Origin of the sequence: Pseudomonas sp. SB113 (assembly GCF_040754745.1) — a bacterium.
GTDB lineage: Bacteria > Pseudomonadota > Gammaproteobacteria > Pseudomonadales > Pseudomonadaceae > Aquipseudomonas > Aquipseudomonas grimontii.
Map to the genome: position 1 here is coordinate 1 of NZ_JBFMHW010000017.1, position 111,131 is coordinate 111,131.

At 61.1% G+C, this 111,131-nt stretch carries 113 protein-coding genes, 2 tRNA genes, 2 pseudogenes and 1 riboswitch (1 of these 118 running past the window's edge); of the genes and pseudogenes, 52 read left to right on the forward strand and 65 right to left on the reverse strand.

Annotated features, from left to right (window positions below):
• Positions 1-122 precede the first annotated feature (122 nt).
• From AB1462_RS21005 to AB1462_RS21025, 5 genes are all read right to left on the reverse strand, one after another.
• A complete protein-coding gene (locus AB1462_RS21005; RefSeq protein WP_259192691.1) occupies positions 123-1,025 on the reverse strand; it encodes a DMT family transporter in 903 nt (300 codons plus the stop codon).
• 103 nt (positions 1,026-1,128) lie between these two features.
• The gene (locus tag AB1462_RS21010; RefSeq protein WP_367247846.1) at positions 1,129-3,702 is read right to left on the reverse strand and encodes a TonB-dependent hemoglobin/transferrin/lactoferrin family receptor; all 2,574 of its coding nucleotides are present in this window, start codon (positions 3,700-3,702) and stop codon (positions 1,129-1,131) included.
• 127 nt (positions 3,703-3,829) lie between these two features.
• Complete coding sequence (locus AB1462_RS21015; protein ID WP_090408220.1) at positions 3,830-4,798, reverse strand: FecR domain-containing protein; 969 nt, start codon at positions 4,796-4,798, stop codon at positions 3,830-3,832.
• A complete protein-coding gene (locus tag AB1462_RS21020) occupies positions 4,795-5,334 on the reverse strand; it encodes an RNA polymerase sigma factor (RefSeq protein ID WP_259192689.1) in 540 nt (179 codons plus the stop codon). The genes AB1462_RS21015 and AB1462_RS21020 overlap by 4 nt, the downstream gene beginning before the upstream one ends.
• A 127-nt stretch (positions 5,335-5,461) precedes the next feature.
• Positions 5,462-6,478 (reverse strand): DUF4917 family protein, encoded by a 1,017-nt coding sequence (locus tag AB1462_RS21025; protein WP_090408214.1) that lies wholly within the window; start codon positions 6,476-6,478, stop codon positions 5,462-5,464.
• Positions 6,479-6,603: 125 nt separating this feature from the next.
• Between AB1462_RS21025 and yiaY the strand changes: the two genes are divergently transcribed.
• The 10 genes and pseudogenes from yiaY to AB1462_RS21075 all read left to right on the forward strand — a co-directional run bounded on the left by yiaY (position 6,604) and on the right by AB1462_RS21075 (position 15,029).
• Positions 6,604-7,752, forward strand: a complete 1,149-nt coding sequence (yiaY, locus tag AB1462_RS21030) for an L-threonine dehydrogenase (RefSeq protein ID WP_259192687.1) — start codon at positions 6,604-6,606, stop codon at positions 7,750-7,752.
• 108 nt (positions 7,753-7,860) lie between these two features.
• A complete protein-coding gene (locus tag AB1462_RS21035; protein WP_259192685.1) occupies positions 7,861-8,535 on the forward strand; it encodes an NAD(P)H-binding protein in 675 nt (224 codons plus the stop codon).
• On the forward strand, positions 8,535-9,488 hold the full coding sequence (locus AB1462_RS21040) for a LysR family transcriptional regulator (RefSeq protein WP_367247849.1): 954 nt from the start codon (positions 8,535-8,537) through the stop codon (positions 9,486-9,488). The genes AB1462_RS21035 and AB1462_RS21040 overlap by 1 nt, the downstream gene beginning before the upstream one ends.
• A gap of 103 nt (positions 9,489-9,591) precedes the next feature.
• On the forward strand, positions 9,592-10,785 hold the full coding sequence (locus AB1462_RS21045) for a CaiB/BaiF CoA transferase family protein (RefSeq protein ID WP_367247850.1): 1,194 nt from the start codon (positions 9,592-9,594) through the stop codon (positions 10,783-10,785).
• Positions 10,782-11,723, forward strand: a complete 942-nt coding sequence (locus AB1462_RS21050; RefSeq protein WP_090408199.1) for a hydroxymethylglutaryl-CoA lyase — start codon at positions 10,782-10,784, stop codon at positions 11,721-11,723. The genes AB1462_RS21045 and AB1462_RS21050 overlap by 4 nt, the downstream gene beginning before the upstream one ends.
• 60 nt (positions 11,724-11,783) lie before the next feature.
• Entirely contained in the window at positions 11,784-13,115 is a 1,332-nt protein-coding gene (locus tag AB1462_RS21055) for an MFS transporter (protein WP_367247852.1), read from the forward strand.
• Between the two features lie 19 nt (positions 13,116-13,134).
• Positions 13,135-13,263 (forward strand): annotated as a pseudogene (locus tag AB1462_RS21060) (LysR family transcriptional regulator); the annotation flags it as partial.
• A 13-nt stretch (positions 13,264-13,276) separates the two neighbouring features.
• Complete coding sequence (gene fos / locus AB1462_RS21065; protein WP_367247854.1) at positions 13,277-13,687, forward strand: fosfomycin resistance glutathione transferase; 411 nt, start codon at positions 13,277-13,279, stop codon at positions 13,685-13,687.
• A gap of 54 nt (positions 13,688-13,741) precedes the next feature.
• The gene (locus AB1462_RS21070) at positions 13,742-14,383 is read left to right on the forward strand and encodes a LysE family translocator (protein ID WP_090408191.1); all 642 of its coding nucleotides are present in this window, start codon (positions 13,742-13,744) and stop codon (positions 14,381-14,383) included.
• 118 nt (positions 14,384-14,501) lie between these two features.
• Positions 14,502-15,029 carry a DUF4142 domain-containing protein gene (locus AB1462_RS21075; protein ID WP_027604356.1) on the forward strand — a complete coding sequence of 176 codons (528 nt, stop codon included), beginning with the start codon at positions 14,502-14,504 and terminating at the stop codon, positions 15,027-15,029.
• A gap of 54 nt (positions 15,030-15,083) precedes the next feature.
• On the opposite strand, the gene AB1462_RS21080 is transcribed toward AB1462_RS21075, so the two are convergent.
• From AB1462_RS21080 to AB1462_RS21100, 5 genes are all read right to left on the reverse strand, one after another.
• A complete protein-coding gene (locus tag AB1462_RS21080) occupies positions 15,084-15,509 on the reverse strand; it encodes a low affinity iron permease family protein (RefSeq protein WP_090408188.1) in 426 nt (141 codons plus the stop codon).
• A gap of 112 nt (positions 15,510-15,621) precedes the next feature.
• Positions 15,622-16,122 carry a methylated-DNA--[protein]-cysteine S-methyltransferase gene (locus tag AB1462_RS21085; RefSeq protein ID WP_367247856.1) on the reverse strand — a complete coding sequence of 167 codons (501 nt, stop codon included), beginning with the start codon at positions 16,120-16,122 and terminating at the stop codon, positions 15,622-15,624.
• A gap of 186 nt (positions 16,123-16,308) precedes the next feature.
• Positions 16,309-16,719, reverse strand: a complete 411-nt coding sequence (locus AB1462_RS21090) for a type II toxin-antitoxin system HicB family antitoxin (RefSeq protein WP_367247857.1) — start codon at positions 16,717-16,719, stop codon at positions 16,309-16,311.
• Between the two features lie 22 nt (positions 16,720-16,741).
• Positions 16,742-16,924: a type II toxin-antitoxin system HicA family toxin gene (locus AB1462_RS21095; protein ID WP_367247859.1), complete on the reverse strand. Its 183-nt coding sequence runs from the start codon at positions 16,922-16,924 to the stop codon at positions 16,742-16,744.
• A gap of 164 nt (positions 16,925-17,088) precedes the next feature.
• The gene (locus AB1462_RS21100) at positions 17,089-17,985 is read right to left on the reverse strand and encodes a LysR family transcriptional regulator (RefSeq protein WP_367247860.1); all 897 of its coding nucleotides are present in this window, start codon (positions 17,983-17,985) and stop codon (positions 17,089-17,091) included.
• A 95-nt stretch (positions 17,986-18,080) separates the two neighbouring features.
• Here AB1462_RS21100 and AB1462_RS21105 point away from each other — a divergent pair, with 95 nt between their 5' ends.
• The 3 genes from AB1462_RS21105 (at position 18,081) to AB1462_RS21115 (ending at position 20,951) form a co-directional block, all read left to right on the forward strand.
• Positions 18,081-19,244: an MFS transporter gene (locus tag AB1462_RS21105; RefSeq protein WP_090408179.1), complete on the forward strand. Its 1,164-nt coding sequence runs from the start codon at positions 18,081-18,083 to the stop codon at positions 19,242-19,244.
• The gene (locus tag AB1462_RS21110; protein WP_367247861.1) at positions 19,241-20,413 is read left to right on the forward strand and encodes an MFS transporter; all 1,173 of its coding nucleotides are present in this window, start codon (positions 19,241-19,243) and stop codon (positions 20,411-20,413) included. Before AB1462_RS21105 ends, AB1462_RS21110 begins: the two co-directional genes overlap by 4 nt.
• A gap of 298 nt (positions 20,414-20,711) precedes the next feature.
• Positions 20,712-20,951, forward strand: coding sequence for a DUF6124 family protein (locus AB1462_RS21115; protein WP_027604347.1), 240 nt, complete (start codon positions 20,712-20,714; stop codon positions 20,949-20,951).
• A 68-nt stretch (positions 20,952-21,019) separates the two neighbouring features.
• On the opposite strand, the gene AB1462_RS21120 is transcribed toward AB1462_RS21115, so the two are convergent.
• The 13 genes from AB1462_RS21120 to AB1462_RS21180 form a co-directional block, all read right to left on the reverse strand.
• Positions 21,020-21,325 carry a DUF6482 family protein gene (locus AB1462_RS21120; protein WP_259192674.1) on the reverse strand — a complete coding sequence of 102 codons (306 nt, stop codon included), beginning with the start codon at positions 21,323-21,325 and terminating at the stop codon, positions 21,020-21,022.
• 20 nt (positions 21,326-21,345) lie between these two features.
• Positions 21,346-21,870: a DUF3833 domain-containing protein gene (locus tag AB1462_RS21125; protein ID WP_090408170.1), complete on the reverse strand. Its 525-nt coding sequence runs from the start codon at positions 21,868-21,870 to the stop codon at positions 21,346-21,348.
• Between the two features lie 199 nt (positions 21,871-22,069).
• Positions 22,070-22,143 (reverse strand) — tRNA-Gly (locus AB1462_RS21130).
• Positions 22,144-22,366: 223 nt separating this feature from the next.
• Positions 22,367-23,251 carry an alpha/beta hydrolase gene (locus tag AB1462_RS21135; protein ID WP_315335456.1) on the reverse strand — a complete coding sequence of 295 codons (885 nt, stop codon included), beginning with the start codon at positions 23,249-23,251 and terminating at the stop codon, positions 22,367-22,369.
• Between the two features lie 304 nt (positions 23,252-23,555).
• On the reverse strand, positions 23,556-24,248 hold the full coding sequence (locus AB1462_RS21140) for a pseudouridine synthase (RefSeq protein ID WP_367247863.1): 693 nt from the start codon (positions 24,246-24,248) through the stop codon (positions 23,556-23,558).
• Complete coding sequence (locus tag AB1462_RS21145) at positions 24,238-24,444, reverse strand: cysteine-rich CWC family protein (RefSeq protein ID WP_259192671.1); 207 nt, start codon at positions 24,442-24,444, stop codon at positions 24,238-24,240. The genes AB1462_RS21140 and AB1462_RS21145 overlap by 11 nt, the downstream gene beginning before the upstream one ends.
• A gap of 48 nt (positions 24,445-24,492) precedes the next feature.
• On the reverse strand, positions 24,493-28,074 hold the full coding sequence (uca, locus tag AB1462_RS21150; protein WP_367247865.1) for an urea carboxylase: 3,582 nt from the start codon (positions 28,072-28,074) through the stop codon (positions 24,493-24,495).
• 163 nt (positions 28,075-28,237) lie between these two features.
• Positions 28,238-28,867, reverse strand: coding sequence for an urea amidolyase associated protein UAAP2 (locus tag AB1462_RS21155; RefSeq protein WP_367247867.1), 630 nt, complete (start codon positions 28,865-28,867; stop codon positions 28,238-28,240).
• Positions 28,868-28,876: 9 nt separating this feature from the next.
• Positions 28,877-29,602 carry an urea amidolyase associated protein UAAP1 gene (locus AB1462_RS21160; protein WP_090408155.1) on the reverse strand — a complete coding sequence of 242 codons (726 nt, stop codon included), beginning with the start codon at positions 29,600-29,602 and terminating at the stop codon, positions 28,877-28,879.
• On the reverse strand, positions 29,599-30,363 hold the full coding sequence (locus AB1462_RS21165) for an ABC transporter ATP-binding protein (protein ID WP_367247868.1): 765 nt from the start codon (positions 30,361-30,363) through the stop codon (positions 29,599-29,601). Before AB1462_RS21165 ends, AB1462_RS21160 begins: the two co-directional genes overlap by 4 nt.
• Positions 30,360-31,175: an ABC transporter permease gene (locus AB1462_RS21170; RefSeq protein WP_090408149.1), complete on the reverse strand. Its 816-nt coding sequence runs from the start codon at positions 31,173-31,175 to the stop codon at positions 30,360-30,362. The genes AB1462_RS21165 and AB1462_RS21170 overlap by 4 nt, the downstream gene beginning before the upstream one ends.
• 12 nt (positions 31,176-31,187) lie before the next feature.
• Positions 31,188-32,255: a putative urea ABC transporter substrate-binding protein gene (locus AB1462_RS21175; protein ID WP_090408146.1), complete on the reverse strand. Its 1,068-nt coding sequence runs from the start codon at positions 32,253-32,255 to the stop codon at positions 31,188-31,190.
• A gap of 60 nt (positions 32,256-32,315) precedes the next feature.
• Positions 32,316-32,417, reverse strand: a riboswitch (guanidine-I (ykkC/yxkD leader).
• A 167-nt stretch (positions 32,418-32,584) separates the two neighbouring features.
• The gene (locus AB1462_RS21180) at positions 32,585-34,207 is read right to left on the reverse strand and encodes a methyl-accepting chemotaxis protein (protein WP_367247870.1); all 1,623 of its coding nucleotides are present in this window, start codon (positions 34,205-34,207) and stop codon (positions 32,585-32,587) included.
• A 315-nt stretch (positions 34,208-34,522) separates the two neighbouring features.
• On the opposite strand from AB1462_RS21180, the gene AB1462_RS21185 reads away from it, so the two are divergent.
• Positions 34,523-34,894, forward strand: coding sequence for a hypothetical protein (locus tag AB1462_RS21185; RefSeq protein ID WP_081744398.1), 372 nt, complete (start codon positions 34,523-34,525; stop codon positions 34,892-34,894).
• Between the two features lie 54 nt (positions 34,895-34,948).
• On the opposite strand, the gene AB1462_RS21190 is transcribed toward AB1462_RS21185, so the two are convergent.
• Positions 34,949-36,061, reverse strand: a complete 1,113-nt coding sequence (locus AB1462_RS21190; RefSeq protein WP_367247871.1) for an enoyl-CoA hydratase/isomerase family protein — start codon at positions 36,059-36,061, stop codon at positions 34,949-34,951.
• Between the two features lie 136 nt (positions 36,062-36,197).
• Between AB1462_RS21190 and ung the strand changes: the two genes are divergently transcribed.
• Positions 36,198-36,890 (forward strand): uracil-DNA glycosylase, encoded by a 693-nt coding sequence (gene ung / locus AB1462_RS21195; RefSeq protein ID WP_090408136.1) that lies wholly within the window; start codon positions 36,198-36,200, stop codon positions 36,888-36,890.
• Between the two features lie 126 nt (positions 36,891-37,016).
• Here the strand turns inward: ung and AB1462_RS21200 are convergent, their stop codons facing one another.
• The 5 genes from AB1462_RS21200 to AB1462_RS21220 form a co-directional block, all read right to left on the reverse strand.
• Positions 37,017-38,054 (reverse strand): AbrB family transcriptional regulator, encoded by a 1,038-nt coding sequence (locus tag AB1462_RS21200; RefSeq protein WP_090410125.1) that lies wholly within the window; start codon positions 38,052-38,054, stop codon positions 37,017-37,019.
• Complete coding sequence (locus AB1462_RS21205) at positions 38,047-39,561, reverse strand: tripartite tricarboxylate transporter permease (protein ID WP_032888527.1); 1,515 nt, start codon at positions 39,559-39,561, stop codon at positions 38,047-38,049. The genes AB1462_RS21200 and AB1462_RS21205 overlap by 8 nt, the downstream gene beginning before the upstream one ends.
• Position 39,562: 1 nt before the next feature.
• Positions 39,563-40,021, reverse strand: a complete 459-nt coding sequence (locus AB1462_RS21210) for a tripartite tricarboxylate transporter TctB family protein (RefSeq protein WP_259192666.1) — start codon at positions 40,019-40,021, stop codon at positions 39,563-39,565.
• Between the two features lie 146 nt (positions 40,022-40,167).
• Positions 40,168-41,151, reverse strand: a complete 984-nt coding sequence (locus AB1462_RS21215; RefSeq protein ID WP_090408129.1) for a tripartite tricarboxylate transporter substrate binding protein — start codon at positions 41,149-41,151, stop codon at positions 40,168-40,170.
• 45 nt (positions 41,152-41,196) lie between these two features.
• The gene (locus tag AB1462_RS21220; RefSeq protein ID WP_259192665.1) at positions 41,197-42,489 is read right to left on the reverse strand and encodes an OprD family porin; all 1,293 of its coding nucleotides are present in this window, start codon (positions 42,487-42,489) and stop codon (positions 41,197-41,199) included.
• Positions 42,490-42,724: 235 nt separating this feature from the next.
• Between AB1462_RS21220 and AB1462_RS21225 the strand changes: the two genes are divergently transcribed.
• On the forward strand, positions 42,725-43,396 hold the full coding sequence (locus tag AB1462_RS21225) for a response regulator (RefSeq protein WP_027604325.1): 672 nt from the start codon (positions 42,725-42,727) through the stop codon (positions 43,394-43,396).
• Complete coding sequence (locus AB1462_RS21230; RefSeq protein WP_090408120.1) at positions 43,389-44,774, forward strand: sensor histidine kinase; 1,386 nt, start codon at positions 43,389-43,391, stop codon at positions 44,772-44,774. Before AB1462_RS21225 ends, AB1462_RS21230 begins: the two co-directional genes overlap by 8 nt.
• Here the strand turns inward: AB1462_RS21230 and AB1462_RS21235 are convergent, their stop codons facing one another.
• Both AB1462_RS21235 and AB1462_RS21240 read right to left on the reverse strand, forming a co-directional pair.
• The gene (locus AB1462_RS21235; RefSeq protein WP_090408117.1) at positions 44,775-45,596 is read right to left on the reverse strand and encodes an HDOD domain-containing protein; all 822 of its coding nucleotides are present in this window, start codon (positions 45,594-45,596) and stop codon (positions 44,775-44,777) included.
• 36 nt (positions 45,597-45,632) lie between these two features.
• Positions 45,633-46,574 carry a folate-binding protein YgfZ gene (locus AB1462_RS21240; RefSeq protein ID WP_259192663.1) on the reverse strand — a complete coding sequence of 314 codons (942 nt, stop codon included), beginning with the start codon at positions 46,572-46,574 and terminating at the stop codon, positions 45,633-45,635.
• Positions 46,575-46,714: 140 nt separating this feature from the next.
• Between AB1462_RS21240 and AB1462_RS21245 the strand changes: the two genes are divergently transcribed.
• On the forward strand, positions 46,715-46,969 hold the full coding sequence (locus AB1462_RS21245; protein WP_027604321.1) for a succinate dehydrogenase assembly factor 2: 255 nt from the start codon (positions 46,715-46,717) through the stop codon (positions 46,967-46,969).
• Complete coding sequence (locus tag AB1462_RS21250; RefSeq protein WP_259192661.1) at positions 46,953-47,399, forward strand: hypothetical protein; 447 nt, start codon at positions 46,953-46,955, stop codon at positions 47,397-47,399. The genes AB1462_RS21245 and AB1462_RS21250 overlap by 17 nt, the downstream gene beginning before the upstream one ends.
• On the opposite strand, the gene nadB is transcribed toward AB1462_RS21250, so the two are convergent.
• On the reverse strand, positions 47,368-48,984 hold the full coding sequence (nadB, locus tag AB1462_RS21255; protein WP_090408108.1) for an L-aspartate oxidase: 1,617 nt from the start codon (positions 48,982-48,984) through the stop codon (positions 47,368-47,370). The two genes, AB1462_RS21250 and nadB, sit on opposite strands and share 32 nt — an antisense overlap.
• 463 nt (positions 48,985-49,447) lie before the next feature.
• Here nadB and rpoE point away from each other — a divergent pair, with 463 nt between their 5' ends.
• From rpoE to AB1462_RS21270, 3 genes are read left to right on the forward strand one after another with little or no spacing between them, the layout of a single operon-like run.
• Positions 49,448-50,029, forward strand: a complete 582-nt coding sequence (gene rpoE, locus AB1462_RS21260; RefSeq protein ID WP_003172477.1) for an RNA polymerase sigma factor RpoE — start codon at positions 49,448-49,450, stop codon at positions 50,027-50,029.
• 32 nt (positions 50,030-50,061) lie between these two features.
• Positions 50,062-50,649, forward strand: coding sequence for a sigma-E factor negative regulatory protein (locus AB1462_RS21265; RefSeq protein WP_012722767.1), 588 nt, complete (start codon positions 50,062-50,064; stop codon positions 50,647-50,649).
• A gap of 16 nt (positions 50,650-50,665) precedes the next feature.
• Entirely contained in the window at positions 50,666-51,628 is a 963-nt protein-coding gene (locus AB1462_RS21270; RefSeq protein ID WP_090408105.1) for a MucB/RseB C-terminal domain-containing protein, read from the forward strand.
• Between the two features lie 29 nt (positions 51,629-51,657).
• On the opposite strand, the gene AB1462_RS21275 is transcribed toward AB1462_RS21270, so the two are convergent.
• Positions 51,658-51,837 carry a hypothetical protein gene (locus tag AB1462_RS21275; protein WP_167361086.1) on the reverse strand — a complete coding sequence of 60 codons (180 nt, stop codon included), beginning with the start codon at positions 51,835-51,837 and terminating at the stop codon, positions 51,658-51,660.
• A gap of 25 nt (positions 51,838-51,862) precedes the next feature.
• Between AB1462_RS21275 and AB1462_RS21280 the strand changes: the two genes are divergently transcribed.
• Positions 51,863-53,299 (forward strand): DegQ family serine endoprotease, encoded by a 1,437-nt coding sequence (locus AB1462_RS21280; RefSeq protein ID WP_090408101.1) that lies wholly within the window; start codon positions 51,863-51,865, stop codon positions 53,297-53,299.
• Positions 53,300-53,366: 67 nt separating this feature from the next.
• Here the strand turns inward: AB1462_RS21280 and AB1462_RS21285 are convergent, their stop codons facing one another.
• Positions 53,367-54,800 (reverse strand): M48 family metalloprotease, encoded by a 1,434-nt coding sequence (locus tag AB1462_RS21285; RefSeq protein ID WP_090408098.1) that lies wholly within the window; start codon positions 54,798-54,800, stop codon positions 53,367-53,369.
• Between the two features lie 94 nt (positions 54,801-54,894).
• Here AB1462_RS21285 and AB1462_RS21290 point away from each other — a divergent pair, with 94 nt between their 5' ends.
• A complete protein-coding gene (locus AB1462_RS21290; RefSeq protein WP_010212198.1) occupies positions 54,895-55,134 on the forward strand; it encodes a sulfurtransferase TusA family protein in 240 nt (79 codons plus the stop codon).
• 31 nt (positions 55,135-55,165) lie between these two features.
• The gene (locus tag AB1462_RS21295) at positions 55,166-56,236 is read left to right on the forward strand and encodes an AI-2E family transporter (RefSeq protein ID WP_053136801.1); all 1,071 of its coding nucleotides are present in this window, start codon (positions 55,166-55,168) and stop codon (positions 56,234-56,236) included.
• 37 nt (positions 56,237-56,273) lie between these two features.
• On the opposite strand, the gene AB1462_RS21300 is transcribed toward AB1462_RS21295, so the two are convergent.
• Entirely contained in the window at positions 56,274-56,747 is a 474-nt protein-coding gene (locus AB1462_RS21300) for a peroxiredoxin (RefSeq protein WP_367247875.1), read from the reverse strand.
• A gap of 10 nt (positions 56,748-56,757) precedes the next feature.
• On the reverse strand, positions 56,758-57,318 hold the full coding sequence (locus tag AB1462_RS21305; RefSeq protein ID WP_003172487.1) for a glycine cleavage system protein R: 561 nt from the start codon (positions 57,316-57,318) through the stop codon (positions 56,758-56,760).
• 272 nt (positions 57,319-57,590) lie between these two features.
• On the opposite strand from AB1462_RS21305, the gene dapA reads away from it, so the two are divergent.
• The 5 genes from dapA (at position 57,591) to AB1462_RS21330 (ending at position 61,279) form a co-directional block, all read left to right on the forward strand.
• Positions 57,591-58,469, forward strand: a complete 879-nt coding sequence (gene dapA / locus AB1462_RS21310; protein ID WP_032888561.1) for a 4-hydroxy-tetrahydrodipicolinate synthase — start codon at positions 57,591-57,593, stop codon at positions 58,467-58,469.
• Positions 58,470-58,486: 17 nt separating this feature from the next.
• Complete coding sequence (bamC, locus tag AB1462_RS21315; RefSeq protein ID WP_259192660.1) at positions 58,487-59,602, forward strand: outer membrane protein assembly factor BamC; 1,116 nt, start codon at positions 58,487-58,489, stop codon at positions 59,600-59,602.
• Positions 59,603-59,606: 4 nt separating this feature from the next.
• Positions 59,607-60,365 carry an MBL fold metallo-hydrolase gene (locus tag AB1462_RS21320; protein ID WP_027604310.1) on the forward strand — a complete coding sequence of 253 codons (759 nt, stop codon included), beginning with the start codon at positions 59,607-59,609 and terminating at the stop codon, positions 60,363-60,365.
• Between the two features lie 27 nt (positions 60,366-60,392).
• Positions 60,393-61,106, forward strand: a complete 714-nt coding sequence (gene purC / locus AB1462_RS21325) for a phosphoribosylaminoimidazolesuccinocarboxamide synthase (protein WP_027604309.1) — start codon at positions 60,393-60,395, stop codon at positions 61,104-61,106.
• Between the two features lie 83 nt (positions 61,107-61,189).
• Positions 61,190-61,279 (forward strand) — tRNA-Ser (locus AB1462_RS21330).
• 139 nt (positions 61,280-61,418) lie between these two features.
• Here the strand turns inward: AB1462_RS21330 and AB1462_RS21335 are convergent.
• Complete coding sequence (locus AB1462_RS21335) at positions 61,419-61,790, reverse strand: type II toxin-antitoxin system HigA family antitoxin (RefSeq protein ID WP_090407934.1); 372 nt, start codon at positions 61,788-61,790, stop codon at positions 61,419-61,421.
• Between the two features lie 3 nt (positions 61,791-61,793).
• Positions 61,794-62,096: a type II toxin-antitoxin system HigB family toxin gene (locus AB1462_RS21340; protein WP_367247877.1), complete on the reverse strand. Its 303-nt coding sequence runs from the start codon at positions 62,094-62,096 to the stop codon at positions 61,794-61,796.
• 566 nt (positions 62,097-62,662) lie between these two features.
• Between AB1462_RS21340 and AB1462_RS21345 the strand changes: the two genes are divergently transcribed.
• The gene (locus AB1462_RS21345) at positions 62,663-64,288 is read left to right on the forward strand and encodes a methyl-accepting chemotaxis protein (RefSeq protein ID WP_259192657.1); all 1,626 of its coding nucleotides are present in this window, start codon (positions 62,663-62,665) and stop codon (positions 64,286-64,288) included.
• A 43-nt stretch (positions 64,289-64,331) separates the two neighbouring features.
• Here the strand turns inward: AB1462_RS21345 and AB1462_RS21350 are convergent, their stop codons facing one another.
• From AB1462_RS21350 to AB1462_RS21360, 3 genes and pseudogenes are all read right to left on the reverse strand, one after another.
• Positions 64,332-65,174, reverse strand: coding sequence for a DUF6216 family protein (locus AB1462_RS21350; RefSeq protein ID WP_259192655.1), 843 nt, complete (start codon positions 65,172-65,174; stop codon positions 64,332-64,334).
• Between the two features lie 389 nt (positions 65,175-65,563).
• Positions 65,564-65,644: pseudogene (locus tag AB1462_RS21355) on the reverse strand (ABC transporter substrate-binding protein); the annotation flags it as partial.
• A 15-nt stretch (positions 65,645-65,659) separates the two neighbouring features.
• Positions 65,660-66,964 carry an MFS transporter gene (locus tag AB1462_RS21360; protein WP_367247878.1) on the reverse strand — a complete coding sequence of 435 codons (1,305 nt, stop codon included), beginning with the start codon at positions 66,962-66,964 and terminating at the stop codon, positions 65,660-65,662.
• A 197-nt stretch (positions 66,965-67,161) separates the two neighbouring features.
• On the opposite strand from AB1462_RS21360, the gene AB1462_RS21365 reads away from it, so the two are divergent.
• Positions 67,162-67,305 (forward strand): hypothetical protein, encoded by a 144-nt coding sequence (locus AB1462_RS21365; RefSeq protein ID WP_167361131.1) that lies wholly within the window; start codon positions 67,162-67,164, stop codon positions 67,303-67,305.
• A gap of 51 nt (positions 67,306-67,356) precedes the next feature.
• On the opposite strand, the gene AB1462_RS21370 is transcribed toward AB1462_RS21365, so the two are convergent.
• Complete coding sequence (locus AB1462_RS21370; protein WP_367247880.1) at positions 67,357-67,854, reverse strand: hypothetical protein; 498 nt, start codon at positions 67,852-67,854, stop codon at positions 67,357-67,359.
• Positions 67,855-67,887: 33 nt separating this feature from the next.
• Positions 67,888-68,067, reverse strand: a complete 180-nt coding sequence (locus AB1462_RS21375) for a hypothetical protein (RefSeq protein ID WP_090407911.1) — start codon at positions 68,065-68,067, stop codon at positions 67,888-67,890.
• A 126-nt stretch (positions 68,068-68,193) separates the two neighbouring features.
• Between AB1462_RS21375 and AB1462_RS21380 the strand changes: the two genes are divergently transcribed.
• Together AB1462_RS21380 and AB1462_RS21385 are read left to right on the forward strand one after the other, a co-directional pair.
• The gene (locus AB1462_RS21380) at positions 68,194-69,117 is read left to right on the forward strand and encodes a LysR substrate-binding domain-containing protein (RefSeq protein WP_090407908.1); all 924 of its coding nucleotides are present in this window, start codon (positions 68,194-68,196) and stop codon (positions 69,115-69,117) included.
• A gap of 55 nt (positions 69,118-69,172) precedes the next feature.
• The gene (locus AB1462_RS21385; RefSeq protein ID WP_259192653.1) at positions 69,173-69,535 is read left to right on the forward strand and encodes a 5-carboxymethyl-2-hydroxymuconate Delta-isomerase; all 363 of its coding nucleotides are present in this window, start codon (positions 69,173-69,175) and stop codon (positions 69,533-69,535) included.
• Positions 69,536-69,560: 25 nt separating this feature from the next.
• On the opposite strand, the gene AB1462_RS21390 is transcribed toward AB1462_RS21385, so the two are convergent.
• From AB1462_RS21390 to AB1462_RS21405, 4 genes are all read right to left on the reverse strand, one after another.
• The gene (locus AB1462_RS21390) at positions 69,561-70,496 is read right to left on the reverse strand and encodes a LysR family transcriptional regulator (RefSeq protein WP_090407903.1); all 936 of its coding nucleotides are present in this window, start codon (positions 70,494-70,496) and stop codon (positions 69,561-69,563) included.
• A 137-nt stretch (positions 70,497-70,633) separates the two neighbouring features.
• Positions 70,634-71,821: a cyanate transporter gene (locus AB1462_RS21395; protein WP_367247881.1), complete on the reverse strand. Its 1,188-nt coding sequence runs from the start codon at positions 71,819-71,821 to the stop codon at positions 70,634-70,636.
• 315 nt (positions 71,822-72,136) lie between these two features.
• Positions 72,137-73,579 carry an aldehyde dehydrogenase family protein gene (locus AB1462_RS21400; RefSeq protein ID WP_367247882.1) on the reverse strand — a complete coding sequence of 481 codons (1,443 nt, stop codon included), beginning with the start codon at positions 73,577-73,579 and terminating at the stop codon, positions 72,137-72,139.
• Entirely contained in the window at positions 73,576-75,201 is a 1,626-nt protein-coding gene (locus tag AB1462_RS21405) for a 5-guanidino-2-oxopentanoate decarboxylase (protein ID WP_367247883.1), read from the reverse strand. Before AB1462_RS21405 ends, AB1462_RS21400 begins: the two co-directional genes overlap by 4 nt.
• Before the next feature lie 111 nt (positions 75,202-75,312).
• Between AB1462_RS21405 and AB1462_RS21410 the strand changes: the two genes are divergently transcribed.
• Complete coding sequence (locus AB1462_RS21410) at positions 75,313-76,185, forward strand: LysR substrate-binding domain-containing protein (protein WP_259193636.1); 873 nt, start codon at positions 75,313-75,315, stop codon at positions 76,183-76,185.
• 47 nt (positions 76,186-76,232) lie between these two features.
• On the opposite strand, the gene AB1462_RS21415 is transcribed toward AB1462_RS21410, so the two are convergent.
• Together AB1462_RS21415 and AB1462_RS21420 are read right to left on the reverse strand one after the other, a co-directional pair.
• Positions 76,233-76,847, reverse strand: a complete 615-nt coding sequence (locus AB1462_RS21415; RefSeq protein WP_259193635.1) for an NAD(P)-dependent oxidoreductase — start codon at positions 76,845-76,847, stop codon at positions 76,233-76,235.
• A gap of 34 nt (positions 76,848-76,881) precedes the next feature.
• On the reverse strand, positions 76,882-77,745 hold the full coding sequence (locus AB1462_RS21420) for an MBL fold metallo-hydrolase (protein WP_090407885.1): 864 nt from the start codon (positions 77,743-77,745) through the stop codon (positions 76,882-76,884).
• Positions 77,746-77,852: 107 nt separating this feature from the next.
• On the opposite strand from AB1462_RS21420, the gene AB1462_RS21425 reads away from it, so the two are divergent.
• Together AB1462_RS21425 and AB1462_RS21430 are read left to right on the forward strand one after the other, a co-directional pair.
• Complete coding sequence (locus AB1462_RS21425) at positions 77,853-78,758, forward strand: LysR family transcriptional regulator (protein ID WP_367247884.1); 906 nt, start codon at positions 77,853-77,855, stop codon at positions 78,756-78,758.
• A gap of 100 nt (positions 78,759-78,858) precedes the next feature.
• Positions 78,859-79,035, forward strand: coding sequence for a hypothetical protein (locus AB1462_RS21430; protein ID WP_167361130.1), 177 nt, complete (start codon positions 78,859-78,861; stop codon positions 79,033-79,035).
• Here the strand turns inward: AB1462_RS21430 and AB1462_RS21435 are convergent.
• The gene (locus AB1462_RS21435) at positions 79,028-79,906 is read right to left on the reverse strand and encodes a helix-turn-helix domain-containing protein (protein ID WP_367247885.1); all 879 of its coding nucleotides are present in this window, start codon (positions 79,904-79,906) and stop codon (positions 79,028-79,030) included. The two genes, AB1462_RS21430 and AB1462_RS21435, sit on opposite strands and share 8 nt — an antisense overlap.
• Positions 79,907-80,095: 189 nt before the next feature.
• Here AB1462_RS21435 and pobA point away from each other — a divergent pair, with 189 nt between their 5' ends.
• A complete protein-coding gene (pobA, locus tag AB1462_RS21440) occupies positions 80,096-81,280 on the forward strand; it encodes a 4-hydroxybenzoate 3-monooxygenase (RefSeq protein ID WP_259193642.1) in 1,185 nt (394 codons plus the stop codon).
• A gap of 66 nt (positions 81,281-81,346) precedes the next feature.
• Entirely contained in the window at positions 81,347-82,864 is a 1,518-nt protein-coding gene (locus AB1462_RS21445; protein ID WP_259193631.1) for an MDR family MFS transporter, read from the forward strand.
• 195 nt (positions 82,865-83,059) lie between these two features.
• Here the strand turns inward: AB1462_RS21445 and AB1462_RS21450 are convergent, their stop codons facing one another.
• The gene (locus tag AB1462_RS21450; RefSeq protein ID WP_259193629.1) at positions 83,060-83,896 is read right to left on the reverse strand and encodes a cache domain-containing protein; all 837 of its coding nucleotides are present in this window, start codon (positions 83,894-83,896) and stop codon (positions 83,060-83,062) included.
• 50 nt (positions 83,897-83,946) lie between these two features.
• A complete protein-coding gene (locus tag AB1462_RS21455; RefSeq protein WP_367247886.1) occupies positions 83,947-84,720 on the reverse strand; it encodes a transporter substrate-binding domain-containing protein in 774 nt (257 codons plus the stop codon).
• Positions 84,721-85,064: 344 nt separating this feature from the next.
• Here AB1462_RS21455 and AB1462_RS21460 point away from each other — a divergent pair, with 344 nt between their 5' ends.
• The 6 genes from AB1462_RS21460 to AB1462_RS21485 all read left to right on the forward strand — a co-directional run bounded on the left by AB1462_RS21460 (position 85,065) and on the right by AB1462_RS21485 (position 93,382).
• Entirely contained in the window at positions 85,065-86,435 is a 1,371-nt protein-coding gene (locus tag AB1462_RS21460; protein WP_367247887.1) for a glutamine synthetase family protein, read from the forward strand.
• Positions 86,436-86,536: 101 nt separating this feature from the next.
• On the forward strand, positions 86,537-87,136 hold the full coding sequence (locus AB1462_RS21465) for a class I SAM-dependent methyltransferase (protein WP_367247888.1): 600 nt from the start codon (positions 86,537-86,539) through the stop codon (positions 87,134-87,136).
• A 122-nt stretch (positions 87,137-87,258) separates the two neighbouring features.
• The gene (rnd, locus tag AB1462_RS21470) at positions 87,259-88,392 is read left to right on the forward strand and encodes a ribonuclease D (RefSeq protein ID WP_090407862.1); all 1,134 of its coding nucleotides are present in this window, start codon (positions 87,259-87,261) and stop codon (positions 88,390-88,392) included.
• Positions 88,389-88,682: a YcgL domain-containing protein gene (locus tag AB1462_RS21475; protein ID WP_003172521.1), complete on the forward strand. Its 294-nt coding sequence runs from the start codon at positions 88,389-88,391 to the stop codon at positions 88,680-88,682. The genes rnd and AB1462_RS21475 overlap by 4 nt, the downstream gene beginning before the upstream one ends.
• A gap of 107 nt (positions 88,683-88,789) precedes the next feature.
• Entirely contained in the window at positions 88,790-89,722 is a 933-nt protein-coding gene (locus AB1462_RS21480; RefSeq protein WP_090407859.1) for a D-2-hydroxyacid dehydrogenase, read from the forward strand.
• A 165-nt stretch (positions 89,723-89,887) separates the two neighbouring features.
• Entirely contained in the window at positions 89,888-93,382 is a 3,495-nt protein-coding gene (locus AB1462_RS21485; protein ID WP_367247889.1) for a hypothetical protein, read from the forward strand.
• A gap of 41 nt (positions 93,383-93,423) precedes the next feature.
• Here AB1462_RS21485 and AB1462_RS21490 read toward each other — a convergent pair whose 3' ends face one another.
• On the reverse strand, positions 93,424-94,008 hold the full coding sequence (locus AB1462_RS21490) for a nitroreductase family protein (protein ID WP_090407852.1): 585 nt from the start codon (positions 94,006-94,008) through the stop codon (positions 93,424-93,426).
• A gap of 153 nt (positions 94,009-94,161) precedes the next feature.
• Here AB1462_RS21490 and AB1462_RS21495 point away from each other — a divergent pair, with 153 nt between their 5' ends.
• Complete coding sequence (locus AB1462_RS21495) at positions 94,162-94,611, forward strand: YcgN family cysteine cluster protein (RefSeq protein WP_259193625.1); 450 nt, start codon at positions 94,162-94,164, stop codon at positions 94,609-94,611.
• A gap of 13 nt (positions 94,612-94,624) precedes the next feature.
• Positions 94,625-95,845 (forward strand): hypothetical protein, encoded by a 1,221-nt coding sequence (locus tag AB1462_RS21500; RefSeq protein WP_367247890.1) that lies wholly within the window; start codon positions 94,625-94,627, stop codon positions 95,843-95,845.
• 74 nt (positions 95,846-95,919) lie between these two features.
• On the opposite strand, the gene AB1462_RS21505 is transcribed toward AB1462_RS21500, so the two are convergent.
• From AB1462_RS21505 to AB1462_RS21515, 3 genes are all read right to left on the reverse strand, one after another.
• Positions 95,920-96,285: a DUF2892 domain-containing protein gene (locus AB1462_RS21505; protein WP_090407844.1), complete on the reverse strand. Its 366-nt coding sequence runs from the start codon at positions 96,283-96,285 to the stop codon at positions 95,920-95,922.
• 67 nt (positions 96,286-96,352) lie between these two features.
• A complete protein-coding gene (locus AB1462_RS21510; protein WP_010563721.1) occupies positions 96,353-96,820 on the reverse strand; it encodes an RNA methyltransferase in 468 nt (155 codons plus the stop codon).
• Positions 96,821-96,927: 107 nt separating this feature from the next.
• Positions 96,928-97,302 carry a YajD family HNH nuclease gene (locus AB1462_RS21515; protein WP_003210675.1) on the reverse strand — a complete coding sequence of 125 codons (375 nt, stop codon included), beginning with the start codon at positions 97,300-97,302 and terminating at the stop codon, positions 96,928-96,930.
• 206 nt (positions 97,303-97,508) lie between these two features.
• Here AB1462_RS21515 and AB1462_RS21520 point away from each other — a divergent pair, with 206 nt between their 5' ends.
• Positions 97,509-98,150 carry a hypothetical protein gene (locus tag AB1462_RS21520; RefSeq protein WP_367247891.1) on the forward strand — a complete coding sequence of 214 codons (642 nt, stop codon included), beginning with the start codon at positions 97,509-97,511 and terminating at the stop codon, positions 98,148-98,150.
• A 78-nt stretch (positions 98,151-98,228) separates the two neighbouring features.
• Here AB1462_RS21520 and AB1462_RS21525 read toward each other — a convergent pair whose 3' ends face one another.
• From AB1462_RS21525 to AB1462_RS21550, 6 genes are all read right to left on the reverse strand, one after another.
• Entirely contained in the window at positions 98,229-99,608 is a 1,380-nt protein-coding gene (locus AB1462_RS21525) for an efflux transporter outer membrane subunit (protein WP_367247892.1), read from the reverse strand.
• On the reverse strand, positions 99,605-100,606 hold the full coding sequence (locus AB1462_RS21530) for a hypothetical protein (protein WP_259193620.1): 1,002 nt from the start codon (positions 100,604-100,606) through the stop codon (positions 99,605-99,607). Before AB1462_RS21530 ends, AB1462_RS21525 begins: the two co-directional genes overlap by 4 nt.
• Entirely contained in the window at positions 100,603-102,768 is a 2,166-nt protein-coding gene (locus AB1462_RS21535) for a peptidase domain-containing ABC transporter (RefSeq protein ID WP_090407832.1), read from the reverse strand. Before AB1462_RS21535 ends, AB1462_RS21530 begins: the two co-directional genes overlap by 4 nt.
• Positions 102,765-104,033, reverse strand: coding sequence for an HlyD family secretion protein (locus AB1462_RS21540; protein WP_367247893.1), 1,269 nt, complete (start codon positions 104,031-104,033; stop codon positions 102,765-102,767). The genes AB1462_RS21535 and AB1462_RS21540 overlap by 4 nt, the downstream gene beginning before the upstream one ends.
• A gap of 124 nt (positions 104,034-104,157) precedes the next feature.
• Positions 104,158-104,313: a hypothetical protein gene (locus AB1462_RS21545; protein ID WP_259193618.1), complete on the reverse strand. Its 156-nt coding sequence runs from the start codon at positions 104,311-104,313 to the stop codon at positions 104,158-104,160.
• A gap of 257 nt (positions 104,314-104,570) precedes the next feature.
• Entirely contained in the window at positions 104,571-105,257 is a 687-nt protein-coding gene (locus AB1462_RS21550) for a spermidine synthase (protein WP_367247894.1), read from the reverse strand.
• 78 nt (positions 105,258-105,335) lie between these two features.
• Here AB1462_RS21550 and AB1462_RS21555 point away from each other — a divergent pair, with 78 nt between their 5' ends.
• Complete coding sequence (locus tag AB1462_RS21555) at positions 105,336-105,614, forward strand: hypothetical protein (RefSeq protein WP_090407826.1); 279 nt, start codon at positions 105,336-105,338, stop codon at positions 105,612-105,614.
• Here the strand turns inward: AB1462_RS21555 and AB1462_RS21560 are convergent.
• Complete coding sequence (locus AB1462_RS21560) at positions 105,611-106,084, reverse strand: cyclic nucleotide-binding domain-containing protein (protein WP_053136635.1); 474 nt, start codon at positions 106,082-106,084, stop codon at positions 105,611-105,613. The two genes, AB1462_RS21555 and AB1462_RS21560, sit on opposite strands and share 4 nt — an antisense overlap.
• Positions 106,085-106,152: 68 nt before the next feature.
• The gene (locus tag AB1462_RS21565) at positions 106,153-108,207 is read right to left on the reverse strand and encodes a S9 family peptidase (RefSeq protein ID WP_259193616.1); all 2,055 of its coding nucleotides are present in this window, start codon (positions 108,205-108,207) and stop codon (positions 106,153-106,155) included.
• A 24-nt stretch (positions 108,208-108,231) separates the two neighbouring features.
• On the opposite strand from AB1462_RS21565, the gene AB1462_RS21570 reads away from it, so the two are divergent.
• From AB1462_RS21570 to AB1462_RS21580, 3 genes are read left to right on the forward strand one after another with little or no spacing between them, the layout of a single operon-like run.
• Entirely contained in the window at positions 108,232-108,765 is a 534-nt protein-coding gene (locus AB1462_RS21570; RefSeq protein ID WP_090407821.1) for an MFS transporter, read from the forward strand.
• A gap of 30 nt (positions 108,766-108,795) precedes the next feature.
• Positions 108,796-109,572, forward strand: coding sequence for a class II glutamine amidotransferase (locus AB1462_RS21575; RefSeq protein WP_053136626.1), 777 nt, complete (start codon positions 108,796-108,798; stop codon positions 109,570-109,572).
• Between the two features lie 11 nt (positions 109,573-109,583).
• On the forward strand, positions 109,584-110,126 hold the full coding sequence (locus tag AB1462_RS21580) for a DUF2937 family protein (protein ID WP_090407818.1): 543 nt from the start codon (positions 109,584-109,586) through the stop codon (positions 110,124-110,126).
• 140 nt (positions 110,127-110,266) lie between these two features.
• Here the strand turns inward: AB1462_RS21580 and AB1462_RS21585 are convergent, their stop codons facing one another.
• A protein-coding gene (locus tag AB1462_RS21585; protein WP_367247895.1) for a LysR family transcriptional regulator crosses the window boundary here: on the reverse strand, positions 110,267-111,131 show its 3' portion. Its footprint extends 50 nt past the window's final position; the window shows 865 of its 915 coding nt (coding positions 51-915); the start codon falls outside the window, past its right edge; its stop codon occupies positions 110,267-110,269.

The window sequence follows — 111,131 nt, forward strand, 5'->3', positions numbered from 1 at the left end:
CCCCCAAGCAGATCATTTGTGCTGCGATGCGCAAGCTGCTGCATTTTGTTTACGCCGTGCTCAAGTCGGGCCAGCCTTATGACCCGAATTTTGCTCTTGTCCGGTGAGGTTCAAGACGGTATCTACGCCGACGCGGCAGGTTTAGCGATCGGCGCAGCCTGCACCGCCGTCTTGCGCCCGAGCATCACCGTCACGATCACCCCACAGGCAAACACCCAGGTAATCGGCTCGATATGTTCACCAAAGAACAGCGCCGAAAACGCGATGGTGAAGAAGATCTGCAACAGCTGAATCTGGCTGACCCGCGCAATGCCGCCCATGGCCAACCCGGCGTACCAGGCAAAGAACCCCAGGAACTGCGAGAACAGCGACACATAGCCGAACGCCCACCAGGTGCGCATGGAAATCGCGCCTTGGTGCTGCGCCGCCAGGTACCACACCGGGCCGATCAACACCGGCGTGGACAGCACCAGCGCCCAGCAGATCACCTGCCAGCCGCCCATTTCCTTGGCCAACCGGCCGCCTTCGGCATAGCCCAGGCCACCGACGGCTATCGCGCCGAGCATCAATAAATCGCCGGCCTGGATACTGCCGGCGCCGGTGATCAACGCATAACTCAACACCAGCGCACTGCCCAACGCCGCGCAGGCCCAGAAGGCTTTCGACGGCCGCTCATGGGACAGCCACGCCGCATACAGCGCCACGCACAGCGGTTGCAGGCCGTTGACCAGCGCCCCATGGGACGCCGGCAAGGTTTGCATGGCCCACGCCGACAGCACCGGGAAACCGAGGATGACCCCGGCGATCACCAGGCACAAACCCCGCACCTGGCGCCAGGTCGGCCAGCGCTCACGGCGCCACAGCAACAGCGCTGCCGCCGGCACCGCCGCGAACAACGCACGGCCCAGGCCGTTGAGCAACGGGTGGATTTCCTGCACCACGATGCGGGTGAAGGGCAGGGTCAGGCTGAAGATGATGACGCCCAGCAGGCCGAGGGCCATGCCGGTGTTTTCGCGCGAGCTCATGGGAGGGATCCGAAATCCAGAGGGCTTCAAGGGAAGCCCATCTAGCCACACCCCCCGCCGATTGCGGGCCTACAGCTGGGTGCGGATTTATCCGTACAGTTTTTCAGAAGAAGCGCGTGACGCTGATCTTGGCGTTGCGCCCTTGGCTGTAGGCACGGTCCCCGCTGAGGGCGGGCCGGTAGTTGTTGTTGAGCAGGTTGTCGACAGTGAAGTTGACCTCGGTGCCTTTAAGACCGGCCTGCTGCGGTTTCCAGTTGGCGAACAGGCCCATGCTGGCGTAGGACTCGTTGGCGTATTGGTCGTAGAACGTGTCGCCCACCGAGCTGTTCAAGCCGCCTGAGTATCTATCGCTGGGCAGGCGGTCAGTCTTGCGCACGAACTGCGCTTGCCATCCGAACTGTGCGTCCCAGCTTGGGATTTTGTTGCCCATCACCACCACCCATTTGGCCGGTGGAATGTCCCGGGCCCAGACGTGGATGTCGGTGGCCCACGGGTTGGTGTAGGGGTTATCGCGTTTGCCTGTGGCGTAGGAGTAGGACACCGAGCCGAACAGGTAGGTCGAGTCGTAGTAAGCCTCAAGCTCGAAGCCCTTGATGGTCATGCCGCCGACGTTGCGGTAGTTGGTCTTGGCGGCCATGTCGGCGCTTGTGCAGACGCTGTCGATGCTCCCCACTACGGTGTTCTGACGGTCACAGCCGATGCCCGTCGCCTTGAAAATCTCGTCCTCGATACGGTTGTGGAATAGCGTCGTACGCAGTTGCAGGTTATCGCCACGGCCGATGAGGTTGGAGAAGTTGGTGACGTTGCCCGCGGTGATGGCGGTGATGCGCTCCGGGTCGAGGTTGAGGCTGGTGGAGGTGCGGCTGCCGACGCCCTGGACTTCGTACTGCTCGTCGATCACCGGGGCGCGCCAGGTCTTGTTCCAGCTGGCAAACATCGCCACGTCCGGCGTGATGTTCCAGTAGGCGGCCAGGCGCGGTGACCAACCGGTATAGGTGCGGTCGCTGTAGTCATGGCCGATGCTCGGGTCCGGGTTGCTGTAGTACGGCGCATCGTTGGCTTCGCCCCGGTTACGTACGTGGTCATAGCGCAGGGACGGCGTGATAGTCACGTCGCCGAGGGTCACCGCGTCCTGCAGGTAGAACGCATTGGTATCGACTTTGCCGTGGGGCATGAAGTACGGCTGGAAGTGCCCGTAGTTGTACTTGGCAGTGTTATAGGTCGCGCCGGGCATCCAGCTTTCGGTTTCACGCTTGTGCTTGCGTACCTGCACGCCGGTGGTCACGGCGTGTTCCAGCGGGCCGGTGCTGAACAGGCTGATGTTGCGCAGTTCCAGAATCTTGTCACCGTAGGCCGTGTCCATCTTGCGCCCACCCGTGGCCAGGGAGAACGACGCGTCGGCCTCGCGCTCATCGGTCTGGTCGGTATGGGACACCGAATAGCTGAGCTTCATGTCGATCAGCGGGTTGTCCAGCGGCTGGTAGAGGTACTTGCCCGAATAGGTGGTGTCGATGGTTTCACGGTTGGCGAGGAAGCGTTTCAAGGCGCCTTCGTAACCATAGCGGTCAATCGCGGATTGCAGCGGCGGGGTCGGATAGCTTTTGGCCGAGAACGGGGTCCATCGCTGGCTGTTGGACCGCGAGTAAGACAGGCCCACGCTGTGTTCTTCAGTGAGGTGGGCGTTGAACTTGAACAGTTTGCCGTCCACATTCTGCGCGCTGTTGGGCAAGCGCTTGGGGTTGATCGGGTAGCGGTTTTCGGGATCGGGCGGGGTGCCGGCCAGCTTCATGTCACCGCCATCGCGCTGGGTCAGGTAGGCGAGTGCATCGAAGCGGCCATCATCGGTACGGCCATACACCGCTGAACTGTAGACCTGTTCGTGGTCGTTGCTGGCGTAGCCATATTTGAGCATGGCCCCGGCGTTGCGGCCGTCCTCCAGCAGGTCTGGGGCATCCTTGGTTTCCATGATGATCGAGCCGCCGAAGCCACCGTTGCCGGTGAAGGGCGAGTAGGGCCCTTTTTCCACTTCGACGTTCTTGATCAGCTCCGGCTCGATAAACACCGTGCCCTGCTGATAGCGCTCAAAGCCACTTTTGGTGGCGCCATCCACCGACATCGGCACATCTTCGGCCTCGCCCATCCCGCGAATGTTGATGGTCTGGCCACCGGGTTTGGGCGAGCCGCCCATGAATACACCAGGCAGGTTCTGCAGCAGCGAGGGGATGTTGTTGGGCTGATAGCGGTCAATATCCGCCTGGTTCATGGTTGAGCGACCGACGGTGCTGGAGTCGACCTTGGTGCCGGTGCCGATCACGCTCAAGGTATCCAATTGTACGGCGCCGCTCTGGGTGGTCTTGGCCTCTTCGGGCCTTACCACGTAGGTGCTGCCGACCTTGATCAAGGTGAACTCGCCGTTTTTCAGCAGGCTGCGTATCGCCACTTCCGGGGTGAAGTCACCGTTGAGCGCCGGAGCCTGCACGTTCTTGAGCAGGGTTTCATCGAACAGCAGCTGGATTTTTGCCTGTTGAGCCACCTGGCTCAGGGACGTGGCCAGCGATTGGGCCGGCAGTTGCAGCTTGAATGACTCGGCCTGGGCGCTGAGGCTGAAGGCCAGGCAGGTGGCGATGAGGGTCGGTCGAAAAAACAGGTGCGAAGCGTGGCAAGGCGCGCGAAACATGAAATCCCCCGGTGCGGCTAAATAGCCAAAAAGGTGTGCGTGTCAAATGCAGACCAGAGGAAGACGGGGCAGGCAAAAAAAACCACACCTGCGAATGCAAAATATTCTCAAGTGTGGTTTTTGGAGATTATTTGCTCGGTTCGATATGTACGATGCCATCGGCCGAAACCACCGTTTTCACCGGCAACAGGGCGGGCAGGGCGTTGAGCAGGGCGTCGGGGTCATTCACATCCAGGTTGCCCGACACCTTCAGGTGCGCCACGGCGTTACTCACCTGCAACGGTGCCTGCGGGCGGTAGAGGCTCAGTTCGTCGATCAGGCTGGCCAGTTCGCGGTTGCGAAATGACAAGTGCCCGCTGCGCCAGTCGGCGACTTCTTCTGCCGTGAGCGTCTGCTGCTGCAAGGTGCCTTTGGCGTATTGGTAGCTGGCGCGTTGCCGGGCGCCGAGCAGCGCCACGGGGCTTTTCGGGGAAGGCTCGAAAGCGACCTGGCCGTGGGCGACGCTGACCACCAGTTGCTGCTGGCTGCGGCGCACATCGAAGCCGGTGCCGACCACCCGCACACTCGCTTCGCCCGCCTGTACGAACAGCGGCCGCTCTTTGTCGGCCGCCACCTCGATATACACCTGGCCCTTGTCCAGGTGCAGGATGCGCTGGTGGGCGCTGAAATCCACACGCAGGCGGGTGTTGGCATTCACATACAGGGTGCTGCCATCGGGCAGGTTCAGGGTGCGCATGCCTTTGGCATGGGTCGCCACCTGGCTGTGATACAGCTCGCGGGGCGCGCCGAGAGGGGTGGCCAATACGGCGCATAGCAGGGCGGCGGCTACGGCCAGGGCCGGGCGCCACACCGACGGTTTGCGCTTGGGCAGTGCCACGGGTTTGTTCAGTTGCTGCAACTGGGCCAGGTCGTCCCACAGCTGCTCGAATTCGGCATAGGCGCGGGCATGGGCGGGCGTGGCCTGCCAGGCGGCAAAGGCCTTGCGGTCGGCACGGTCCGCGTCGTTACGGTTGCGGGCAAACCAACTGGCGGCTTGGGCGTCGATAGCATCGCTGTCTTCGATATCCAGGCCGTCGGTGTCGCTCAGGCGGTTCATTCTGGCTGCTCCGTGCCGGGGTCGTTTTGAAGGCGTCGCTTGCAATGCAGCAGGGCAAAAGCGATGTGCTTTTCCACCATGCTCGTCGAAATACCCATGCGCTCGGCGATCTGCGCCTGGCTCAGGCCTTCGAAGCGGTGCAGCATAAGGGCTTCTCGCCTGCGGGGCGAGAGTTCGGCGAGGACTTCTTTCAGCTGTTCCAGGCGTTGCATACGAAGCGCGGCGGTCATGGGATCGTTTTGCTCGTCGGTGACCGGTTCGGCGTCCATGTCGGCCTGATCTGAGTGAACGGTCTGCCGTACCTTCTGTTTGCGCCAGTGATCACGCAGCAGGTTGCGTGCCATCTGAAACAGAAATGCCCGTGGCTGCTCGACCTTGGCCCGGTCGCGGTAGTCCAGCCATTGGGTAAAGACATCCTGGGTCATGTCCGCCGCGTCGCTGGCGTTGTCCGTGCGTCTGCGCAGGAAATACAGAATATCTGCATAGAACCCGCGAAAGGCATCGGCCGACAACGGGTCGGGCTTGGGACGAGACATGGAGATCCTTCTTGACGAAGCACGACGTGGAAAAGTCGTGAATTCTATCGAGAATCATTATCATTTGTCTCTATTTAAAGGATGTACTCGATTTAAATGTGGGAGGGGGCTTGCTCCCACATGTTGCTTAGCGTTCCACAGGTACCGACAGCGCCGGATCACCCAACGGATGCGTGCGCGCCGCAAAAAACTTCAACTGCGCGCCGCTGCCATCAAACAACTCCGAATACCGCCGCTTCTGCTGGCGAATAAACCCGTCGCTGCGGCCCGATACCGAGATCGCCAGGGTCGTGGGACGGGCCTGGCGAATGGCATCCACCAGGTGTTTATCCTGCGGCCCCAGGTCATGGCCAAAGATGCACAGCGCGCCCTTATGGGTCAGCAACTGCTCATAACAGAACGACAAGTAATCCGAGCTGCGGATGGTCTTGAGCTTCTCTTCCACCTTGCCTTCGTTGATGAACAGCGGCACATCGTCCAGGGTCTTGATCGTGTTGTTGATCGCAAAGCTGCTGAGCAAGGTGCTGTCGGTGCTCGGCAACTTGCGTGCGGTGCCGTCAAGGTTGCGCACCAGGTGCAAGCCGCCGTGCAGGTAGAGGATACGTGTGGCATCGGTGTGGGTGTTGCGCAGGTCGAAGCTGGCATCGGCGCTGCGGAACAGGTCATCGATGCCCGGCGTGTGCAGGATCGCCCAATAGTTGAGCAGGTCGTAGTTGGTGGTGAACACGCTGGTGTAGTTCGCCAGTTCGCGGTTGATCGTCGCCAGCGTCGACGGCTGCACCAGGCGCCACGGAATGTGCACGGCGTGGATGGTATTGATCAGCGCTTCCTTGATCGCGTAGTAGCGATTACGCGGCGCCGCCGAGCTGACCGCCAGGGCCTTGTTGACCCGACTGGTGGTTTTCAGTGCGCCCAGGGCGTGCTCGAAGCTGCGGGTTTGCAGGGCGTCGAACACGCTGAGTTCGGATTGACCGAGGGGTTTTTCTTCGACGGTGCGCGCGTTTTCGAACAGCGAGTCGTAGGCGAAGTCTTCCCAAATCGTGCGGCTCGCGCCATTGCCGATCAGAATCCCACTGAAGGCAGTGCTGCTGCGCAGGGCGCTCCAGTCTTCAAGGTGGGCGTCAATATCCTGGAAATCCTTCATTGCGGCGGGTCTACTCGAAATCGGCTGGATGGCGACTTTATCACGAGTGGGTGTTGATCCTGATCAAGGTGCCGCAGGCAGGTGAGGTTGATGCTGTAGGCATAAACGTCATCCGAGGATTCGCCATGAGCAGCACCTTCTTCATTCCCGCCGTCAACATCATGGGCACCGACTGCCTCGACGAAGCCATGAATGCCATTCGTAACTATGGTTTTCGCAAAGCACTGATCGTCACCGACGCGGGTATGGCCAAGGCGGGCGTGGCCAGCATGATCGCCGAGAAGCTGGCGATGCAGGACATCGACTCGGTCATCTACGACGGCGCCAAGCCGAACCCCAATGTGGAAAACGTCGAGAAAGGCCTGGCGTTGTTGCAGCAGAGCGCCTGCGATTTCGTGGTGTCTCTGGGCGGCGGTTCGCCCCATGACTGCGCCAAGGGCATCGCCCTGTGCGCTACCAACGGTGGGCATATCGGCGACTACGAAGGCGTCGACCAATCGAGCAAACCGCAGATGCCCCTGGTGGCGATCAACACCACCGCCGGCACCGCCAGCGAGATGACGCGTTTCTGCATCATCACCGACGAAACCCGCCACGTAAAAATGGCCATCGTCGACCGCAACGTCACGCCGCTGCTGTCGGTCAACGACCCGAGCCTGATGGTCGGCATGCCCAAGGGCCTCACCGCCGCCACCGGCATGGACGCCCTGACCCACGCCATCGAAGCCTACGTCTCCACGGCGGCCACCCCGATCACCGACGCCTGCGCGATCAAGGCCATCGAACTGATCAGCGCCAACCTGCGCCTGGCGGTACGCGACGGCAGCGACAAGGTCGCGCGGGAAAACATGGCGTATGCCCAGTTCCTCGCGGGCATGGCGTTCAACAATGCCTCCCTGGGTTTCGTGCATGCCATGGCCCACCAACTCGGCGGTCTGTACGACCTGCCCCACGGCGTGTGCAACGCGGTGCTGCTGCCCCACGTGCAAAGCTTCAACGCCAGCGTCAGTGCCAAACGCTTGAGCGACGTCGGCCGTGCGCTGGGTGTCGACGCCAAGGGCACCACTGACGAAGAGGGCGCCCAAGCCGCTATCGCCGCCATTCGCAGCCTGTCCCAGGACGTTGAAATCCCCGCCGGCCTGCGCGAACTGGGCGCCAAGTTGCAGGACATTCCGCTGCTGGCCACCAATGCATTGAAAGACGCGTGCGGGCTGACCAACCCACGGCGCGCCGATCAGCGTCAGATTGAGGAGATCTTTCGCAGCGCTTTCTGACGGGGCAGCCTCAAGCTGCAAGCGTTAAGCTACAAGCTGTTAAGGTGCGAATCTCGCACTGCATTCAACTTGAGCATGAAGCTTGCGGCTTGCCGCTGAGGTCCCCTTATGAGAGTTCTGTTATTCGGTGCCACCGGCATGGTCGGCCAGGGCGTCCTGCGCGAGTGCCTGCTGGCCGCTGACGTACAGGAAGTCGTCGCCGTCGGCCGCACGCCCCTGACCCAGGAACACGGCAAGCTGCATCAGGTGTTGCACAGCGACATGCTGGATTTCCACCCCCTGGAAAACCTGCTGCAAGGGTTTGACGCGTGTTTCTTCTGCCTCGGTGTCTCCTCGACGGGCATGAATGAAACCCGGTACACCCACCTCACTTATGACCTGACCCTCGTCGCGGCCAGCACCCTGGCGCGGCTTAATCCGCAGATGACGTTTATCTACGTGTCCGGCGCCGGTACCGACAGTTCCGAGGCGGGCAAGTCGATGTGGGCGCGGGTCAAGGGCAAGACCGAGAATGCCTTGCTGCGCCTGCCGTTCAAGGCGGTGTACCTGTTCCGGCCGGGGATCATTCAGCCGCTGCATGGCGTGCGTTCGAAGACGCCGCTGTATCAATCCTTTTATTCCGTGCTCGGGCCAGTGCTTTCGTTGGTGCGTCGGGTTAAGCCGGGCTGGGTGGTGAGCACCGAGACCGTCGGCCGTGCGATGTTGACGGCGGTGCGGCATGGCGCGCCGCAACCGGTGGTGGAACAGGCGCAGATTAATCGCCTGGCATCCGAGCGCGCCTGATGCTGCACAAAAGCCTGGTGCGTCGCCTGGATCTGATCACCCTTCAACTGTTCGTCGCGGTGTTCGAAGAGGGCACCCTGACCCGCGCCGCCGCCCGCGAAGCCATCGCCGTGTCGGCGGCCAGCAAGCGCTTGATGGAGCTGGAGCAGGTACTGGGGGTGAGCCTGTTCGTGCGGCGGGCCAAGGGCATGGACCTCACCGCCGCTGGCGAAACCCTGCTGCACCATGCCCGGCAGATGCTGTTCAACGTGGAAAAAATGGGTCTGGAACTCGGCGAACACAGCCACGGTGTGCGCGGTTATGTGCGGATGCTGGCCAATCTCTCGGCGATTATTCAGTTTCTTCCGGAAGACTTGCGGGATTTTTCCGAGTTGCATCCTGAAGTGAAAACCGACCTCGAAGAACGTCCCAGCAAGGGCGTGGTGCAAGGCGTGCTGGATGGGGTGGCGGACCTGGGGATCTGTTCCAGTGACACCGACACCAAAGGTCTGCCCAGCGTGACGTATCGCCACGACAAACTGGTGGTGCTGATGCCGGCGGATCACCCGTTGGCGCCGCGCGAAAGCCTGGCATTCGCCGAAACCCTGGACACCGACTACGTTGGCCTGCACGCGGCCAGCTCGATCAATATGCGCACCCACGCCGCCGCGCGCGAGGCCGGCAAGCTGCTGCGCCTGCGTATTCATGTGCCGGGCTTTGATGCGATGTGCCGGATGGTCCAGGCGAACATGGGCATCGGCATCCTGCCGCTGAAGGCCTATGAATTGTTTGGCCGTGCACTGGGCCTGCATGCCGTGCCGCTGACCGATGCCTGGTCGGATCGCAGTTTGATCCTGGTGGTGCGCGATGAGGCGCAGTTGTCGCCGGTGAGTCGGTTGTTGTTCGATTACCTGAGCATCACGGCGCCTTCTCTGGAGCTGCCTGACAGCCTCGTCCGACAGGCAAATCGCTAAGCGTTCGCGTTTTGCGAACGCTCCTTGCCAACTGACGGTTGGATTTATCCTGTCCCTGTCCTCTAGCCTTGGCCGCAAATTCCAAGAACAAGAGGTACACCCCATGACGGCTCCCCTAAACGGTATCAAGGTGATCGAGATCGGCACCCTGATTGCTGCGCCGTTCGCTGCCCGGCTGATGGCCGAGTTCGGCGCCGAGGTGATCAAGATCGAAGCCCTGGGGCAGGGCGATCCGCTTCGTAAATGGCGAAAGCTGCATGAAGGCACTTCGCTCTGGTGGTACCTGCAATCACGTAACAAGAAATCCCTGGCCCTGGACCTCAAGTCCGCTGAAGGCCTGAGCCTGATCAAGCAGTTGCTCGGCGATGCCGATGTGCTGATCGAAAACCTGCGCCCCGGTGGCCTGGAAAAACTTGGCCTGGGCTGGGACGTACTGCACGCGCTTAACCCCCAGCTGACCCTGGTGCGTATCTCCGGCTACGGCCAGACCGGCCCGTACCGCGACCGCCCCGGCTTCGGTGCCATCGGCGAGGCCATGGGCGGCATTCGCTACACCACCGGCAACCCGGACTCGCCTCCGGCGCGGGTCGGCGTGAGCCTGGGCGACTCCCTCGCGTCGTTACATGGTGTGATCGGCGCGCTGATGTCGTTGCTGCGGGTCAAGACCGGCCAGGGCGATGGGCAGATTGTCGATGTGTCCCTGGCGGAAAGCGTGTTCAACCTGATGGAAAGCCTGGTGCCCGAATACGACATGCTCGGCCATGTGCGCGAGCGCAGCGGCGGCGCCTTGCCCGGCATTGCGCCCTCGAATACCTACCTGACCGCCGACGGCGCCTATGTGGTGATCGCCGGCAACAGCGACCCGATCTACAAGCGCCTGATGACCACCATCGGCCGCGTCGACCTGGCCGAAGCCGCCGAATTCGCCCACAACGATGGCCGCGCGGCGAAAAGCGGTTTGCTCGATGCCGCCATCACCCATTGGACCAGCAGCCTGCCTATCGAGCAGGTGCTCAGCGCCCTGGAAGCCGCCGAAGTGCCGGCCGGGCGCATCTACTCCGTGGCCGATATCGTCAGCGACCCGCACTACCAGGCGCGCGACATGTTGCTCGATGCGCAGTTGCCCGGCGGTGTGTCGGTGAAGATGCCCGGCATCGTGCCCAAGCTCTCGGAAACCCCCGGCGCCGTGAACTGGCAGGGCCCGAGCCTGGGCCAGCACACCGATGACATCCTTGGCAGCCTGGGCCTTACGGTTGCCGACATCCAACGCCTGAAAACCTCGGGAGTGGTGCAATGATCACTGACTATTGCGACCCGCTGATCGTGCAGGAAGTGTCCCCGCGCGATGGCCTGCAAATCGAACCGACCTGGGTCGAGACCACTGACAAGATAGCCCTGATCGACCAGCTTTCCCTCGCCGGTTTTTCGCGGATCGAAGCCGGTTCGTTCGTGTCGCCCAAGGCCATCCCCGCATTGCGCGATGGCGAGCAAGTGTTCCAGGGCATCCAGCGTAAAGCCGGTGTGATCTATGTCGCGCTGATCCCCAACCTCAAGGGCGCCCAGCGTGCCGTCGAGTCTCGCGCCGATGAACTGAACCTGGTGATGTCGGCCAGCCAGACCCATAACCTGGCGAATATGCGCATGCGGTGCGAGGCGTCGTTGGCGGCATTCGGCGATATCGTCAGCTTTGCCGCTGACCACCCGGTACGCCTCAATGGCAGCATCGCCACCACCTTTGGCTGCCCGTTCGAAGGCAAGATCGATGAAGACCGCGTGCTGCAGCTGGTCGACGCCTATCTGCAACTGGGCATCCAGGGCATCAGCCTCGCCGACACCACCGGCATGGCCAACCCGCGCCAGGTGGAGCGCCTGGTCAAGCGCGTGTTGCAACGCGTGCCGGCCAGCGACCTGACCCTGCATTTCCATAACACCCGCGGCCTGGGCCTGTGCAATGTGCTGGCTGCCTACGAAGCCGGGGCCCGACGCTTTGATGCGGCGCTGGGGGGCCTGGGTGGGTGCCCGTTTGCGCCGGGGGCGTCGGGCAATATCTGCACCGAAGATCTGGTCAACCTGTGTGAAGAGGTTGGCATTCACACCGGAATCGACTTGCCGCATCTGCTGAACCTGTCCCGCCGCTTGCCGGCCTTGCTGGGCCATGAGTTGCCCGGCCAGGTGGCCAAGGCCGGGCGCAATTGCGACCTGCATCCGCCGCCGTATTACACCGCCACGCTGTAACGCCTTACCAGACAACAAAAACAATCGGACGCCTGTGAGCAGTCCGCTGGAGAGAAACCCATGAGCACTAATACGTTGGAGGTCGGCGCGCGCCCGACCGCTGAAATCGATGCCGAAAAAGCCCTGGTCAGCAAGGTCGCCTGGCGCCTGATGCCGCTGATCATGGTGTGCTACCTGTTCGCGTTTTTTGACCGTATCAACATCAGCTTTGCCAAGTTCCAGCTGCAGGCCGACCTCAGCCTGAGCGATACCGCCTATGGCCTGGGCGCCGGATTGTTCGTGGTGGGTTATGTGATCTTTGAAGTGCCGAGCAACATGATGCTGTACAAGGTCGGCGCGCGGCGCTGGATCGCGCGGATCATGATGTCGTGGGGTCTGGCCACGGCGGCCATGGTGTTCGTCACGGCCGAATGGCAGTTCTATGGCCTGCGTTTCATCATCGGCGCGATGGAGGCTGGCTTCGCCCCCGGCGTACTGTATTACCTGACGTTGTGGTTCCCGCAGCACTTCCGTGGGCGCATTACTTCGATGTTGTTCCTGGCTTCTGCCTTTGCAGGGTTGGTCGGCGCACCGTTCTCCGGCCTGGTGCTGGAACATCTCGACGGTGTGCTGCAGATGCGCGGCTGGCACTGGCTGTTCCTGCTCGGCGGCTTGCCCTGCATTGGCTTGGGTTTCCTGGTGCTGACCCTGCTCAAGGACCGTATCGAAGATGCGCACTGGCTGACGCCGGCGGAGAAGCCCCTGCTGTCGAGCCGTATTGCCCAGCATGAGCCGAACAAACATGGCGGCTCGCTGCTGTCGGCGATCCGCATTCCCGGCTTTTTGATGCTTGGGTTTATCTACTTCCTGATCCAGGTGGCGTCTTACGGCCTCAACTTCTGGGCGCCGCAACTGATCCGCAGCGCGGGCACCCAAAGCCCGGTGATGATCGGCCTGCTCACGGCCATTCCCTATGTGTGCGGCGCGATCAGCATGGTGGTGATCGGGCGGCTGTCGGACGCGACCGGCGAGCGCCGCAAGTTTGTCTGCGGCCTGGTGGTGCTGGGCGCGGTGGGCTTCTTCAGTGCCGGGATCTTTGCCGACCACACCACCTTCCTGATCATCGCCCTGGGCATGTTGGGCGCCGGCATCATCGCTTCGATCCCGACCTTCTGGACCCTGCCCCCCAAGTTGCTGGCCGGTGCCGGCGCAGGCGCGGCGGGCGGGATTGCGGTGATCAACACCCTCGGGCAGTTCGGTGGCATTGTCAGCCCGGTGATGGTGGGGCGGATCAAGGACCTCACCGGCAGCACCACCCCGGCACTCTATGTGATCGGCGTGTGCGCGTTGTTGGCGGCGGCGCTGCTGTTGTGGGGCCTGCCGCAAAAGCTGCGCACCCTCGACAAGGCCTGATCAGCCTGCCGCACTGGGCGTGGCGCCGCCGTTTCATATTCCATCGTTTGCCTTCGAGCTGGCATGGCATGCGCGACGGGGCGGGGATTCGGGGTTGCAGTGGTTGATTGGGCAGGTGCAGGGTATGTTGTCCGAAGGCCGCAGATAACAGGAAAAAAAACATGTTCTCAGGCTTCAACCACTTGACCCTGGCCGTCACCGACGTGAGTCGCAGCGTCGGCTTTTACCATGAGTTGTTGCAACTCAAGCTCGAGGCTACTTGGGATTCCGGCGCCTATTTGTCGTTGCCGGGCCTATGGCTATGCCTCTCGCTTGATCCTCTACGCGAGTCGAAGCCAGGGGCCGATTACACCCACTATGCGTTTACAGTCGGAACGAGTGAGTTCGCTGCGCTGGTCTCGCGTCTGCGCGCTGCCGAGGTGCGAGAGTGGCGCGACAATCGCAGTGAAGGCGCCTCGTTCTATTTCCTTGATCCCGACGGCCATAAGCTCGAAGCCCATGTCGGCGACCTGGCTTCGCGTCTGCTGGCTTGCCGCGACAAGCCTTATGCGGGAATGAGGTTTTACCCATAGCGCAGGAACGTGCAGAATCCGTCCACCTTCCCACGCTTTGTCAGAGTCACGCCCATGACCCCCTCCTTGCTGCTCGCCGTCCTCGCTTCGGGTTTCATCTACGGTATTACGCCTGGTCCGGGGGTACTGGCGGTGTTCGGCATCGGCGCTGCCCGTGGCCGGCGTGCCGGGGCGGGTTTTTTGTGCGGGCACTTGCTTGGCGATGTGCTGTGGTGCAGCACCGCGTTGATCGCGATTGTGGGCGCGCGGGAAGTCGGCAGCAGCGCGTTCGATGTGCTCGGCGTGCTCAGTGGGCTGTACCTGTTCTGGCTCGGCTGGCGCGCGATTCGCACCCAGCATCGCAGCAGTGATGCCCCTCAGGGCGCAGCGCGGCATCCGTTCTGGCACGGCATTCTGTTCGGCTTGACCAACCCCAAGGCGTACCCGGTCGCGGTGGCGACGTTTACGGCGTTGCTGTCCAGCCGTGCCGAGTTGTTGACCTGGTCGATGCTGCCGGCGTTGATCTTCCTGAGCTTCGTCGGTGGCCTGTTGGCCTACGCGATCCTGATCGGCGTGGTCGGTGCCCAGCGGGTGCGCACGGTGTATCAGCGCCATGAAATCCTCATCACCAGGCTCTGCGGCGTGATGTTTATCGGCTTCGCCATCAATGCCCTGGCCCATGCGTTGCCAGGCCTGTTCGGCAGCAAACCGGCCTGATCGGCCACGACCGTTCGTCGCACGGGCAAGTTTTTTCTAAACCTTTGTCGCCCTGAAAATTCGAATCCAGGGCGGGGTGTATTTCCCCGCACCTATTTTTGCCCTGGAGGAACCCATCATGAGCCGCATGGCTATCCGGTTACGCACCGCCAGTTTCGCGATGCTGCTGGGCCTCGGCGCCAGCAATGCTTTCGCCCAGTCACCTGCCGAATTCATCGAGCAGGCTTCGGCCAAAGGCATGGCCGATATCGAAACCAGTCGCATGGCCCACGCCAAAACCTCGTCCCAGGAAATCAAGGACTACACCATCGAGGTGATCAACGAGCGCACCCTGGCCAACCAGCACTTGGCGGCGATCGCCAAGAAGCTTGACCTGCCCGTGGCTCCACGGGAGAAGATCGTCGATAAGGCCGAAACCCTGATGCCCGAACTCAAGGACGGCGATTCCTTCGACGCGGCCTACACCGCGCAGCAAGTGAAGGAAAACGAAGACGCCATTGCCCTGTTCAAGCGCGAAGGTGCGGCCTCGGATGTGCCGGAAATCAAAGCACTGGTGGATGAGACGCTGCCCAAGCTGGAAGAGCGCCTGCAAAAAGCGCGTGCCCTGGCGTCGACCTACGGCAAGGGCCATCAAGGCGACGGTTGAGACGTTCACTTGATATAAAAAACGGCGGTTGGATCATATCCAACCGCCGTTTTTTTACGCCTGGTTCAGGTCGGTCTTGTTCGGTGCGGCATCGTCGGCGGCGTGGCCGCAACTGCTGTTCAGGCTCACGGTGCCGGTGTTGCCGATGCTGCGATATTCCTGGCGCAGTTTTTCCAGTTCTTTGCGGTCCAGGCCATCGAGGCTCAGCACGGCATTCTGCGCATCCTTGGTCACTCGTAGCAATTCGTCGATCTTGATATGCAGGATGTCGTTATCGCGGTTTTGCGTGTTCTGGATCAGGAACACCATGAGGAAGGTGATGATGGTGGTCGAGGTGTTGATGATCAGCTGCCAGGTGTCGTTGTAGTGGAAGTACGGGCCGCTCAAGCTCCACAGGAAAATCAACGCGACCGCCGCATAGAACGTCCGGGCACTGCCTGCCCAACGGGACAAGGATTGTGAGACTGCGGAGAATTTCATGACCGTTTTCCTTAAAGGGTGGGTGATGAAAGGATGGACCGCAGCGCTGCGCTGAAATTTCTTTTTACAAAAGCCGCGCCGAGCAACGTTGTACGTTTTTGTCGACAGACGCTTAAAAAGCCAGCTCCGCCTGGCCGGTGCCTTCCAGTGCGAGCAAATACTGCTTGGCCTCCAGCCCACCGGCAAACCCGGTCAGCCCACCCGAGGCGCCAATGACCCGATGGCACGGTGCAACGATCGAGATGGGATTACGCCCATTGGCCGCACCCACGGCGCGTACGGCTTTTGGGTTACCGATTTGTTGGGCGATCTGACTGTAGCTGCGGGTTTCGCCAAAGGGGATGGTCAGCAGTGCCTGCCAGACCTGCTTCTGAAAGTCGGTACCGGTGAAGTCCAGTTCCAGCTCGAACTGATTGCGGGTGCCGGCGAAGTATTCCTTCAACTGGCGCTCGGTTTCCAACAGCACCGGGCTGTCGTTGGCTTCGTGCAATTGACCCAGGCGCACACGGTTGGCGCGTTCTACCTCCCACAGGATGGCGCTGAGCTTGCCACCGCGCGCCACCAGGGTGAGCTCACCGACAGGGGAGGGCATGAGCTTGTATTCGTAGGGCATGAGCGGGCTCCTCGAAGGGCTGGCATTAAACGGTACGGGGTGACTGTAGTGCCGGGGCCGCTGTCGAAAACTACGTTTCTTGCGGTGGAATTCTTCACCACCTTGGACGTATCCGTAAACTCGGTATGAAGCGGCATGATCACGCCATGGATGTAGTGCCGCGTTCAGACTTTGCTCCCGTTGCAGCTACCGATTCTGTTGCAGCACTTTGAGCGCCGCCGACGCGAGGAAGCCCGAACGGCTTTTTTCCTCAGGATGGTGCAGTACATATTCATCGATGCGGTTGAGCAGGTAGCCCGGCAACGTAATGTTGAGCTTTTGCGCCTTGCCCAGGTATTTGGTGACATCGATGTCTACCACCGCCCAAGTGCAGCCAGCGTACTGCGGGTTGGCTGCATGCACGGTGACCTTCTGGGCACTCGGGATCGGCGCGCCGTCTTCCGCGAGAATTTCGAAGTGCCCTTCGATGGCTTCACGCGCCATGGCCATGGCGTCGTCCAGATCGTCACCGGCAGAGTAGCAACCGGGAATATCCGGGACCTCCACGCCCCAGGCGTGGTCTTGGTCACCGGTTGAAATTGCGATGGGGTACAGCATGTTCGTTGTCCTCCAGGGACGATTAACTCAACAGAGCTTGTTTCAAAATGCTCTTGGCGGTTTTGTCCAACAGGTCTTTCTTTGGATGGGGGATCGTCACCAGGTCAGGCTTCGTCGGGTGCTTGAAATGGTGATGACTGCCTCTGATGCGCACCAGGTACCAGCCGTCTGCGACGATGTGACCTATCAAATATCGGCTATCCACAGCACCTCCTTGTGGTGTGTAATGGTGGTGACTATAACCACTGAAAATAAATTATCAACACTCTACCTACCCGTCTTCGATGACCGGTATTTCGGCAGGTGGTGAATGCAATGTAAGAGCGAGTGGGATAGGCGCTGCGGGGAGGTATTACGAGGTTTTTCGGGTCATTGCCGGATGTGTAATGCCTCTGCGATAACGGCAAGAAACGCATCAATCAACACACTTGGTCTTTCGGTCGGCGTCAGCACCAACAACTGCGCACACGCATCCGCCTCCACCAAAGGCCGATAAGTCACGCCTTTGTTCATCAAACTCCGGGTGCAGGCCGGCACCAGCGCCACCCCTTGCCCGGCGGCCACCAGCGCAATGATCGAGGTAATCTGCCGTCCGGTCGGTCCGGTATGCAGTGGCACGCCATGGTGGCGGTAAAGCTGCTCGATGGACTGGTTCAGCCCCGAGCCGTAATCGGCTGGAAACAGAATCAAAGGATAGGCACTGAGCTGCGCCAGGCTGATGTCGGCCTGGCTGGCCAACGCGCTGTCACTCGACACCGCTGCCACCAAGCGCTCCTCGCCCAACGACAGCGCTTGTACCTCGTCGTTTTGCGGCAACAGCCGGCTCAAGCCAATATCCAGGCGTCCGTCGGCCACTTGCGCACCGAGACTGCCGGAGGCGCATTCCACCAGGGTCAGGTGCACATCGGGAAAACGCTGGGCAAAGGCCTGGATCGACTGGCTGAACAGGTCCGACAGGGCAATCGAGCTGACGTAGCCCAAGGCCAATTGACCCGCTGTCCCTGCTGCCAACTTACCGGCAATCACCTGAGCCAACTCCACCTGTTCCAACACGCCACGTGCGTAGGGCAGGAACGCGCGGCCCTGTGCGGTGAGGGTCACGGTGCGGCTGGTGCGATCGAACAGTTTGAAACCCAACTCTGCCTCCAGCGCTGAAATCTGCCTGGTCAAAGGCGGCTGGGCGAGGTGCAGGCGCAGGGCGGCGCGACCGAAGTGCAATTCTTCGGCAACCGTCAGAAAGTAACGCAGCTTGCGTAGGTCGAGCATCCTGATCCTTGGGTATCAATCGGTCGGAATTCGGTATTGGTTTAAGACCTGCCGGCCATTCTATAAAGACCTTTCAAAATAAAACGAGAGGTTTCATGAAACCGCGCCTGCATTGTGCCCGCCTTGCCCTGTTCCTGTGTGGCTGTGCGGCGTTTCTCAATCTCTATGCGACCCAAAGCATTCTCCAGACGTTTGCCGCGCACTTTCATATCAGTGCCAAGGAGGCGGGTTGGAGCATCACCGTCACCACCCTGGCCGTGGCGATCACCGCCCCTTTCGTCAGTCGCCTGACCGGACGTTTTGCGCAACGCACGGTGATCTCGGTGGCGGCTGTGCTGCTGGCGGGGCCGGCGTTGATGACCGCTTATGCCGACAGCTTTGCCGAAGTGCTGGTGTGGCGCTTTGTCGAGGGCATGCTGATCCCGGTGCTGTTCGCCACCAGTGTGGCCTATATCGGCGACCGCTGGAGCGGCGGCACGGTCACTGAGGTGATGAGTCTCTACGTCGCGGGCACCGTGTTGGGCGGGTTCGCCGGGCGCTTCGTTACCGGGGTGATGACCGAATATGTGGGCTGGCGTGAAGCCTTTGAGTTACTCGCGGTACTGAGCTTGATGGTCGGCGGGTTTATCCAGTTTCTGTTACCGGCCAACCGCCCACGGACCGTGCAGGCTAAAGCCTCGTCGTCAGGTGTATTTCGCCGGCCGCTGTTGGCCGCTTACGCCGTAGGTTTCTGCGTGTTGTTTTCGCAAGTCGCGGCATTTACCTACGCAGGTTTGTACTTGGGCCTGCCGCCGTTCAACCTTGGGCCGGCGGCGTTGGGGACGCTGTACATGGTGTTCCTGTTGGCCTTGATCGTGATCCCCATCGCCGGGCGCCTCAGCAAAGCCCGCCCGCATGCCGAATTGTTGAGTGTTGCCGCCGTGCTGGGCGTCAGTGGTTCGGCGTTGACCCTGATGCCGTCCCTGTGGTGCATCGTAGTCGGCCTGGCGCTCAGTTCCACCGGCGTGTTCCTCGCCCAAGCTGCCGCCAATGCGTTTATCACCGCCACCGCGCACGATAACAACACGGGCGCTGTCGGGGTTTATCTCACTTGTTATTATCTGGGCGGCAGTGGCGGCGCCATCGTCCCGGCGCTGATCTGGGAACGCTGGGGCTGGGCCGGTTGCGTGGTGCTGATCATCGGTTTCCAGCTGCTGACCTTATTGATTGCCTTGACCGGCTGGAAGCCTCTTCGGCCTGAGCTGGTTCCGACACCATGAACGACACCGTGCCTGCGTTATCCACCCGCCGTCGCGCCCTGTTCGCCGGTTGCAGCGCCCATGCCGTGCACGATGGGCTCACTGATGTGATCTACGTTCTGCTGCCTGTCTGGCAGGCTCAGTTCGGCTTGTCCTACGCCCAGGTCGGCCTTTTACGTGGCGCCTATTCCGGGATGATGGCCGTGTTCCAACTGCTGGCCAGCCGCGCCGCCAGATGCTGGGGCCGCACACCGATGCTGGTGGGCGGCACGGCGCTGGCGGGTGTCGCCTACCTGTTGGTGGGGCAGGCGACAGGGCTGGCTTTGTTGCTGGTGGCGCTGCTGCTCGGCGGCCTGGGCGCCAGCACCCAACACCCACTGGCCTCCTCGATGATCACCGACGCTTACGAGGACAGTGGCGGGATCAAGCAGGCGCTGTCCCAGTACAACTTCTCCGGTGATATCGGCAAAACCTTGATTCCTGGCTTGGTCGGCCTGCTGCTCACCGTCATCAGCTGGCGGGCCAGTGCCACGTTGCTGGGCCTGCTTGGCCTGGCGGCGGCGGGGCTGTTGTGGTGGCTGATTCCTGCTCGATCATCCGAATCCACCACCCTGAAAAAAGCCAAGCCCCAAAGCCGCAACGGTTCAGCCACCGGCCTGCGCGCGCTGATCCTCACCGGCACCCTAGACAGCGCCGTGCGCATGGGCTTCCTCACCTTCCTGCCGTTCCTGCTGCAAGCCAAAGGCGCCGGTACCGCCGGGATCGGTCTTGCGCTGACCCTGCTGTTCATCGGCGGCGCCTTCGGCAAACTGTTCTGCGGCTACCTCGGCGCACGCATCGGCATGATGAAGACCGTATGGATCACGGAAACCAGCACCGCACTGCTGATCGTCGCGGCGGTGTACCTGCCGCTCAGTGGGTTGATGGTGATGTTGCCGCTGTTGGGGCTGGTACTGAATGGCACCTCCTCGGTGCTGTACGGCGCCGTGCCCGACCTTGCCGGCGCGGGCAAGCGCGAGCAGGCGTTTGCGCTGTTCTACACCGGCACCATTGGGGGTGGCGCGTTGGCGCCGGTGGTGTTTGGTGGCGTGGGGGATGCGCTGGGCGTGCCGGTGGCAATGATGGTGTTGGCGGGGATATTGGGTGTGACGTTGCCGTTGGCGTGGGTGGTGCAGAGGAGGGGAGGATGAGTGAAAAGTGAGGTGTCAGAACGTAGAGTTGAACCTTGCGGCATTGCCTACACAACGATCAGACTCGTCCGAGTTGTGCGCCTTGGGCGACCTCTTTAAGGTTCGTCGGCCGCTGCCCATCAGCGGTCGGGTTTAGTAGCCCGATACGATCAACGGCGTACAGCTGCTCTTATGGTGGCTGCACGCAGGGCGTCTTCGGGCGCGCCGGTTTCGTTGATTCGCCGGTCTACTAACCTGCGTACAGCCGCCACCCATTGTTTAGTAGCTCTGGTATGCGGTCCCTAACGAGGATCAACAGATGTGTACTGACTCATGCAATCCATCCGTAAAACTGTTCAGCGTCCGTCCCGAAATCGACACTCAAGCGCTGCTCGCCAACGCCTACGAAACCATCGCCGGTGCAGGTGCCATGACCCACGAGTTCGTCGAAAGCCTGCCCTCTCAACAGCGCTACCTGGCCCTGGCCATTCAGCAGATGATTGAACTGGGCCTGCTGCTGGTCGAGGCTGTTCAGGACCGCGTGGACCGAGCCGCGTAGGTCACCCGTACGGTGTAAACGGCTTGCCTTCCCAGGCCGCCCATACCACGGGGGAGGGGAGCCAGAATTTACAGTGTCGCCGCCAGCGAAAACGGAATGCGCAACGCACCGATAGGCCCTTCACGCGTGCCGCACATTTCATCGTGAACGCAGTGCTGCACCAGTACGCAAGGAAACGGCGGGACCCGCTGCAACAGGTCGCGTAAATGCGTGGTGGACCCGATGCGCAGCGGCTTGCCGTGATCGTCCAGTAACGTCGCCTCGACGTGCTCCAGGTTGACGCGAGCGATATAGAAACCGCCCTCCAGGGACAGCAACTCCAGCTCACGTATTTCGCCTTTCTCGGCCAGTTCGCTCAGCATTTGCATATTCATGATTGACCCTCGCTCGTGGCTCATTGGCGACGAAAGAACAACGTGACCTGACCCCACTCGACACCGAACTTGGACATGCTCGAGCGGTTGATCAAGGTGTCCTCGTCCATCAGGTACATCCAATCGTCAAAGCTGACTTCGTACACCGAGCCATCCACCGGCAGATTGAGCCGGTAGCGCCAACGCAGCGCATTACCCGCCACTTCGCCGATCGCCTCGCCCACCACATCCCCGGCTCGTCCGCGCCAGCGTCCTGGGCCGTCCGGCGTCAGTGTCCACACCCGTTGCTGGCGCGTGCCATCGCTGTATAGGAAACGCTCATCCAGAATCAACGCGTTGCCCTCGCGCCGGCTGGCAATATCGACCTCAAAGCGCTTGGCCACTTCCCCCGAACGCTTCTGGAAGATGCCCCAGGCTTTTACGGGTTTACTGAAGAAGCGCTCCAGGTCCAGTTTCGGTTGCTGGTCGGCGTAGTGCTCGACCTCAACGTTGCTGCAACTGGCCAAGCTCACTATCAGCAACAGTGAAAACAGTAGACGTGTCATGGCCTGGCTCTTCGAAGGTGCGGGGCGAAGTGCCTCCGCTCGAAGCATGATACTTGTACAATAAAAATAATTTGTACAGGTTTGTGCGCGCTTTATTTTTTGAATCTCAAATCCCACCCATAAAAAAACCGGCCACCAAGGACCGGTTTTTTTATGCATCCCCCGCCAAAACCCTGCTGGCGTGGAATCTATGTCTGAGTGGAGCGGGTGAAGGGAATCGAACCCTCGTTATCAGCTTGGGAAGCTGGAGTAATGCCATTATACGACACCCGCTCAGAGCGGCTGACTTTGTACCAGATGTGCGCTTGGATTTGAAGTTTTTCTTCGAAAAATGTGCGAGTTGCAGGCACTTGCCCTAGCGACGAACGGAGCCGATGTAGGAGCGAGCTTGCTCGCGAAGAATTCAAGAGCGCCGCGTTCAACCAGGGAGCGCACGTCATCGTTGGCGATCTTCGCGAGCAAGAACTAGGCGTCCCCCTCGCTCCTACACGGTATTTCAGATGGCAAAGGCATGCTGCGTCTGACCCTGGTGATAACGCAATCGGCTGACCTGCCGTTCCGGTTTCAAAAAGCCCACCACCGCGTCCCGGCTGTCCCGGCAGGCGGCCTTGTGCTCCATGTCCAGGAAGTGCCCTGTCGCCTGGATGGTGCTGAAGCTGCTCTTCGCCACGTACTGCCCGAACTGTTTGGCATCCTCGGCGCTGGTGTATTCATCCCATTCGCCGTTCAAAAACAGCACCGGCACGTCGATCTGCCGCGCGGCCTTGAGGTAGCACAGGCGGTCGCTGTGCAGCACCTGGCTGATGTGAAAGTGCATCTGCCCGTATTCGTGCTCGGCCAGGCTGCTCACATGCTTGTAGTTGAAACGCTTGAACAGCGACGGCAGGTGTTTGCCGATGGTGCTGTTGACCAGGTGGCCGACGCGGTCGCGGTCGAGGTTGCCGAGGTAGTCGACGCCACGTTCGAGGTAGTCGCGCATCGGCGCGTTGATCACCGGCGAGAACGAGCTGATCACGGCCTTTTCCACACGGCGTGGCTGGTGGGCAAGGGCAACCAGGGTGGCGGCGCCGCCCCAGGAGAAGGACAGCACGTGCTCGGCGGCGAAGTGGTCGATAAGCTCCAGCAGGATCTGGCCTTCGACTTCCTTCGTCAGCATTTGCTCATGACGGTTATGGATTTTGGAACGACCGGCGTAGGGCTGGTCGTACAAAACCACATTGAATTGCGGGTACAGGCTTTTCACGGTTTGGGCGAAGGAGGCCGTGGTGGCCATCGAGCCGTTGACCAGGATGATGGTCTTTTCAGCAGCATCCGCGCGATAGAACTCCGTGTAAACCCGATACTGACCCTGTATATCCAACACAGCGATTTCTGGCCTCATGTCGTAAGACTCCTGGCAAGCGGGTAGGGCGCGCAGATCACTCTGCACGAGCTTTGTGACAGGTAGGCATACGCCTGGAAGATGAGGGCCCATGTCGGTCCGATGACGGCTGGCCGACGGGTGTTGTTATGGCGGGCTGTTTGCCTGGGAGGCCCGTAGATCAAGCGCGGGCGGGGCAAGGTGGTTCTTGGAGGTTATAGGCGACTCGTCAGTCATAATTTGGCTGACGGTTTGATTCAAGCAGTAGACCGGGGATGCCGCAAGTCGCAGAAATGGGTTTTTGCCATCACCGGCCGAACGGTCATCAGACCTGTCGGATTTCTTCCTCGGACAGCGCCCGATACTCGCCCGGCGCCAGGGCCATATCCAGTCGCAATGGGCCCATTCGCTCACGGTGCAGGCCGATCACTTTGTTGTTGAAGTGCCCGAACATGCGCTTCACCTGATGATAGCGGCCTTCGATGATGCTCAGTCGTGCCAGGCGTGGCCCCAACAGCTGCAGTTCGGCCGGTTGCGTCGTCAGGTCTTCAAACGCGAAATACAGGCCCGCCGCAAAGGTTGCCGCGTAGTCGGGGCCAATGTCCTGCTCCGTCTCTACCCGATAAACCTTGGGCAGCTTGGTCTGCGGTTGCGTCAGGCGCCTCGACCATTGGCCATCGTTGGTGATCAGCATCAGGCCGGTGGTGTTGAAATCCAGGCGACCGGCGATATGCAGCTCGCTTTTGTCCGGCTCATCCAGCAGGTCCAGGACCGTCGGGTGTTGCGGGTCCGAGGTAGCGCTGACGCAGCCCTGGGGTTTGTGCAGCATGAAATAGCGCGCCGCTTTGCCCGCCTGCAGCACGTCATCGTCAACGCACACGCGGCTGAATTCGCGCACTTCATGCTGAGGGTCACTGACTGCCGCACCATCCACCGTCACCCGCCGCTCCACCAGCAACATGCGCACTTGCTGGCGATTGAAACGCGGCAGGTTGCTGAGGAAACGGTCAACGCGCATGGCGAAGCTGCTCATCCACTTGGGCACAACGCGGGCACAGGCAGGCCTTGTTGCGCACTTCATCGGGCAGCGCTTCAAGCACCGATGGGTCGATGGTGACGCTGTAGCACCAGCAAGGTTGGTCGGCGGTGCGTGGGTCGGCCAGGGTGCAATCGTTGCGGGCACCGCAGGCGGGGCAAAGGGTTGGCGTGGTCATGGTCGGTGGGGGCAGGGCCTCGGAAGTCCCTGCACGATACAGCGCCGGTCAGTCCCGTTCCAGCACCACGACCCGTTGCCCGGCGCTAATGCCGCTGCCCGGTTGCACCGGGATTTCCCGCACCACCCCGGTAAAGGGCGCCAGCACCGGGATCTCCATTTTCATCGACTCCAGGATCACCAGCACGTCCCCGGCCGCCACCCGCGCACCCACGGCCACCTGCACCTGCCAGAGATTGCCGGCGATATGGCTGTCGATGCTGTATTCATTGGCCGTAAGCGGCGTGTCTTGCGCCGCTGGCGCCGCGAGTTCTTCGCTGTCGAAATGCGCCTGGCCGCTGGCTATCCAGCGTTCGCGCTCAGCGTTGAAGGCGTGCTGCTGGTGCTCACGAAACGCGCCGATGCTGGCGGCTTCCCGCGCCAGAAACGCTTGGTAATCCGCCAGGTTCAGCGTGCTTTGTTCGATGCTCAGCTCGAAGCGTCCCAGGGGGAAATCCCGACGAATCCGCACCAGCTCATCCGCGCTCACGGGATAGAACCGAATCTGATCGAAGAAGCGCAGCAGCCAGGGTTTGCCGTCAAACGCCGCCACTTCGCGATAGCGGTTCCACATCTGCAAGGTGCGCCCGACAAACTGATAACCGCCGGGCCCTTCCATGCCGTACACGCACAAATACGCGCCGCCGATGCCCACCGAATTTTCGGCGGTCCAGGTGCGGGCCGGGTTGTACTTGGTGGTCACCAGACGATGACGCGGGTCCAGCGGCGTGGCCACCGGCGCGCCGAGGTAGACGTCGCCCAGGCCCATCACCAGGTAGCTGGCGTCGAACACGGTGTGGCGCACTTCATCGAGGTTGGTCAGGTCGTTGATGCGACGGATGAACTCCAGGTTGCTCGGGCACCATGGGGCGTCCTTGCGCACGGTGGTCATGTATTTTTCGATGGCCAGCTGGCACGCCGGGTCGTCCCAGGACAGCGGCAGGTGCACGATGCGCGAGGGCACTTGCAGGTTTTGCCGGGTGCACACGCTGGTCCATTCGTGGCTGATCAGTGCCAGCAGGTCGGCCAGGGGCAGTTGTTCGGGCTGGTAGTGGATCTGCAGCGAGCGGATGCCCGGGGTCAGGTCGATCACACCCTTCAGCGCATGGGTTTCCAGGGCCTGCATCAGGGCATGGCCGCGAAAGCGCAGCACCAGGTCCAGCTCGGGCGCACCGATTTCCAGGAGCAGGTGGGTGTCGCCGGCGAGGCGGGCGACCAGGCGGGTGTCGGCGTGGCCGATGTCCAATACCACCGGTGATTCAATCGCACAGTGAGACCGAGTTGCCTGCATCGCAGGCAAGCCCGGCTCCCACGTTTGATCCCAGTTCAGGGCGAGGTCGCGGGCGGTCCTGAGGTCCGCGGGATCAAAGCGAATCTTGTCACCGGCCTTGAGCTGGCCGAGTTGCCAAAGGTCCGCCTCGATCACCGTCACCGGGCATACAAAACCGCCCAGGCTTGGCCCATCCGGCCCGAGGATCACCGGCATGTCCCCGGTGAAATCCACCGCGCCGATGGCATAGGGGTTGTCATGGATATTCGACGGATGCAGCCCCGCTTCGCCGCCATCCGTGCGTGCCCAAAGCGGCTTCGGCCCGATCAACCGCACACCGGTGCGGCTGGAGTTGAAATGCACTTCCCATTGCGTGGCGAAGAAGGTGTCGATGTACGCCGGCAGGAAATATTCCGGTGCGCCATGGGGGCCATAAATCACCCGTAATGTGCGGACCTCTGGCAGCGGTTCAGCGCCTGATTGTTGCCCGGCGCTCAGGTCTTCCAACGGCAACAGATGCAACACATCGCCCGCCCGTAAAGCACGACCACCATGCCCGCCAAACTGGCCAAGGGTGAAGGTGCCTTTGCTGCCCAGGTAGTCCGGCACTTGCAGCCCGCCCCGCAGGCACAGGTAACTGCGCGCACCGGCTCCGGCGATGGTGCCGAGGCTCAGGACCGACCCGGCCTCAACCAACAGCGCGGTGTTCATCGGCACTGTTTGATCATTCAACAGCAGCGGGATTTGCGCTCCGGTCACCGCAACAACAGCCGCGCAATTGAAGCGCAACATCGGCCCGCTCATGGTGATTTCCAGCGCCGCTGCCCCCTCGTCGTTGCCCAGCAGGCGATTGCCCAGACGCAGCGCGCGGCTGTCCATCGGCCCCGACGGCGGCACGCCCACGGCCCAGTAGCCGAGGCGGCCGGGATAGTCCTGCACACTGGTTTGCGTGCCCGCGCTGATCACTTCAAACGTGTCGGCCACGTAGACCAGGTCTTCCAGGCACCGCGTCCACGGCCGGCCATTGGCGAAAGGCGGGGCCAGCAGGATTTGGCGCAGGTAATCGCGGTTGGTTTCCACGCCGTACAACTGACTGTCACTCAACGCCTGATGCAGGGCCAGGCGCGCCTGTTCGCGGGTGGGCGCCCAGGTGATGAGCTTGGCGATCATCGGGTCGAAGTAGGGCGGGATCTCGCAACCGGCCTCCACCCAGGTGTCGATCCGCAGGCCCTCGGCCTGCGGGAAATCCACACAGGTCAGCAAGCCGGGGCTCGGCTGGAAATCGCGGCCCGGGTCTTCGGCATATAAGCGTGCCTGGATCGCGTGGCCTTGGGGGGTTAACTCGAGTGTGTTCAGCGGCGGCATTTCCCCGGCCGCCAGTTGCACCATCCAGCGCACCAGGTCCACGCCCCACACCTGCTCGGTGACGCCGTGTTCCACCTGCAAGCGCGTGTTCACTTCGAGGAAGTAGAAGCGCCCGTCAGCACTGTCATAGATAAATTCCACGGTGCCGGCGCTGCGGTAGTTCACGGCCTTGGCCAGGGTGATGGCGGCCGCGCACAAGGCCTCGGCCATGCCGTCGGGCAGGTTCGGCGCCGGGGTTTCTTCGAGGACTTTTTGGTTACGCCGTTGCACCGAGCAGTCGCGCACGCCGAGGGCGATCACTTCACCCGCGCCGTCGCCGAACACCTGCACTTCCAGGTGGCGCGCGTGCTCGATGTACTTCTCGATAAACACGCCGGCATCGCTGAAATTGTTCTGCCCCAGGCGTTTGACGGCCTCGAAGGACTCACTCAACTCCACGCTGCTGCGGCACACGCGCATGCCGATACCGCCGCCACCGGCGGTGCTTTTGAGCATCACCGGGTAGCCCACGGCGTCGGCGGCGAGCAACGCAGAGGCGAGGCTGTCGAGCAGTTCGGTGCCTTCCAGCAGCGGGATCTTGTGCTGCTTGGCCAAGGCGCGGGCGGTGTGCTTGAGGCCGAATACACGCAGCTGTTGCGGCGTCGGCCCGACAAAGGCGATGCCCGCGTGTTCACAGGCCTCGGCAAACGCGGCGTTCTCCGACAGGAAGCCGTAGCCGGGATGAATCGCCTTGGCCCCACAGGCCTTGGCGGTGGCGAGGATTTTTTCCACCGCCAGATACGTACTGGCCGCCGCGCCTTCGCCAAGGCTGTAGGCCTCGTCGGCTTGCTGGATATGCAGGCTCGCCGCATCGGCCTCGGCGTACACGGCGATGCCCTTGACCTGCAGCTCGCGCAAGGTGCGCAGGATGCGGCAGGCGATGGCGCCACGGTTGGCGATCAACAGTTTTTCGAACATGGCAAAACCCTGCGGGCCGTCCCGCAAAGTGGGGGAGCACTGCGGTCGTCCGCAGTGCGTGCAGTCAGTGTGGATCCCACATTGGCGCTCTATTGTTTTCGGATGCACTGCCCGCTGCGGGATTGGCACAGGGCAAATAACCAATGGCGCAGGCGCTTGAGTTTCAGTTCCATACCAGCAGCTCCGCAGGGGTGGGGTTGTAGGCGTTGCACGGGTTGTTCAACTGTGGGCAGTTGGAGATCAGCACGATCACATCCATCTCGGCGCGCAGGTCGACGTACTTGCCGGGGGCGGAAATGCCGTCTTCGAAGGTCAGCCCACCGTCGGCCGTTACCGGCACATTCATGAAGAAATTGATGTTCGGCCCGATGTCGCCTTTGCCCAGGCGGCCGTCGTGGGCACAGGCGCGCAGGTAGTTGTCACGGCAGCTGTGCATGTAGCGTTTTTCCAGGGCGTAGCGCACGGTGTTGCTCTCTTGGGCGCAGGCGCCGCCGAGGGTATCGTGGCGCCCGCAGGTGTCATCGACGATGGTCAGCATCGGCTGGCCGAGGTTGGAATACAGCACGCTGCCGGTGCCCAGGTACACGCTGTTTTGCCGGCGCAACGTGCGTTGCACGTCGTAGCGCTCACGCGGGTTTTTCACGCTGTAGAACAACGTGTCGACGGCCTGGTTGCCCTCCAGGTCGAGGATGCGCAGGGTCTGCCCGGCCTTGACCTTCATCAGCCACGGCTCGCCGGCGGGGATGGTTGCGCGGTAAACGGCCGCGTCCGGTTGTTTCAGTGCGGTAGACATGGCAGCTCCTCAGGCGAACAGGCGGTCGGTGTTGATAAAGCCGCGCTCGTTTTCCGGGCGCGAGGTGCGGCAGTGTTCGGCGACGCTTTTGTCGGCGTTCATCCAACTCAGTTTCAGCGGTTGCGGCGCGTACTGTGGGTTGGGGTCCATCGGGTGTTGCAACGCAGTGAGCACCACCAGGGTGTCCATCGGCGCGTAGAGTTCGATGTAGTCGCCGGCCTTGGAATTGCCCGGTACAAAGTGCAGGCCACCGTCGCTGTCCACCGTGACTTTGCTGAACAGGTTGAGGGTCATCAGCAGGTCGGACAGGCCCAGCCCCCACTTGCCCAACTCCACCAGCAGGTTGTCGGTGCCGTTGCGGAAGAAGCCGTTGCGCAGTTCCTGATAGCGGCCCTGGCCGTACTTCTCGGCGACTTCGGCGGCGCACAGCACACCGCCGATGCTGTCGCTCCAGCCGCAGGTGTCGGCGGTGATCGCGGCCAGCACGCGGCCCATGTCCGAGTACAGGCAATGGCCGGTGGTGAGCTTGGCGGTGTGTTGGCATTTGAGGCTGTCGGGCAGGTTCAGGCGCTCGGTTTTTTCGTTGGCATTGAGCAGGGTCAGGCTGACGTTGGCGCCGCCGCGAAGATCGGTAAGGCGCAGCAGTTGGCCGCGCTTGAGCACGAACGAACGATGGCCGCCGCCGGGCAGCATTTCTTCGGCGAAGGGTGGGAACAGTTGGGTGGAATCGGTCATTTGGAAGAGGCTCCAAGTTCGGCGGCGAGCGCCTTGCGGCGTTCGCTGTTCAAAGGGATGTCGTAGGTGATGCGCGCGCCGTAGGCGCCGGGAGCGTGGGGGTCGGCGCGGACCTTGTCGAACACCAGCAGGCGCGTGCCGAGGCTGAAGCCTTCGCTCAGGTCATGGGTGACCATGAACACCGTCAACCGGGTTTCGCGCCACAGTTCCAGCAGCAGCTGGTGCATGTCTTTGCGAATACCGGGGTCGAGGGCGCCGAAGGGTTCGTCCAGCAGCAACACGCGGGGTTTCATGATCAGGGCCTGGGCGATGGCCAGGCGTTGTTGCATGCCGCCGGAGAGTTGCGCGGGGTACTTGTCCAGGGCGTGGCCGAGGCCGACTTTGTGCAACAGCGCGGCAGCCTGTTCGCGGGCGTCCTTCTTGGCTCTACCGAACAGCCGTCCCAGCAAACGCGAGCGCGGCAATTCCAGGCCGAGGGCGACGTTGTCGAGCACCGTCAAATGTGGGAACACCGAGTAGCGCTGGAACACCACGCCGCGGCTGGCATCCGGCTCGGCGGCGAGGGCCTGGCCGTCCAGCAGGATCTGGCCCTTGCTCGCGGTTTCCTGGCCCAGCAGCAGGCGCAGGAAGGTCGACTTGCCACACCCGGACGTGCCGACCAGCGTGCAAAACTCACCCTCGGCGACGTGCAGGTTGAGGCCTTCGAGTACCACTTGGTCGCCATAGCGCTGCCACACATTACTGACGCTGATAAAGCTCATGCCCGCGCTCCTTCGTACCAGGGGAACGCACGCCGGGTCAGGGCCTTGAGGCCCCAGTCCATCAGCCAGGCGAGCAGGGTGATCCACACCACGTAAGGCAGGATCACGTCCATCGCCAGGTAGCGGCGCACCAGGAAGATCCGGTAGCCCAAGCCGTCGGTAGAGGCAATGGCTTCGGCGGCGATCAAAAACAACCACGCCGAGCCGAGCATCAGCCGCAGCGAGATCAACAGGCGCGGCAGCAATTGCGGCAATACCACACGCAGCATCAGGGTCCAGGTGGAGGCGCCGAGGGTCTGCGCCTTCACCAGCAACTCCACCGGAATTTCCCGCGCGCGCTGTTCAAGATCACGCGCCAGGCAGGGGGTGACGCCGATGACGATCAGCATCACCTTGGACAATTCCCCCAGCCCGAACACGATGAACAGAATCGGCAGGATCGCCAGCGGCGGCACCATCGACAGCACCGTCAGCAGCGGTGACAACGGTGCGCCAAACAGCGGCAATGTACCGGCGGCGATCCCCAGGCACAGGCCGGCGAGAGCGCTGATGCCCAGGCCGATGGCGAGGCGGCGCAGGCTGGCGGCGCTGTCCTGCCACAGCACGTATTCGCCAGTGCGGGTGTCGGCGTTGAAGGCCAGGCGCTTTACCGCATCAATCATTTGTCCGGCGCCGGGCAGCAGCTTGTCGTTGGGGTTGTCTGCCAGGCGCTCGGCCGAGCCCACGAAGTAGGCGAACAGCAGCAGGGCGAACGGCAGCAGCACCAGCAACAGGCGGCTGGAGCGGTCCGGGTGACGGTTGATCAGGCGCATGGCCGGGTCCTCTTACAGCTTGCCGTCGGCGGCCATCTGCACGTAGCTGGGGTCGAATTGCAGCTTGAGGTTGGCCTTGTCGCCGCTGGTCACGCCGTTGGCGAAGCTCATGCCCACGGCGCTGGTGTCCTTGGCGCCCTCACCCAGCAGGCCGTGTTTAAACGAGAACTCGGCGACTTTGCCCATGGTGGCGGGCAACTGCGCACTGGTGGCGAAGGCCAGGGCTTCCTTGGGCGTGGCGAACAACTTGGTGGTGTCCAGTTGCGACTGGAAGCCCGCAAGGTCAGTGCCGGAGGCCTTAGCCATATGTTCCAGGGCTTCGGTGCTGGCGGCGCCCTTGGCGTTCATCAACGCGACCACTTCGAACCAGGCGCCGGTCAGCGCTTTACCCAGCTTGGGGTTGTCTTTGAGGACCTGGGTGTTGACCACCATCATGTCCATGATTTCGCCGGGCACTTTGCTGGAGTCGAACACTTGGCTCACGCCAGGCTTGGCCTTGATCTCCGAGAGCATCGGGTTCCAGGTGGTCACGGCCTGGACCTGTTCGGTGTTGAAGGCCGCCGCGATGTCGGCATCGGACGTGTTGACCACCTTCAGGTCTTTTTCGCTGAGGCCCGCCGATTCCAGCGCGCGGGCCAGCAGGTAGTGGGACACCGAGAGTTCCACCAGGTTGACGTTCATGCCCTTGAGGTCGGCCACGGTCTTGCCGCTGCCTTTGATCACTACGCCGTCGTTGCCGTTGGAGAAGTCGCTGACCACCAGTGCGGTGCTGTCCACGCCACCGGCGGCGGGGATGGTCAGGGCGTCCATGTTGGTCATGGTGCAGCCGTCGAACTGGCCGGCGGTGTACTGGTTGATGGATTCGACGTAGTCATTGAGCTGCACCATGTCGATGGTGATGCCGTATTTCTTCGCCCACTTGTCGAGGATGCCTTGGCTGCCGGCGTATTCCCACGGCATCCAACCGGCGTAGATTGTCCAGCACACGCTGAAGTGGTTTTTGGGGGCGGCTTGGGCCTGGAAGCTCAGCACGGCGGCAAAGGCGGCGGCGAGCAGGGCGGGTAAACGGATTGAGGGCATGGGGCTTCTCCAGTTGATCAAGGGCGAGCAGGAGCAACGCGGCACCGTGAACGGTGGCTTGTCTCCCGGGCTTTTATCCCGCCGTGTAACCTCAACTGGAGGTCGCCAACTCTCGGACCAGCCACTCGCTTTTGGCGAGCCGGAACCCTAGTCGGCCATTGCAAATTGTGGTGCCGCGAACCTGTATCAATCCTGCACGCAAGAGATAAAGCGAGAGTCGTGCCAAGTGGCTACGACGCCCGGCTGTTCAGCCGCGCGGGCGGGAGAGGAGGGCGTAGAAGAGGGGGGTGTGCGCCACGCGGGTGCGTCGGCGCACTGCTATGAGGCGCTTATAACTGGAACTTGCTGACCAACATATTGAACGAGGTGGCCAGCCGCGACAGGTCCTGGCTCGAGGCGTTGGTCTGGTGGGCACCGGCGGCGGTCTGGGTCGACAGGTCCTGGATGTTGAGCAGGTTGCGATCCACTTCACGGGCCACCTGGGCCTGTTCCTCGGATGCCGAGGCGATCACCAGGTTACGCTCGTTGATACTGGCCACGCTGGCGGTGATGCGCTCCAGCGCCTGGCCGGCGTTTTGCGCCAGGGTCTGGGTGTTGTTGGCCCAGTTCAGGCTCTTGTTCATCGCGGCCACGGCACCATCGGCGCCTGCCTGCACTTCACCGATCATTTTCTCGATGTCGACCGTGGAGGTCTGGGTGCGATGGGCCAGCGCGCGAACCTCATCGGCCACCACCGCAAAACCACGACCTTGCTCACCGGCACGGGCGGCTTCGATGGCGGCATTGAGGGCCAGCAGGTTGGTCTGGTCGGCAATGCCACGGATCACATCAATCACTTTGCCGATTTCGCGCACCTGGCCGGCGAGGTCGGCGACCGATTGGGTCGAATCGTTGATCTCCACCACCATCGACGACATGCCCGACACCGCCTGCTCCACCTGCTGGCGGCCGTCCTCGGCTTCGGTGGTGGCCTGACGCGAGGCTTCCGAGGTCGACACGGCGTTGCTCGCCACTTCGTCGACCGCTGCGGTCATCTGGTTGACGGCGGTGGCGGCTTGTTGGATTTCGTCGTTCTGGCGGGTCAGCCCACGGGTGCTTTCATCGGTGACCGCACTCAGCTCTTCGGCTGCCGAAGCGAGCTGGTCGGAAGCGTTGGCGATTTCCATCAGCGTGCTTTTCAGGCCGCCTTGCATATCGGACAACGCCATCAGCAGTTGCCCGGCTTCGTCGGTGCGGTCGGTGGTGATGGCTTGGGTCAGGTCACCCTTGGCAATGCGCTGTGCGTTCTCAACCGCTTGTGCGATAGGACGGGTGATCAGGCGTGTGATCAGCACGCCGATGATGACGGCAATGATGAAGGCCAGGACAATGCCGCTGATCATCCAGGTCAACGCGCTGCTGCGAAGGTCCTCGGCGGCGATGGCGCCTTCCTTGATCTGGCGGTTGTTGGACTCGATCATCACGCGGATCAACTCGCGCGCCTGGCGGAACAGTTCATTGTTGGTGCTGTTGAGCTGCGCGCGGGCCTGCTCGATCTGGCCACTGTCGAGCAGCGACATGATGCGGTCGGCGCTGCTGATGTAGTTCGGCCATATCTGGTCAAGCTTGTCGCCTGCCGCCCGTTCATCGTCTGCCAGCAGCGTGGCGCGATAGGTGGCGTAGGCACTCTGGCTGCGTTGGAGTTCGTTGGCGATGTCCTGGCGCACACGGTCACGGTCTTGTTGGGCCACGTCGCCGTTGCTCGCATCCATCAAGCGGTACAAACCACGGTTATGGGCGACCAGGCCGTTGAGGGTGGAGGCGGTGTTGCTGACGGACACCAGGTTATTGGAGAACGTCAGTTCCAATGCATTGGCGAGGCGTACCACGCTTTTGATACCCAGCAGGCCGACCCCGAGGGTGACCAGTGCACACAGTAGAAATGAAAGCAGCAGTTTGGTTGAGATTTTCATGGCTCGGATCCGGCGAAAGTGGCGAGGGATGCACGTTAGAGCCTCCCTGGCTCATGAGATGTCATAGTGACATCATCGCAATCGGGAAAGTTTCGGGCCAGAAAAAATTACTGAATCGATAAAGCTGATTGGTTGGTAAGCGCTATGCCGCAGTGCGCCTGACGGGGTGTGGCCGCACTTGGCATTGATGTATCAAGTTGTTACCAAAACGCACCAGATTCGGTTTTTGATGTCAGATATTTCGTCATTCAGTGAAAGCTGAATGCCGCCCCCCAGCGTCGCTGGAGGTGCTCTTTCGCGGTCCAGGAGGCCGCCATGTATCGACGACTGCTGCTCAGCGCTTTACTCGGTCTGACCCTTTCCGCTTGTGTGCCCTACTACGATGGAGGCCAGAGCTATTACCGTTCCGAGGTCTACACCTCACCGGCACCGGCGTATTACTACGGCGGCGGTACGGCGTATCAATATCGCCGTGATTACTACCCGTCGCCGCGCTACTACGCACCGGCACCGCGTTACTACTCGGCGCCGCGTTATTACCAGCCAGCACCTCGCTATTACCCGTCAGGGCCAAGGGCGGGTTACCGGCCTTACCCGAACCAGGGCTGGGGTGATCGTTGGAACAATGGCGGGCATGGACGCGGTGGCGATCATGACCGTGGAGGTGGCCGCGGCGGTCACCGTTGACAGGCCCACAAAAAAGCGGCGCATGAAGCGCCGCTTTTTTATGCGTGCAAAACGTCAGTAATCGGACAAATCCGCCAGCGGATGCCGGCCTTCCCACGCCTTGGTGAAATGCGCCTGCACCACGGCGTCCGGGACCGTGTTGATGTTCGGCCAATGCCAGTGGGGCGTCTGGTCCTTGTCGATCAACCGCGCGCGCACCCCTTCGCTGAACTCCGGATGGCGGCAGCAGTTCAGGCTCAGGGTGTATTCCATCTGGAACACCTCGGCCAGGGACAGGTGCCGGGCACGCCGGATCTGTTCCCACACCAGGTGCGCGGTCAGCGGGCAGCCTTCGCTCAGTGTCTTGCCGGCGCGGTTGAACAGCGGGTCGGCGTGGTCACACAGCGGGCTCAAGGCGCGCCAGGCGCTGCGCACATCAGCGACGTCCAGCCATTCGTCGACCTGTGCCCGGCGTGGCAGCCATTGCGCTTCAGGTTGTTGAGCCACGGCTTCCTGGGCCATGGCCTTGAGCAGGCTGTTGAGCTGTATCGCGGTCTGTTCCTGCCAGTTCAGTTGCAGTAAGCCATCGAGCAGCTCGTCTTGTTGATCGTCGCGCAGGAAACGGTCGGCCAGGCCCAGGTCGAGGGCGTCACGGCCGTTGATATGGGCGCCGGTGAGGCCAAGGAATAAACCCAGCTTGCCGGGCAGGCGCGACAGGAACCAGCTGGCGCCCACATCCGGGTACAGGCCGATGCTGATCTCGGGCATGGCCAGGCGGCTGCTCGGCGTGACAATTCGTATGGCCGCGCTTTGCAGCAGGCCCATGCCACCGCCCAGCACGTAACCGTGGCCCCAGCAGATCAGCGGCTTAGGGTAAGTGTGCAAGCGGTAGTCGAGGCGATATTCCGCGGCAAAAAACTGTGCGGCCAGGGCGGGGACTTCACCCGGCTGCTCGCGGCAGGCCTGGGCCAGGCTGCGCACTTCGCCGCCGGCGCAAAATGCCTTGGGCCCGTTGCCACGCAGCAGCACGCAGACGATGTTCGGGTCTTTGGCCCAGGCCTCCAGGCGATCAGTCAGGGCCAGGATCATTGGCAGGGAGAGGGCATTGAGGGACTTTTCAGCGTCAAGACTGGCGATGCCAATGCGGGCACCGTCGCTGCCGGTCAGTTCTTCGAAGTGCAGATTCATCGTGACCTCAATCGAGAAGGTGAAGGATCAGTATGATCGCTTCGTGGGAAAGTGCCGCTGGTGTGTCAGATCAATTGACAAGCAGGGCCGGCTTTCCTAGGGTTCGCCTCATTCTTTTTTACAAGACAATTCGACTATGACTGAAGGCGACCGTATCAAACTCGAACCCAGCTGGAAACACGCCCTGCGTGATGAGTTCGATAAGCCCTACATGGGCCAGTTACGCGAGTTCCTGCGCCAGGAACATGCCGCCGGCAAGGAGATCTACCCGCCCGGTCCGCTGATCTTCAACGCGCTTAACTCAACGCCGCTGGACAAGGTCAAGGTGGTGATCCTCGGCCAGGACCCGTACCACGGCCCCGGCCAGGCCCACGGTCTGTGCTTCTCGGTGCAACCAGGCGTGCCGGCGCCGCCGTCGCTGGTCAATATCTACAAAGAGCTCAAGCGCGACCTGAACATCGACATCCCCAACCATGGCTACCTGCAAAGCTGGGCCGACCAGGGCGTGTTGATGCTCAACACCACCATGACCGTCGAGCGGGCCAACGCCAACGCGCATGCGGGCAAGGGCTGGCAGTTCTTTACTGATCGAGTTATCGAAGTGGTCAGCGAGCACCAGCCGCATCTGGTGTTCCTGTTGTGGGGCGCCCATGCCCAGGGCAAGCAGAAGCTGATTGATGCCACCAAGCATTTGGTGCTGACGTCGGTGCACCCCTCGCCGTTGTCGGCGTATCGCGGGTTCCTGGGCTGCGGGCATTTCAGCCGCACCAACAAGTTTCTTGAGCAGAATGGCGAGACGCCGATTGAGTGGCGCCTACCGCCGCTCTAAGGCCAGACACATTCAAATCTGGGAGGGGACTTGCCCTCGATAGCGGTGTATCAGAAACATATTCAGTAACTGACACTCCGCCATCGGGGGCAAGCCCCCTCCCACATGTTGAACTGTGCCGAAGGTTTAGAATTTTTCCGGCTGACGGTTCCAATGCCGAAACAACGGCTCCGCCAAAAACAGCACAAACAACAACCGCATTACCTGCATGGCCGTCACCAACGGCACCGACAGTTGCAGGGTCTCGGCCGTCAGGCTCATCTCGGCAATCCCGCCGGGCATCATGCCCAGGGTCAGCGAGCGCAGGTCCAGATGGGTCAAGGCACTCAAACCCACCGCTGCCAACGTCGCCAAGGCCATGGTCAAGGCCGTGCCGATCAAGGTGCGAACCATGAACGACGGTGCACGACGGAAGAACTCCCGATTGAAGTGACAGCCCAACCCGCTGCCGATCAGCCACTGGCCAATCTGGCTGCCGCCGTCGGGCAGGCCGATATGCAGCTCCCACACCACGCTGGCCGTCGCACTCACCAGCAATGGGCCGAACAGCCATGGGTTTGGCTGACGCAAGCGCTGCCATCCCCAGGCCACCAACGCGCCGATGGGAAACAGCAACGCCAGCCACGCCCAGCTCACCGGCGCCGGATGAAACTGCGGCGCACCGCCGTCCAGCAAATACTTGAAGATCGCCGGCACGCACAGCACCACCACCAGCACACGCAGACTCTGCCCCGCCGCGACACGGCTGAGCACCGCGCCATTGCGTGCGCCGAGGTTGACCATCTCGCCGGAACCGCCCGGCATGCTGGAGAAAAATGCGGTGGCGCGGTCTTCACCGCTGCGGCGCATCAACCACACGCCGACCACGCTCGACAGGCTGGTGACCAGCGCGCCGAAGAAGATCAGGCCGAAATGGCTCATCACCTGTTCGATCACCACCGGAGTGAAGTGCAGGCCGATGCCGATGCCCACCACCCATTGGCCGCATTTGCGCCCGCCGGGAATCTCCGCCAACTGCCACGGCGTTAGGCAACGCACGAGGATGATCGCCAGCAACGAGCCGACCATATACGGCAACGGCCAGCCGACCAGGCTGGCCAGGTAACCGCCGGCCAGACCGACCAGCGGTGTTCCCCACCAATGTTTAAAGGTGACCTCAGACATCGGCCACGGCACGACGCTGTTGGGCACGTTTACGCCAGATACGCAGCAACGGTACAAACAGCATGATGGCGGTCAGCACCCAGACGCCAAAGGTGATCGGGCTCGACCATAGGATTTCCAGCGCACCGTTGGAGATCGACAGTGCCCGGCGCAGGTTCTGCTCCATCAGGCCGCCGAGGATAAAGCCCAGCAGCACCGGCGACAGCGGGAAATCCAGCTTGCGCAGGATGTAGCCGAAGATACCGATACCGACCATCAGGAACAGATCGAAGGTGGTGGCGTGCACCGCGTACACACCAATCGCGGTGATGATCGCGATCACCGGCACCAGCGCCCAGTTCGGCACGGCGAGGATGCGCGTGAAGATGCGGATCATCGGAATATTGAGGATCACCAGCATGATGTTGGCGATAAACAACGACGCGATCAGGCCCCAGACAATGTCGGGTTGCTGTTGGAACAGCAGCGGGCCGGGGGTGATGTTGTACAGCGACAGGGCGCCGATCATCACCGCGGTGGTGCCCGAACCAGGTACACCGAGGGTCAGCATCGGCACCAGGGCGCCACAGGCGGACGCGCCGATCGCGGTTTCCGGTGCAGCCAGGCCGCGCATGTCGCCCTGGCCGAATTTACCGCTGGCACCGGCCAGGCGTTTCTCGGTCATGTAGGCAACCGCCGAGGCCAATGTGGCACCTGCGCCGGGAAGCACGCCCATGATGAAACCGAGCAGGCCGCAGCGGATGTTCACCACGAACACCGACCCTGCTTCCTTCAGGTTGAACATCATCCGCCCGGTGGCTTTCACCGCTTCCTGGCCACGGTGGGTTTTTTCCAGCAGCAACAGGATCTCGCTGATGGAGAACAAGCCCAGTACCAGCACCACAAACTGGATGCCGTCGGTCAGGTGGATGTTATCGCCGGTAAAACGGTACACGCCGCTGTTGGCGTCGATGCCGACGGCCGAAAGAAACAGGCCGATCAGCGCCGCCACGAAGGTTTTCAACGGTTTGTCGCCGGCCATGCCGCCGAGGCAGACAATCGCGAACACCATCAGCACGAAGTATTCCGCCGGGCCGAAGGCAATCGCCCATTTGGCCAGCAGCGGCGCAAACAGCACCATGCCGCAGGTGGCGATAAACGCGCCGATGAACGAACTCCACGCCGACAACGACAGCGCCACGCCGGCCAGGCCTTTGCGGGCCATCGGGTAACCGTCGAGGGTGGTCATCACGGTGGAAGCTTCGCCCGGGATGTTCAGCAGGATCGAGCTGATACGGCCGCCGTATTCGCAGCCCAGGTACACGGCCGCCAGTAGGATCAACGCCGATTCCGGCGGCAGGCCCAGGGCGAACGCGATGGGGATCAACAGCGCCACGCCGTTGATCGGGCCCAGGCCCGGCAACAGCCCGACCACGGTACCGATCAGGGTGCCGCACAGGGCGGTCACCAGGTTGTAGGGGGACAGTGCAACGCCGAAGCCCTGGCCCAAATAGCCGAAAGTATCCATATCAGTTCTCCAGAACGTCGAGCAGGCCGAGGGGCAGCGGAACATCCATGGCTTTATCGAACAGCAGATAAAGACCGATGGCCATCAGGCTGACGATTACCACACTGGGCACCCAGCGGCCGCCATACAGGCGTGCCATGGGGATGCCGATCAGCATGCTGCTGAGGATGAAACCCAGGGGCTCGAAGGTGGCGGCGAACACGATCAACAGCGCCACGCAGATGCTGATCTTGACCAGCGTCTGGCGGTCGAGCGCGGGTTCTTCTTCGGTGTGTTGGGTCGGTTGTGGGCGGATCAGCATATAGATCAGCGCCAGGCTCATCAGGCCGAGCATCAGCAACGGGTAGGCCCGAGGCCCGACCGGTTCGTAGGAAAACGCTGCCTGATACGGCCAGGCCATCAGTGCCAGGCCGGCGCAGGCCAGCAACAGCACAGCGGCAAAAACGCGTTGTAAGAGCATAGGAAACTCCAAGGCCCTCTTGTAGGAGCGAGCTTGCTCGCGAAAAACTTCAACGATAACGCGTGCTGTCTGGATGCACGTGGATGTCCTTGGGTTCTTCGCGAGCAAGCTCGCTCCTACAGGGGCATTACACAAAAGAGGGGCGATTACTGGATCAGGCCGAACTCTTTGGCCAGCACTTTGTAGTCAGCCACCTGTTTCTTCACGTAGGTGTCCAGCTCCGGGCCGGTCATGGCGAACGGGAACAGCTCGCGCTGGTCACGCAGCTTGGCGAAGTCCTCGGAGGCCAGCAGTTTGTCGAAGGCATCTTTCCACCAGGCGTAGTCGGCATCGCTGACTTTTGGCCCGAGGTAGAAGCCACGCACCACCGGCCAGACGATGTCGTAGCCTTGCTCTTTGGCGGTCGGAATATTCTTCATTTCCGGCTCGTCCAGGCGCTCCTCGGAGAACACCGCCAGCAGGCGCATGTCACCGCTGAGGATGTGCGGCATGGAGTCGGAGATGTCGGTACTGCCGACCTGGATATGCCCGCCGAGCAGTGCGGTGGCGATTTCACCGCCGCCTTCGAGCGCCACATAGCGCAACTCGCGCGGGTTGATCCCGGCGGCCTTGGCGATCAGGGCGGTTTGCATCCAGTCCTGGCTGCCGACGGTGCCGCCGGAACCGATCACCACGCTGCCCGGATCTTTCTTCAGGGCTTTGACGAGATCATCGAGGGTCTTGTAGGGCGAATCGGCTTTCACCGCGATGGCGCCGTAGCTTGTTCCCACGGCGGCCAACCAGCGTACGGCGCTCTCATCGAAGCGCCCGAACTTACCCTGGGCCAGGTTCAGCAGCGAACCGCTGGACCAGGCCACCAACGTACCGCCGTCCGCAGGACGCTGGGCCACCACCGCGTTGTAGGCCACCGCGCCCACGCCGCCCGGCATGTAGGTCACGCGCATCGGCTTGCTCAGCAACTTCTCGTTGACCAGCGCGCTTTGCGCCAGTTTGCAGGTCAGGTCAAAACCGCCGCCAGGGGAGGCCGGGGCGATGCACTCCGGGCGCTTGGGTTCGTCGGCGGCCAGCAGGTGGCCGGCGAACAGCATGCAGCCGGCGGCGAGGGCAAATTTACGCAGTGAAGGGGTCATGGTTATCTCCGTCATTGTTGTTATGAGTGGCTTACCAGGCACTACTTACCAGAGCGCAACGCTGTAGCTGACCAGCACGCGCGTTTCATCCGCATCACGGGCTGAGTAGTTGGAGCGGTACGTCGCGTTGCGCAGGCGCACGGCCACATCCTTGAATGTGCCGCTTTGCACCACGTACTTGATCTCGCTGTTGCGTTCCCATTCCTTGCCGGTGTCGCCGTTCCTGAGCTTGATATTGTCACCCGAGAGGTAACGGCTCATGAAACTCAGGCCGGGAATGCCCAGCTTGGCGAAGTCGTAGTCGTAGCGCGCCTGCCAGGAGCGCTCTTCGGCGCCGGCAAAGTCGTTGATCTGCACGAAGTTGACCAGGTACGGGTCGCTGCCATCCACATACGGAAACGCGCTGTCGCCGGACATATGCTGATAGCCGGCGCTGAGCTTATGGCCATTGAGGGCATAGCTGAACAGGCCGTTGAGAGAGGTGTTGTCGATCTTGCCGCCACGGGCGCTGCCGGTGTCATCGCTGATCGCCAGGCGCAGGTCGGTGGCGAAGGTGCCGGGGCCCATCGGGCGCGCGGCGACCAGGCCGAGGAAGTGCTGGCGATACACGTCGTCGAGTTGGGCGAAGTGGTAGCTGCCGGTGATCTTGTCGGCGAACTTATAGTCGACGCCGCCGAAGTTGAAATGCTTGCCGGTGGCGCCGCTGAGGAAGCGGCTGTTCTTGTTATTGAGGGCGATGTCTTCGTAGTTGCTGTCGTCGCGGTCCTTGGCTTTGTCGAGACGGCCGCCGGTGAAGACCAGGTTCTTGAATTCCTTGGAGGTGATCAGGCCACCGTTGAAGGTCTGCGGCAGGATACGACCGTCGTTGGGCTTGAGGATCGGCAGCTCGGGCATCAGCGAACCGATCTTCAGCTCGGTAGCGGAAATCTTCACTTTGCCGGTCAGGCCCAGCTTGGAGTACTCGTTGGCGGCGCGGCCATCGTCGTGGGTAGGCAGCAGGCCGGTGCCGGTGCGGTCGGGGCTGGAGTCGAGCTTGACCCCGAGCATGCCCAGCGCATCCACGCCAAAGCCGACGGTGCCGTCGGTGTAGCCCGATTGCAGGTTGAGCATGAAGCCCTGGGCCCATTCGTCGCGCTTGGATTGCTGCGCGCTGGTGCCGTCGCGAAAGTCGCGGTTGAAGTACATGTTGCGGGTTTCCAGGGTCGCGCTACTGTCTTCGAAGAAGGCAGCCTGGCTAAGCGGCGAAAAGCCGGCAAGGGCAGCGGCACTGGCAAGGGCGGTGTGGGTCAGGCGGGAAATACGAACAGGCGGGCAAGCCTGGGGCTGTGTCGACAGCATCGTGGTGCACTCCGTTATTGTTCTTATTTTGGCGAAAACGCTTCGAGGCGTTTTTCGGGCGCGACCCATCAGGTCGCTCGGCAGGCATGACCTACCGTGGCTGGATGCTAAAGGGCGAAGCTTTCACTAACCTTTCAGCTGCCTTTCAATGTTTTCAGGCTTCACAGGGCAGTCGGCGCCTGTAAACTGCCCGGCAAAGCGTGGCGTCGACCACGTCCGAATAAGGTGGAAATCCATGCGTGTCCTTCTGGTTGAAGACCATCTGCAACTCGCCGAAAGCGTCGCCCAAGCGCTCAAGAGCACGGGTTTGACCGTTGACGTATTGCACGACGGCGTGGCCGCCGACCTGGCCTTGAGCAGTGAGGATTACGCGGTCGCCATCCTGGATGTGGGCCTGCCGCGCATGGACGGTTTTGAGGTGCTGGCGCGCTTGCGGGCGCGTGGGAAAAACCTGCCGGTGCTGATGCTGACCGCGCGCAGCGATGTGAAGGACCGCGTGCATGGCCTGAACCTGGGCGCCGATGATTACCTGGCCAAGCCGTTCGAACTGACCGAGCTGGAAGCGCGGGTCAAGGCGCTGCTGCGCCGCAGTGTATTGGGCGGCGAACGCCAGCAGGCCTGCGGTGTGCTGGTCTATGACCTCGACACCCGCCGTTTCACCGTGGGCGGCGAGCTGATGACGTTGACCTCCCGCGAGCAAGCCGTGCTTGAAGCGCTGATCGCCCGCCCAGGCCGGGTGATGAGCAAGGAGCAACTGGCCTCCCAGGTGTTCGGCCTGGACGAGGAGGCCAGCCCCGATGCCATCGAAATCTACGTGCACCGCCTGCGCAAGAAGCTCGATGGCCAACCCATCGCCATCGTGACTTTCCGTGGCCTCGGCTACCTGCTGGAAGCCCGCGATGCATAAGCCCAGCAGCCTGCGCTGGCGCCTGCTGTGGAACCTGGCGCTGTTGCTGGTGCTGTTGATGCTTGCCAGTGGCATGAGCGCCTACTGGAATGGTCGCGAAGCGGCCGACACCGCCTACGACCGCACGCTGCTCGCCTCGGCGCGGACCATCGCCGCCGGCTTGACCCAGGTGGACGGCACCCTCAGCGCCAACGTGCCCTATGTCGCCCTGGACACCTTTGCCTACGACAGTGCCGGGCGCATCTATTACCAGGTCAATGACATTAATCAGAAGCTGATTTCCGGCTACGAAAATCTTCCCGGCCCGCCCCCCGGCACACCGCGCACCGACGATTACCCGGCGCTGGCGCGTTTCTACAACGCCAAATACCAGGGCCAGGAAGTGCGGGTGGTCAGCCTGCTCAAGGCGGTCTCCGAACCGAACATGAACGGCATGGCGGAAATCCGCGTGGCCGAAACCGATGAAGCTCGCGTGAGCATGGCCCGCAGCCTGATGGCCGACACTTTGCTGCGCCTGGGCATGCTCGCCATCGGCGCCTTGTTGCTGGTGTGGTTTGCCGTCAGCGCCGCCTTGCGCCCGCTGGAGCGCCTGCGCACGGCGGTGGAAGAGCGCCAGCCCGACGACTTGCGGCCGTTGCCGCTGGTGGAGGTGCAGCATGAGTTCGGCCCGCTGGTGCGTTCCCTCAACCACTTCACTGAACGTCTGCGCGGCCAGTTCGAGCGTCAGGCGCAGTTTATTGCCGATGCATCCCACGAACTGCGCACTCCTTTGGCGGCGCTGAAGGCGCGCCTGGAACTGGGCCTGCGCGCCGAAGATCCAGCGACCTGGCGCAGTACCCTGGAAACCGCCGCCCAAGGCACCGACCGCTTGACCCATCTGGCCAATCAGTTGCTGTCCCTGGCGCGCATCGAAAACGGCGCGCGGGCGATTGCCGAAGGCGGCGCGCAGTTGCTCGACCTCAGCCAATTGGCCCGTGAACTGGGCATGGCCATGGCGCCGTTGGCCCACGCGCGCGGCGTGGCGTTGGCGCTGGAGGCGGATGAACCGGTGTGGTTACGCGGCGAGCCGACGCTGCTCAACGAGCTGTTGAGTAACCTGGTGGACAACGCCCTGGCGCACACGCCACCTGGCGGCAACGTGATCCTGCGGGTGACGGCGCCGGCGGTACTGGAGGTGGAAGATGATGGCCCGGGTATTCCGCAGGATGAGCGCGACCGGGTGTTCGAGCGCTTCTACCGTCGCAGCCAGCAAGGCATGGGCTCAGGCCTGGGGTTGGCGATCGTTGGCGAAATCTGTCGCGCGCATCTGGCGCAGATCAGCCTGCATGACGGCGAGCAGGCGGGGTTGAAGGTGCGGGTGAGTTTTATCGCCGGTTGATCAGTAGAACATCGAGCGGGCTTCATCCAGTTCGGCGCGCAGGTTGTCGCTGCCGGGGTCGAGGCGCAGCTTCTTGATCGCGGGCAGACTGGCGATCGACACGTCTGCCAGCGGATGATCGGTGCCACGATGGCAATACACGACGGCGATCTGCACCAGGTCGATGTAATCGAGGCTGGCGGAGTCGCGCGCCAGGTTCAGGTATTGGCCGGGTAGTTTCGCCAGCATCTCCGGGAAGTCCCAGCCACTGAGCAGCTTGTCACCCAGTGCCGGGTGGATGCTGTCGATCACGTGGTTGAGGCTGACGGGGTCGGAAAGCAGCTCGTAGTGGTCTTCGGCGTAAGTCAGGATCGGCAACACGCCGATCTGGTGCACCAAGCCACCCAGGGCGGCCTGGTCCGGCTTGAGTTGGCTATGGCTGCGGCACAAGGCGTAGCTCACGCCTGCCACTTCGAGGCTGCGGCGCCACACATCGCGCATCTTCTTTTCGACCACGTCCGAGCGGGCATGGAAAATTTGCTCCATCACCAGGCCGATGGCCAGGTTACTGCTGTAGTTGGTGCCCAGCCGGGTAATGGCGGTGTGCAGGTCGGTCACTTCCTGGCTGGCGCGCAACATCGGGCTGTTGACCACTTTGATCAGGCGCGCCGACAGGGCAGTGTCGCGCCCGATCACCTTGCTCAAGTGGCTGATGCTGATTTCCGGGTCTTCCGCGGCCTGGCGAATGTTCAGGGCCACTTCCGGCAATGTCGGCAGAACCAGGTCATCGTTGTCGATGGCCTTTACCAACGCCTGTTGGACTTTTTCCGCCAGTTCGTTCATTCATGCTCTCTAGGGTATTGCAAAAAAATACGGCGACTAACGCTGGATCTCGCGATCGCGGTCAAGCGTGTAAGGCAGGTCAAGTAGTTGCAAGCCGGGGCCTTCCAGCGTGCCTAAGTGCACATCGCCACTATCGGCAGCTTCGGCTTGCAATACCGCCAGAAGTTCAATCATCTGGTCAGCTTTTGCTGCGATCACCACTTCGCCGATCGAACTGTTGTGGCTGGGGGAAAACAGCGGGGTGCCTGGCTCGGGCATTTGCGCCGCGTTCAGGCTCAAGCGGTACAGGCGACGCTTGAGTTTGCCCAGGTACTGCATGCGCGCGACGATTTCCTGGCCGGTGTAGCAGCCTTTCTTGAAGCTGACGCCGCCCACGGCCTGCAGGTTGAGCATCTGCGGGATGAACAGTTCGCGGGTCTGGGGCATGACCTGGCCGATACCGGCGCGGATCTGGCCCAGTAGCCAATGATTCAAGTCGGTTTGTGTCAGCTGCGCGGCCAATTGGCTGCGCACGTTGTCGGCTTGCTCGGCAGGTACCCAGAGTTCGGCGCGGCCAGGGGAGACGCGGATGGCGATCAGGTGTTCGGTACGGGCAACGCTGTCCGTCTCGGCCGGCAGCTCAAGGCCAAGGCTGGTGAGCGCCTGATCGCCACCGATCACACCGAAACGCACCCAGGCGGCGCTTTCGTCGGTGAGCTTGGACTTGGAGAACACCGCATATTTCTTCAGGTCCGCCAGTTGCGGTTCGAGCAGTTCGGTGGCCATGGCCAGGAGTACGCCGTCGCCCTGCAAAAGAATGCGGAAGCTCGACTGCATGCGGCCTTTTTGCGTGCAGCGCGCACCGAGGCTGGCCTGGGTGTCGCTCAGGTAATTGAGGTTGCAGGTGAGTTGTCCCTGCAGGAACTTGGCAGCGTCGGAGCCGCGGACGGCGAGAACGCCTTCGTGGGACAAGGGGCAGAAGAAAGCAGAGTCGGCCATGGGTCATCGCAGGTCAAAAAGTCATGGGTGCATCATAGAGGGGCGCCCGGCAAATGGATAGTTTCCGTATGGGGCGACCAAAGCCGACTGTTCCGGTGCCGTCGGGCCTGTATACTTGCGCTCTATTTGAGGAGCGCTCCATGGTCGAAGATGTAGAAATCAATCGTCTCTACTGGCACAGCCGTCGTGGCATGCTTGAGCTTGATGTGTTGTTGGTGCCTTTTACCAAAGAGGTGTACGCGACGCTCAATAAGGAAGATCGCGATCTCTACGTCAGGCTGCTGACTTGCGAAGATCAGGACATGTTCGGCTGGTTCATGGAACGCGCAGAGTCCGAAGACCCAGAGCTGCAGCGCATGGTCCGGATGATCCTGGATCGTGTCCAGCCCAAGTAATCGTTTCGAATGCCGCTGGCAGGCCTCACGGTTGCTGCTGGCGGCGTATCTCGTTGCCCAGCTGTTCGCGCTGGGTGCGCTGTTGTTTCTCGATCTGCCCTATTCAAGCCTCGGCATGCTGTTGTGCCTGGCTCACGCCGGATGGGTGCTGCCGCGTCATATCCTGCTGACTCACCGTTCATCGATTCGTGGCCTGCGCCGCGATGAGGACGGCTGGCAGTTATGGAGCGCAGCGCTGGGTTGGCACAGCGTGCAACTGCGCCCCGACAGCCTGGGGTTGCCGTTGATTGTGGTGCTGCGTTATCGGCTGCCGGGGGCGTGGCGGGTGCGCTCGGTCTGCGTGCCGACGGATGCGCAGGCCGCCGATGTGCACCGGCGCCTGCGGGTTCGCTTGAAGTTCAGCCGCCGTAGGTGGTTGGCACCAGAATAGTGTCGCGGGCCTCGGGCAGCATCTGCGGGTAGTCGAGGGTGTAATGCAGGCCCCGGCTTTCCTTGCGCTCCATGGCCGAACGGATCATCAGCTCCGCGACTTGGGCCAGGTTGCGCAGTTCGATCAGGTCACGGCTGACCTTATAGTTGCTGTAGAACTCATCAATCTCATCCAACAGTAATCGCACCCGGTGTTGCGCTCGTTGCAGGCGCTTGTTGGTACGCACGATCCCCACGTAGTCCCACATGAAGCGCCGCAGCTCGTCCCAGTTGTGGGCGATGATCACGTCTTCGTCCGAATCGGTGACCTGGCTGGCATCCCAGCGGGGCAGGGCGGCCGGCACCGGGATGCGCGGCAGTTGTTCGAGAATGTCCGCCGCCGCCGAGCGGGCGTAGACGAAGCATTCGAGCAGCGAGTTGCTGGCCATGCGATTGGCGCCGTGCAGCCCGGTGAAGCTGGTTTCGCCAATCGCATAGAGGCCAGGTACGTCGGTACGGCCATGCTGGTCGACCATCACGCCGCCGCAGGTGTAGTGCGCGGCCGGTACCACGGGGATCGGGCCTTTGGTGATGTCGATATTGAAGGCCAGGCAGCGCTCGTAGACGGTCGGGAAGTGGGTCTTGATGAACGCTTCGGGCTTGTGGCTGATGTCCAGGTAGACGCAGTCGACGCCCAGGCGCTTCATTTCATGGTCGATGGCGCGGGCGACAATATCCCGTGGCGCCAGCTCGGCGCGCGGGTCGAAGCGCTGCATGAAGCGTTCACCGTTCGGCAGCTTGAGGTGTGCACCTTCGCCGCGCAGGGCTTCGGTGATCAGGAAACTCTTGGCTTGCGGGTGATACAGGCAGGTGGGGTGGAACTGGTTGAATTCCAGGTTGGCCACCCGGCAGCCCGAACGCCAGGCCATGGCGATGCCGTCGCCGCAGGCGCCGTCGGGGTTGCTGGTATAGAGGTAGACCTTGGCCGCGCCGCCTGAGGCGAGGATGGTGAAGCGTGCACCATAAGTATCCACTTCGCCGCTGGCGCGGTTGAGCACATAGGCGCCGAGGCAGCGTTCGCCCGGCAGGCCCAGGCGCTTTTCGGTGATCAGGTCGACGGCGACGCGTTGTTCCAGCAGTTCGATGTTGGGGCGTTGGCGGGCCTGGTCGAGCAAGGTCTTGAAGATGGCGGCGCCGGTGGCATCCGCGGCGTGGATGATACGGCGATGGCTGTGGCCGCCTTCACGGGTCAGGTGGAACTCGAAGCCGCTGTCATCGCTGCCTGCGTGTTCATCGCGGGTGAAGGGCACGCCCTGGTCGATCAGCCATTGGATCGCCTCGCGGCTATGCTCGACGGTGAAGCGCACCGCGTCTTCGTTGCACAGGCCGCCGCCGGCGTTGAGGGTGTCTTCAACGTGGGATTGCACTGTATCGGTGTCGTCCAGCACGGCGGCGACACCGCCTTGGGCCCAGAATGTCGAACCGTTGGCCAGGTCGCCTTTGCTCAGGACGGCAATGCGCAGGTGGCTGGGAAGGGTCAGCGCAAGGCTCAAGCCGGCCGCGCCGCTACCGATCACCAGGACATCGTGTTGAAACTGTTGGCTCATTTGAAGGATTCCGCAAAAAGCGATCCACAGGGCTGGCGCAAACAGGACGCCTGGATCGGCGAATCAAAGGGTCACACGGGCCACTAGTATATAGAGGGGGGGAGCGGCACAATAGCCGGGCATTCGTGGCAATGTGAGATTACGGTGCACGGCTCGGGTAAAATCGGCTGGTTATTGAGGCGGGAACTTTTTGCATAAGCCTCGACTCAATAGCAGGTTGCCCGAAAGCTGGGAAAACGTTGAGTTTATTGGCCCGTCGGGAGCATTGGACGCGTCAGAAAACCGACGACAAGATTATTCGCGCAGCCGGCGTTGCCCGCGCTGCGTTTTTCGTGTGTGCCAAATCAGTGCGTACCGGAAACTTGCTTGAAGGGGGAGAACTTTTGCGAAAAGTCCGAGTCTATGTTTGCAAGCCTGATCGTTTAGTTATGCAAGCCTCCTTCAAGTACAACGAGGAGTGTTCATGCTAACCCAGGAAGAGGATCAGCAGCTGGTCGAGCGCGTTCAGCGCGGTGACAAGCGAGCATTTGATCTGCTAGTGCTGAAATACCAGCACAAAATTCTCGGGTTGATCGTGCGGTTTGTGCACGACACCCATGAAGCGCAGGACGTTGCACAGGAAGCCTTTATCAAGGCATACCGTGCACTAGGCAATTTTCGCGGTGATAGTGCGTTTTACACGTGGCTTTACCGCATCGCCATTAACACGGCGAAGAACTATCTGGTGTCTCGCGGACGCCGCCCACCGGATAGCGATGTCAGTTCAGAAGATGCAGAATTTTACGATGGTGATCACGGCCTCAAAGATCTCGAGTCGCCGGAGCGTGCATTGCTGCGCGACGAGATCGAAGGCACCGTTCATCGCACAATTCAGCAACTGCCAGAAGATTTGCGTACGGCGTTAACTTTACGTGAATTCGATGGTCTGAGTTACGAAGACATTGCGAGCGTCATGCAGTGTCCGGTGGGGACTGTAAGGTCACGGATTTTCCGGGCCCGGGAAGCCATCGATAAAGCCTTGCAACCGTTGTTGCAGGAAAACTAAAGACAGCGGCGACAGCCAAGAGAGGAACCGCCATGAGTCGTGATGCCCTGCAGGAATCGCTGTCCGCAGTGATGGATAACGAAGCGGATGAACTGGAACTTCGTCGAGTGCTCAACGCATTTGATGATGCCGAAACCCGTGATACCTGGTCTCGTTACCAAGTCGCTCGGGCGGTGATGCACAAGGATCTTCTAATCCCTCGTCTGGATATTGCTGCGGCCGTTTCTGCCGCGCTGGCTGATGAAGCCGTTCCGGCAAAAGCTACTCGTGGCCCTTGGCGTAGCCTGGGTCGCCTGGCAGTGGCTGCCTCGGTGACTGTTGCAGTGCTGGCCGGTGTTCGCCTGTACAACCAGGACGAAATCGCCGGTGCCGAACTGGCCCAGCAGACTCAGCAACCGGTCATGGCCGGTCCGCAAGTCAAAGGCCCGGCGGTACTGGCCGGCTACAAGGAAAGCTCCGACACCACCGGGCCTATGGCCAACGGTGTGCTTCAAGGGCAATCCGGCTGGCAGGACCAGCGTCTTCCAGGCTACCTGCGCCAACACGCACAGGAATCCGCCTTGAAAGGCACTGAAAGCGCTCTGCCATACGCTCGCGCTGCAAGCCTGGAAAACCGCTGATACGTTAAGGAGCCCTATGCGCGCCATACCGCTCCTTACGTTATTGCTCAGTGGTTGGTTTGCACTCCCCGCCCATGCCGATGAAGCCCAAGACTGGCTGACTCGACTTGGGCGTGCAGAGCAGCAGCAAAGTTTTCAGGGGACGTTTGTCTACGAACGTAATGGCAGTTTTTCTACCCATGACATCTGGCATCGTGTCCAGAATGGCCAGGTCCGTGAGCGGCTCTTGCAGCTTGATGGTTCTGCACAGGAAGTTGTCCGTGTAGATGGTCGTACACAATGCGTCAGCGGCACACTTGTCGCCGGCCTTGGTAATTCGCGTGATGCACCCTCGCGCGCGCTTGATCCTGAAAAACTCAATCAATTCTACGAACTGGCCGTTATCGGAAAATCCCGCGTGGCCGGTCGTAATGCAGTGATTGTGTCGATAACTCCCCGTGATCAATACCGCTATGGTTTTGAGCTGCATCTTGATCGTGAAACCGCACTGCCGCTCAAGTCCTTGTTGCTGAATGATCAAGGGCAATTGCTGGAGCGCTTTCAGTTCACTCGCCTGGACACCTCCACCCCGCCCAATGATCGCGACTTGCAGCCCAGCAGCGAATGCACGTCTATCGCTGTCGGCGACACCAAGGCAGCGACCGTAGAGCCCACCGAGGCTTGGCACTTGGAATGGTTGCCGCCGGGCTTTCAGCTGACCAATAGCAGCGCCCGCAAGGACCCTCATACCAAAGCCACGGTCGACAGTCTGATGTATGAAGATGGACTGGCGCGCTTCTCGGTGTTTCTTGAGCCGATCAGTGATGTGAGCGTGACCGAGACTCGCACCCAGTTAGGCCCCACCGTTGCGGTATCTCGTCGCTTGAACACGGTGGATGGCGAAATGATGGTGACGGTTGTGGGCGAAATACCTATTGGTACCGCCGAACGCATCGCACTGTCGGTGCGTGCTGAAAAAAAGGCCACCCCCAAGCCGTGAGTCGTTAATCCTATGTTCATCCCGATCTTTCACAGTACGCCCATGCCAGGTTGGCTGGCGGGAGCATGAAATGTCTGGATCAGCATTTTCACTTGCAAAAATCTCCCATGTTTTTTATAGGTCAGGGCTTGTTGGCTCTGGCCTTGTTTTGTTCGCGGAACAAAGATGTCGGTCGCAGTTTTCGGCGTTTCTTGAACCCTGTCGCTCAACCCTGCTCGTCGTAACGGGAGCTGTATGTCGATACCACGTTTGAAGTCTTACCTATCCATAGTCGCCACGGTATTGGTGCTGGGTCAGGCCGTGTCCGCGCAAGCGGTCGAGTTGCCTGACTTCACCCAATTGGTTGAGCAAGCCTCGCCTGCCGTGGTGAACATCAGTACCACGCAGAAGTTGCCGGATCGCAAAGTCTCCAACCAGCAGATGCCTGACCTGGAAGGCCTGCCGCCGATGCTGCGCGAGTTCTTCGAGCGTGGCATGCCACAACCTCGTACCCCGCGCGGTGGCGGTGGTCAGCGTGAAGCGCAGTCCCTGGGTTCGGGCTTCATCATCTCGCCAGATGGCTACATCCTCACCAATAACCATGTGATTGCCGACGCCGACGAGATCCTCGTGCGCCTGGCTGATCGCAGTGAGCTGAAAGCCAAATTGGTAGGCACAGACCCCCGTTCCGATGTGGCCTTGCTGAAGATCGAGGGTAAAGACCTGCCTGTACTGAAGCTGGGCAAATCCCAGGACCTGAAGGCTGGGCAGTGGGTGGTAGCCATCGGGTCGCCGTTTGGTTTTGACCATACCGTCACCCAGGGCATTGTCAGTGCGATTGGCCGCAGCCTGCCGAACGAGAACTACGTGCCGTTCATCCAGACCGACGTGCCGATCAACCCGGGCAACTCTGGTGGTCCGTTGTTCAACCTTGCGGGCGAAGTGGTGGGGATCAACTCGCAGATATACACCCGTTCCGGTGGCTTCATGGGTGTGTCGTTCGCCATTCCTATCGACGTGGCCATGGATGTTTCCAATCAGCTGAAAAGCGGTGGCAAGGTCAGTCGTGGCTGGTTGGGCGTGGTCATCCAGGAAGTAAACAAGGACTTGGCTGAATCCTTCGGCCTCGACAAGCCGGCCGGTGCCCTGGTTGCGCAAATCCAGGACGACGGCCCGGCTGCCAAAGGCGGCCTGCAAGTCGGCGACGTGATCCTGAGCATGAACGGTCAACCGATCGTTATGTCCGCCGACTTGCCACATCTGGTCGGTGCACTCAAGGCCGGCAGCAAGGCCAAGCTGGAAGTGATTCGTGACGGCAAACGCCAGAATGTTGAACTGACCGTTGGTGCGATCCCTGAAGAGGGCGCGACCCTGGATGCCCTGGGCAATACCAAGCCGGGTGCCGAGCGCAGCAGCAACCGTCTGGGCATTGCCGTGGCTGAGCTGACCGATGAGCAGAAGAAAAGCTTCGACCTCAAAAGCGGTGTGGTGATCAAGGAAGTGCAGGATGGCCCCGCTGCCTTGATCGGCCTGCAGCCTGGCGACGTGATCACTCACCTGAACAATCAGGCGATTGACACTACCAAGCAGTTCACCGACATCGCCAAGGCGTTGCCGAAGAACCGCTCGGTATCGATGCGCGTGCTTCGTCAGGGGCGCGCCAGCTTCATTACCTTCAAGCTGGCCGAGTAACCCACCCGGCCAATAAAAAGCCCCGCCTTCGTTTTACGAGGGCGGGGCTTTTTTGTAGGCGATGGGTTTAGCTCATCATGCCTTTAACCAGGCGTTCCTGTTCGATCAGCTCACGCTGGCGTGCATCGATACGTGACGACAATGGGAAATTGCTGCCGGCACGACGTTTGGCAAAATCCAGTTGCTGGATGGCCTGCTGGAAGTCGCCCACCAAGGCAAAGTATTCGGCGCGAGCCTGATGCAGGCCGATGATATTGCCCGACAAACCACGCGTCTCGGCGACCTGGTACCACACATCCGGATCATCCGGGCGAGACTTGAGCAGGCCATCCAGGGCCTTTTCCGCATCGGCGGTACGATTTTGTTTAAGCAACAGATCTACCCGAATCTGGTTCAGCGGATAGTTGCCGGGGTATTGGGTCAGCATCCGATCCGTGCGTTGCTGGGCGTCGGGCAGGTGGTTGTTGTCGATGTCCAACTGGATCTGCGCCAGGTTGTAGGTGATGTCATTGGGTGCCTTGGCCAGCAACGGTTGCAGGCTTTCCCGTGCCTGCTTGAACTGGGAGGCTTTGATCTGGGCGATGGCCAGGCCATAGCGCGCCACATCGTTTTTCGGATTTTCGTCCAGCTGCGCCTGGAAACGCTTGGCGGCGAGTCCTGACGTGTCTTCATATTGCAGTTGTACCCGTGCGCGAATCAACTGGTAGCGCAGGCTGTCTTCCTTGCCGCCGGCCTTGGCTTGTTCCGCACGGTTGCGGGTGTCGGCGATACGCGATTCGGTCACCGGGTGAGTCAGCAGGAATTCCGGTGGCTTGGCGTCGAAGCGGTACTGGCGCATCAGCCGTTCGAACATGGTCGGCATGGAGCGTGGGTCGTAGCCGGCTTTTTCCAGGTTGACGATACCGATACGGTCCGCCTCCTGTTCATTCTGGCGAGAGAATCGTCGTTGTTCCTGGATGGCCGCCGCCTGGGTGCCAGCAATCGCTGCAATCCCTGCATCCCCTGCACCGGCGGCGGCCGCAATGATGCCGCCGAGCAGGGCAGCCATCATCGGGATCTGCATGCGCTGCTGCGCTTCAACGCCGCGGGCGAAGTGCCGCTGGGACAAGTGGGCCAGTTCGTGGGCCAGTACCGAGGCATATTCTCCTTCGGTCTGGGCATTGAGAAACAGGCCGCCGTTCACGCCGACGATGCCGCCTGGCGCAGCAAAGGCGTTCAGTTGCGGGCTGTTGATCAGGATGAACTCCAGGCGCCGGTCATTTACCTGGCTGGTTTCCACCAGCTTGTACACGCTGGTTTCGACGTAATCCTTGAGCTGCGGGTCGTTCAACTGCGAGACCTGACCCCGTAGATAGGCCAGCCAGGCACGGCCCAACTGATATTCCTGTTGGGGAGAGACAATGGCAGAACTGGCGTCGCCAAGTGACGGCAGGTCGTCAGCGAAGCCTGGGGAGGCCAGCAGGCAAGCCAGCGTCAGCAGGGTAGGGCGCAAAAAAGTCATGCACAGAGCCTTTCGACAAAGAGCTTACTGTAGCCGGACACTGAGCTTCGGACCAGATATTCTAAGCACCCCGATGCTTGTCCGGAGTAAAACCATGACCGACGCTGTAGCCTTTGATGCCGAACTCGATGCCAGTGGCCTTAATTGCCCGTTACCTCTGCTCAAGGCCAAGCTGGAGCTCAATCGATTGGCCAGTGGCGCAGTGCTCAAGGTGATCGCCACCGACGCAGGTTCCCAGCGTGATTTCCGCACCTTCGCCAAGCTGGCCGGCCATACCCTGTTGCATGAAGAAGACGCCGCCGGTGTGTACCGTTACTGGTTGCGCAAGGCCTGAACCGTTTGCCCCTACCACCCGAGGTTGATTGATGTTCAAAGTGTTACGAGACTGGATCCAGCGCTACTTCTCTGATGAAGAAGCCGTGGTGCTGGCGGTCCTGCTGTTTCTGGCCTTTACGGCCGTACTCACCTTGGGTGGCATGCTGGCGCCGGTACTGGCGGGGATGGTGCTGGCTTACCTGATGCAGGGCCTGGTCACCACCTTGGAGCGTTTACGCTTGCCGGGCGGCGCGGCAGTGGGCCTGGTATTTGCCTTGTTCATGGGGCTGCTGGTGGTGTTTATCGTCGTGGTATTGCCGCTGCTGTGGCACCAACTGATCACGTTGTTCAACGAGTTGCCGGGCATGCTCGCCAAGTGGCAGTCGCTATTGTTGCTGTTGCCGGAGCGCTACCCGCATCTGGTCTCGGACGAGCAGGTGTTGCAGGCCATAGAAGTGGCACGCGGCGAAATCGGCAAGTTCGGGCAATGGGCGCTGACCTTTTCCCTGTCGAGCCTGCCGCTGCTGGTCAACATCATGATCTACCTGGTGCTCGTGCCGATCCTGGTGTTCTTCTTCCTCAAGGACCGCGCCATGATCGGACGCTGGGTGCGCGGCTATCTGCCACGCGAACGGGCGCTGATTACCCGGGTGGCCGAAGAAATGAACCGGCAGATCGCCAACTACATTCGTGGCAAAGTCATCGAGATCATTATCTGTGGTGGCGTTACCTACATTGCCTTCATCGCCCTGGACTTGAACTACGCGGCGCTGCTGGCACTGCTGGTCGGCATTTCCGTCGTGGTGCCGTACGTCGGTGCGGTGGTGGTGACGGTGCCGGTTACCCTGATCGCGTTGTTCCAGTGGGGCTGGAGTGACCAGTTCATCTACCTGATGGCGGTGTACGGCATTATCCAAACGCTGGACGGCAACGTACTGGTGCCGCTGTTGTTCTCCGAGGCCGTCAACCTGCACCCGGTGGCGATCATCTGTGCAGTGTTGTTGTTTGGCGGATTATGGGGATTCTGGGGCGTGTTCTTTGCCATTCCCCTGGCGACGCTGTTCAAGGCGGTGCTGGACGCGTGGCCGCGGCAGGAACCGGTGGTGGCGCCTTTACTCTGAAACGGAGAGGGAGGCTCCAGCTCCCTCCCTCGCGTCATCAAGCCTTGTTCAGAGCCTGTGCTGCGGCCAGTACGGCATCAACATGCCCTGGCACTTTCATGCCGCGCCATTCCTGGCGCAACACACCCTCCTTGTCGATCAGGAAGGTGCTGCGGTCCACGCCCAGGTATTCCTTGCCGTACAGCTTCTTCAGCTTGATGACATCGAACAACTGGCAGACTGCTTCATCCTTGTCGCTGATCAGCTCAAACGGGAATTCCTGCTTGCCCTTGAAGTTCTCGTGGGACTTCACGCTGTCGCGCGACACGCCAAACACTTCGGTGTCGGCCGCCTTGAATGCTGCGTACTGGTCACGGAAACCCTGGCCCTCGGTGGTGCAACCCGGGGTGCTGTCCTTCGGGTAGAAGTAGATCACCACTTGCTTGCCCTTGAGGGCGGCAAGGCTGAAGGTCTGGCCACTGGTGGCCTGGGCTTCGAAATCGGCGACCGGTTTATCGATGACTACCGCCATGATGACTTCCTTACATTGGGTTCTGTGGGCGCCACGGCTCGATCAACGCGTCGAGGTTCAGTGCATCGGCGAAATCCAGGAACTGGTCGCGCAACCAACTGATCTGCACGCCGGCCGGCAGGGTCACGGTGAACGTGGCGTTGAGCATGGTGCCGCCGGTTTGCGGTGCCTGGTAGGTGTCGCAGGTCAGGTTCTCCAGCTCGACGTTGTGGTCGATGAAGAACTGGCACAGCTCATTGACGATGTCCGAGCGATAGGCCGAGCTGACATACGCTACATAAGGAAGCGCCTGCGGGCGATTTTCCAGCGCGGCGCTGCGCACCACGTTGACGGTGAAGTCGTGCTTCTTGGCCAGGCCCGGCAGGCCAGTCTCCAGGCGCGCCAGGGCATCCCAGGTGCCGGAAATCTGCAAGACCAGTGCACTGCACTCGCCATGGCGGGTAAGGCGGGAGGTCACCACGGCACAGCGGTTCTCATGGCTGGCGCGGCACAGGACGTTGGTCAGCTCCATGGGGTTGGCGCCGAGGGCACTGATAACAAGGAATTGTTCGCGAACTGTGGGGGTGGACATGCAGCCTTCCTAAAACGATGAGCGGTCGATACTGTGAGGGCCGTATCGATCAAAGCATGAAGGGTAGCGAAAAGCGTCGCCAAGGGATAGGAGGTGGCGTTTTCATTGCGTGATCCGCCTGATTTTGCCCGGCCTCAACCCGTGCTTTGGCTCAATGATGGCATTCCCGTCGTTTAGTTGCGCCAGAACGCATCCTCAGGCGGTACTTCGCTTGTACAAGCATCTTGGCGCCAGTACCATTACGGCTCTCTTTTTCCGGCAGGAGCGGTTGCATGATTGCGGGCAGTATGGTGGCACTGGTCACACCCATGGATGCACAAGGTCATCTCGACTGGGACAGCCTTGGCAAACTGGTGGACTTCCACCTGCAAGAAGGCACCAACGCCATCGTGGCGGTCGGCACCACCGGTGAATCGGCCACCCTCGATGTGGAAGAACACATCCAGGTGATCGAATTCGTGGTCAAGCGTGTCGCGGGGCGTATTGCCGTGATTGCCGGTACGGGCGCCAACTCGACGCGCGAAGCCATCGAGCTGACCAAGAACGCCAAGAAAGCTGGCGCCGACGCTTGCCTGCTGGTCACCCCGTACTACAACAAGCCGACCCAGGAAGGCCTGTACCAGCACTTCCGCACCATTGCCGAAGCCGTCGACATCCCGCAGATCCTCTATAACGTGCCGGGTCGTACCGCGTGCGATATGAAGGCCGAGACCGTGATCCGACTGTCCACCGTGCCGAACATCATCGGCATCAAGGAAGCCACCGGCGACCTGCAGCGCGCCAAGGACATCCTGGCCGGTGTGAGCAGCGACTTCCTGCTGTATTCCGGTGACGACGCCACGGCTGTCGAGCTGATCCTGCTGGGCGGCAAGGGCAATATCTCCGTGACCGCCAACGTGGCCCCGCGCGCCATGAGCGACATGTGCGCTGCCGCCATCGCCGGCGACGCCGTGACCGCCCGTGCGATCCACGAGAAGCTGATGCCGCTCAACAAGACACTGTTTATCGAATCCAACCCTATTCCCGTGAAGTGGGCGCTGTTCGAGATGGGCCTGATGCCGGACGGTATCCGTCTGCCGCTCACCCGCCTCAGCGAAGCCTGTCACGAACCGCTGCGACAGGCCCTGCGCCAGTCCGGCGTCCTGGTTTAATTGAGGAAGCACTACGCATGAAGCGATTGGCCGGACTTTCCGCACTTGCCTTGATTATCTCCAGCACCAGTGGCTGCGGTTGGATCTGGGGCCCGGAAGGCTACTTCCGTGACCGCGGCAGCGATTACCTGGAAGCACAAGCAACCAAACCGATGCAACTGCCGCCGGACGTCAACGTCGCCAAGCGTCTTGACCCGTTGCTGCCGATTCCACGCAACGTTGCCGATGACACCACCAAGGGTGAATACGTCGTGCCGCGCCCACAGCCGATTTCGGCCGTGGCGGATGCCAGCGATTACAGCCTGCAGAAGAGCGGTGATTCGCGTTGGATCGTGGCGCAGCGCCCACCTGCCGAAGTCTGGCCAGTAGCGGTGCAGTTCTTCCAGGACAACGGTTTCCGCATCGCCGAGCAGCGCCCGCAGACCGGTGAGTTCACCACGGCATGGCAGCAGGGCAGCGAGCTGTCCGCCACTATGGCCAAGCGCCTGCAGGCCGGTGGTGTAGCTGCCGACAGCGAAGCCCGTGTGCGTGTGCGCATCGAGCCAGGCGTGCAGCGCAACACCAGTGAAGTCTATGTGGTCAGCGCCGAGCGTCCTGCCGGCAGCACCGCCAACGTCGACTTCACCAACCGCTCGGTCAACACCGGTGTCGACTCGGCATTGGTCGACGAGATGCTGGCCAGCATGAGCCGTATCTCCGAGAAGGGCGGTTCCGTCTCCCTGCTCGCCGCACGTGATTACGACACCCCGAGCCGCGTTAGCCTCACCGAAGACGGCAGCGGCAACGTGGTGCTGAACCTGGGTGAAGACCTGGATCGTGCCTGGGCCAGCGTCGGTCGTGCGTTGGAGCAAGGTCCTTGGCGTGTTGAAGACATCAACCGCAGCCTGGGCCTGTACTACATCAACGTGGCTGAAAAGGCCGAGCGCAAAGATGAAGAGCCTGGTTTCTTCGGAAAACTGTTTGGCAGCAAGCCGAGCAAGGAAGAAATCGAGACCCGCGCCGAGCGTTATCAGGTTCGTTTGAGCAAGGTTGGCGAGACTGTGCAAGTCACCGTCGAGAAGAACATCAATACCGTTGCGCCGGCTGAAACAGCGCGCAAAGTGTTGGGCGTGATTCAGGACAACCTGGGCTGATCCGATGCGTTTTGCTGTTCTCGGTAGCGGTAGCCAAGGGAACGGCACGCTGGTCGCCCACGACGACACGTACGTACTGGTGGATTGTGGTTTCTCGTTAAAGGAAACCGAGCGGCGCCTGCTGCGCCTGGGGGTTCACCCTTCGCAGCTGAGCGCGATTCTGGTGACCCACGAACATGCCGACCACGTGCATGGCGTGGGTTTGCTGTCTCGGCGCTACAATCTTCCGGTGTACCTCAGTCGCGGCACATTGCGCGGGATGCGCAAACCCATTGAACCCGCAGGTTTCCTGGCCGGTGGCGAGCAGCTGCAAATCGGTGCCCTGAGCATCGATGTGATTGCCGTGGCGCACGACGCCCAGGAACCGACGCAGTATGTGTTCAGTGACGGAGAGCGGCGTTTCGGCGTGCTCACCGACCTGGGCTCCTACTGCGCCAAGGTGCTGGACGGTTACCGGAACCTCGATGCCTTGATGATCGAGTCCAACCACTGCCGAGACCTGCTGGCTCGCGGTCATTACCCCTACTTTCTCAAGCAGCGGGTGGGCGGTGAACTGGGACATTTGAACAACCATCAGGCGGCGTACCTGGTGTATGAGTTGGGCTGGCAAGACCTGCAACACCTGGTCCTGGCCCACTTGAGCAGCAAGAACAACCTGCCGACGCTTGCCCGGCAATGTTTTGTCGACACCCTCGGGTGCGACCCGGACTGGCTGCAACTGGCCGATCAAGATTCAGGGCTCGACTGGCGACATATCGCCTAGCCCACCTCACTCAAAGCGGAGCCCATCATGGAAAAACGTGAAGAACTCTACCGCGGCAAAGCCAAGTCGGTGTACAAGACCGACGACGCCAACCGCCTGATCCTGCTGTTTCGCAACGACACCTCGGCGTTCGACGGCAAGCGCATCGAACAACTTGATCGCAAGGGCATGGTGAACAACAAGTTCAACGCCTTCATCATGCAGAAACTCGAAGCGGCCGGTATCCCGACCCAATTCGACAAACTGCTGGGCGACAACGAGTGCCTGGTGAAGAAGCTGGACATGATCCCGGTGGAATGCGTCGTGCGTAACTACGCCGCCGGCAGCCTGGTCAAGCGCCTGGGCGTGGAAGAGGGCCTCAAGCTCAACCCTTACACGTTCGAGCTGTTCCTGAAGGATGACGCCAAGGGCGACCCGTTCATCAACGAATCCCACGTCGTGGCATTCGGCTGGGGCACCGCCGAGCAACTGGCGCGCATGAAGGAGTTGTCCCTCAAGGTCAACGACGTGCTGAGCAAGCTGTTCGACGACGCAGGCCTGCTGCTGGTGGACTTCAAGCTGGAATTCGGTGTGTTCCACGACGGCTCCATCGTCCTGGGCGACGAATTCAGCCCGGACGGTTGCCGCCTGTGGGACAAGGACACCAAGAAGAAGATGGACAAAGACCGCTTCCGCCAAGGCCTCGGTGATGTGATCGAAGCCTACGAAGAAGTCGCCAAGCGTCTCGGCGTACCGCTTTAATCGACGCAAGCATCTGATAGCACGGAAAAAAATCGCTTCTGCGCTTTGCTTCCACGAAACAGGCTGTTATGATGCGCGCCGTTGGAGAGATGCCAGAGTGGCCGAATGGGACGGATTCGAAATCCGTTGTACCTTCACCGGTACCTAGGGTTCGAATCCCTATCTCTCCGCCATTACATAGAAAAAGCCCCGTAGCTGAATAAGCTGCGGGGCTTTTTCGTTTCTGAGATTTGGGAGCAAGCTACTCGTTCCGAGCAGCAAACAGAGCCGTAGTGGTTCTTTCCAGCAGGCACAACCAACCGTATTCCGTCTTCAAGCATGCCTTACTGGCTTGATCAGGCTTTCTGCTGGAATTCCAAACATCTCATGCAGCTTCCAAATCATTGGCAAGGTCAGCGCTCGTTTTCCATTCAGCACTTCATAAACACGATTCTGACGGCCAATGGCGGGAATAAGATCAGCCGCTGACAGGCCAGACTGTTCCATTCTGAAGCGAATGGCATCGATCGGGTTAGGCAGGTCTACGGGAAAGTGCTTGGCTTCATAGGCCTCGATCAGCGTGATCATTACGTCAAAGTAATCACCTTCCGGGGTGCCCGGTTCTGGTTCGTTGTCGAACAGCGCGGAGACAGACTTGAGTGCGTCCTTGTAATCCTGTTCGGTGTGGATAGGTCGGATGTTCATGGGTTACTCCGTTTCGACGGTATCGGCGTCAATTGCGTCGTACTGCTTATGTGTACCGACAAACTTGATGTAGACAGCGCCATAGCGATAGACCACGGCGACCACGAGCCTGTAGTCGTTACCTTTGATGTTGAAGACGACCCTTCGACTTTTGAGAATGCTAGCGCTGCGAAAGTGTTCCTTGATGTCAGCCGGGTTTGACCAGTCGGCGTTTTTTACCTCGTCTATCCAGGCCAGGAACGGTTGCTCCGAATCCGGGTATTTTTGCCAAAAGGTTTTGAGTTGACTGATTGCGACAATTCTCATGGGAAAATCCTAGTCCCACCTTGGGACTTTTGCAAGTGGGCACATGGGAGCAAACAGTCTTTCGGACGGGTGTCATCGGCTCTCAAGGGATTTCTCCACATAAGGCATTCCCCTTGTAACCGTGCATGATCGGTCCCAGGAACATGAAAGGACCACAGGCGTATAAGGGCGAGGGAGCGGGATGTGAGCGGCACACGGGGAGCTTCAGGGGGATTGGAATTACAGCCCAAAGCGTCACGCCGCACCATGTCCGTTCAGGCGGGTTCTGTTGAGGGGGGGGGCGTACGTTTTTCTGTTCAGGAAGTGAGAGTTGTGCGCCGATGCAGCCGTATAGGCAAGAAATCAGTGCCAGAGTAATGACGGCTTTTTCCATGTCAGACCTGCTGGTGGGGTAATCCTTTGATGTTCCCAGTATTGTCGTTGGTGGGCGTCGTGCTCGTCGATACTGCAAATAACTCACTGATATTTATAACTTCTCATTTCCCGCGAGTGCGCCCCTCAAGTCTTTATCCTCGCGGCCGAAACGCTCTCATACGACGTCGTATCCTAATAAGAGAGCCCCCTAAATGTCCCTTCGCAGCCTGTCCATCGCCCGCCGTGCGGGTTTGGGTTTTGCCTTGATTGCTTTGCTCGTGGCCCTGCTGGGTTTTTTTGCGCTCTCGAACATGGCAAGTATCCGTGCCAGTGCGGTGCAGGTGGAAAGCGGGCTGGTGCCGAAGATGCGGCTGGTGGCGGACATTCGCGAAATCATGCTGCGCATTCGTACGATCTCTTTGCGCATGGCCCTGGATCCGAACCCGGCGAGCATCCCGCAATACCGTAGCCAGATGGACACCCGCAGCCAGGACCTGACCAAGCGGCTGGCGGACCTCGATGCGGTGATCGACACCCCAGCACTGCGCACGTTGTACGACCAGTTCCAGGTCTCGCTGCGCCAGTATCAGCAAGGGCTGGCGCAGTCGTTCATCCTCGCCGACAAGCAGCAGGGCGCCGAGCTCAACAAGCTGTTGCTGGTGGATATGAAAACCGTGGTCGACGGCTCCGGTGCCCAGCTCAATGCCCTGGCCGACTACTACAACGCCCAGATCAACCAGCAAGGCCAGGAGGCCGAGTCGCAGTACGGCCGTTCGCGCACCATGGTGTTCGGCTTTGTGATCGTGGCCGGTTTGAGCACCGTGCTGCTGGCCTGGTTGCTCACGCGCAGTATCGTCGGCCCGCTGAGCCATGCGGTGCGGGCTGCCGAGAACGTTGCCCAAGGTGACCTGACCCAAACGGTAGACGTGACCGGCGATGACGAAGTGACTCGCCTGCTCGTGGCACTCAAGACCATGCAGGCCAACCTGCGCGGGACCTTGCAACTGATTCGCCAGTCGGCGGGGCAGATGGCGTCATCGGCCACCGACCTCAACGGCATCACTGACCAGAGCAGCCGCAGCCTGCAAAAGCAGACCGCTGAAATCGAGCAGGCCGCTACCGCCGTCAACGAGATGACTTCGGCGGCGGATGAGGTGGCGCGCAATGCGGTGTCCACCTCGGAGTCCACTCGCCTTTCCAATGAAACCGCGCGCGAAGGCCAGCACCGGGTGGGTGAAACGGTCAGCGCCATCCAAGCCCTGAGCACCAACATCGGCGAAACTTCGACCCTGGTGCAGAACCTCGCCGAGCAATCGCGCGATATTGGCAAGGTGCTCGACGTGATTCGCTCCATCGCCGAGCAGACCAACCTGCTGGCGCTCAACGCCGCGATCGAGGCCGCGCGCGCCGGGGAGTCCGGGCGCGGCTTTGCGGTGGTGGCTGACGAAGTGCGTGCACTGGCCCACCGTACCCAGCAATCGACCCTGGAAATCGACCAGATGGTGACCGCGATGCGTACCGGGTCCAACGAGGCGTTGAGCTCGATGCAGTCAAGTACCCAGCGTGCCACCGACACCCTGGCCCTGGCAGAGGGCGCGGGCGGCGCATTAAGCCAGATCACCGACTCCATCGACCAGATTCACCAGCGCAACCTGGTGATTGCCAGCGCTGCCGAGGAGCAGGCCCAGGTGGCCAAGGAAGTCGATCGCAATATCGTCAATATTCGCGACCTGTCTGCACAGTCCTCTTCCGGCGCCGGGCAGATCAATGGATCAAGCCGTGAACTGGCGCAATTGGCGGTCTCGCTGAACGAGGCGGTTGCGCGGTTTCAGCTGTAGGGTTGCGCGCTCATTCCTGCGCGGCAACGGGCTGGGGCCAAGGCTAAGGCTGGTTGGCCTGCCATTGTTTATAGAGCCTGCGGGCGACTTCCATTCGCGCGATCAGGATCACCAGGTAAATCATCCAAGCCATCGACACGAGCACCAGCGAGAACAGTAGCCCGCGTTGTTGGCCCAGGCCTTCTCGTACGTATTTGTTGTAGGTCTTGTCGAGGAAAAATGAGCAAATGATGTCGAGTTTCTCTTCCGGTAATCCTGGGAGAAGGAAAGCCTGAAGCGACTCGGACGAGCGACAGTGCTCGACCTTGAGGATACTGTCCGACCAGATACCGAACTTCACGTTATCTTCCGATAAATAGAACGAGGGGGCATCCGGGGCGTTTTTGAGCGACACCATCAGATACTTGGATTCAATCAGCGGAACCGCAATGGCTACGCCCGCAAGAAGCGCGATGGCAAGAACGAAAAAGCAGTTGATACGCCATTGTGCGAACCGCTTGGTGATGAAACTCAGTGCTGAAAAGTCGCTCCACTCGATGTAGCGCTTCACGCGACCGAAGTCGCGTGGGGTGAAGTCATTGCTGTACATCCAGTCTTCGGCCAGGTCTGCCTCGCGCAGCGTATTGGCAGGGATGTTGAATTCGTAGCGATAATATTCCAGCTCGCGCAAGTCCTTGCGCATGCGTTCAAAACGGTCTGTTTCGAAGCGCGTTTTGCCACCAAAAAACCGCCATATCCAATCCCGCAGAAACAGCAGCGATCCAGAGCGCCGGTAGATAAATATCAATAGCCCCGCGATAGCGAGAAAGGTGAAAGCACCGCTGAAGACGGCGAAATGCTCCACATACCACGTCAGCGGTGTGCTTTTTACGATCGGTTCGGCCATGGCTGGGTCCTTAGTCATAGAGTCGAACGCGGGATTCTAGGGAACCCGAGCAACCGTGTCTTTACGTCAGGAAAAACAAGAAGCAACTGACTGGCCTCTCGGAAACAGGCTAATCCCAATGGCAGTTTTTCTGGCAGTGCTCTTCCATAGCTTCCCACTGGCGCTTGTACGATATTGCCCTACATCCCGTTATTCACGGCGACTCTCCGTGACATCGCCTGCGGGTGCAGGATGCCAGTGCGGTCTGGTGGAAGCGGGATGGTGCGTGGAGATGGTGCTGTCGATTGCCCGGCCTTGGGGCACCCTTTTAGGTAAATGTGCCGCTGCTGGCTTCCGGCGCCTTGGCCATGGATGGTGTCGAGGGTGTCGCCGCTGTGCTGGGCGTATTACGGGCCCAGCAGTTTATAGGCGGCGGTGAAGCCGCCGGAGGTCATCACCTTGAGTTGCTCAGCCTGGGCCGCCAGCGCCAGCGCGCCGAGGGGGCATCACGTCGCCCCCTGCATCACCTGCCCGCGCGCGTTGGCACGGCGATACAGCGCCAGGGTTGAACACAGCGCGCACAGCGCAGCGAACATCATCCAATAGGCCGGCGAGGCCTTGTCTTCAGTGATGTGGATAAACCAGGTGGAGATCGCCGGGGTAAACCCACCGAAGATCGCGGTCGCCAGGCTATAAGCCAGGGAGAAGCCCGCTACGCGCACTTCCACCGGCATGATTTCCGTAAGGGCAGGAATCATCGCGCCGTTGTACATGCCGTACAGGAACGAGAACCACAGCAGCGTTTCCAGCATGTGGGCGAAGCTCGGTGCATTCACCACGTAGGACAGCGCCGGATAAGCCGTGAGCACCGTCAGTGCAGTCATGGCGATCAGCACCGGCTTGCGGCCGAAGCGGTCGCTCAGGGTGCCGCCGATCGGCAGCCAGACAAAGTTCGACACCGCCACCAGCAAGGTCACCAACAGGGCGTCGGAGGTGCTCAGTTGCAGCACGGTCTTGCCGAAGGTCGGCGCGTATACGGTGATCAGGTAGAACGCGGTGGTGGTCATCGCCACCATCAGCATGCCGCCGATCACCACGGTCCAGTTCTTCGCTAATGTGGCCAGCACTTCGCGCATGGTCGGGCGATGCTTGCGGTTGGCGAACTCTTCGGTTTCCTGCAGGTTACGACGCAGCACAAAAATGAACGGGATGATCACGCAACCGATGGCGAACGGAATGCGCCAGCCCCAATCGGCAACCACGGCCGGCTCCATCCACACGTTCAAGCCATAGCCCAGCGCGGCGGCGACCACGATGGAGATCTGTTGGCTGCCCGACTGCCAGCTGGTGTAGAAACCCTTGCGGCCTGGCGTCGCCATTTCAGACAGGTACACCGACACACCGCCCAGTTCCGCGCCGGCCGAGAAGCCTTGCAGCAAGCGGCCCAGCAACACCAGCAGCGGTGCCCACAGGCCAATGGTGTGATAACCCGGCACCAGCACGATCAACAGTGTGCCGCTGGCCATGATCGACAGGGTCACGATCAACCCTTTGCGGCGACCGACGTCATCGATGTAAGCGCCGAGGATGATTGCGCCCAGTGGCCGCATCAGGAAGCCCGCGCCGAACACGGCGAAGGTCATCATTAATGACGCAAACTCATTCGCGGCAGGAAAGAACGCGGCGGCGATATAGGTGGCGTAGAAGCCGAACAGGAAGAAGTCGAACTGTTCGAGGAAGTTGCCCGAAGTAACGCGGAATACCGCCTCTACTTTGGAGCGGGCAGAGTCGGGCAGGGTAGGGCTAGTCATGGTTTTGTGTCTCCAGCGTTCTTCTTAAAGTGCTTGTTTCGCTTAATACTGAGGATAGTGGCTGACACATTTAGAAATGAAAAGTGAAAAAATATGGATTGACTAATGTCTGTTGGTTGTCAATTTGCAAACCTGTCAAAAATCCCGCTCTGCTCTATGCTGGAAGGTATGACCAATTCTTACGGAGGGAGGTGGCTATGGGTAACGAACAGAAGCGCCAAGATGAGCCGGAGCGTGAGCAACCCCGGCGGAGTGAAGAGGAGAAACCCCAGACCTGGAAGCATCCGGACGACGGCACTGAGCTGTCCGAGCGGGATCAGGAGCGTCCGCTCAAGCCCTGATCAATGCTCGGCCGAGGGCAAAAAGCAACCTTGATGGGCCATGAACTGCCTTCACGAATGGCTCTCCGTGGGGGCAGGTGTTACCTGGGTCGGGGTCTCGAATTTAGCCTGCGAGGCACCAGTATCGGCATTGATCACCTCAACGCGACACCACCCACTGTCGGTGTCCGCAATCCCGCCTTTGAGCAGATAGCGCCCCTGGGCGGCGAACTCAGTGTTGAACTCAATCACACAGCGTCGACCGGCGCTCGCCAGGCCCGACACGATCAAGTGCAGCGGTTGGTTGGCGGCGATGTCCACGTACCCGTCGGGGCGCGAAGTGGTGCTGTGCACCGCAAATAATGCCGCTTCCTTACTCGGCGTGCCCACCCTGCCTTCCAGGCACTCATGATCCGTCGAAACGCTGACAGACAGCCATTCGTTGTAGCTGTCGTGGGTGCTCAATTCACTTTTGATCTGTGCTCGCGGGCCTTCGAGAGGTGCCTTGTAGGGCGTCATGGCGGTGCATCCGGCCAGCAACAGCGGTAGCACAACGCAGCGGATGTTCATCAAGGCAGTAGCGTCCAGTTCAAAGAGGGGGCGTTATGAAACCAGCAACGAAACAGGAAAACCCGACGCCAGCACCAGGTACGCCACCACTGCTGCCAGGCACAGGCCGACGAACACCCGCAACAAGGTGCGGGAGGTGGGGCGGGTGACAAAGCGGATAAGCCAGAGACAGAACCCGGCCACCAGAATGGCCAGGCCAAAAATGACCAGCACGGTAGTGTTCCTGCGAAGTTCGAGAGCTGTTTATAGTCCCAAAGCCTCGTGATGAACAGTGTGCACATAGACGCAGCCGGCTGGCCTTTCTAAACTGCGGCTTGTCTTGGGGAGGGGCAGGCGCCGATGAATCGCAATGAATTACGCAAGGCCGACATCAACCTGATGGTGGTCTTCGAAGCGCTGATGCTCGAGCGCAACGTCACGCGGGTGGCCGAGAAGCTGTTTCTCGGCCAGCCGACCATCAGTTCGGCGCTCAACCGCCTGCGCACCTTGTTCAATGATCCGCTGTTCATTCGCGTCGGCCATCGCATGGAACCCACAGCGCGCGCCGAGGAGATCATCCAGCACCTGTCGCCGGCGCTCGACTCACTGTCGTCGGCCTTGAGCCTGACCCACGATTTCGACCCGTCCATCAGCACCATGACCTTTCGCATCGGCCTGTCCGATGACGTTGAATTCGGCCTGCTGCCACCGTTGTTGCGCTCGTTGCGCCAGGAAGCGCCGCTGGTGGTGTTCGTGGTGCAGCACGTGGACTATTGGCGGATTCCCGATCTGCTGGCGTCCGGCGATATTACCGTCGGCATCACCCAGACCCGTGGCCTGCCGGCGAATGCCAAGCGCAAGCTGCTGCGCCATATTCGTCCGCGACTGCTGCGCGCCGATGCTTCGGACACCCCGCTGACCCTCGATGAATATTGCTCGCGCCCCCATGTGCTGGTGTCCCACACCGCCAACGTGTCCGGGTTTGCCGATGAGTGGCTGGCGGAAATCGGCCGCAAGCGCCATGTGGTGTTGTCGGTGCCGCAATACAGCGCATTGCCCGCGCTGCTGGCCGGTACGGACCTGATCGCCAGCCTGCCGGACTACACCGCCGAGGCCATGGCGGTGTCGGGCAACCTGTTTTGTGAGCCGTTTCCGTTCGAGACGCCGACCCTGGATTTGTCCATGGTCTGGCTCAGCCATGTGGACACCGACCCGGCCGAACGCTGGGTGCGTTCGCGGCTGGAAGCGTTCATGAGTGATCGGGGCCTGGCGAATAAGGCCTGACGCTTTTATCCGTGGTATATCTACGACTCTTCCTACGAATGACTCGGAGTCATCCATGCCACACCTGCACTTGGAATACACCGCCAACCTGACAAACCTGGCCGTCGAGAAAACTCTGTTGCGGCTCAACAATGTGCTGATGGCGTCCGGGCAGTTCGGTTCCGAGTTCGATATCAAAAGCCGCGCGGTGAAGGTCGAGAGTTTTCAGGTGGGTACCTCCCTCAACCCACGCGGTTTCATCGCGGTGAAGCTGTCGCTGCTCAGCGGACGGTCGCCGCAGGTCAAGCAGCAATTGTCGCAAAGCCTGCTGGCAGCGTTGCAGGATATGGGTGACTGGCCGGCGGATATACAGGTTCAGCTCAGCGTCCTGCTGGTCGACATGGATCGCGATTCCTACAGCAAGGTCGCCCTCGGCTAACCCGCAATCAGTCGTGGCGAGGGCGTTAGAGTAATCCCTGATCCGCACACACCTTCACTACCTGCTCACGAAACCAGGTATTGGCACTGTCCTGTTCACTGCTTTCATTCCACTGCATATCCAGGGTGAACCCCGGCAACCCGTTGGGGACCTCGCAGTGGCCGAACACCGTCGCCGGCGCCAGCAGTTTTTGCACGCGGCGCGGCAGGGTGACGATGAAGTCGGTGCCGGTGATCATCTTCAGGGCCGCGCTGTAGCTGTTGGCCCGGGCGATCACCTGGCGCTTGCGGGCCTGGCGCGCCAGCCAGCCGTCGATCATGTTGGTGTCGGACGTCCATGGCGTGGGGTACACGTGGCGCCGCTCGACGAACGATTGCAGGCTGAATGCCGGCTCGCGCGGTGCCGAGCGTTTATCGAAGACGCACACCAAATCGTCCTCCAGCAGCATCTGGGTCTTGAAGTCTTTGTGGGCGCGGTGAAAGTGCGGGCCGAAACAGATCACCAGGTCCAGGCGGCCTTCGCGCAGGTCATCGGCGGGGATGTCGGCTTCCAGTTTCTGCACATTGACGATCACCGGCAGGTCGGCGCGGTCGAAATTCTTCAGCAGGCGCGGCAGGATCAGTTGTTCGAAGTACTCCGGCGCGCAGACATTGAAGGTCACGGCCTTCTGGGTCGGGTCGAAGGCCTGGCCACCGGCGTGGCACAGGTTGATGCTTTCGAGGATCTTCTGCACATGGGCGTACATGGTGGTGGCCTTGTACGTAGGCCGCATGCCCGCCCGCGTGTTGATAAACAGCTCGTCTTCAAAACTGGTACGCAGTTTCTTCAGGCTGTAGCTCACGGTGGACTGGCTGACGAACAGCGTTTCTGACACCTCGGTAACGCTGCTCTGGTCATAGACGGCGATAAACACCATCAAGTCCTGCATATCGAGTTTTCTGAGCAAGTTACTGTTTAACATCGGTTTCGTCCGTAAACCCCATGTACCGAAGTCAGTACAAGACAGCGCGAAAGCTTAACGGAACGGCCGTGCCAATAGAAAGCTCTGTAGGGCGTTTCTATGTTTGGTGTGGGACAAATACTGTTTGCAACACGACGTCAGCGAATATGTTCTGCGTAATGCTTTGGGTTGAAGCGTGTGACGATCAGCAGCATCACCACGATCACCGCCGTCAGCGACCACCAGGCCCATTCGAAGCTGCCCAACTGGTCGCGGATCATCCCGGCGATCAGTGGCGACAGGCCGGCAATCAGGTAGCCGATGCCCTGCACGAACGCGGTAAGGCCCCCCGCGCGGCGCGGGTTGTCGAGGTGGTCGAGGGACAGGATCAGGCTCATCGGGAACAACCCGCCGATCCCCAGGCCGAGCAGGCATGGCCATAGCAAGCTGAGGTGTTGCGGGCTGAGGATCAGGCCGCAGAACCCGAGGATGATCAGCACCAGCAACACCGCCACTACCCCGCGTTTATCCCGGCGACGGTTGGCGATGGCCGGCGTGACCAGGCCGGACACCACCTCCATCGCGGTCAGAAAACCCAGCAACAACCCGGCATTCTGTTCGCTCCAGCCTTGCTCCACGTAGTACGGCGCCAGCCACGCCAGTACGCAGGTGTAGGACGCTGTACCAAGACCGAAAAAGATCGCCAGCAACCAGGCGCGACCGTTGCCGAAAAACGATTCCTGAGGGCCGGCGGCGGCTTGGGGCAGCGGTGGCAACACCGACCGCTGGGCGTACCAGAACACCAGGGCCAGCAGTGCCAGAAACGCCCAGATTGCCAGGCCGATGCGCCAGCTGCCGGTCTGCGCCTGCACGAAGGGGGAGAACGCTGCGGCCAGCGCCGCGCCGCCCATGATGGCAGTGACGTAGAGGCCCATGAACAACGACACGTTGTCGCTGAACCGTGACTTGATCAGGGCCGGCATCAATGCCTGGATCATCGCGATGCCCACACCGGCGGCAATCGCGCTGACGATCAATTCCATGGCCGAATCCAGGAACAACCGCGACAACGTCGCCGCGCCAATCACCAGCAGCGACAGCACAATGCTGCGGTGCTCACCAAAACGCTTGGCCAGGCCCATGCCAAAGAACATCGCCAGGCCCATGGCCATGACCGGCAACATGGTCAGCAGCGCCGCACTGCTGAAACTCAACGGCACCTCGCCGCGAATCGACGACAACAACGGCCCCACGGCGGCCATCGACGGCCGCAGGTTAAGGGCGACCAGGACGACACTGATCATCAGCCACACGGCGGTGGTGGGTTTTGCCTGAACGTTTTCCATGGGCCTGCCTTGAATGAACAAGGGCGAATCAGGCCACGCATGAGGGAGGGGGGCAAATCAGAAAGTCGCAGGGGCTATCTAAAAATTGCAGTTAACTGAAACACCGCTATCGGGGCATAAGTATCTACACATCTTGAGCCGAGCCCCCTGCGTAGCAGCTGTCGAGCCTTGGCGAGGCTGCGTCGGCGGTGTGTCAGACGCGCCGCAAACGCAGCCTCGCCAAGGCTCGACAGCTGCTACGCGTTATTCTACTGAAGTTGTGTAGATACTTATGGCTATCGGGGGCAAGCCCCCTCCCACAGTTGTTCTGCGCCGTCAGTTAGACCGGATCACATGCTTGATCTCCTGAAACGCCGCCAGCCCCCACGGGCCCAGCTCACGGCCGATACTGCTCTGCTTGTAACCACCCCATGCGGTCTGTGGGAAGATCACCTGCGGTGCGTTGATCCACACCAACCCGGCCTGCAAGGCATTCGCCACGCGCTCGGTGGCCTCGACGCTACGGCTGACCACGCTGGCCACCAGGCCGAACTCGCTGTCGTTGGCCAGGGCGATGGCCTCTTGCTCAGTGGCAAAAGGTCGTACACACAGCACCGGGCCGAAGATTTCTTCGTTCCACAACGCACTGTCCAATGGCACGTCGGTAAACACCGTCGGGCGAATGAAGTAGCCCTTCGCCAGATTCGCCGGGCGTTCACCACCACACAACAACCGCGCGCCAGCCTCGACGCCACGCTGGATATGCCCCAGCACCCGCTGATACTGCACGCGGTTGATCAGCGCGCCCATTTCTACGTCATCGGCAAACGGGTCGGCGACGCGAATTCCTTCAGCCCGTGCCTGCAAACGCTGCAGGAACTCATCCACCAGGCTGTCGGCTACCAGCACGCGGCTGGTGGCGGAACACATTTGCCCGGCGTTGAAAAAACCACCGCCACACGCCAGCTCCACCGCCAGGTCGAGGTCGGCATCCGCCAGTACCAGCAGCGAAGATTTACCACCCAATTCCAGGCTTACGCCCTTGATGGTTTCCGCTGCGCGTTGCATCACCTGTACACCCACGGCGTTGCTGCCGGTGAAGGAAATCTTCGCCACCCGACGGTCTGCCGCCAGCGGTGCGCCAACGGCCAAGCCGGTGCCGCACACCAGGTTGAACACCCCGGCCGGGAAGCCAGCGTCAGCGATGATTTGCGCCAACTGCAACTCCGCCAACGGCGTGACTTCCGACGGTTTGAGTACCACGCAGCAACCGGCGGCGAGGGCCGGGGCGAGTTTCCACGCGGTGGTGACCATCGGGAAATTCCACGGCACGATCAGCCCCACCACGCCGCACGGCTCACGGCGCAGGCGCGCGCTGAAGTCATCGCTGGGCAGCGCCACCGGGCGGTCCTGGCCGGCGTCCATGGCGTCGGCGATGCCGGCGTAGTATTCGAACGTGGCGATCACGTCGTCCACATCAATGCCCGCTTCAAACAGGGGCTTGCCGTTGTTGCTCGACTGCACGTGCATCAGCTGTTCGCGCTGCTCGCTGACGCCTTGGGCGATTTTGCGCAGCAGTGCGCCGCGATCACGGCCGGTGCTGTTCGACCAGTCGATAAAGGCCGCGCTGGCCGCATCGACGGCGTGGGTCACGGCCTGCGCATCGCCGACGCTGATGCGCGCCAGAGTCGCCTCGGTGGCCGGGTTGATCACCTCCAGCACTTCATGGCCTGCACGCCATGCGCCGTTGATATACACACCGTTCAATACTGCGCTCATACCGCGACCTCCTTCATCCATAGGCCCTGGTCGATCTCAATCAGCGTCGGCCCCGGGCGATCGGCGGCGGCGCGCAAGGCGCTGCGTAACTGTTCAACGCTGTGAGCGCTGTCGGCAGCACTGCCGAGCGCCTTGGCCACGCCGATAAAGTCCGGGGTGTAGATGTCTACGCCGACCGGTTCGATAGCGCGGTTGAGCATGTATTTCTTGATCTCTTCATAACCCTGGTTATTCCACAGCAGCACGATGATCGGCGTGCACGCTTCCACCGCGCTGGCCAGCTCCGGCAGGGTAAATTGCAGCCCGCCGTCGCCGATCAAACACACCACCGGCTGCCCATCGCCGCGCCCCAGCCACGCGCCGATGGCGGCCGGCAGGGCGTAGCCCAAGGTGCCGTAGCCGGTGGAGGAATTGAACCAGCGGCGCGGGTGGTCAAGGTTCAGGGTCAGGTTGCCGCTGTACACCGGTTGGGTCGAATCGCCCACCAGCACGGCGCCCGGCAGTTCTTCCAGCACCGTGTTGAGGAACAGGGTTTGCGCACGGGTGGCGGCGTCCCAGGTGGGGTTCAGTTCGGCCCACAGGCGCGCGACGCGCTGAGTGCCCCAGTCGGTGTGACGAGGGGCCAGCGGCGTGTGGTTCACTTCGGTCAGCAAGGCATCGGCGGCGATCTTTGCGTCGGCCACCAGTGCGAGGTACGGCGGGTAGTTGCGCACGGTCTGGTCGGGGTCGATATCGATGCGCAGCAGCGCACCGGGTATCTCGAAGCCACCGGCGAAGGTCACGTCGTAGTCGGTCTCGGCCAGCTCGGTGCCGATGGCCAGCACCACATCGGCCTCGGCGACCAGCGCGCGGGTCGCGGCCAGGGACTGAGTCGAGCCGATCAGCAGCGGATGATCGGAAGCCAGCATGCCCTTGGCGTTGATAGTCAGGGCTACCGGCGCGCCGAGGGCTTCGGCCAGGCGGGTCAATTCGGCGGCCGCCTCAATCGCGCCGCCACCGGCCAGGATCAGCGGGCGTTTGGCGGCGACGAGCAACTGGCTCATCTGCTTGACCGCCGCTGGCGCCGCGCCTGCGCGGGCGACGCTGACCGGTTGACTGCCGAGCAGTGCATCGGCGTTTTCCACCAGCACATCCAACGGAATCTCGATATGTACCGGGCGCGGCCTGCCGGCCTGGAACAACGCAAACGCCCGCGCCAGCACGGCAGGCAACTCCGCTGCCGACATCAACGTATGGGAGAACGCCGCCACGCCGGCCATCATCGCGCCTTGGTTCGGCAGCTCATGCAGCTTGCCGCGCCCACCGCCCAACTGGCTGCGCGATTGCACGCTGGAAATCACCAGCATCGGGATCGAGTCGGCATACGCCTGGCCCATGGCCGTGGTGATATTGGTCATGCCGGGGCCGGTGATGATGAAACACACGCCCGGTTTGCCGCTGGTACGCGCATAGCCGTCGGCCATAAAGCCCGCGCCTTGTTCGTGGCGTGGGGTGACGTGGCGGATGTTCGAGCGGGCCAGGCCGCGATACAGCTCGACGGTGTGCACGCCGGGGATACCAAACACCTGGTCCACGCCGTAGCCTTCCAGGAGGTTGACCAGTACTTCGCCGCAGGTCGCCATGGGTGTCGCTCTTGTTATGGATTCGTGGCGGTATTGGAACGGCTGGCCCGTAGCGGCAACAATCGATAAAAAGTCATACTAGCCATGTCCTCACGTCATGGCTTCGACCTTATGAAACGCCTTCCGCCACTGCCCGCGTTGCATACCTTCTGGATCACGGCCCAGTGCTGCAACTTCACCCGTGCCGCCGAGCAACTGCACATCACCCAAGGCGCGGTAAGCCGGCAGATCGCCGGGCTGGAGAGCCATTTGGGCTACGCCTTGTTCCAGCGCCAGGCACGGGGGTTGAGCCTGACCGAAGAAGGTCGCGAGTGGTCGCAACGGGTGCAGCAGGTGTTCGGCCTGCTCGGTGACGCGGTGGAGCAGATCGGCAATCGTCGCCATACCCTGCAAATCAAGGCGTCCACCTGTGTGATGCGCTGGTTGTTGCCGCGCCTGATGCAGTGGCAAAAGGAACGCCCGGATGTGCCGGTGGAACTCACCACCACCGTGGCCTACAGCGTGGATTTTCGCCGCGAGCAATTCGACGCGGCGGTGATCTATGCGCCCATTGCCGAGCAGTCGGCCGAGGCGCGGCATTTGTTCGATGAGCAACTCACCCCGGTCTGCGCCCCCGCGCTGCTCGCCGGTTTGCACACCCTGGCGGACTTGCAGCAACAAGTGCTGTTGCATCCCACGCGGGACGAGCGCGATTGGGCGCGATGGCTCAAGGCGGCGGATACGCAGTTGAGCAATGTGAGTCAGGGGCATCATTTCGAGACGTTGGATTTGGCGATGAACGTTGCCTCGCAGGGCTCCGGGGTTGCGATGGGCGACAGTGCGTTGATGGGCGAGGATCTCAAGGCGGGGCGCTTGGCGATGCCGTTTGAACTGCGGGTGCCGACGGGGAAGGGCTATTACCTGGTGTATCCGCCGGGAACGGTGCCGTCGGCAGGGCTTGAGGCGCTGATGGATTGGTTGGTGAGCCAGGCGCAACAGTCGTAGGCGCTGAAGATCCAAATGTGGGAGGGGGCAAGCCCCTCCCACAGGTATCAGTAGCCGACGGTGAAGCGCTGGCGCGAGTGCTTCGGTGTTTCCACTTCGTCGATCATGGCGATGGCGTAGTCGGCAAAGCTGATCGAGCTGGTACCGTCACTGTTCACCAGCAAATCATCCTGGCCCAACCGGAATTTACCGGTGCGCTCGGTGCCATCGAACAAGGCCGACGGCGACAGGAATGTCCAATCCACGTCCTTTTCCTGGCGCAGCACATCGAGAAACGCAGCCCCTGCACTGGCTTCGGCTTTGTATTCCGCCGGGAAGCCCTCGCTGTCGATCACACGCCCGCCACCTGGCAGCAGCAACGAACCGGCGCCGCCCACCACCAACAGGCGTTTCACCCCGGCTTTTTTCACCGGGCCGATCACGGCGCTGGCGGGCAGGGTGGCGAAATGTGCCGCACTGATCACCACATCGCTGCCGCTGATGGCTTGTTCCAGGGCATTGGCATCCAGTGCATCAACCTGCTTGACGGTGACGCCGGGGCGGACAGCCAGCTTGTCGGTGTTACGTGCGATAGCCACCACGCTATGCCCACGACGCAGTGCTTCTTCCAGCAATTGGCTGCCGGCACGGCCGGTGGCCCCAATGATTGCGATCTTGCTCATGACGTTCTCCAGTACGATTAGGGTTTAAAGTCGTTCACCACTTCATTTCGCCCTTGGCGACTTTGGCGCTCAGTTCCAGCGAGCTTTCGTCGGCGAGGGTGGGGTAACGCTTTTTCATGGCCGCGATCAGGGCGGCGGAATCCTTGGCTTTGGCGGTTTCTACGTCGAAGGCCTTGATGTAGTCGGCGGTAAAGGCCACGGATTTCGGCGACGGTGTGCCCAGGTAGTGGCCTGGAATCACCGTGCGTGGCTTCAATTGTTCGATGCGTTGCAGGGTGGTGAGCCAGTCTTTATGGGATTGCGCGCTTTGGGTGTCGGCCATCCACAGGTGAATGTTCTGCGAGACCACGACGCCCCCGACCACGGCCTTGATCGACGGGATCCACACAAAGCTTCGGTCCGGTTGCGGGCCGTCCAGGCCGATCACCTCCAGTTGCTGCCCTTCAAGGGTCAGGCTGTGGCCTTGCAACACTTGCGGCACGATGGTTTTGCCGGGTTTGTCGGCGCCCATTTTCGGGCCCCAGAACTCAAGCTTGCCAGCCACGGTGGCGTTGATATGGTCGACCACCGGTTGCGGTGCCAGCACCTTGGCGTCGGGGAACGCGGCCGTCAGGGTGTCGAGGCCGAAGTAGTAATCCGGGTCGCCGTGGCTGATGTAGATGGTGGTCAGGTGTTTACCGCTGGCGCGGATCTTCTGCACCAGTTGTTCGGCCTGGCCCTTGCCGAATTGCGCGTCCACCAGGATCGCGTCTTTGGCGCCGCTGACCAGCACCGAGCTGACCGGGAAGATCGCCGCCTCGCCTGGGTTGTACACGTCGAGGCTCAGGTCGGCCGCCGCTGCATGGCCGGCAAACGCCAAGGCAGCGGTGAAGGTCAAGCGCTTGAGGGTTGAGAACATTGGACAGCTCCAGCAGTCGATTCAAAGGATGTACAGAGCTTAGTTGCACTAAACAAGACTAAAAATGCGATGCTGGAACATAGTTTGTTTCTGAAATCGGGCAAATCATGGATCGTCTTCAAGCAATGCGCGTGTTTGTCACTGTGGTGGACCTGGGCAGCCAGTCCGCCGCTGCCGACCATTTGGACCTGTCGCGCCCGGTGGTGTCGCGTTACCTGGCCGAGCTGGAAGACTGGGTCGGCGCGCGCCTGTTGCACCGCACCACACGCAAGCTCAGCCTTACGGCGGCGGGTAGCGAAACCCTGCCACGGTGTCGGCAACTCCTGGAGTTGTGCGGCGATATGCAGGCCGCCGTCAGTGAGCCCGATAACGCGCCCCGTGGCCTGTTGCGCCTGAGTGTCAGCACCTCGTTCGGCCAGGCGCAATTGGTCGAGGCCATCGCTGAGTACGTCAAGCGCTACCCCTTGGTGACCATTGACCTGCAAATGCTCGATCGCACGGTGAACCTGGTGGATGAGCGCATCGACCTGGCCATCCGCACCAGTAACGACCTGGACCCGAACCTGATCGCCCGGCGCTTGACGGTCTGTCGCTCCGTGGTGTGCGCAACCCCGGCGTACCTGTTGGAGCACCCGGCGCCGCAGAAAGTCGAAGATCTGGCCCGGCACAACTGCCTGACCCACTCGTACTTCGGCAAAAGCCTGTGGCATTTCGAGGAACAGGGCGAGCACGTGTCGGTGCCGGTGCACGGCAATATCACCGCCAACGAAGCCAGTACGTTGTTACGCGTGACGCTGGCCGGGGCCGGGGTGGCGATGTTGCCCAGCTACCAGGCCGGCGATCACATCCGCCGTGGTGAACTGGTACGTCTGCTACCCGAGGCCGAACCCCGGCAGATGAACATCTACGCGGTCTATGCGTCGCGCAAGCACATGCCTTCGGCGCTGCGCAGCCTGCTGGATTTCCTGGTGGTGAGGTTCCCCGAGGAGCCGGTGTGGGACATGGGTCTCTAAGGCGACATAACCCTGTTGAATGTCGCCCAATAATGGCAACTCGCCCTGGTTGGCCTATGCTTTAAACAGCACCCTGTAGATCCGTTCAGAGGTCTGTGCCATGAGCATCAAAACCAGAAAATACCTGATGATTTTCACCCTCTGCGCCCTGGCCAGCGCCCTGTACGGAACTGCCGCCTACCGCGTGGAACAGACCCGTATGCAGCCGACCTTTGCGATCAGCTGCCATCAGGACCAATGCGTTCCCCACACCGGCAGTTTCAGTGCACTCAGGTAGGCGGTTGTTCGGCCTTGAGTTGCTCGCGAAACGCCTTGGGTGAAAACCCGACGCGTCGGCGGAACAGCCGAGAGAAGTTGGTCGGGTCGGAAAAACCCAGTACTTCCGACATTTCGTTGATGGTCATGCTGGTGTAGGTCAGCAGGCGCTTGGCTTCGAGTAATTGGCGGTCATGCATGATCTGCAATGCAGGCTGCCCGCCCAGCTCCCGGCACGTCCCATTCAGGTGTGAGACCGAGATACCCAGCTTGTGGGCCAGATCCTCAATCTTCGGGTGTTCCCGATAGTGCTGTTCAACCAATTGCGTAAAGCGCCGGAAATACTCGCGGCCCCTTGGCGCGCGCGGGTGGCGACGCTGGATGGCCTGGCGGCTGATCCACACCAGCAGCACACTGACCAGCGCGTGCATCATCATGTCCCGGGCCGGTTGATCGTCGGCGTATTCGTCCTGCAGGCGGGCGAACTGGCTGTTGACGTAGTCACTGTCCTTGCCCGCCGGGTAACTGCCCAGGGTCTGCAGACCGCCTGCCGTTGCGCCCAGTTGGGCTTGCAGGTGGCTGACCAGCGGCGCTGCCAGGGTGACCACATAGCCTTCGACATCTTCGGCAAAACGAAACCCATGCACGCACAACGGCGGCAAGACTTGCAGTGTGGCTTCGTTGAGGGTGATGCGCTGACCTTCGATTTCCAACTCGGCCTGGCCTTTGTGCACGTACAGCAGTTGGCACAAATCCGCGTGCCGATGGGGCTGGATTTCCCACTGGTATTCCCGACTGCGCCGGGAAATGGTTTCGCAGTGCAACAAATCGGGGGTCGGCCATTGCTGGCTTTCTCCGTAAAGCTTGAAGACCGGAATCGCGGTGTTGGTCATGGTTTCAATCCGATACTCAGGACAGTGGTGCGGTAATCGCCCGAATTGGCAAAAAGCGCAGGTTTTGTCGCAGTTTTCACCTTCTTATACTGCTCACTCAAGTGAAAACTGTCAGCTACCAGATCAATGACAACTCTTTCACTCGATCCGTTCGTGTGGAATTTGCGGGCGATAAAAATAATGAAAACGCTGAAAACCCAAGTCGCCATTATCGGCGCCGGTCCCTCCGGGCTGTTGCTTGGTCAACTGTTGCACAACGCCGGTATCCAGACCCTCATCCTGGAGCGCCAGAGTGCCGATTACGTGCAAGGCCGCATCCGCGCCGGGGTGCTGGAACAAGGCATGGTCAACCTGCTGCGCGAGGCGGGCGTGAGCCAGCGCATGGATGCCGAAGGCCTCGTGCATGATGGCTTCGAGCTGGCGCTGGACGGTCAACTGACCCACATCGACCTCAAGACGCTGACCGGCGGCCAATCAGTCATGATCTACGGCCAGACCGAAGTCACCCGCGACCTGATGGCCGCCCGCGCCGCTGCTGGCGCCACCACGCTGTATGAAACGCGCGACGTGCAGCCCCATGATCTTAAAAGTGATCGACCCTGGCTGACGTTCGAGCATCAGGGCGAGGCGTTTCGCCTGGAATGCGACTACATCGCCGGGTGTGATGGGTTTCACGGTGTGGCGCGCCAGTCGATCCCGGCTGAATCGCTGAAGGTCTTCGAGCGGGTCTACCCCTTCGGTTGGCTGGGCATCCTCGCCGATACACCGCCGGTGCACGCGGAACTGGTGTACGCCAAGCACGCACGGGGCTTTGCGCTGTGCAGCATGCGTTCACCGACGCGCAGCCGCTATTACCTGCAAGTGCCGGCCGAGGAGCCGGTGAACGAATGGTCGGACGAACGCTTCTGGGCGGAACTGAAAACCCGCCTGCCCAACGCCTTGGCTGAACAGCTGGTCACCGGTCCATCCATCGAAAAAAGCATCGCGCCACTGCGCAGCTTCGTGGTGGAACCGATGCAGTACGGACGCCTGTTCCTGCTTGGCGATGCGGCCCATATCGTCCCGCCCACCGGGGCCAAGGGCTTGAACCTGGCGGCCAGCGACGTGAGCACGTTGTTCCGGATTTTGCTCAAGGTGTATGGCGAGGGACGGGTGGACTTGCTGGAACGCTATTCCGCCATCTGCCTGCGCCGGGTGTGGAAGGCCGAACGGTTTTCGTGGTGGATGACCTCGATGTTGCATCAATTCCCTGAGTCCGACGGGTTCAGCCAGCGCATTGCCCAGAGCGAGCTGGAGTACTTCATCCACTCCGAAGCCGGGCGCAGGACCATTGCGGAAAATTACGTCGGACTTCCTTACGAGCCTATCGAATAGCCTGCTATCGTATCGAGCATTCCCGCGGGCCGCCTCTTCCCGCGGGCCCTGCTCGAAGGTTCTGCCGTGACTCAGCTCAATCAGCCCACGCCACCGCTTCCCGCGGTGCGCAGTATTCTCGCCTCGTTGATGATGGCGATCTTCCTCGGTGCCCTGGACCAAACCATCGTCGCCGTGTCCATGCCCGCCATCTCTGCACAATTCCACGACGTCAACCTGCTGGCCTGGGTGATCTCCGGTTATATGGTGGCGATGACGGTGGCGGTGCCGATTTACGGCAAGCTCGGCGACCTCTACGGGCGTCGGCCGATGATGCTGATCGGCATGGGCCTGTTTACCGTGGCTTCGTTGTTCTGCGGCATGGCCCAGAGCATGGAGCAACTGGTGCTGGCGCGGGTGCTGCAGGGCATCGGTGCCGGCGGGATGATCTCGGTGAGCCAGGCGATCATCGGCGACATCATCCCGCCCCGTGAGCGCGGGCGTTACCAGGGGTATTTCAGCGGCATGTACGCGGTGGCCAGCGTGGCCGGGCCGGTGTTGGGCGGTTACATGACTGAGTACCTGTCGTGGCGCTGGGTGTTCCTGATCAACCTGCCTTTGGGCGCCGGTGCCTGGTACGTGGCCCATCGAACCCTGGTGGGGCTGCCGGTGCCGCAACGCAAGCCGATCATCGATTACCTCGGCACTGTGCTGATGATCGTCGGCTTAAGCGCTTTGTTGCTGGGCATTACCGAAATCGGCCAGGGCCATGCTTGGCGGGACGATGAAGTGCTGGGGTTGCTGGCCTGTGCGCTGGTGGCGTTGAGCCTGTTTGTCTGGCAAGAGCGCCGTGCGCGGGAGCCCTTGTTGCCGATGCATCTGTTTGCCAACCGCAGCGCAGTGCTGTGTTGGTGCACGGTGTTTTTCACCAGCTTCCAGGCGATTTCCCTGACAGTGCTGATGCCCCTGCGCTTTCAGACAGTGACCGGCGGCGGTGCCGACAGCGCCGCCTTGCATTTGCTGCCCCTGGCGATGGGCCTGCCCATCGGCGCCTATTCCGCCGGGCGCATGACCTCGGTGACCGGGCGCTACAAACCGATGATCCTCAGCGGCGCGCTGTTAAGCCCGCTGGCGATTCTGGGCATGGCCTTCAGTGCACCCCAGGACGTGCTGCTGACCGGCGTGTTCATGTTGCTGTGCGGGATCGCCGCGGGCATGCAGTTCCCCACCTCCCTGGTGGGTTCGCAGAACTCGGTAGATCAACGCGACATCGGCGTCGCCACCAGCACCACCAACCTGTTCCGTTCCCTTGGCGGCGCGGTGGGGGTGGCGTGCATGTCGGCGTTGCTGCTGGCGTTGTTGCAGGATTCCAGCTTCGCCCACCTGGCCAGCGGTGCGCTGGTGGCGGAGGGCGGTTCCGGCAACGTGCTGTTGGATGGTTTGAACGCCGCCCCCGGCCCGGCGCAGGACGCCCTGCGCGGGGAGTTGGGGGTGACGTTCCGGCATTTGCTGATGGTGAGTGCGGCGGTGTCGCTGCTGGGGTTGGCGGCGGCGATCGCAATGCCCAATCGCGTGCTGCGCGGGCGGGAAGACAAAACCCGCTGACTGACACAATAGAGACCTAATGTGGGAGGGGCGGTGCGAAGCAGCCCCAAAACCAGCCTCTACAGAGTGTCTGATACACCGCATTCTTCCTTACAGGGGCTGCTACGCAGCCCAACGCGGGGCAAGCCCGCTCGCCACAGGTGCCTTATCTGCCGGGCACCGCCCCTCCCACATTTGAATGCATTCCAGTTCAGATCAGGGGCTGTAGTAACCCACCGCAACCATGAAATGCCCGGCCTTGCGCACATAAGCGTGTTTGTTCTCGACCTTGCCCGTCACCGGGTTTTTCCAACGGTATTTGTATTCCCCCTGGTCCTGCTCGGCCATCAGCTTGAGAATCGGTTTGCCCACCGGCTTGCCGTCGGGGTCCTTGATCTTGCTGAAGTCGGTGTTGATCAGTCGCAGGTTGGTGCCATGGGCCACGTAACGTTGGGTGTTCAAGTCCACCACAAACACGTAGAGGTCATCCTGAAGGAAGCCGCCCTGCAAGTCGTTGATAGCCTTGAGCGTGCCGGTTTCATCCTTGTGCAGCGCGTTCACCGCTTTGTCGCGCAGGGCCCGGGCCTGTTCCGGTGTGGCGCGCGGCAGGTAATAACCCACGGCCAGGATGCGCTCGCCGACGCGCTGGTAAAACACATGCTTGTGCTCGACCTTGCCGTCGTTCCAGTTCTGCCAGTGGTAATCGGCCTGCTGGATGCCTTGGCTTTCCGGCACCGTGAGCGCGTCCTTGAATGACTGGCGCAAGTCCGGCCCGAGTACCTCGGACACATCGCGGCCGATCAAGGCGGAGGAGGGGCCGCCACTGGCCAGCAGTACACCCTGGGTATCGACCACGAACACATAGCGGTCGTGGTCGATGAACTCGCCCTGGCGGCTGAACGCCGCGAAGGCCTTGTCACCGTTGGTCTGGTAGTAGGCCAGGGCTTTTCCCAGCAGGGCCTTGGCGGCCAGGGCGTCCTCATCCGGCGTGTCGGCGTGCACCTGGCTGAAACACAACAGCACCAGCCAGGTGGCGCGGAGCAGTCCCTTCATGTTCCGTCCCTCGTTCTTATTGATGTGACCACAGCGTAGACGGCTCTGGCTCAGGGCGCCGCCAACCATTGGTTGACGATGCCGTCGTACACCCCGGTGGCCACGCTCAGGTGCAACCACTGGTCGACATAGCTCTTCCACGCCATATCATCGCTGGGCAGCAGGAAGGCTTTTTCGCTGTACTGCATCTGCCGCTCCGGGTTGACCGCGCAGAGCCCAGGTTTTTGCTTCTGCTGGTAACGCGCTTCGCTGGCGTCGGTGATCATCACGTCAGCCTTGCCGGCCAGCAGTTCGTCGAAGATGGTCACGTTGTCATGCAGGCGGATTTGCGCCTGGCCCAGGTGGGCGCGAGCGAAGACTTCGTTGGTGCCGCCCGCCGGTTCGATCACGCGCACCTGGGGCTGGTTGATCTGCTCCACGGTCTGGTAGCGCTTAACGTCGGCGCAACGCACCAGCGGGATCTTGCCGTCGACCCCAAGGGTCTGGCTGAAGAAGGCTTTTTTCTGGCGTTCCAGCGACACTGAAATCCCGCCCACGGCGATGTCGCAGCGCTGGGTGAGGAAGTCCGGCATCAGGGTTTTCCAGGTGGTGGGCACCCACTGGATCTTGGCATTAAGGCTCTTGGCCAGGGACTCGGCCATGGCAATGTCGATGCCTTCATAGCTGCCGTCGGCGCGCAACGAGGTGTAGGGCTTGTAGTCGCCGGTGGTGCAGACGCTGAGGGTGCCGCGCTCAAGCACCTGGTCGAGGCGCGAGGGGGCGGTGTCAGCCAGGGCATTGGTCGCCAGGCTTGCCAGTACACACAGGGCTAAAGGTGCTTTCATGCGGTCGAGTCCTTGGGGCCTGATCGGGGCGGTCATTATTTCCAGCAAGGGCTAAGGTAGCAAGGCGCGGCGAATGTTTAGCCAAGTTGCAACCAAACTCCGGCAACCCTGAATTTAAACACCTAGGCGGGCGTGTGAGGCTGGCGTATCTCCATCATTGTGATTCACCCATGGACGGCTGCCCCGACACTCATCCTGCGACATTGCCGTCTGAGCTTGCCTTCTGGGCCCTGTTCCACTGCCGCCACGCGCGCCCGCCAGATTCCCTTCTCCTACGCTGATTTTCCCCATGGATGACGCACGCATGCGCGCGCCTGCCTGAAACAAACGTACGAGACCCCCCCATGAGTGTTTTTGCCAGCCTGCACGAAGCCCACGCCTTCCTTGAACAGCATCCGGATATTGAGATGTTCGAGCTGTTTATCCTCGACAACAACGGCGTACCGCGCGGCAAGTTGCTGCACCGCGATGAACTGCTGGCGGTGTATGAAAGTGGCCGACCGCTGCCCAGCACCATCCTCGGCCTGACCATCAATGGCGACGATGTGGAAAATTCCGGGCTGGTCTGGGAGGTGGGTGATATCGACTGCCGCGCCTACCCGATCAGCGGCAGTTTGCAACGCATGCCGTGGCGGCTGATCCCGACCGCTGCGGTGCAAGTCAGCATGCACCCCACCGAAGGCCTGCCCGCCACCGTGGCCGACCCCCGGCATTTGCTGGCCAAGGTGATCGAAGGCCTGAACGCCGACGGTTATTACCCTGTCATGGCGGCGGAGCTGGAGTTCTACTTGCTCGACCAGAAGCCCGACAGCAATGGCCGCCCGCAACCGGCACGGGATGTGGATGGTGGCCGTCCGCGCTCGACCCAGGTTTACGGCCTGCGTGAGCTGGAGCAGATCGAACCGTTCCTCGCCGACCTTTACAGCGCCTGCAAACTGCAAGGCATCCCGGCGCGCACGGCGATCTCCGAATACGCCCCAGGCCAGGTGGAGATCACCCTGGAACACCGCGCCGACGCCCTGCAAGCCATGGACGAAGCGGTGCGCTACAAGCGCCTGGTCAAAGGCGTGGCGCACAAACACGGCATGGCTGCGTGTTTCATGGCCAAACCATTCGACGACCTGGCGGGCACCGGCATGCACATGCACGTCAGCCTGGCCGACGCCGAGGGCAACAACCTGTTCGCCAGTGAAGCCGCCGACGGCACGCCACTGCTGCGCCACGCAGTGGGTGGCATGCTCAGCACCTTGCTCGATTCACTGCTGATGTTCTGCCCCAACGCCAACTCCTATCGCCGCTTCCAAACCAACAGCTATGCGCCACTGGCCGCCACCTGGGGCGTGGACAATCGCACCGTCAGCCTGCGGGTGCCAGGCGGTCCGGCCCACTCCCGGCATATCGAGCACCGCATTTGCGGCGCCGATGCCAACCCTTACCTGGCGGCCGCCGCGATCCTTGCGGGCATCCACCGTGGCCTTCGCGAACAACGCGACCCCGGCGCCCCGGTGGAAGGCAACGGCTACGCCCAGGCCAAGGAGTTGCTGCCTACCGATTGGCTCACCACCCTGCGCGCGCTGGAAGCTTCCAGCTGGGCGCGGGAGGCGTTCGGCAGTGAGTTCCTGGGCGTGTACCTGGCGGTGAAGCGTGCTGAATATCGCCAGTTCATGGGCGAGGTGGGCGAGCAGGACTGGCGCTGGTACCTGCATCAGGCGTGATGGTTTTTACGGTTGTGAGGGCTTCGACCTTTTTTTCACGTTGCAGTGGTTAAGCTGCGAATCAAGGTCGTTCACTACCGTTCCAGTCACATGAGCCTGCGATGTCGCCACAACCTCCATCCTCCATCGAGATCGAATACGCCGAGCGCTGCGACCGCGAGCACGCCAGGGTCTGCGGTGACACGCGCCCGCCCGGCGTGCGCCAGCGCCTGGCCTCATGGCGTGATGCACGGCTGGTGCGCCATGCGCTGAAGGTCGCCGGCGAGCCGGGGCTGATCCTGGACCTGGCCTGCGGCTCGGGACGCTTCTGGCCGGTGTTGGCCGAACACATCAACCGGGTGATCCTGGCCTCGGACAACTCCCAGGACATGCTCGACCACGCCCGCACCCACCATCCGGCGTCCTTGCTCAAGCGCGTCAAGACATTCCAGGGCTCGGCGTTTTCCATCGGCTTGTCGGCGAATGCGGTGGACTGCATCTTCTGCCTGGAATTGTTTCGTCATGTGCCCAGCACCGAAGGGCGCATGGCCTTGCTGCGCGAATTTCATCGGGTTAGCCGCGATACAGTGATTGTCTCGGTGCAGTCGCGTATCACCATGGAAGAAGAATTTCGCCAGGCCGGATTCAAGGTCTTGAATCACCAGGAATTCATGCCGGGGTCCAGCCTGTGGCGGGTCTACGTTCTGCGTAAGAAAGGATAACTCCCGCTTGTCGGACTATTCTTCATGTCCTGTCTGAGTTTTCATGGTTGCCTGTGCACTGCGGATGCTCGCTAGCCCCTTTCGCGATATATACTGCGCGCCATTCTTCAAGGGAGAGCCGTGTGGCCATCGATATTCACTGGATCTGCGACAACGATAGCCTCGGCCAGCATTGCGCCGAATGGCAGCAGTTGCCATTCGTCGCCCTCGACACCGAATTCATGCGGGTCGACACCTTTTATCCCATTGCCGGGCTGATCCAGATTGGTGATGGCGTACGCGCTTACCTGATCGATCCCCTGACCATCGACAACTGGCAACCCTTGGCCGCTTTGCTGGAGAACCCGGCGGTGATCAAGGTGGTGCACGCCTGCAGCGAAGACCTTGAGGTGTTGCTGCGCCTGACCGGCAGCCTGCCGGTGCCGTTGTTCGACACCCAATTGGCCGCCGCTTACCTGAACCTTGGCTTCTCCATGGGCTACTCGCGCCTGGTGCAAGCCGTGCTCGATATTGAGCTGCCCAAGGGCGAGACCCGTTCGGACTGGCTGCAGCGGCCATTGTCCGAAACCCAGGTGAGCTACGCCGCCGAAGATGCGGTGCACCTGGCCGAGGTCTACATCCGGCTACGCCCGCGTTTGTCGGACGATAAATACGCCTGGGTCCTGGAAGACGGCGCCGAACTGGTCGCCAACCTGCGCCGCGAAGTCGACCCGTACGAGGTGTACCGCGACGCCAAGCTGGCGTGGAAACTGTCCCGCGCCCAGCTCGCTGTCTTGCGTGAACTATGCGCCTGGCGCGAGCAGCAGGCCCGCGCCCGGGACCTGCCGCGCAACCGCATCATTCGCGAACACTCGCTGTGGCCCCTGGCCAAATCCCAGCCGGACAACCTCGCCGCCCTGGGCAAGATCGAAGACATGCATCCGCGTACCGTGCGCCAGGATGGCCAGTTCCTGCTGGACCTGATCAAGCGGGCCGGCAGCGTGTCCATGGACCAATGGCCGCCGGCCGTGGCTGAACCGCTGCCAGTGGACGCCGCCACGCTGATCAAGCAACTGCGCGCCCTGGGCCAGACGTTCGCCGAGCGCCTGGAGATGGCGCCGGAACTGATGCTGCGCAAGAAAACCCTCGAAGCCCTGGTTAAAAGTGGCTACCCCGATGGGCCTTATAAACTGCCAGACTCGCTGCGTGGCTGGCGCCGCGAGTTGATGGGCCAGGCGCTGCTCGACAGCCTGGCCACTGCCGGAGAACAGCCTTGAAACGTATTTGCTCCATCTACCGCAGCTTGAAAAAAGACGGCATGTACCTCTACGTGCTCAAAAGCGACGCGCTGGAGCGTGTGCCGGAGCCGTTGATGGCTGCGTTCGGCAAACCGCACCACGCCTTCGACATGGTGCTGACGCCGGAGCGCAAACTGTCGCGCGAAGACATCCTTGTCGTGCTGGAAAACCTCGACAAGCAGGGCTATCACCTGCAAATGCCGCCGGCCGAGGATGAGTACATCGAGCACCTGCCCGAAGAGCTGCTGCGCCGTAACGACCCGATGTGATCGGTCAGTGCTCCGCCCGGGGCACATGTTTCAATGGAATCGTATTAGTGGGCGGTGGCCGTAGGGAAGCGGGCGGCCGTCTGCACTGTTTTTGAAAGGTTTGAACCATGCGTGTTCTGATTGCTGAACAGGATCACCCGCTCTACGCCCAATTGCTCAATGAAGCCGCGCCGGACCTTGAGGTGCTCACCAGCGGCGACTCGGCCGAGCTGTCGCGCCTGGCCGCCGATTGCCCGGTATGGCTGGGCCAGCCGGACCTGTTGGCGACGCTGCTGCGCCAGGGCCACCAACCGCAGTGGCTGCAATCGACCTGGGCCGGCGTTACGCCGCTGCTCGCCGAAGGCTTGCCCCGCGACTATCGCCTGACTCGCGCCGTCGGTATTTTTGGCCAGGTCATGGCCGAATTTATCCTCACCTATATGTTGGGCCACGAGCGCGAAGTACTCGCGCGGCTGGTCAGCCAGGTCGAGCGCAAGTGGGACAGCCGCACCGGCCAGAGTCTCGCAGGGCGCAAGGCGTTGATCGTGGGCACCGGCGATATCGGCCAGCGCGTGGCAGAGTTCCTCGTGCCGTTTGGCGTCAAGCTGTACGGCATCGCCAGTACCGCGCGGGAACAAGCGCCGTTTATCGAAGTGGCTGGTCTCGACCAACTGGGCCGGCTGGTGGGGGAGGTGGACTACGTGATCAACCTGCTGCCCAACACGCCAAACACCCATGACCTGTACGACGCTGCGCTGTTCAAGCAATTCAAGCCGACCGGCTTGTTCATCAACGTCGGGCGCGGTGTGGCGGTGGTGGATGCCGATCTGGTCGAAGCCTTGAAAGAAGGGCACCTGGCCGGCGCGGTCATCGACGTGTGCCGCCAGGAACCATTGCCGCAACGCCACCCGTTCTGGACTGCCTGGGGTCTGCTGCTGACCGGGCACAGCTCGGCGCCGACCTCGCCGTCGATGATGGTGGAGTTGTTCCTGGAAAACGTACGTGCCTATCAGGTTGGGCAAGCCTTGCGCGGCGAAGTGAGTTTCGAGCGCGGTTACTGACGGCAGCGCCCGGCAGTCGGGCGCGTTCGTTCACATGTGGTCATGTACACACCACCTGACAGTCAAGATGGAACCTCCTGTGCGAGCCTCCCCACCCAGGGGACGCAGAGGGCGTAAGTTAGCGCCTTTTGAAGGGGTTTCATTCGACTAAGGACAAGTACCATCATGACCACCCTCGCTCTTCCCGCTATTCATCCACGCTCGATACCTCTTTCCAACATCCCCATGGCGTCCGCCAACCCGCCCTCCGAAACGGTTGCCGACGCAGCTGACACCCCTGTACTCGCGCAGTCATCCGCGCTGAAGATTGCGTTGGGCGACCGCTGCAACCAACGCATGCTGGCCGATAAACTCCAGTACATCACTCGCCAAATTCTGGATCAGCCCCTGCCCGGTGAGTCTTTATCCATGGCCCGGGCCAGGACGCTGATGCAAACGGCGCTGGCTGCGCAGTTGAAAAGTACCCTGATGTATGTGTGCGAAGACTCGTCCTATTCGCCGCTGCAGCCTCTGCCCGTCAACCGTCTGATCAGTCTGGAAGCTTTTATCCTCGGCAGTGGGTTGCAGGTGCCGACAACCCTGGAGGCGCTGCTCGATTTGACAGAAACCGTGTCCAGGCAAGCGCAGGTCCACCCCCTCGGTAACTTGAGTGGTGGGTTGTCCTGGCCGCTGCCTATGCCCGGGCAGGATCAGAAAGCGCTTGTCGACCTGCTGCACAGCAATACCAGCGCAGTGCCAGGCCTGCCCTTGATCGAGGGCGGTACAGGGGCGCTGGGCTATTTGATCAGCGGCAGTTCGGTGTCCCAGGCCGACCTGGAAAACCCTGTTGCAGCGATGGAGAAATTGCTCGGATCCGCCAAGGCAGTAGCCCTGGAGCAAGCCATCCAGACCCGGCTCAACGGGATCGTCACTGACGGCGGCGGCAACGACTATGTGATGACGGCTATCCAACTGGGCCTTGATCCGGAGTCCCAGGCAGCGCCTGCCCACCATAGCGTTGCCGGTTTTGACCTGGCGCACAATCGGCACTGGGGACAACCGGCTTCGGTAGTGGTTGAAGGGTTGGGCAAGCACCTGATTGAAAAGGGCCGGGCCAACGCGCAAACCGCCAACTTGGCGGCCTATCTGCTGCTGGCCAGGACGGCGCCTGAATACCTGGTCAAGGACATTCCCGCCAGCGTGACCTACGGCAGCGTGCTGTGGGCGCAATTGGTGATGTCAGTGGCCCGAATCGAAGCGCAAACCCCAGGCCGCACGCTCGCCATGGGCTACGGGGAAATTTTGCTGGCCGCTGAGAAACTCAACACCGACGAAGCCGTCAGCCAGCCAATCAGTTATCAGGCATTGAGGGATTGGGGCGTCGTAAACGGTTTGCTCGCCACCGCTGAAGAGGCACCCTCGGCGAGGGACATGGAGCGTGTGAGGACGGCGTATAACAGCCAGTTGAGCTCACTGAAAAGCACCAGCACCCTGTTGCAAACGGAAATCCCCAGCCGAAAGGCGATGGCTCTCGCCCGGCTGGAAGAGGCGTTTCCTGACCTGGACCCTCGTCTCTTTGAAGTGCGCAGTATCCAAAAGGCCAGGTTGAGGAAAGGCAGACCGGGTCTTCATCCCGGGGCACGCTCAATGCTGGATATTGTGATGGAAGGGGGCAGCCTGGGCGCTGAAGATCATTGGGTCAGCAATGACAAGCGCATCCCCGTCAATACGTTTTGCAACCTCTTCCGTATGGGCAAGCTGGAGGTGGCTACAGCGTTCAGGGCTGCTTACGACACGGCAATCAATGCCCATGAGCAGGGCCAGCAGGGCAGGGTCAAGCAACTGATTGCCACGCTGCCGTTGGAGGACCGCAAAAACCTGGAGTTTGGAAAGCTGGAGTTCTTCCATACCAACCAATACACGATAGCCGTTGATTTACTGACCCCGCCTGCTCTTCACGTCAGAGGACATACGTTGGAAGTGAAGGCGACGAGAGACGGGCAAGTCAATCTCTACACAATCGACACGCGGCGAGGCGTCATAGAGAAAGAGAACTTTCTGATACGCCGCCGCACTGAGCCTTACACAGCGAATAAGCTGGAAACGCGCGACGCCAATATCTTGTCCAGAACCGTGCTGTTTGAACCCGATAAAGACGAACATGCGCAGCGGTTTAAGGAGCGATCGACCGAGACAGGTCAGCCAGACAGTTTCAACTCGGGGCGCAGCCAGGCTATCGCTGACGTATTCGTGAAGTCCCTCGACCTTAAAAACGACGATCTGTTGAACGAGGCCAGGGGCGTTACTTCCTTCGATCAAGAACACGCCAGGAATGAGGCGATTTACACGTTCTTTCTCAATCTCATCCCTTTGCGCTCGGCGATCGTCAACTTTCAACAGGGCAATGTCGGCCAGGGCATCTTCGACTTGGCTTTGGATGTGGTTGGCCTGGTCACACTGGGAGCGGGCAAGGCGGCGCAGGCCGGCAAGGTGCTGGGCAAAGCCTTGTCATCCGCGGGCCATGTGGCAAAGGCTGCACGGTTCGTTGGGGCGACCGTGGTTGAAGCCTTCAACCCCCTGAGCGGCATGGGGGACCTGCTGGCGGGCGGCGGCCGACTGGCGGCGAGTGGCGCGCGTTATTCCGCAGCGAAGGTGGCGCAGCAGTTCAACCAGCTGCGCGGCTCTGCTGGCAGCTATGACCTGCTCAAGGCGGCCAGCAAACAGTATGAGGACGCGGCAACGGGCGTCTTCAAGATCGCGGGCGAACCCATTGAAGGCGGGGCCGTGCTGCATCACGGCAAATGGTATGCCTTCGATACGCATACGATGCGCCCTTATGGTCGCCCGCTCGAAGACTTCGTGCCTGGAGCCCGCGCGGTGGATGGCGAGCTGAGTAATAGGCTGTTTGACCAATTCAAGGTGCCCGAGTCGAGAATTGCCGGGCTGTCGCGCAACAGTCAGGGGGTGTATGTCGCTGCCGACGGGCACCTGTCCCATATCCGCAATATTGACAGCGCGGGCAACGCCTCCATTTATGAAGTGCGCCAAGTTACGCGTTTTGCGGATGGCAAGGTCCAGGCGCGGGTGTATCACAACAATCGACAGACCTCATTACTGCTTGAGCATATCCAGGGCGATCAATGGCGTCGGTTGGGCGTGCGCGGTGGTCATCCGGTTTCGGTCAAGGCCGATCTCGGGCCTCAGATCGGCCAAGGCAGCGAGGGCGTTGTTTATGCAAGCCTCGACGGGAAAAGTGCCTACAAAGACCTGGGGCCCACACGCTTGACCACCGCCGAGGGCCACATTGATATGGCGGTAGTCAATATGAACAAATACTACGGGGATGGCTTTGCCGTTGTGATGGTTGAAGACGGCCGCAAATATATAAAAATGGGCAGAATAGACGGTGTGGATCTGAGTACGCTTGAAAAGAAGAGTTTACCGCCAAGCGCGCAATTGTTAATTGATGAAGCAGTGGCGCGGATGGAGGCGAAAGATATTTTTCACAACGATCCGCAATTGAAAAACTTCATGTACTCGAAGAAAGACAATAAGGTCTACCCCGTCGACATGGACGGCCTGCCGGGGGAATTTATGGTGCCCGTGGTGAAAAGGGTCTACGACAGACAAATCGGAGAACTGCGCGCCGCGTTCAGTGAGCTGATCGCTCGAGAGGCTTGATGGTTCACCCTGCCGTTTTCAACGGCAGGGTTTCAACGGTGTTAAAGACTAAAGTCCCCCTCGGACACCAGCTCGCTCAGCGGCTTGCGCGGGCTTGGCGCTTCTCGGCCTTGCAGATACTCCGGCAAGCTCGATTTGTCGCCCAGCTTGCCCACCGCAACGGCGGCATGCAGCGCATAACCCTCTGGAATCTTCAGCTCCTTGCGCGTCAGCTCCTGATCGAAGCCGGCCATGCCGTGGGTGTGCCAGCCGCTGAGGCTGGCTTGCAGCGCCAGGTGGCCCCAGGCCGAGCCGGTGTCGAAGGTGTGCCACAGGGCGGGGGTTTCTTCCGTGGCGCCAGGGGCGATGAAGTCGGTTTTCGAGGCGATGATCACCAGGGCCGACGCATGCTGCGCCCAGCCACGGTTGAATTCATTCAGCAGGCCCAGGAAGCGCTCCCAGTCCGGCGTGTCACGGCGAGCGTAGAGAAAACGCCAAGGCTGCGAGTTGTAGGCCGACGGTGCCCAGCGTGCGGCTTCGAAGAAGCTCAGCAGGGTTTCCTGCGGGATGCTCTCGCCGGTAAAGGCGCGGGGCGACCAGCGTTCGGTGAACTGGGTGTGGATCGGGTAATCGGCAACGCGTGTCATGGGCAGCTCCTGATCGTCAATTCGGCGCTCAAAGCTACTGCGCGCCCGCTAGACTGACAAGTCTTCTCATACCGACAGTCGTAAGCGCTTGGCCCCAAGGGCCTTGGGCACTAGACTGGCGGCCTTTTCACCTACCGATACTGATGTAGAGCCATGGCCGCCAAAGTCGAACCTTTCTGGATACGCAAAACCCTTGAACACCTCGACCAGGAGGAGTGGGAGTCGTTGTGCGACGGCTGTGGCCTGTGCTGCCTGCAAAAGCTTGAGGATGAAGACGATAACAGCGTCTATTACACGCGTATCGCCTGCAAACTGCTGGACCTGAAAACCTGCCAGTGCACCGACTACCCCAACCGCCGCGCCTCGGTGCCCGACTGCATCCAGCTCACCCCAGGCCAGGCCGACCAGTTCAAGTGGCTGCCGCCCACCTGCGGTTACCGCCTGGTCAGCGAGCGCAAGGACCTGCCGCTGTGGCACCACCTGGTCTGCGGCGACCGCGAGGCCGTGCACCACGAACGCATTTCCCAGTCCGGGCGCATGCTCAGCGAAGGTAGCGTGCCCGAAGACGACTGGGAGGATTACCTGATCTTCCGCGCGGGCTGAACAAGGAGTGTGTATGAGGGCGGGAACCAAGCTGGCGGCAAGCCTGGTATTGCTGGCGTTGAGCATGCCGGCGTGGTGCGCGAAGAAGGTCGACCTGGATTATCACGTCAAGCTGCTGCCCCAGGGCGATCAGGCCGAGGTGCGTGTGAGCCTGTCCCAGGGCTCGGCGGTGCGTAGCCTGAACTTCGACCTGGGCCGCGATGGCGACTACAGCGACTTCAAGGCGGATGGCCAGTGGAGCGTCAATGGCCACCGTGGCCTGTGGCAACCCAGCGCCAGCAAGGCCAGCCTGACCTACCGTGTACGCTTGAGCCACGCGCGCCAGCCGGGTATTTATGAAGCGCGAATGACGCCGAGCTGGGCGTTGTTTCGCGGCGAAGACCTGGTGCCCTCCGCACGCCTCGACCAGCAGGACGGGGTCGAACTGGTCTCGCGTCTGGTGTTAGAACTGCCGGCCGGCTGGAACAGCATCGAAACCGCCTGGCCGCGCATCGGCAAGAACAAGTTCCGCATCGACAACGTCTCGCGCCTGTTCGACCGACCCACCGGCTGGATGCTCGCCGGCACCCTCGGCAGCCGCCGCGTGCGCCTGGGCGAGACCGAAGTGACCATCGCCTCGCCCAGGGGCCAAGCCATGCGGCGTATGGATGTGCTGACACTGCTGACCTTTGTCTGGCCGCAGGTCGAAGCGGTGTTCCCGCGTCATCCGGCCAAGCTGCTGGTGGTGGGCGCCAGCGACCCGATGCGGCGCGGAGCCTTTTCCGCGCGCGACTCGATCTACCTCAACAGCCGCACGCCGCTGGTCAGCGAGAACGGCAGCAGCCCGTTGATTCGCGAAGTGGTGCAAGCGATTGGCCGCTTCAACGACCACGACACCAGCGACTGGATCACCGAGGGGCTGACCGAGTACTACGCCATCGAACTGGTGCGCCGTGCAGGCGGGATTACAGATGAGCGGTATCAGGCGATACAGGCGCGGTTGGCCAAGGAGGGGAAGGACGTGACCAGCCTGCGCGGCGATCACGTCAGCGGCGCGACGGTGTCACGGGCGGTGCTGGTGTTGCAGGAGCTGGACCGCGAGATCCGCGTGAAAACCCACAACAAACGTTCCCTCGATGACCTCGCGCAGGCAGTGATGCGCGCGAACAGCATTACCACCGTGGAGTTCGTGCAGTTGGCCGAGAGCATCATCGGCGAATCGTCGGTGGTACTGGACAGCAAGTTGTTACGCTGAATCGTCGCCATACACAAAACAAAATGTGGGAGGGGCGGTGCGACGATTCGACTTGCCCCCTCCCATATTTGAATCTAACCCGTGGTTTTAACGGCCTTCTCAGCCGCCACTTCCGCCTTGGTCTTCAGGTTTCTCAGTTCTTCACCCGCACGCTCGATCTTCGTACGTACGCTGTTCATTTCCTGGCGGCCCTGTTCCAGCTTGTCTTTAAGCGCACTGTGCCCGGTAAAGCCGCGAGCCAGCGCCACGCCGCCGATCGCCACCTGAATCAACCCGAAAATACCGCCACGGCGCAGGCCTTTGCCCACCATCATCACGCCACCGGCCACTGAGCCGATGCGTTCCCAGCCATGCACGTTCTGGGTGGGCTGATTCTGGGGAGACGGGTTCTGGAAGGGGGTGTGTTCGATGATAGGTCGCAAGGTTTTGCTGTCGCTCATGATCTGTCTCCAACAAGGGCAAGTGTATGCAGCTGACTGCGTGGAGGCGCCGGATGTTCCCAAAAGATCAGTACTTGGGGCCCGAACGGGTGTTGTTGCCCTTGGCCATGCGGTCGTAGAGCACCACGTTGACGGTGGCGGCGAGGTTCATGCAGCCGGTGGTCGGGATGTACACGACGTCTTCGCACCAATCGCGGATGTCTTTATCCAGCGATCCGTCTTCAGGGCCGAAGATATACAGCGCGCGGTCTGGGTGAGTGTATTCGGGCAGTGGGCGGGCGCCTTCCACCAGCTCCACGGCGACCGGGATGCAGCCCAGCGGCAGGATCTTCTTCAGGTCATCGATGCCGATCAGTGGAATATCGTGGTGGACCTTCTTGGTGTCGGTGATGAAGTCTCGCGCGCGCTCGTAACGCACGCCGGTGTAGAACACCGAGGCCACGCCGTAGCAGCCGGCGGCACGCATGACCGAACCGACGTTTTCGGGGGATTTGGGGTTATACAGACCGATGCAGCTGTAGCGTTTATTGCCCACGGGAGTGCCTTAAAAAGGCAGCAGTATAGCGGCAAGCTACAAGCTGCAAGTAAAAGAGCCATGGCTTTTTCTTGTAGCTTGCTGCTTGAAACTTGAAGCTGCGTAATTCAGTCGTCTTTCTTCATCAACCCCGCCAACGCTGCAAACGGGTTATGCGTGGCCTTGGCGATTGTCGGGCTGCTGGTGGAGCCTTCGCCGAAGTACTGCTGGTCGGTGTAGCGCGAGTGTTCGTTGTCGTGGCAGTACAGGCACAGCAACTCCCAGTTCGAGCCATCCTGGGGATTGTCATCATGATTGTGGTTACGGTGGTGTACGGTCAGTTCACTCAAGCGCTTGCCGGCGAACTCACGGGCGCAGCGGCCGCACACGTGGGGGTACATCTTCAGGGCTTTGTCGCGGTAGCCCATTTCCCGGTCGCGCTGGGCATCGGCAAGGATGCGGTCCAGCTTGGCGGTATGGGAGGGCGGGTTGGTCGAGCTCATCATGGCTCCTGGCTATTTGGTGGGTCACGGATGAGGGTGATTCTAGCCGTTCGACATGCAGTTGGCTGCGGCTTTTTCAGCAACGTACGCAAGCGCTCTCATCCGAGACATACCCTGTACACCAATACCGCCGGGCCAGCCGTGAGCAGCGCCCAGGCCTCAGGTACTCTCGTTTGCTCCACAACAGAGAACCTCAGAGGTATGTGATGCCCCGAGTAACCACACCAAATCAAATTCCCTCTTCCCAGCCCGTTAGGCCTGGCTGTGACGATGCTGGCCCGGCTGCGAACCGTTCTATTTTTATCAAGGTGAAAGGTTTTTTCCGCAAAGGCCATGCAGTATCGCCAAGCCAAAAAGCCTCACCGCCCACGCAAACCGTTTTTGTCGACACGGGGCGTTTCAAGACCGTCAAGGACAACACGTCGATGCTGTCCGCGCAGTATTTGTCCAGCTGCTCAGCCCTGGCAGTGCTTTCAGGCTGGAATGGCAGTACCTACGAATCGCGTACGTTGATGCATCTGAATGGAGGCAGCCTGCGCTACGGCTTGATCGATCAAGACGTCCCTGAGTTGCTTGCCGAGCTCAAGGGTTCTTTGGCGGGTGGCGGTAAAGTCATCTGGGTAGGGGGGGTGGATGCGCAGACCGATTTTCAGCTGGCACTCAGCCTGAAGCAGGAGAAGGGAGGTCTTCATCCACTGAGGGACCTGCTGGAAACTCCAGGTATTTGCACGGTAATCGCCGGCTCCAGCGGCATTGACATAAAGCCTGACGGCACCTTCAAGCTGGCACCGGTGGGCCGGGGCGAGCTGACCGAGCGGGACGTGCAGCAGATGCGTCAGTTCATGTGAGGATTGTCTAGCAGGCACCTGGCGCCCTGAAGGGTGCCAGCGTGCAACCGGGGGGCACCAAGCCGGGCAGCCTTGTCGTTATGACCAACCACCGCCCAAGCTTTTGTAAAGGGATATCCGATTGTTGATCTGCAACAGGCGCACAGTGATCAGATCCTGTTGCGCCGAACTTAAGCGGCGCTGCGCATCCACGACTTCCAGATAACTGTTCAGCCCTTCGTTAAGCAGCAGGTTTGCCAATTCTACCCGGCGTAGCTCGTTCGCCACCGTGCGTTCCTGGGCTTCAAGCCTGATTTGCAGGGGTTCGGCAGAGCCCAATGCATCGGCCACTTCACGAAAGGCTTGCTGGACCGTCAACTGATAATGGGCCACGGCGCTTTCGCGTTGGGCCTTGGCAACGTCCAGTTGGGCCAGGCGCTTGCCCATATCAAACAGTGGCACTCCCAACTGCGGGCTGAACGACCAGCTTCTCGCATCACCGGAGAACAGTTGCCCCAACTGAGGGCTACTGAAACCGAGCAGTGCGGTCAGGCTGATGGACGGTAAAAAAGCCGAACGTGCAGCCCCTATGTTCGCATCGAGCGCCCGCAGGCGTGCTTCTGCCGCTCGGATGTCCGGGCGGCGGGTCAAGAGTTGCGACGCAAGGCCGGGGCTGACAGGCAGGATGACGGAGCCGTCGCGCCAAGCGGCCGACAGCAGGCGGGATTGATCCAGCGGGTTCCCCGCCAGGTACTCGAGGTTGTGAAGGGTGAGGTTCAGCTCGCGATCGGTCTCCGCCGATTGCCTCTGCAGATTCTGCAACCAACTGTCTGCCTGGCGATCCTGCAACTCGCTGACAAGACCTGCTTCATAACGCGTGGTCATCATCCGTCTTGCAGCATGCGCCATGGTGAGCAATTGCTGGTGTTGGTCACGCATTTTCAGCAGGGCCAAGGCTTTGTAGTAGTGGCTGGCCACTTCTGCTATCAGGCTGATCTGTACGCTACGGGCATCCTCCTGGGTGGCCAAAAAGCTATGGCCTGCGGCGTCCTTGAGTGCAGCCAGGCGCCCCCACAGGTCCAGTTCGAATGCTGTGATGCCAAGCCCGACCTGGCCGCGTTCGAGAATGTGGCGTTGACCATCAGGCGAATCCAGGGCGGACACCTGCTTTCGTTCGGTCGAGCCGTTGAGGCCTACTGCTGGCCATTGCCCGGCGCGTTGGATGCCATGCTGAGCACGGGCCTCCTCGATGCGCAGGATGGCAACCTGCAAGTTGCGATTGTGCTGCAAGGCTTGCGTGATCAGCGCATAAAGTTGCGGGTCGGAAAAAACTTCGTGCCATTCAGACAGCGCCTTTGCCTCGATTTCAGTTGGGTGATCGCGCCAGTGCGCGGCAACTGGCAAGGCTGGCGCCTGGTAGTCAGGGGTCAGTGAGCAACCGGCCAGGCCCAACGTCAGCAATCCGGTCCAGGCTTTCATGGGGCAACTCGGCGGTGGGTGTGTTTGGTTAAGGCGGCAGGGATGTTTGAGCGTCGCTGCGCCGAATCGGGCTGTCTTTGATAGAAGGCTTCCATCTGCGACAGGTAGAACCAGTGTTCCGGTGCCTGGCGGATAAAGCGCTCCATGGCTTTGCTCCAATGGGCCAGCATGTCTTGCACCTCCCCGTGCGCGATATGGGCAATCGCATGCAGCTGGCCGTGGCTTCCAAGCTGGACGCGATGGCCGGCCAGCAGGACCGGGCAGCCCAGTCGTGAAGCGAGGAACATTGGCCCTTTGACAAACTGGGCTGCACGTCCGAAGAGTGTCCCATCGACCGGTTCACCGGCCCTGCTGGTATTCAGGCTCACCGGTATATCCGAGAAGATGATGACTTGATGGCCTTGCCTGATACGGCGCGCAATACACAGCGCTGTGGCGGGTGAGTTGCTGTCGAGAATCTCGACCTTATGACCCAGGCCTTCCAGGCTCATGAGGGCGCCGTAGGTGAATGGGTCTCGGTAGTTCCAGATCGGAATGACGAAACGTGTCGGTGCAACGTAGCGTTCCACCAGCCTGGCGACTGCCATCCAGTATTCGCCGGTATGGAGCAGCACCAGCAGGTACGGACTGTGAGGCAATCGTTGCCAGTGGTTTTCTGGATCGACCCAGGCAACCGAGCGAATCCAAGTGCGTAACAGCGCTGGGTGCTGCAAGGGGTAACGCTGTTGGTGGATGCCTTTTTGCCATTCAATAGCGATATGACGGCAGGCGCAGGCTTCAATGTCCTTGGGGGGCAGATCGAATAGCTCAAGGTTTTGGACGGTTCGCTGGTAGTGCGCGCCGCGCGCGCGCGCTGGCAAGTGCGCTAGCCACTGCGGTAACCGTACCAGCCCGCGCGCCCGCACTTCGTCGCCCAATGCCGTTGCCAGCAAGGTACACACGGCCTTGTGAATGCGGACCTTGCCGACAGCCCAGCGCAATTGCCAGCGCAGGCTCATGGGCGGTTTTCCGGCATGGGCAGCAGTTGGCCGTCGACCATCTGCAATACCCGGTCGCAGGCTTTGGTCACCGCCAAGTCATGCGTCACGACTACGCAGAGCATGGGGAGCCGGCGCAATGTTTCGATGATCACATCCCTGGCATCGCCATCCAGGTGCGAGGTGGGTTCATCGAGCAACAACAGGCTTGGGCGACGGAAAAGCGCGCGGGCGATCAACAGCCGTTGTCGTTGCCCGGAAGACAGCTGTACGCCGCCCGGGCCGAGCAATGTATTGAAGCCATTGCTCAATGCGCGAATGCTGTCCAGCAGGCCGGCCTGTTCGACACACACCAGCAGGTATTCGCCATCCAGGGGCTCGATGCCCATGGCGATATTTTCGATGACGGAGCCGTCGATGATTTCGCCAATCGCAGTGACATATGCCACGTTTTTTTGATAGCGCCGCAGGCCGAAGCGTTGCAGCGCCACACCATTGATCATCAACTGGCCCTGGTCGGGCGGGTAAAATCCCGCGAGGACTTTCAGCAAGGTGCTTTTGCCACACCCTGACGGCCCGAAGATCGCGATTTTGCGCCCGCTATCCGGCAGGCTCAGGTGCACGTCCTTGAAGGTCGGTCGATCAAACGAGCTGTAGCGAAACAATGCACCGTCCAGGCTGACCGAGGTAACCGGATCCGGTTCATTCAGCCCCTTGGCGCTATAGACGCAGGTCTCCATCGCTTCCCTGGGCTCGTCGACGATCTGCTCGACCCTGAGCAACTCGACACGTACCAGCCGCAGGTTGATGTAATTGTCGATGGCTTTGAACAGGCACCCCATGAACAGGTCTTTGTAGAGAACAAAGGCAAACAGGTCGCCGACGCTGTTTGTCCCATGCAGCACTGCCAACGCTCCTATCGCGCTCACCAGCAACGAGTGACTGTGAGATAACCCCTCGTGGACCACGTTGTTCATGACTTGCAGGTGTTGAACCCGTGCCCTGGCGCTTTCCATGTCAGCTTGGTGATTGTTCCAGGCGGCCAGTCGGTCCGCTTCGTATTGATAGAGTTTCATCGACTCGATGTTGCCCAGCGTGCTCAACAGCGTGACGTTGCGGGCCGTCTCTGCCTCGATTGAGGCCTTGTGATGTCGCTCCATTGCCGGCAGCGTGATGCTGCGGAATACAAAAAACACACCGCATAGCGCTATCGACAGTCCAGCCAACATTGGGTTGATCAGCGCCATCAACGCCAGGAACAGCACGCTGGCCAGCAGGTCGATGGTGATGTCCATCGTCCCGGAGGTGAATTGCAGATAGGCTTTTTCCGTGGCCTGGGTTCGACGCAGCAGGTCGGCCGCGGCGCGGCGCTCGAAGTACTGCACCGGCAGGCGCAGCAGCCAGGCAACGACTCCCGTTGCCAGGTCCAGGCTCAGCGCCACTCGCAGGCGCATGTCCAGGATTGCCCTGAGCCACGCAGCCAGGGTTTTGAAGATAAACAAAGCGCCAAAGATATAAAGGATAAGGTACAGAAAGTCCTGATCGTTCTTTGCCACGACCTCATCGATTGTCAGGGCAAACAGTTTGGGGGCGGCGATGGCACCTACGTAGCCAAAAATGGATAGCAGCCCCATCGGTATCAGGTAGCGCAACAGCCAGGGGTTGCGCTCCAGCAGGTGGGTAAAACTCAACGACTGTTTGGCTGTGCCCTTGGCCTTCGTCGTGAATGAAAGACTCGGTTGCACTTCCAGCGCGATTGAACTGAACATCGTCAGCGCTTGGGCCCAGGTATAGAACCGCCGCCCGACCGCTGGGTCGACGATATGCAGCCCGCGAGCATTGGTGGATTCCAGAACCACGTAATGCCGGTTGTTCCAGAACAGGATTGACGGCGTACGCAGATGCACCGTGTTAGCGAGGGTCAAGCGCAGGGGGCGGGAAATCAAGTTGTGTTCTTCGCACATCTTGACCACTTGCAACAATGACATTCCATCGCGTGCCACCCGGTAGTGCTGGCGCATGTCGCGAAGGCTCAGGTTTTTGCCGTAGTAGCTGCTGATCATGGCGATGCAGGCGATGCCGCATTCGGACATCTCGTCCTGGAGAATCACTGGCATGCGTTTGCGCAGCCACTGCCGCGAGCGATTGAGTGCGTCGGTCAGTACCTGTTTGAATGCTGTCATACCGAATGCCCGTCAGTGGGAGGCAAGCTTCGAGGATCGGGGGTGCGTTCGATGCCCTTGAGCACAGGCAGGAATAGCCATTGCATCAGATTCAAGCGCTCCAGGCTCAATGAGGCGCGCAGGGTCATGCCGTCCTTGAGCCACCCCTGTTGGATCTGGGTCCTGCTGCCCTCGAAGTCGAGGTTGACCTCCACCAGATATACCTGGCCGTTGCGGGCAGGATCGGCGGTGCCAATCGGCGTGGTGTTCAGATAGGTACTTGAGGTGCTGTGGACAATAGCCCCCTTGATAACCCCGTAACGCGCATAGGGGAACGCGTCGATTCGCACGATCACCTCACTGCCCACATGGGCGAAGCCAATGGCGGAAGGGCTGACTTCAAGCACCACCACCGGGGCATGGAGGGAGGGCTGATCGATCCGCAGCACGATCATCGGGAGCCCGATGTCCGCTCGGCTGCCTGAAAAAACCGAAACACTGTCGACAACGCCGTCGACGGGGGAAAGCAGTACGTACTCTTGGTTTTTGTGCAGATTTTGCAGCTGTTCGCGCAGTTCATGGTCTTGACGTGCCAGTTCGCTGAGGCGGCGGGTCAAGGCCTGTTCGTTCTCAAGGCTGGCTTGTTCAAGCTCAAGCAAGCGCTGCTGGGCGTGAGTCCTGGCCAGCTCATTGGTGGCCAGGTCCTGAAGCACGGACTCGTGATGGACCGTTGCGGCGTTAAGATCTGCCTGGGATATGGCCTGTTGTTCTGCCAGGCGTTCATGCCGTTGTTTTTGTTCCAGGGCGATGTAGGCACGACGCTGTATGGACTGTTGGACGGTGCTGTTCAGTTGCAGGCTTGCACGCAATTGTTCACGTTGCAGGTGGAGCAGTTGCTGCTGGGCGTCATGGGTTGATCGTGCGCTGGCCTCGTCGGCAAGCCGGTCTGCCAAGAGGTGCTCAAGCCGTTCAGCGCTCGCGCTGGAAGACGTCGTGTGGGTTTGTCCACTGACGATTTCCGGGTTGTTGTTCAGCATCTGCAGTAATGGCTGGCCCTTTTTGACTGTCTCTCCGGCGCCCACCAGCACCTCTTTGATATGGGCTGATCGTTCGCTGGTAATACGTACAATATCGCGGGTCTGAATATGGCCTGTTATTTCCTCTTTTCTTGCATAAGTGCCCGTGAACAGCAGGATGAGTGCAGTAATGAAAAAGAGGCAAATCAACCAGCCGAATACCAATGGCCGAAGGGATGACCTTGGCGTGACACTTCCCAGTTCAAGCATAATTAGACCAGTGACTCTCTCAATACTTGTAGGGGGATGTTAATGATCCAGTCAATAAGAAGGCCAAGGAAGGTAGTTGCTCTTTCCCTGGCCTGTTTTACAGCGCAAATAATGGCTTTATGAATCAGCTGTTAGTAATAGCCTTGCCAACACCACCGAACCAGTCCTCGACGGTTTGTGTTGCTCCGTCCACCCACTTGCCTGCGTCTTGAAAAGCACCGCCACCACGGATTTCCTCAAGTTCGTTGATGTCGAGTTCGATCATGGTTTCTTCTTGCATAACAATCACCCTTGTTACGTATGAGTAAGAAGCTGTAACGGATACTGAAAATAATTACTTCGTCTCCGAACAGTGTCTGCACGGCGAAGCGTTGTGCCGCGCAGTGGTGGCAGTTTCTTTGATTTTTAACGAAAGGAATGTCAGCGGCGGGTGTTGGTGTATGTAAGAAACGGGTAAAAGTGTTGGTGGTAATTTATCGGCAAGCACAGGCGTTGCCGATAAAATATAAGTTTGGTTCATACGGCGGAGCGGTTTTTTCAGCTCTTGAGCTTCTCCGCAATCCAGATGGTGTGCCGGGTGCCCTTGTTGCCATGGGCAAACACCTGCACTTCCTCGGCCTTGAAACCGGCCTTGCGCAGTTTGTCGCTGAACAGCTTGTCGGCGCTGGCGGACCATACCGCGAGTACGCCCTTGGGCCGCAAGGCCTTGGCGCAGGCGGCCAGGCCACCGGCGGAGTAGAGCCAGCTGTTGGCCTTTTGCGTGAGGCCTTCGGGGCCGTTATCGACGTCGAGCATGATCGCGTCAAAGCCCTGAGGCTCGGCCTGCAGCACCTTGGCCACGTCTTCCATGCGGACCACTGTGCGCGGGTCCAGCAGTGGGCGCCCTGACTTTTCCCCCAATGGCCCACGGTTCCACTCCACGACACCCGGCACCAGTTCCGCCACCACCACTTCGGCGGTCTTGCCCAGGTGCTTGAGCGCCGAGGCCAAGGTGAAGCCCATGCCCAACCCACCGATCAATACCCGTGAGTCCGGGCGCCCCGCGACCTTGCGGCAAGGGATTTCTGCCAGCGCGTCTTCGGAGCCGTGCATGCGCGTGTTCATCAATTGGCCGCCGTCACCGCCCTGGATCTTGATGACAAAGTCTTCACCGTATTCGAACAGGCACAAGGCACCGCCGTTGTCGGGGATCGGGGTGGTGTCCAGCAGAACGAAACGTTTCATGGAAATCTCATTGGGAAGGGCATTCTTGCGCGGTTGGGAGTAGCCTTACGACATTCCGGTCAGGCCATGGAGCCATCGATGAAGTGCAGCATTCTAACGGTCATTGTGTTGAGCGCGCTCGCATTGGGTGCAGCGCAGGCTCAGGAGTTGCAAACCGTACCGGTGGCGCCGGCACCGACCCCAGGTGCACCGGGCACTCCAACGCCGACGCTGTATCCGCAGATCACCCCGCCGGCCGTGCCGAAGACGAACGGCTCACCGCCGTTGGTGCCGATCGTATTACCGACACCGCCGAAGGACCAGACGGTGCCTGGCCTGCAGCAGAACGACAGCAAGCCGAAGACGCCCGGCGGTTAAAACTGTTGCGAGAGTAATTGCCCATCGGCCATGCGCAGGCGCTTGGACAATGCGATGGCGATTGCGCGAATGATCTTCGCCGCCACACGCGGCGTTTCATTGAGCATCTTTTCCAGGGCGTCCTTGCCCAGGTTCAACAACACGCAGTCACTGGCGGCCACGCAACTGGCGGAGCGCCGCTCGCCGTCAAGCACCGCCATCTCACCAAAGGCCCGGCCGCTGCGCAGGGTGGCGATGGTCAGGCGTTGTCCGGTGTGGTTGGTTTTCTGCACCGCCACCTGGCCGCTGTGGATGATGCACATGAAAGTGCCGGCATCGCCCTCGAGGAAAATCACCTCGCCCTCGGCAATGCTGCTGATATTGAAGTAGCCGGCGGCGACGTGAAAGTCTTCCGGCAGCAAAGGGTCGAACAGGCCGCAGTCCATGAGCATGTCGCGGATTTCGGTATTCATTAGCGTCGGTAGTGCCATGGCTGCAATCTTGGTCCATCAATCAGGAGGCGGTCCTGTGTTCAGACAGGGCCGCCCCGTGAAGTTCCTTAAATCAGCCCCAGCGCCTTGAACACAAATGCATATTCGAGCGCTACGTCACGTAATCCCTGGTAACGACCGCTCATCCCACCGTGGCCGGCACCCAGTTCGGTCTTGAGCAACAGCAGGTTGTCGTCCGTCTTGGTGTCGCGCAACTTGGCCACCCACTTGGCCGCCTCCCAGTACTGCACGCGGCTGTCGTTGTAGCCGGCGATCACCAGCGTGGCCGGGTAGGCCTGGGCGCTGACGTTTTCGTATGGCGCGTAGGCCTTGATGCGTTCATACACCTCGGGCTCTTCGGGGTTGCCCCACTCGTCGTACTCGGTGATGGTCAACGGCAGTTCCGGGTCGAGCATGGTGTTGAGTACGTCGACAAACGGCACTTCGGCAATCGCCGCCTGGAACAGCGCCGGACGCTGGTTGAGCACCGCGCCGATCAACAGGCCGCCGGCACTGCCGCCGCTGATGGCCAATTGCTTGGAGGTGGTCAGGCCCTTGGCGATCAGGTGCTCGGCACACGCGATAAAATCGCTGAAGGTGTTCTGCTTGTGTTCCTGCTTGCCATTGCGATACCAGGCTTCACCCAGTTCGCCACCGCCGCGCACATGCGCAATGGCGAAGGCTACGCCACGGTCCAGCAGGCTCAGGCGGGCGTGGGAGAACCACGGGTCGAGGCTTTGGCCGTAGGCGCCGTAGCCATACAGGTACAACGGCGTCGGCTTGCCGAGCTGGTCGCGCTTGACCACCAGGCTGATCGGCACCTGGGTGCCATCGGCGGAGGTGGCCCACAGGCGCTGGCTGACGTAGTCGTCGGCATTGAACACGCCGAGTACCGGGGTTTCCTTGAGCACCTGCTGCGCGCCGCTGGCCAGTTCCAGCTGGCGGACCTGGGCCGGGCGGTTCAGGGCTTCATAGCGCAGGCGGATCTTGTCGCTGACGAATTCCAGGCTGTTCTGCACGTAGAGGCTGTAGGCGGCGTCGGGTAATTCCACGCGATAGGCCGGCACGCCTTGGGGGTGCACTTCGATCACCGGCAGGCCGCCGATGCGCAGGCTCAGGGTCATGGCGGTGGTGTTCAGGCTGACGCCATCGAGCATCACCTCGTCGCTGTGGGGGATCAGGTTCTGCCACTCATCCTCGGTCGGCACGTCGCCAATGTCGGTAGCCACAAACAGGGCGTAGTTGATGCCATCACGGTTGCTACGGATAAACCAAGTCCACGCGCCATTCAGTTGGCCGTGGTCGACATCGTATTCATGGTCCTCGACCCGCGGTGCCAGGCAGGTGAAGTCCAGGTGCGGCTGGTTGGCGTCCAGCGCCCAGATTTCGCTGGTGGTCTTGCTGCCCAGTGCCAGCAGCAGCTGGCGCTCGGAGCTGGAGCGGTAGCAATGCAGGAAGAAACGCCCGTCGGGCTCATGGAACACTTCCTGCGCCGCCGTGCCATCCAGGCGGTAGCGATACAGCTTGTGCGGGCGGTGGGTGTCGTCCAGCTCGCCGAAGAACAGGGTCAGGCTGTCATTGGCCCAGGTCATGCTGCCGTCGCAGTTCTCGAACGCCAGTTCGCTGACTTTGTCGGTGGCCAATTCCTTCACGAAGAGGGTGTAGATCTCTTCGCCACTGGTGTCGAGGCTGTAGGCCAGGCGCTGGTGGTCGGGGCTGATGCTGAATGTACCGAGGGAAAAAAAGCCGCCGTTGGCCAATACGTTCGGGTCCAGCAACAGTTCTTCGCTGCTGTCGTCCACCTGGTTGCTGTCGTCGGCCGGGCGGCGGCAGCGGTAGTGGCGGGCGTATTCGTCACCGGCGGTGGTGCGCGTGTAATACAGGTACGGGCCCCAGGGGGAGGGCAGGGACAGGTCGGTTTCGAGAATGCGCCCCTTGATCTCCTCGAACAGGGTTTCGCGCAGGGCCTGCTGGTCGGCGAGCTGCGCTTCCTGCCAGGCGTTTTCGGCTTTGAGGTAATCGAGGACGTCGCTGCTGTCACGCTCTTGCAGCCAGGCGTACGGGTCTTGGCCTGGGGCCTTGCGGGCAATCGGGGCGGCAGTGATGTGGGGCGATGACGGCATGGATCACTCTCTGTCTGGCGGAAGGTGGCAGGCATTGCAGCCGCGACACGCAAAAGCCGTTATCATAGCCGCCTGTTTGCCTACCTTGCCATGGACACCATGACCGAGAACGACTATCTGACCGCTTGGGGCCTTTACGCCTTCGCCGCTTTGGGCTGCCTGTTGGTGTGGTGGCGCATGACCCGCTGGATCTGGCGCTGGCTGCGCGAGCCGCTGCAATTGCTGATGGCGGTGCTGTTGTTGAGCCCGACCATCGTCGACCCGGTCAAGACTCAGTTCGCGCCAGCCGTGGCCATTACCGCCCTGGACCTGGTGCTCAAGGTCGGCAATAACGCCTGGCGGGCCATTTCCGATTTGTTCATGTACACCATGATTGCCTTTGGCGTGTATATCGTGTTTGTGCTGATCCGCTGGCCCATCGAGCGCGCCGCCAACGCCCGCCGTGAGCGCAAGGCCGCCACCGATGCCGCCTTGGCCGCCGAGCCTGAGGACGAAGACGACGAGCCTTTCCGCCGTCCTGCACCGGTGAGCGGTATGCGGGTCGAACCGCGCCTTTAACGTTGTCCGCCCTGCAGCGAGAGCCCTGGCATGTGTGAATTATTGGGCATGAGTGCCAACGTCCCCACCGATATCGTGTTCAGCTTCACCGGGCTGATGCAGCGCGGTGGGCGCACCGGCCCCCACCGCGACGGTTGGGGCATCGCTTTCTACGAAGGCCGTGGCCTGCGCCTGTTCCAGGACCCGGCCGCGAGCAGCGAGTCGGAAGTCGCCCTGCTGGTGCAGCGTTACCCGATCAAAAGCGAAGTGGTGATCGGGCATATCCGCCAGGCCAACGTCGGCAAGGTGAGCCTGGCCAACACCCACCCGTTCGTGCGCGAACTGTGGGGCCGCAACTGGTGTTTCGCCCACAACGGCCAACTGGCGGACTTCACCCCCCGCGCCACCTTCTACCGCCCGGTCGGCGATACCGACAGCGAAGCGGCCTTTTGCGATTTGCTCAACCGCGTGCGCGAAGCCTTCCCCGAGCCGGTGGACATCGAACAGATGCTGCCGGACCTGATCGCCGCCTGTGCCGAATACCGCAGCAAAGGCGTGTTCAACTGCCTGCTCAGTGATGGCGATTGGCTGTTTTGCTACTGCTCGACCAAATTGGCGCAGATCACCCGGCGGGCACCGTTTGGCCCCGCGCGCCTGAAAGATGTCGACGTGATCGTCGATTTTCAGGCTGAAACCACGCCTAACGACGTGGTGACGGTGATCGCCACCGAACCGTTGACCGACAACGAAAACTGGACCCGCTACGAACCGGGCCAATGGAGCCTGTGGCGACGCGGTGAATGCGTCAGCCAGGGCGTTACCGAGTAAGGATATCGACTATGTTGCTCAGTTATCTGCGGTTGGTGCTGTTTGCCATTGGCCTGTTGGTTGGCGTGCAAGTGCCGGGGTTTATCAACGACTACGCCAAGCGCGTCGAAGCCCACCTGATCGAGGCCCAGACCGGCCTGAGCGGGTTTGAAACCACTGCGCGGCAGTTCTTCAACGGTGACTTGAAGGCCTTGGTGGCGCATTACCGCGCCAGCGATGACCCGGTGTTCCAGAGCGACGCCAACAGCCTGGGCGCGATGCTTGACCGCCAGGTGGCGTTGGACAAGCAATTCCAGGCCATGCAAGGCCCGTGGTACATCCGCGCCCTGCAAGTGGCGGTGGCCGCCGACCCGGATATTCGCCTGGAGACCTGGAACGGTTACAGCTACCAGATCCTGCTGACCCCCGAAGCCATGGGCTGGGGCCTGGGCGGGGCGATGCTGCTGTCGTTCGGCCTGGAGTGTTTGTTCCGCCTGATCGATTGGGTGGTGCTGGGCGGCAGGCGCCTGCGCCAGAGCCGGCCGATTGAGGAGCGGGACCTGAAAGGTCTCTAAAGACCGGCACAAATCCAATGTGGGAGGGGGCTTGCTCCCGATAGCAGAGTAACAGTCGCTACATCTGGTGACTGATCCACCGCTATCGGGAGCAAGTCGAATCGTCGCACCGCCCCTCCCACAGTTTTAATCGAGTTTCGTCAGGGGGCCAGCAGCATCCGCTCTTCGCCGACTTCCTCGGCATAGCGGGCAACGACCTTCTGGCACAACCCCACAATTTCCTCCACCAACTCCACTCCCACGCGCCACGACACCACCACCTGCAGGTTCGGTAGTTTCTGCGCCATCGGCAACATCACCAATTCGCCACGCGCCAGTTCTTCGCTGACCAGCACCGGTGGCAGTGCGCCAATGCCAAAACCATCGCGCAATAACCGGGTAATCGCCGACACCGAGTTCACACAGTTCATCCGTGGCGCGGCCACGCCGTTGGCTTGCATCAGGCTGATGACGTCCTGGTGCGGGTGGGAGTTCTTCGAGTAGGTGATGATGCGCTCCTGGGCCAGTTCGGCGAGGGAGGCGTAGTCGCGGTTGTAGATCGACTGGCTGGCGACGATCCAGGCCATGGGGTGGCTGGCCAGCTCCAGGCTGCGCACGGTTTCCAGGCGCAGCAGGTCGGTTTGCAGGATCAGGTCGAGGAAGCCTTTTTGCAGTTGATCGCTGAGGTTAAGCGCGGTATCGGCGACCAATTCGATTTCCACCAACGGGAAGTGGTCCATCAGTTCCGCCACCAACGGGCTGAGCCAGGTGTGGATCACCGTGTCCATCGCGCCGATACGGATGCGCCCGACCTTGCTGCTGGTGGTCTCCAGGGACTGCTTCAGGCCCTGCATGGTCACCATCATTTGCTCGGCATAATCGAGCACCTTCAGGCCTTCCGGGGTCAGGCTCACGCCCCGTGAATCACGCAGAAACAGCTTCACCCCCAGCTCGCTTTCCAGCACGGCGATGCGGCTGGAAATCGAGGCCTGGGTGGTGAACAGCTTCTCGGCGGTCAGGCGGAAG

Coding starts and splice junctions, on each gene's coding strand:
- AB1462_RS21420 (WP_090407885.1), bottom strand. CDS start 77,745: ATGTTCTCAACCCTCAAGCGCTTGACCTTCACCGCTGCCTTGGCGTTT.
- AB1462_RS21010 (WP_367247846.1), bottom strand. CDS start 3,702: ATGTTTCGCGCGCCTTGCCACGCTTCGCACCTGTTTTTTCGACCGACC.
- AB1462_RS21190 (WP_367247871.1), bottom strand. CDS start 36,061: ATGAATCTGCACTTCGAAGAACTGACCGGCAGCGACGGTGCCCGCATT.
- AB1462_RS21430 (WP_167361130.1), top strand. CDS start 78,859: ATGAGCATCAAAACCAGAAAATACCTGATGATTTTCACCCTCTGCGCC.
- AB1462_RS21045 (WP_367247850.1), top strand. CDS start 9,592: ATGACGGCTCCCCTAAACGGTATCAAGGTGATCGAGATCGGCACCCTG.
- uca (WP_367247865.1), bottom strand. CDS start 28,074: ATGTTCGAAAAACTGTTGATCGCCAACCGTGGCGCCATCGCCTGCCGC.
- AB1462_RS21020 (WP_259192689.1), bottom strand. CDS start 5,334: ATGTCTCGTCCCAAGCCCGACCCGTTGTCGGCCGATGCCTTTCGCGGG.
- AB1462_RS21185 (WP_081744398.1), top strand. CDS start 34,523: ATGTATCGACGACTGCTGCTCAGCGCTTTACTCGGTCTGACCCTTTCC.
- AB1462_RS21385 (WP_259192653.1), top strand. CDS start 69,173: ATGCCACACCTGCACTTGGAATACACCGCCAACCTGACAAACCTGGCC.
- AB1462_RS21485 (WP_367247889.1), top strand. CDS start 89,888: ATGACCACCCTCGCTCTTCCCGCTATTCATCCACGCTCGATACCTCTT.
- AB1462_RS21155 (WP_367247867.1), bottom strand. CDS start 28,867: ATGTCTACCGCACTGAAACAACCGGACGCGGCCGTTTACCGCGCAACC.
- AB1462_RS21320 (WP_027604310.1), top strand. CDS start 59,607: ATGCGTTTTGCTGTTCTCGGTAGCGGTAGCCAAGGGAACGGCACGCTG.
- AB1462_RS21025 (WP_090408214.1), bottom strand. CDS start 6,478: ATGAAGGATTTCCAGGATATTGACGCCCACCTTGAAGACTGGAGCGCC.
- AB1462_RS21400 (WP_367247882.1), bottom strand. CDS start 73,579: ATGAGCGCAGTATTGAACGGTGTGTATATCAACGGCGCATGGCGTGCA.
- rpoE (WP_003172477.1), top strand. CDS start 49,448: ATGCTAACCCAGGAAGAGGATCAGCAGCTGGTCGAGCGCGTTCAGCGC.
- AB1462_RS21495 (WP_259193625.1), top strand. CDS start 94,162: ATGGCCGCCAAAGTCGAACCTTTCTGGATACGCAAAACCCTTGAACAC.
- AB1462_RS21220 (WP_259192665.1), bottom strand. CDS start 42,489: ATGCTGTCGACACAGCCCCAGGCTTGCCCGCCTGTTCGTATTTCCCGC.
- AB1462_RS21545 (WP_259193618.1), bottom strand. CDS start 104,313: ATGCAAGAAGAAACCATGATCGAACTCGACATCAACGAACTTGAGGAA.
- AB1462_RS21300 (WP_367247875.1), bottom strand. CDS start 56,747: ATGGCGGTAGTCATCGATAAACCGGTCGCCGATTTCGAAGCCCAGGCC.
- AB1462_RS21535 (WP_090407832.1), bottom strand. CDS start 102,768: ATGACAGCATTCAAACAGGTACTGACCGACGCACTCAATCGCTCGCGG.
- AB1462_RS21480 (WP_090407859.1), top strand. CDS start 88,790: ATGCGTGTTCTGATTGCTGAACAGGATCACCCGCTCTACGCCCAATTG.
- AB1462_RS21245 (WP_027604321.1), top strand. CDS start 46,715: ATGGTCGAAGATGTAGAAATCAATCGTCTCTACTGGCACAGCCGTCGT.
- AB1462_RS21040 (WP_367247849.1), top strand. CDS start 8,535: ATGCTGCACAAAAGCCTGGTGCGTCGCCTGGATCTGATCACCCTTCAA.
- AB1462_RS21175 (WP_090408146.1), bottom strand. CDS start 32,255: ATGCCCTCAATCCGTTTACCCGCCCTGCTCGCCGCCGCCTTTGCCGCC.
- AB1462_RS21460 (WP_367247887.1), top strand. CDS start 85,065: ATGAGTGTTTTTGCCAGCCTGCACGAAGCCCACGCCTTCCTTGAACAG.
- AB1462_RS21295 (WP_053136801.1), top strand. CDS start 55,166: ATGTTCAAAGTGTTACGAGACTGGATCCAGCGCTACTTCTCTGATGAA.
- AB1462_RS21380 (WP_090407908.1), top strand. CDS start 68,194: ATGAATCGCAATGAATTACGCAAGGCCGACATCAACCTGATGGTGGTC.
- AB1462_RS21015 (WP_090408220.1), bottom strand. CDS start 4,798: ATGAACCGCCTGAGCGACACCGACGGCCTGGATATCGAAGACAGCGAT.
- AB1462_RS21285 (WP_090408098.1), bottom strand. CDS start 54,800: ATGACTTTTTTGCGCCCTACCCTGCTGACGCTGGCTTGCCTGCTGGCC.
- AB1462_RS21390 (WP_090407903.1), bottom strand. CDS start 70,496: ATGTTAAACAGTAACTTGCTCAGAAAACTCGATATGCAGGACTTGATG.
- AB1462_RS21305 (WP_003172487.1), bottom strand. CDS start 57,318: ATGTCCACCCCCACAGTTCGCGAACAATTCCTTGTTATCAGTGCCCTC.
- AB1462_RS21365 (WP_167361131.1), top strand. CDS start 67,162: ATGGGTAACGAACAGAAGCGCCAAGATGAGCCGGAGCGTGAGCAACCC.
- AB1462_RS21080 (WP_090408188.1), bottom strand. CDS start 15,509: ATGAAATTCTCCGCAGTCTCACAATCCTTGTCCCGTTGGGCAGGCAGT.
- AB1462_RS21235 (WP_090408117.1), bottom strand. CDS start 45,596: ATGAACGAACTGGCGGAAAAAGTCCAACAGGCGTTGGTAAAGGCCATC.
- AB1462_RS21240 (WP_259192663.1), bottom strand. CDS start 46,574: ATGGCCGACTCTGCTTTCTTCTGCCCCTTGTCCCACGAAGGCGTTCTC.
- AB1462_RS21490 (WP_090407852.1), bottom strand. CDS start 94,008: ATGACACGCGTTGCCGATTACCCGATCCACACCCAGTTCACCGAACGC.
- AB1462_RS21560 (WP_053136635.1), bottom strand. CDS start 106,084: ATGGCACTACCGACGCTAATGAATACCGAAATCCGCGACATGCTCATG.
- AB1462_RS21395 (WP_367247881.1), bottom strand. CDS start 71,821: ATGGAAAACGTTCAGGCAAAACCCACCACCGCCGTGTGGCTGATGATC.
- AB1462_RS21110 (WP_367247861.1), top strand. CDS start 19,241: ATGAACGACACCGTGCCTGCGTTATCCACCCGCCGTCGCGCCCTGTTC.
- AB1462_RS21465 (WP_367247888.1), top strand. CDS start 86,537: ATGTCGCCACAACCTCCATCCTCCATCGAGATCGAATACGCCGAGCGC.
- dapA (WP_032888561.1), top strand. CDS start 57,591: ATGATTGCGGGCAGTATGGTGGCACTGGTCACACCCATGGATGCACAA.
- AB1462_RS21520 (WP_367247891.1), top strand. CDS start 97,509: ATGCCCCGAGTAACCACACCAAATCAAATTCCCTCTTCCCAGCCCGTT.
- AB1462_RS21230 (WP_090408120.1), top strand. CDS start 43,389: ATGCATAAGCCCAGCAGCCTGCGCTGGCGCCTGCTGTGGAACCTGGCG.
- AB1462_RS21530 (WP_259193620.1), bottom strand. CDS start 100,606: ATGAGCCTGCGCTGGCAATTGCGCTGGGCTGTCGGCAAGGTCCGCATT.
- AB1462_RS21145 (WP_259192671.1), bottom strand. CDS start 24,444: ATGACCACGCCAACCCTTTGCCCCGCCTGCGGTGCCCGCAACGATTGC.
- AB1462_RS21005 (WP_259192691.1), bottom strand. CDS start 1,025: ATGAGCTCGCGCGAAAACACCGGCATGGCCCTCGGCCTGCTGGGCGTC.
- AB1462_RS21280 (WP_090408101.1), top strand. CDS start 51,863: ATGTCGATACCACGTTTGAAGTCTTACCTATCCATAGTCGCCACGGTA.
- AB1462_RS21050 (WP_090408199.1), top strand. CDS start 10,782: ATGATCACTGACTATTGCGACCCGCTGATCGTGCAGGAAGTGTCCCCG.
- AB1462_RS21335 (WP_090407934.1), bottom strand. CDS start 61,790: ATGAACATCCGACCTATCCACACCGAACAGGATTACAAGGACGCACTC.
- AB1462_RS21345 (WP_259192657.1), top strand. CDS start 62,663: ATGTCCCTTCGCAGCCTGTCCATCGCCCGCCGTGCGGGTTTGGGTTTT.
- AB1462_RS21555 (WP_090407826.1), top strand. CDS start 105,336: ATGAAGTGCAGCATTCTAACGGTCATTGTGTTGAGCGCGCTCGCATTG.
- AB1462_RS21550 (WP_367247894.1), bottom strand. CDS start 105,257: ATGAAACGTTTCGTTCTGCTGGACACCACCCCGATCCCCGACAACGGC.
- AB1462_RS21075 (WP_027604356.1), top strand. CDS start 14,502: ATGAGCCGCATGGCTATCCGGTTACGCACCGCCAGTTTCGCGATGCTG.
- AB1462_RS21210 (WP_259192666.1), bottom strand. CDS start 40,021: ATGCTCTTACAACGCGTTTTTGCCGCTGTGCTGTTGCTGGCCTGCGCC.
- AB1462_RS21225 (WP_027604325.1), top strand. CDS start 42,725: ATGCGTGTCCTTCTGGTTGAAGACCATCTGCAACTCGCCGAAAGCGTC.
- AB1462_RS21120 (WP_259192674.1), bottom strand. CDS start 21,325: ATGAATATGCAAATGCTGAGCGAACTGGCCGAGAAAGGCGAAATACGT.
- AB1462_RS21500 (WP_367247890.1), top strand. CDS start 94,625: ATGAGGGCGGGAACCAAGCTGGCGGCAAGCCTGGTATTGCTGGCGTTG.
- AB1462_RS21200 (WP_090410125.1), bottom strand. CDS start 38,054: ATGTCTGAGGTCACCTTTAAACATTGGTGGGGAACACCGCTGGTCGGT.
- AB1462_RS21565 (WP_259193616.1), bottom strand. CDS start 108,207: ATGCCGTCATCGCCCCACATCACTGCCGCCCCGATTGCCCGCAAGGCC.
- AB1462_RS21140 (WP_367247863.1), bottom strand. CDS start 24,248: ATGCGCGTTGACCGTTTCCTCAGCAACCTGCCGCGTTTCAATCGCCAG.
- AB1462_RS21160 (WP_090408155.1), bottom strand. CDS start 29,602: ATGACCGATTCCACCCAACTGTTCCCACCCTTCGCCGAAGAAATGCTG.
- AB1462_RS21035 (WP_259192685.1), top strand. CDS start 7,861: ATGAGAGTTCTGTTATTCGGTGCCACCGGCATGGTCGGCCAGGGCGTC.
- AB1462_RS21290 (WP_010212198.1), top strand. CDS start 54,895: ATGACCGACGCTGTAGCCTTTGATGCCGAACTCGATGCCAGTGGCCTT.
- AB1462_RS21360 (WP_367247878.1), bottom strand. CDS start 66,964: ATGACTAGCCCTACCCTGCCCGACTCTGCCCGCTCCAAAGTAGAGGCG.
- AB1462_RS21410 (WP_259193636.1), top strand. CDS start 75,313: ATGAAACGCCTTCCGCCACTGCCCGCGTTGCATACCTTCTGGATCACG.
- AB1462_RS21415 (WP_259193635.1), bottom strand. CDS start 76,847: ATGAGCAAGATCGCAATCATTGGGGCCACCGGCCGTGCCGGCAGCCAA.
- AB1462_RS21450 (WP_259193629.1), bottom strand. CDS start 83,896: ATGAAGGGACTGCTCCGCGCCACCTGGCTGGTGCTGTTGTGTTTCAGC.
- AB1462_RS21115 (WP_027604347.1), top strand. CDS start 20,712: ATGTGTACTGACTCATGCAATCCATCCGTAAAACTGTTCAGCGTCCGT.
- AB1462_RS21505 (WP_090407844.1), bottom strand. CDS start 96,285: ATGAGCGACAGCAAAACCTTGCGACCTATCATCGAACACACCCCCTTC.
- AB1462_RS21205 (WP_032888527.1), bottom strand. CDS start 39,561: ATGGATACTTTCGGCTATTTGGGCCAGGGCTTCGGCGTTGCACTGTCC.
- purC (WP_027604309.1), top strand. CDS start 60,393: ATGGAAAAACGTGAAGAACTCTACCGCGGCAAAGCCAAGTCGGTGTAC.
- AB1462_RS21070 (WP_090408191.1), top strand. CDS start 13,742: ATGACCCCCTCCTTGCTGCTCGCCGTCCTCGCTTCGGGTTTCATCTAC.
- AB1462_RS21055 (WP_367247852.1), top strand. CDS start 11,784: ATGAGCACTAATACGTTGGAGGTCGGCGCGCGCCCGACCGCTGAAATC.
- fos (WP_367247854.1), top strand. CDS start 13,277: ATGTTCTCAGGCTTCAACCACTTGACCCTGGCCGTCACCGACGTGAGT.
- AB1462_RS21090 (WP_367247857.1), bottom strand. CDS start 16,719: ATGCTGTACCCCATCGCAATTTCAACCGGTGACCAAGACCACGCCTGG.
- AB1462_RS21270 (WP_090408105.1), top strand. CDS start 50,666: ATGCGCGCCATACCGCTCCTTACGTTATTGCTCAGTGGTTGGTTTGCA.
- bamC (WP_259192660.1), top strand. CDS start 58,487: ATGAAGCGATTGGCCGGACTTTCCGCACTTGCCTTGATTATCTCCAGC.
- AB1462_RS21370 (WP_367247880.1), bottom strand. CDS start 67,854: ATGAACATCCGCTGCGTTGTGCTACCGCTGTTGCTGGCCGGATGCACC.
- AB1462_RS21515 (WP_003210675.1), bottom strand. CDS start 97,302: ATGAGCTCGACCAACCCGCCCTCCCATACCGCCAAGCTGGACCGCATC.
- ung (WP_090408136.1), top strand. CDS start 36,198: ATGACTGAAGGCGACCGTATCAAACTCGAACCCAGCTGGAAACACGCC.
- AB1462_RS21165 (WP_367247868.1), bottom strand. CDS start 30,363: ATGAGCTTTATCAGCGTCAGTAATGTGTGGCAGCGCTATGGCGACCAA.
- AB1462_RS21580 (WP_090407818.1), top strand. CDS start 109,584: ATGTTGCTCAGTTATCTGCGGTTGGTGCTGTTTGCCATTGGCCTGTTG.
- AB1462_RS21350 (WP_259192655.1), bottom strand. CDS start 65,174: ATGGCCGAACCGATCGTAAAAAGCACACCGCTGACGTGGTATGTGGAG.
- AB1462_RS21340 (WP_367247877.1), bottom strand. CDS start 62,096: ATGAGAATTGTCGCAATCAGTCAACTCAAAACCTTTTGGCAAAAATAC.
- AB1462_RS21435 (WP_367247885.1), bottom strand. CDS start 79,906: ATGACCAACACCGCGATTCCGGTCTTCAAGCTTTACGGAGAAAGCCAG.
- AB1462_RS21085 (WP_367247856.1), bottom strand. CDS start 16,122: ATGCCCTACGAATACAAGCTCATGCCCTCCCCTGTCGGTGAGCTCACC.
- AB1462_RS21180 (WP_367247870.1), bottom strand. CDS start 34,207: ATGAAAATCTCAACCAAACTGCTGCTTTCATTTCTACTGTGTGCACTG.
- AB1462_RS21540 (WP_367247893.1), bottom strand. CDS start 104,033: ATGCTTGAACTGGGAAGTGTCACGCCAAGGTCATCCCTTCGGCCATTG.
- AB1462_RS21215 (WP_090408129.1), bottom strand. CDS start 41,151: ATGACCCCTTCACTGCGTAAATTTGCCCTCGCCGCCGGCTGCATGCTG.
- AB1462_RS21100 (WP_367247860.1), bottom strand. CDS start 17,985: ATGCTCGACCTACGCAAGCTGCGTTACTTTCTGACGGTTGCCGAAGAA.
- yiaY (WP_259192687.1), top strand. CDS start 6,604: ATGAGCAGCACCTTCTTCATTCCCGCCGTCAACATCATGGGCACCGAC.
- AB1462_RS21135 (WP_315335456.1), bottom strand. CDS start 23,251: ATGAGGCCAGAAATCGCTGTGTTGGATATACAGGGTCAGTATCGGGTT.
- AB1462_RS21455 (WP_367247886.1), bottom strand. CDS start 84,720: ATGAAAGCACCTTTAGCCCTGTGTGTACTGGCAAGCCTGGCGACCAAT.
- AB1462_RS21525 (WP_367247892.1), bottom strand. CDS start 99,608: ATGAAAGCCTGGACCGGATTGCTGACGTTGGGCCTGGCCGGTTGCTCA.
- AB1462_RS21425 (WP_367247884.1), top strand. CDS start 77,853: ATGGATCGTCTTCAAGCAATGCGCGTGTTTGTCACTGTGGTGGACCTG.
- AB1462_RS21170 (WP_090408149.1), bottom strand. CDS start 31,175: ATGCGCCTGATCAACCGTCACCCGGACCGCTCCAGCCGCCTGTTGCTG.
- AB1462_RS21575 (WP_053136626.1), top strand. CDS start 108,796: ATGTGTGAATTATTGGGCATGAGTGCCAACGTCCCCACCGATATCGTG.
- AB1462_RS21405 (WP_367247883.1), bottom strand. CDS start 75,201: ATGGCGACCTGCGGCGAAGTACTGGTCAACCTCCTGGAAGGCTACGGC.
- nadB (WP_090408108.1), bottom strand. CDS start 48,984: ATGAGCCAACAGTTTCAACACGATGTCCTGGTGATCGGTAGCGGCGCG.
- AB1462_RS21125 (WP_090408170.1), bottom strand. CDS start 21,870: ATGACACGTCTACTGTTTTCACTGTTGCTGATAGTGAGCTTGGCCAGT.
- AB1462_RS21105 (WP_090408179.1), top strand. CDS start 18,081: ATGAAACCGCGCCTGCATTGTGCCCGCCTTGCCCTGTTCCTGTGTGGC.
- AB1462_RS21265 (WP_012722767.1), top strand. CDS start 50,062: ATGAGTCGTGATGCCCTGCAGGAATCGCTGTCCGCAGTGATGGATAAC.